The organism is Nitratireductor sp. StC3 (assembly GCF_003015025.1).
GTDB lineage: Bacteria > Pseudomonadota > Alphaproteobacteria > Rhizobiales > Rhizobiaceae > Mangrovimarina > Mangrovimarina alexandrii.
The window spans coordinates 56,280-170,118 of the sequence record NZ_PYBP01000011.1 but is presented as its reverse complement, the minus strand read 5'-3'; the positions used below and the strand labels follow the sequence as shown (position 1 = coordinate 170,118).

General features: G+C 67.7%; 104 protein-coding genes and 1 pseudogene (2 of these 105 only partly in view). 55 read left to right on the top strand and 50 right to left on the bottom strand.

All coding sequences use genetic code 11. The features are described 5' to 3' along the window. Positions 1 to 152, top strand: the 3' end of a protein-coding gene (locus tag C7T96_RS20060) for an SMP-30/gluconolactonase/LRE family protein (RefSeq protein ID WP_106573030.1). The gene continues 727 nt to the left of window position 1, outside the view; 152 of the gene's 879 nt are visible here — the last part of the coding sequence; the start codon falls outside the window, past its left edge; its stop codon occupies positions 150 to 152. An 18-nt stretch (positions 153 to 170) separates the two neighbouring features. Here the strand turns inward: C7T96_RS20060 and C7T96_RS20055 are convergent, their stop codons facing one another. The 5 genes from C7T96_RS20055 to C7T96_RS20035 form a co-directional block, all read right to left on the bottom strand. Further along, positions 171 to 530 (bottom strand): septal ring lytic transglycosylase RlpA family protein, encoded by a 360-nt coding sequence (locus C7T96_RS20055; protein ID WP_106573029.1) that lies wholly within the window; start codon positions 528 to 530, stop codon positions 171 to 173. A gap of 168 nt (positions 531 to 698) precedes the next feature. Then, entirely contained in the window at positions 699 to 1,856 is a 1,158-nt protein-coding gene (gene nagA / locus C7T96_RS20050) for an N-acetylglucosamine-6-phosphate deacetylase (protein ID WP_106573028.1), read from the bottom strand. Further along, positions 1,853 to 2,881: an SIS domain-containing protein gene (locus C7T96_RS20045; RefSeq protein ID WP_245414188.1), complete on the bottom strand. Its 1,029-nt coding sequence runs from the start codon at positions 2,879 to 2,881 to the stop codon at positions 1,853 to 1,855. Before C7T96_RS20045 ends, nagA begins: the two co-directional genes overlap by 4 nt. Next, complete coding sequence (locus tag C7T96_RS20040; RefSeq protein ID WP_106573049.1) at positions 2,878 to 3,669, bottom strand: GntR family transcriptional regulator; 792 nt, start codon at positions 3,667 to 3,669, stop codon at positions 2,878 to 2,880. The genes C7T96_RS20045 and C7T96_RS20040 overlap by 4 nt, the downstream gene beginning before the upstream one ends. A 1-nt stretch (position 3,670) precedes the next feature. Next, on the bottom strand, positions 3,671 to 4,543 hold the full coding sequence (locus C7T96_RS20035) for a BadF/BadG/BcrA/BcrD ATPase family protein (RefSeq protein WP_106573026.1): 873 nt from the start codon (positions 4,541 to 4,543) through the stop codon (positions 3,671 to 3,673). A gap of 199 nt (positions 4,544 to 4,742) precedes the next feature. Here C7T96_RS20035 and C7T96_RS20030 point away from each other — a divergent pair, with 199 nt between their 5' ends. The 6 genes from C7T96_RS20030 (at position 4,743) to C7T96_RS20005 (ending at position 10,839) form a co-directional block, all read left to right on the top strand. Then, positions 4,743 to 5,666 carry an N-acetylmuramic acid 6-phosphate etherase gene (locus tag C7T96_RS20030; protein ID WP_106573025.1) on the top strand — a complete coding sequence of 308 codons (924 nt, stop codon included), beginning with the start codon at positions 4,743 to 4,745 and terminating at the stop codon, positions 5,664 to 5,666. A gap of 28 nt (positions 5,667 to 5,694) precedes the next feature. Further along, positions 5,695 to 6,954, top strand: a complete 1,260-nt coding sequence (locus C7T96_RS20025; RefSeq protein WP_106573024.1) for an ABC transporter substrate-binding protein — start codon at positions 5,695 to 5,697, stop codon at positions 6,952 to 6,954. Between the two features lie 63 nt (positions 6,955 to 7,017). After that, positions 7,018 to 7,947 carry a sugar ABC transporter permease gene (locus C7T96_RS20020; RefSeq protein WP_106573023.1) on the top strand — a complete coding sequence of 310 codons (930 nt, stop codon included), beginning with the start codon at positions 7,018 to 7,020 and terminating at the stop codon, positions 7,945 to 7,947. A gap of 10 nt (positions 7,948 to 7,957) precedes the next feature. Beyond that, positions 7,958 to 8,797, top strand: coding sequence for a carbohydrate ABC transporter permease (locus C7T96_RS20015; RefSeq protein WP_106573022.1), 840 nt, complete (start codon positions 7,958 to 7,960; stop codon positions 8,795 to 8,797). 144 nt (positions 8,798 to 8,941) lie between these two features. Next, positions 8,942 to 9,940 (top strand): ABC transporter ATP-binding protein, encoded by a 999-nt coding sequence (locus C7T96_RS20010; protein WP_106573021.1) that lies wholly within the window; start codon positions 8,942 to 8,944, stop codon positions 9,938 to 9,940. Between the two features lie 41 nt (positions 9,941 to 9,981). Next, entirely contained in the window at positions 9,982 to 10,839 is an 858-nt protein-coding gene (locus C7T96_RS20005; protein ID WP_106573020.1) for a sugar phosphate isomerase/epimerase, read from the top strand. Positions 10,840 to 10,854: 15 nt separating this feature from the next. Here the strand turns inward: C7T96_RS20005 and C7T96_RS20000 are convergent, their stop codons facing one another. Further along, positions 10,855 to 12,549, bottom strand: coding sequence for a phospholipid carrier-dependent glycosyltransferase (locus C7T96_RS20000; RefSeq protein ID WP_158264427.1), 1,695 nt, complete (start codon positions 12,547 to 12,549; stop codon positions 10,855 to 10,857). 291 nt (positions 12,550 to 12,840) lie between these two features. Between C7T96_RS20000 and C7T96_RS19995 the strand changes: the two genes are divergently transcribed. The 11 genes from C7T96_RS19995 to mgrA all read left to right on the top strand — a co-directional run bounded on the left by C7T96_RS19995 (position 12,841) and on the right by mgrA (position 26,055). After that, positions 12,841 to 14,028: an LptF/LptG family permease gene (locus C7T96_RS19995; protein WP_106573018.1), complete on the top strand. Its 1,188-nt coding sequence runs from the start codon at positions 12,841 to 12,843 to the stop codon at positions 14,026 to 14,028. 18 nt (positions 14,029 to 14,046) lie between these two features. Next, positions 14,047 to 15,654: a hypothetical protein gene (locus C7T96_RS19990; protein ID WP_106573017.1), complete on the top strand. Its 1,608-nt coding sequence runs from the start codon at positions 14,047 to 14,049 to the stop codon at positions 15,652 to 15,654. A gap of 93 nt (positions 15,655 to 15,747) precedes the next feature. Next, a complete protein-coding gene (locus tag C7T96_RS19985) occupies positions 15,748 to 16,524 on the top strand; it encodes a DUF2334 domain-containing protein (RefSeq protein WP_146149215.1) in 777 nt (258 codons plus the stop codon). Next, positions 16,521 to 17,744 (top strand): lipid-A-disaccharide synthase-related protein, encoded by a 1,224-nt coding sequence (locus C7T96_RS19980; RefSeq protein WP_106573015.1) that lies wholly within the window; start codon positions 16,521 to 16,523, stop codon positions 17,742 to 17,744. Before C7T96_RS19985 ends, C7T96_RS19980 begins: the two co-directional genes overlap by 4 nt. Next, entirely contained in the window at positions 17,741 to 18,748 is a 1,008-nt protein-coding gene (locus C7T96_RS19975; protein WP_106573014.1) for a glycosyltransferase, read from the top strand. The genes C7T96_RS19980 and C7T96_RS19975 overlap by 4 nt, the downstream gene beginning before the upstream one ends. Beyond that, entirely contained in the window at positions 18,745 to 19,485 is a 741-nt protein-coding gene (locus tag C7T96_RS19970; protein WP_146149214.1) for a hypothetical protein, read from the top strand. The genes C7T96_RS19975 and C7T96_RS19970 overlap by 4 nt, the downstream gene beginning before the upstream one ends. A gap of 103 nt (positions 19,486 to 19,588) precedes the next feature. Beyond that, the gene (locus C7T96_RS19965) at positions 19,589 to 20,812 is read left to right on the top strand and encodes a hypothetical protein (protein WP_106573012.1); all 1,224 of its coding nucleotides are present in this window, start codon (positions 19,589 to 19,591) and stop codon (positions 20,810 to 20,812) included. Then, positions 20,812 to 22,563 carry an ABC transporter ATP-binding protein gene (locus C7T96_RS19960; RefSeq protein WP_106573011.1) on the top strand — a complete coding sequence of 584 codons (1,752 nt, stop codon included), beginning with the start codon at positions 20,812 to 20,814 and terminating at the stop codon, positions 22,561 to 22,563. Before C7T96_RS19965 ends, C7T96_RS19960 begins: the two co-directional genes overlap by 1 nt. A 4-nt stretch (positions 22,564 to 22,567) precedes the next feature. Next, positions 22,568 to 23,518, top strand: coding sequence for a glycosyltransferase (locus C7T96_RS19955; RefSeq protein WP_158264426.1), 951 nt, complete (start codon positions 22,568 to 22,570; stop codon positions 23,516 to 23,518). 36 nt (positions 23,519 to 23,554) lie between these two features. Continuing rightward, the gene (gndA, locus tag C7T96_RS19950; RefSeq protein ID WP_106573009.1) at positions 23,555 to 24,967 is read left to right on the top strand and encodes an NADP-dependent phosphogluconate dehydrogenase; all 1,413 of its coding nucleotides are present in this window, start codon (positions 23,555 to 23,557) and stop codon (positions 24,965 to 24,967) included. 41 nt (positions 24,968 to 25,008) lie between these two features. Further along, entirely contained in the window at positions 25,009 to 26,055 is a 1,047-nt protein-coding gene (gene mgrA / locus C7T96_RS19945) for an L-glyceraldehyde 3-phosphate reductase (protein WP_106573008.1), read from the top strand. Between the two features lie 98 nt (positions 26,056 to 26,153). On the opposite strand, the gene C7T96_RS19940 is transcribed toward mgrA, so the two are convergent. The 7 genes from C7T96_RS19940 to hutI form a co-directional block, all read right to left on the bottom strand. Next, positions 26,154 to 27,701 carry a TRAP transporter large permease subunit gene (locus C7T96_RS19940; RefSeq protein ID WP_106573007.1) on the bottom strand — a complete coding sequence of 516 codons (1,548 nt, stop codon included), beginning with the start codon at positions 27,699 to 27,701 and terminating at the stop codon, positions 26,154 to 26,156. Further along, positions 27,698 to 28,201, bottom strand: a complete 504-nt coding sequence (locus C7T96_RS19935) for a TRAP transporter small permease subunit (protein ID WP_106573006.1) — start codon at positions 28,199 to 28,201, stop codon at positions 27,698 to 27,700. The genes C7T96_RS19940 and C7T96_RS19935 overlap by 4 nt, the downstream gene beginning before the upstream one ends. Before the next feature lie 58 nt (positions 28,202 to 28,259). Then, entirely contained in the window at positions 28,260 to 29,351 is a 1,092-nt protein-coding gene (locus tag C7T96_RS19930; protein ID WP_106573005.1) for a TRAP transporter substrate-binding protein, read from the bottom strand. A gap of 87 nt (positions 29,352 to 29,438) precedes the next feature. After that, complete coding sequence (gene hutU / locus C7T96_RS19925; RefSeq protein WP_106573004.1) at positions 29,439 to 31,112, bottom strand: urocanate hydratase; 1,674 nt, start codon at positions 31,110 to 31,112, stop codon at positions 29,439 to 29,441. Further along, positions 31,109 to 31,921: an N-formylglutamate deformylase gene (gene hutG, locus C7T96_RS19920; protein WP_106573003.1), complete on the bottom strand. Its 813-nt coding sequence runs from the start codon at positions 31,919 to 31,921 to the stop codon at positions 31,109 to 31,111. The genes hutU and hutG overlap by 4 nt, the downstream gene beginning before the upstream one ends. Next, complete coding sequence (gene hutH, locus C7T96_RS19915) at positions 31,918 to 33,453, bottom strand: histidine ammonia-lyase (protein WP_106573002.1); 1,536 nt, start codon at positions 33,451 to 33,453, stop codon at positions 31,918 to 31,920. The genes hutG and hutH overlap by 4 nt, the downstream gene beginning before the upstream one ends. Positions 33,454 to 33,455: 2 nt before the next feature. After that, complete coding sequence (gene hutI / locus C7T96_RS19910) at positions 33,456 to 34,664, bottom strand: imidazolonepropionase (RefSeq protein ID WP_106573001.1); 1,209 nt, start codon at positions 34,662 to 34,664, stop codon at positions 33,456 to 33,458. A gap of 80 nt (positions 34,665 to 34,744) precedes the next feature. On the opposite strand from hutI, the gene C7T96_RS19905 reads away from it, so the two are divergent. The 3 genes from C7T96_RS19905 to hemA all read left to right on the top strand — a co-directional run bounded on the left by C7T96_RS19905 (position 34,745) and on the right by hemA (position 38,296). Next, the gene (locus C7T96_RS19905; protein WP_106573000.1) at positions 34,745 to 36,115 is read left to right on the top strand and encodes a formimidoylglutamate deiminase; all 1,371 of its coding nucleotides are present in this window, start codon (positions 34,745 to 34,747) and stop codon (positions 36,113 to 36,115) included. Next, the gene (locus C7T96_RS19900) at positions 36,112 to 36,813 is read left to right on the top strand and encodes a GntR family transcriptional regulator (protein ID WP_106572999.1); all 702 of its coding nucleotides are present in this window, start codon (positions 36,112 to 36,114) and stop codon (positions 36,811 to 36,813) included. The genes C7T96_RS19905 and C7T96_RS19900 overlap by 4 nt, the downstream gene beginning before the upstream one ends. A gap of 268 nt (positions 36,814 to 37,081) precedes the next feature. Beyond that, positions 37,082 to 38,296, top strand: coding sequence for a 5-aminolevulinate synthase (hemA, locus tag C7T96_RS19895; protein WP_106572998.1), 1,215 nt, complete (start codon positions 37,082 to 37,084; stop codon positions 38,294 to 38,296). Between the two features lie 89 nt (positions 38,297 to 38,385). Here the strand turns inward: hemA and C7T96_RS19890 are convergent, their stop codons facing one another. Both C7T96_RS19890 and dnaK read right to left on the bottom strand, forming a co-directional pair. Then, complete coding sequence (locus tag C7T96_RS19890) at positions 38,386 to 39,504, bottom strand: acyltransferase (RefSeq protein ID WP_106572997.1); 1,119 nt, start codon at positions 39,502 to 39,504, stop codon at positions 38,386 to 38,388. A 326-nt stretch (positions 39,505 to 39,830) separates the two neighbouring features. Next, positions 39,831 to 41,747: a molecular chaperone DnaK gene (gene dnaK / locus C7T96_RS19885; RefSeq protein WP_106572996.1), complete on the bottom strand. Its 1,917-nt coding sequence runs from the start codon at positions 41,745 to 41,747 to the stop codon at positions 39,831 to 39,833. 302 nt (positions 41,748 to 42,049) lie between these two features. On the opposite strand from dnaK, the gene C7T96_RS19880 reads away from it, so the two are divergent. Together C7T96_RS19880 and C7T96_RS19875 are read left to right on the top strand one after the other, a co-directional pair. Then, on the top strand, positions 42,050 to 43,168 hold the full coding sequence (locus tag C7T96_RS19880; RefSeq protein WP_106572995.1) for a zinc metalloprotease HtpX: 1,119 nt from the start codon (positions 42,050 to 42,052) through the stop codon (positions 43,166 to 43,168). A 406-nt stretch (positions 43,169 to 43,574) separates the two neighbouring features. Continuing rightward, positions 43,575 to 45,269 carry a methyltransferase domain-containing protein gene (locus C7T96_RS19875; RefSeq protein WP_106572994.1) on the top strand — a complete coding sequence of 565 codons (1,695 nt, stop codon included), beginning with the start codon at positions 43,575 to 43,577 and terminating at the stop codon, positions 45,267 to 45,269. 79 nt (positions 45,270 to 45,348) lie between these two features. Here C7T96_RS19875 and C7T96_RS19870 read toward each other — a convergent pair whose 3' ends face one another. Both C7T96_RS19870 and C7T96_RS19865 read right to left on the bottom strand, forming a co-directional pair. Further along, the gene (locus C7T96_RS19870) at positions 45,349 to 48,981 is read right to left on the bottom strand and encodes a tetratricopeptide repeat protein (RefSeq protein WP_106572993.1); all 3,633 of its coding nucleotides are present in this window, start codon (positions 48,979 to 48,981) and stop codon (positions 45,349 to 45,351) included. Positions 48,982 to 49,068: 87 nt separating this feature from the next. Beyond that, positions 49,069 to 50,055 carry a Gfo/Idh/MocA family oxidoreductase gene (locus C7T96_RS19865; RefSeq protein ID WP_106572992.1) on the bottom strand — a complete coding sequence of 329 codons (987 nt, stop codon included), beginning with the start codon at positions 50,053 to 50,055 and terminating at the stop codon, positions 49,069 to 49,071. A gap of 79 nt (positions 50,056 to 50,134) precedes the next feature. Here C7T96_RS19865 and C7T96_RS19860 point away from each other — a divergent pair, with 79 nt between their 5' ends. After that, positions 50,135 to 50,659 carry a Panacea domain-containing protein gene (locus tag C7T96_RS19860; RefSeq protein WP_106572991.1) on the top strand — a complete coding sequence of 175 codons (525 nt, stop codon included), beginning with the start codon at positions 50,135 to 50,137 and terminating at the stop codon, positions 50,657 to 50,659. Between the two features lie 290 nt (positions 50,660 to 50,949). On the opposite strand, the gene pheT is transcribed toward C7T96_RS19860, so the two are convergent. The 6 genes from pheT to infC all read right to left on the bottom strand — a co-directional run bounded on the left by pheT (position 50,950) and on the right by infC (position 56,539). Next, positions 50,950 to 53,397 (bottom strand): phenylalanine--tRNA ligase subunit beta, encoded by a 2,448-nt coding sequence (pheT, locus tag C7T96_RS19855; protein WP_106572990.1) that lies wholly within the window; start codon positions 53,395 to 53,397, stop codon positions 50,950 to 50,952. Further along, positions 53,394 to 53,819: a GFA family protein gene (locus C7T96_RS19850; protein WP_106572989.1), complete on the bottom strand. Its 426-nt coding sequence runs from the start codon at positions 53,817 to 53,819 to the stop codon at positions 53,394 to 53,396. The genes pheT and C7T96_RS19850 overlap by 4 nt, the downstream gene beginning before the upstream one ends. After that, positions 53,816 to 54,901, bottom strand: a complete 1,086-nt coding sequence (pheS, locus tag C7T96_RS19845) for a phenylalanine--tRNA ligase subunit alpha (RefSeq protein ID WP_106573048.1) — start codon at positions 54,899 to 54,901, stop codon at positions 53,816 to 53,818. Before pheS ends, C7T96_RS19850 begins: the two co-directional genes overlap by 4 nt. A 158-nt stretch (positions 54,902 to 55,059) precedes the next feature. Continuing rightward, on the bottom strand, positions 55,060 to 55,461 hold the full coding sequence (gene rplT / locus C7T96_RS19840; RefSeq protein WP_106572988.1) for a 50S ribosomal protein L20: 402 nt from the start codon (positions 55,459 to 55,461) through the stop codon (positions 55,060 to 55,062). Between the two features lie 41 nt (positions 55,462 to 55,502). Further along, positions 55,503 to 55,703, bottom strand: a complete 201-nt coding sequence (gene rpmI, locus C7T96_RS19835) for a 50S ribosomal protein L35 (RefSeq protein WP_106572987.1) — start codon at positions 55,701 to 55,703, stop codon at positions 55,503 to 55,505. 299 nt (positions 55,704 to 56,002) lie between these two features. Next, on the bottom strand, positions 56,003 to 56,539 hold the full coding sequence (gene infC, locus C7T96_RS19830; RefSeq protein WP_106573047.1) for a translation initiation factor IF-3: 537 nt from the start codon (positions 56,537 to 56,539) through the stop codon (positions 56,003 to 56,005). A 209-nt stretch (positions 56,540 to 56,748) separates the two neighbouring features. On the opposite strand from infC, the gene C7T96_RS19825 reads away from it, so the two are divergent. Further along, positions 56,749 to 57,540, top strand: coding sequence for an alpha/beta hydrolase (locus tag C7T96_RS19825; RefSeq protein ID WP_106572986.1), 792 nt, complete (start codon positions 56,749 to 56,751; stop codon positions 57,538 to 57,540). A gap of 222 nt (positions 57,541 to 57,762) precedes the next feature. Further along, the gene (locus C7T96_RS19820; protein ID WP_106573046.1) at positions 57,763 to 58,206 is read left to right on the top strand and encodes a DUF2852 domain-containing protein; all 444 of its coding nucleotides are present in this window, start codon (positions 57,763 to 57,765) and stop codon (positions 58,204 to 58,206) included. Positions 58,207 to 58,280: 74 nt separating this feature from the next. On the opposite strand, the gene C7T96_RS24245 is transcribed toward C7T96_RS19820, so the two are convergent. After that, a complete protein-coding gene (locus C7T96_RS24245; protein WP_164749898.1) occupies positions 58,281 to 58,778 on the bottom strand; it encodes a hypothetical protein in 498 nt (165 codons plus the stop codon). Between C7T96_RS24245 and C7T96_RS19810 the strand changes: the two genes are divergently transcribed. Continuing rightward, positions 58,713 to 59,471, top strand: a complete 759-nt coding sequence (locus C7T96_RS19810; RefSeq protein WP_106572984.1) for a M48 family metallopeptidase — start codon at positions 58,713 to 58,715, stop codon at positions 59,469 to 59,471. The genes C7T96_RS24245 and C7T96_RS19810 overlap by 66 nt on opposite strands. A 51-nt stretch (positions 59,472 to 59,522) precedes the next feature. Here the strand turns inward: C7T96_RS19810 and C7T96_RS19805 are convergent, their stop codons facing one another. Then, positions 59,523 to 60,620 carry an AI-2E family transporter gene (locus C7T96_RS19805; protein ID WP_245414187.1) on the bottom strand — a complete coding sequence of 366 codons (1,098 nt, stop codon included), beginning with the start codon at positions 60,618 to 60,620 and terminating at the stop codon, positions 59,523 to 59,525. Positions 60,621 to 60,741: 121 nt separating this feature from the next. Between C7T96_RS19805 and C7T96_RS19800 the strand changes: the two genes are divergently transcribed. The 3 genes and pseudogenes from C7T96_RS19800 to C7T96_RS19790 all read left to right on the top strand — a co-directional run bounded on the left by C7T96_RS19800 (position 60,742) and on the right by C7T96_RS19790 (position 63,921). Continuing rightward, positions 60,742 to 61,383 carry a phosphoribosylanthranilate isomerase gene (locus tag C7T96_RS19800; RefSeq protein WP_106573044.1) on the top strand — a complete coding sequence of 214 codons (642 nt, stop codon included), beginning with the start codon at positions 60,742 to 60,744 and terminating at the stop codon, positions 61,381 to 61,383. Positions 61,384 to 61,509: 126 nt separating this feature from the next. Further along, a pseudogene (gene accD / locus C7T96_RS19795) lies at positions 61,510 to 62,403 on the top strand (acetyl-CoA carboxylase, carboxyltransferase subunit beta); the annotation flags it as partial. 186 nt (positions 62,404 to 62,589) lie between these two features. Next, positions 62,590 to 63,921, top strand: coding sequence for a folylpolyglutamate synthase/dihydrofolate synthase family protein (locus C7T96_RS19790; RefSeq protein WP_106573043.1), 1,332 nt, complete (start codon positions 62,590 to 62,592; stop codon positions 63,919 to 63,921). Between the two features lie 254 nt (positions 63,922 to 64,175). Here C7T96_RS19790 and trxA read toward each other — a convergent pair whose 3' ends face one another. The 13 genes from trxA to C7T96_RS19730 all read right to left on the bottom strand — a co-directional run bounded on the left by trxA (position 64,176) and on the right by C7T96_RS19730 (position 82,007). Further along, complete coding sequence (trxA, locus tag C7T96_RS19785) at positions 64,176 to 64,505, bottom strand: thioredoxin (protein WP_280951747.1); 330 nt, start codon at positions 64,503 to 64,505, stop codon at positions 64,176 to 64,178. A gap of 66 nt (positions 64,506 to 64,571) precedes the next feature. After that, a complete protein-coding gene (addA, locus tag C7T96_RS19780) occupies positions 64,572 to 68,093 on the bottom strand; it encodes a double-strand break repair helicase AddA (protein WP_106572981.1) in 3,522 nt (1,173 codons plus the stop codon). Continuing rightward, entirely contained in the window at positions 68,090 to 71,215 is a 3,126-nt protein-coding gene (addB, locus tag C7T96_RS19775) for a double-strand break repair protein AddB (RefSeq protein WP_106572980.1), read from the bottom strand. Before addB ends, addA begins: the two co-directional genes overlap by 4 nt. Beyond that, positions 71,212 to 71,946: a nucleotidyltransferase family protein gene (locus C7T96_RS19770; protein WP_106572979.1), complete on the bottom strand. Its 735-nt coding sequence runs from the start codon at positions 71,944 to 71,946 to the stop codon at positions 71,212 to 71,214. The genes addB and C7T96_RS19770 overlap by 4 nt, the downstream gene beginning before the upstream one ends. Continuing rightward, entirely contained in the window at positions 71,943 to 73,436 is a 1,494-nt protein-coding gene (tsaE, locus tag C7T96_RS19765) for a tRNA (adenosine(37)-N6)-threonylcarbamoyltransferase complex ATPase subunit type 1 TsaE (protein WP_280951745.1), read from the bottom strand. Before tsaE ends, C7T96_RS19770 begins: the two co-directional genes overlap by 4 nt. A 6-nt stretch (positions 73,437 to 73,442) precedes the next feature. Next, the gene (locus C7T96_RS19760) at positions 73,443 to 76,001 is read right to left on the bottom strand and encodes a PAS domain-containing sensor histidine kinase (RefSeq protein WP_106572978.1); all 2,559 of its coding nucleotides are present in this window, start codon (positions 75,999 to 76,001) and stop codon (positions 73,443 to 73,445) included. Between the two features lie 202 nt (positions 76,002 to 76,203). Beyond that, complete coding sequence (ahcY, locus tag C7T96_RS19755; RefSeq protein ID WP_106572977.1) at positions 76,204 to 77,604, bottom strand: adenosylhomocysteinase; 1,401 nt, start codon at positions 77,602 to 77,604, stop codon at positions 76,204 to 76,206. A gap of 323 nt (positions 77,605 to 77,927) precedes the next feature. Further along, entirely contained in the window at positions 77,928 to 78,218 is a 291-nt protein-coding gene (locus tag C7T96_RS19750; protein WP_106572976.1) for an HPr family phosphocarrier protein, read from the bottom strand. Further along, positions 78,215 to 78,616, bottom strand: coding sequence for a PTS sugar transporter subunit IIA (locus C7T96_RS19745; RefSeq protein WP_106572975.1), 402 nt, complete (start codon positions 78,614 to 78,616; stop codon positions 78,215 to 78,217). Before C7T96_RS19745 ends, C7T96_RS19750 begins: the two co-directional genes overlap by 4 nt. Next, positions 78,613 to 78,921: a hypothetical protein gene (locus tag C7T96_RS23950; protein ID WP_146149212.1), complete on the bottom strand. Its 309-nt coding sequence runs from the start codon at positions 78,919 to 78,921 to the stop codon at positions 78,613 to 78,615. The genes C7T96_RS19745 and C7T96_RS23950 overlap by 4 nt, the downstream gene beginning before the upstream one ends. Before the next feature lie 47 nt (positions 78,922 to 78,968). After that, on the bottom strand, positions 78,969 to 79,478 hold the full coding sequence (locus tag C7T96_RS19740; protein WP_106572974.1) for a serine kinase: 510 nt from the start codon (positions 79,476 to 79,478) through the stop codon (positions 78,969 to 78,971). Positions 79,479 to 79,500: 22 nt separating this feature from the next. Next, a complete protein-coding gene (locus C7T96_RS19735) occupies positions 79,501 to 81,270 on the bottom strand; it encodes a sensor histidine kinase (RefSeq protein ID WP_106572973.1) in 1,770 nt (589 codons plus the stop codon). Positions 81,271 to 81,305: 35 nt separating this feature from the next. Then, positions 81,306 to 82,007: a response regulator transcription factor gene (locus C7T96_RS19730; protein ID WP_106572972.1), complete on the bottom strand. Its 702-nt coding sequence runs from the start codon at positions 82,005 to 82,007 to the stop codon at positions 81,306 to 81,308. Positions 82,008 to 82,359: 352 nt separating this feature from the next. Between C7T96_RS19730 and C7T96_RS19725 the strand changes: the two genes are divergently transcribed. The 8 genes from C7T96_RS19725 to C7T96_RS19690 all read left to right on the top strand — a co-directional run bounded on the left by C7T96_RS19725 (position 82,360) and on the right by C7T96_RS19690 (position 89,253). Continuing rightward, positions 82,360 to 83,970 carry a phosphoenolpyruvate carboxykinase gene (locus C7T96_RS19725; RefSeq protein WP_106572971.1) on the top strand — a complete coding sequence of 537 codons (1,611 nt, stop codon included), beginning with the start codon at positions 82,360 to 82,362 and terminating at the stop codon, positions 83,968 to 83,970. Positions 83,971 to 84,135: 165 nt separating this feature from the next. After that, entirely contained in the window at positions 84,136 to 84,573 is a 438-nt protein-coding gene (arfB, locus tag C7T96_RS19720) for an alternative ribosome rescue aminoacyl-tRNA hydrolase ArfB (RefSeq protein WP_106572970.1), read from the top strand. Between the two features lie 139 nt (positions 84,574 to 84,712). Then, positions 84,713 to 85,330: a transglutaminase-like cysteine peptidase gene (locus C7T96_RS19715; protein WP_106572969.1), complete on the top strand. Its 618-nt coding sequence runs from the start codon at positions 84,713 to 84,715 to the stop codon at positions 85,328 to 85,330. Positions 85,331 to 85,676: 346 nt separating this feature from the next. Next, positions 85,677 to 86,267 (top strand): NAD(P)H-dependent oxidoreductase, encoded by a 591-nt coding sequence (locus C7T96_RS19710; RefSeq protein WP_106572968.1) that lies wholly within the window; start codon positions 85,677 to 85,679, stop codon positions 86,265 to 86,267. Further along, a complete protein-coding gene (gene pyrF, locus C7T96_RS19705; protein WP_106572967.1) occupies positions 86,264 to 86,965 on the top strand; it encodes an orotidine-5'-phosphate decarboxylase in 702 nt (233 codons plus the stop codon). The genes C7T96_RS19710 and pyrF overlap by 4 nt, the downstream gene beginning before the upstream one ends. A 25-nt stretch (positions 86,966 to 86,990) precedes the next feature. Beyond that, on the top strand, positions 86,991 to 87,284 hold the full coding sequence (locus C7T96_RS19700) for a DUF1330 domain-containing protein (protein ID WP_106572966.1): 294 nt from the start codon (positions 86,991 to 86,993) through the stop codon (positions 87,282 to 87,284). Then, positions 87,281 to 87,823, top strand: coding sequence for a GNAT family N-acetyltransferase (locus tag C7T96_RS19695; RefSeq protein WP_106572965.1), 543 nt, complete (start codon positions 87,281 to 87,283; stop codon positions 87,821 to 87,823). Before C7T96_RS19700 ends, C7T96_RS19695 begins: the two co-directional genes overlap by 4 nt. 125 nt (positions 87,824 to 87,948) lie before the next feature. Continuing rightward, a complete protein-coding gene (locus tag C7T96_RS19690) occupies positions 87,949 to 89,253 on the top strand; it encodes a polyhydroxyalkanoate depolymerase (RefSeq protein ID WP_106573041.1) in 1,305 nt (434 codons plus the stop codon). Between the two features lie 130 nt (positions 89,254 to 89,383). Here the strand turns inward: C7T96_RS19690 and rpsU are convergent, their stop codons facing one another. Together rpsU and nth are read right to left on the bottom strand one after the other, a co-directional pair. Continuing rightward, on the bottom strand, positions 89,384 to 89,677 hold the full coding sequence (gene rpsU, locus C7T96_RS19685; RefSeq protein ID WP_106572964.1) for a 30S ribosomal protein S21: 294 nt from the start codon (positions 89,675 to 89,677) through the stop codon (positions 89,384 to 89,386). Positions 89,678 to 89,935: 258 nt separating this feature from the next. Next, positions 89,936 to 90,682, bottom strand: coding sequence for an endonuclease III (gene nth, locus C7T96_RS19680; protein WP_106572963.1), 747 nt, complete (start codon positions 90,680 to 90,682; stop codon positions 89,936 to 89,938). A 21-nt stretch (positions 90,683 to 90,703) separates the two neighbouring features. Between nth and C7T96_RS19675 the strand changes: the two genes are divergently transcribed. The 4 genes from C7T96_RS19675 (at position 90,704) to C7T96_RS19660 (ending at position 93,550) form a co-directional block, all read left to right on the top strand. Beyond that, entirely contained in the window at positions 90,704 to 91,189 is a 486-nt protein-coding gene (locus tag C7T96_RS19675) for a DUF2244 domain-containing protein (protein ID WP_106572962.1), read from the top strand. 80 nt (positions 91,190 to 91,269) lie between these two features. Next, positions 91,270 to 92,148, top strand: coding sequence for a bifunctional helix-turn-helix domain-containing protein/methylated-DNA--[protein]-cysteine S-methyltransferase (locus C7T96_RS19670; RefSeq protein WP_106572961.1), 879 nt, complete (start codon positions 91,270 to 91,272; stop codon positions 92,146 to 92,148). Positions 92,149 to 92,288: 140 nt separating this feature from the next. Further along, the gene (locus C7T96_RS19665; protein WP_106572960.1) at positions 92,289 to 93,182 is read left to right on the top strand and encodes a ribokinase; all 894 of its coding nucleotides are present in this window, start codon (positions 92,289 to 92,291) and stop codon (positions 93,180 to 93,182) included. Positions 93,183 to 93,262: 80 nt separating this feature from the next. After that, the gene (locus tag C7T96_RS19660) at positions 93,263 to 93,550 is read left to right on the top strand and encodes a hypothetical protein (RefSeq protein WP_127599860.1); all 288 of its coding nucleotides are present in this window, start codon (positions 93,263 to 93,265) and stop codon (positions 93,548 to 93,550) included. 83 nt (positions 93,551 to 93,633) lie between these two features. Here C7T96_RS19660 and C7T96_RS19655 read toward each other — a convergent pair whose 3' ends face one another. After that, a complete protein-coding gene (locus C7T96_RS19655) occupies positions 93,634 to 94,575 on the bottom strand; it encodes a nucleoside hydrolase (RefSeq protein WP_106572958.1) in 942 nt (313 codons plus the stop codon). 114 nt (positions 94,576 to 94,689) lie between these two features. Here C7T96_RS19655 and C7T96_RS19650 point away from each other — a divergent pair, with 114 nt between their 5' ends. Together C7T96_RS19650 and C7T96_RS19645 are read left to right on the top strand one after the other, a co-directional pair. Next, complete coding sequence (locus C7T96_RS19650; RefSeq protein WP_106573040.1) at positions 94,690 to 95,115, top strand: Hsp20 family protein; 426 nt, start codon at positions 94,690 to 94,692, stop codon at positions 95,113 to 95,115. A gap of 64 nt (positions 95,116 to 95,179) precedes the next feature. Next, positions 95,180 to 95,446 (top strand): DUF1150 family protein, encoded by a 267-nt coding sequence (locus tag C7T96_RS19645; RefSeq protein ID WP_238719921.1) that lies wholly within the window; start codon positions 95,180 to 95,182, stop codon positions 95,444 to 95,446. 229 nt (positions 95,447 to 95,675) lie between these two features. Here C7T96_RS19645 and ptsN read toward each other — a convergent pair whose 3' ends face one another. The 6 genes from ptsN to lptC all read right to left on the bottom strand — a co-directional run bounded on the left by ptsN (position 95,676) and on the right by lptC (position 100,812). After that, complete coding sequence (ptsN, locus tag C7T96_RS19640; protein ID WP_106573038.1) at positions 95,676 to 96,140, bottom strand: PTS IIA-like nitrogen regulatory protein PtsN; 465 nt, start codon at positions 96,138 to 96,140, stop codon at positions 95,676 to 95,678. Between the two features lie 120 nt (positions 96,141 to 96,260). Beyond that, a complete protein-coding gene (gene raiA / locus C7T96_RS19635) occupies positions 96,261 to 96,845 on the bottom strand; it encodes a ribosome-associated translation inhibitor RaiA (protein WP_106572957.1) in 585 nt (194 codons plus the stop codon). 241 nt (positions 96,846 to 97,086) lie between these two features. Beyond that, positions 97,087 to 98,619: an RNA polymerase factor sigma-54 gene (rpoN, locus tag C7T96_RS19630; RefSeq protein ID WP_106572956.1), complete on the bottom strand. Its 1,533-nt coding sequence runs from the start codon at positions 98,617 to 98,619 to the stop codon at positions 97,087 to 97,089. A 132-nt stretch (positions 98,620 to 98,751) separates the two neighbouring features. Further along, positions 98,752 to 99,549, bottom strand: a complete 798-nt coding sequence (lptB, locus tag C7T96_RS19625) for an LPS export ABC transporter ATP-binding protein (protein ID WP_348627263.1) — start codon at positions 99,547 to 99,549, stop codon at positions 98,752 to 98,754. Positions 99,550 to 99,563: 14 nt separating this feature from the next. Next, positions 99,564 to 100,127 (bottom strand): LptA/OstA family protein, encoded by a 564-nt coding sequence (locus tag C7T96_RS19620; RefSeq protein ID WP_106572954.1) that lies wholly within the window; start codon positions 100,125 to 100,127, stop codon positions 99,564 to 99,566. A 1-nt stretch (position 100,128) separates the two neighbouring features. Next, positions 100,129 to 100,812, bottom strand: coding sequence for an LPS export ABC transporter periplasmic protein LptC (gene lptC, locus C7T96_RS19615; RefSeq protein ID WP_158264424.1), 684 nt, complete (start codon positions 100,810 to 100,812; stop codon positions 100,129 to 100,131). A gap of 309 nt (positions 100,813 to 101,121) precedes the next feature. Here lptC and sppA point away from each other — a divergent pair, with 309 nt between their 5' ends. The 11 genes from sppA (at position 101,122) to C7T96_RS19560 (ending at position 111,857) form a co-directional block, all read left to right on the top strand. Further along, complete coding sequence (gene sppA, locus C7T96_RS19610) at positions 101,122 to 102,102, top strand: signal peptide peptidase SppA (RefSeq protein WP_106572952.1); 981 nt, start codon at positions 101,122 to 101,124, stop codon at positions 102,100 to 102,102. A gap of 46 nt (positions 102,103 to 102,148) precedes the next feature. Beyond that, positions 102,149 to 102,430 (top strand): integration host factor subunit beta, encoded by a 282-nt coding sequence (locus C7T96_RS19605; protein WP_106572951.1) that lies wholly within the window; start codon positions 102,149 to 102,151, stop codon positions 102,428 to 102,430. 130 nt (positions 102,431 to 102,560) lie between these two features. Further along, a complete protein-coding gene (locus C7T96_RS19600; protein ID WP_106573037.1) occupies positions 102,561 to 102,902 on the top strand; it encodes a LapA family protein in 342 nt (113 codons plus the stop codon). An 80-nt stretch (positions 102,903 to 102,982) separates the two neighbouring features. Then, positions 102,983 to 103,948: an ornithine cyclodeaminase family protein gene (locus C7T96_RS19595; protein ID WP_106572950.1), complete on the top strand. Its 966-nt coding sequence runs from the start codon at positions 102,983 to 102,985 to the stop codon at positions 103,946 to 103,948. A 208-nt stretch (positions 103,949 to 104,156) separates the two neighbouring features. After that, positions 104,157 to 105,095, top strand: a complete 939-nt coding sequence (locus C7T96_RS19590; protein WP_238719925.1) for a class I SAM-dependent rRNA methyltransferase — start codon at positions 104,157 to 104,159, stop codon at positions 105,093 to 105,095. After that, on the top strand, positions 105,092 to 105,949 hold the full coding sequence (locus tag C7T96_RS19585) for an RNA methyltransferase (protein ID WP_106572948.1): 858 nt from the start codon (positions 105,092 to 105,094) through the stop codon (positions 105,947 to 105,949). The genes C7T96_RS19590 and C7T96_RS19585 overlap by 4 nt, the downstream gene beginning before the upstream one ends. Then, entirely contained in the window at positions 105,946 to 106,425 is a 480-nt protein-coding gene (lspA, locus tag C7T96_RS19580) for a signal peptidase II (RefSeq protein WP_106572947.1), read from the top strand. The genes C7T96_RS19585 and lspA overlap by 4 nt, the downstream gene beginning before the upstream one ends. A gap of 60 nt (positions 106,426 to 106,485) precedes the next feature. Continuing rightward, positions 106,486 to 107,481, top strand: a complete 996-nt coding sequence (locus tag C7T96_RS19575; protein WP_106572946.1) for an MDR family oxidoreductase — start codon at positions 106,486 to 106,488, stop codon at positions 107,479 to 107,481. Between the two features lie 196 nt (positions 107,482 to 107,677). Then, positions 107,678 to 109,966, top strand: coding sequence for a response regulator (locus tag C7T96_RS19570; protein ID WP_106572945.1), 2,289 nt, complete (start codon positions 107,678 to 107,680; stop codon positions 109,964 to 109,966). Between the two features lie 116 nt (positions 109,967 to 110,082). Continuing rightward, complete coding sequence (locus C7T96_RS19565; protein WP_238719919.1) at positions 110,083 to 110,919, top strand: GNAT family N-acetyltransferase; 837 nt, start codon at positions 110,083 to 110,085, stop codon at positions 110,917 to 110,919. A gap of 164 nt (positions 110,920 to 111,083) precedes the next feature. Then, positions 111,084 to 111,857, top strand: coding sequence for an MBL fold metallo-hydrolase (locus C7T96_RS19560; protein ID WP_106572943.1), 774 nt, complete (start codon positions 111,084 to 111,086; stop codon positions 111,855 to 111,857). Between the two features lie 10 nt (positions 111,858 to 111,867). Here C7T96_RS19560 and C7T96_RS19555 read toward each other — a convergent pair whose 3' ends face one another. From C7T96_RS19555 to C7T96_RS19545, 3 genes are all read right to left on the bottom strand, one after another. Next, positions 111,868 to 113,064: an endonuclease/exonuclease/phosphatase family protein gene (locus tag C7T96_RS19555; RefSeq protein WP_106572942.1), complete on the bottom strand. Its 1,197-nt coding sequence runs from the start codon at positions 113,062 to 113,064 to the stop codon at positions 111,868 to 111,870. 90 nt (positions 113,065 to 113,154) lie between these two features. Then, complete coding sequence (locus C7T96_RS19550) at positions 113,155 to 113,613, bottom strand: cupin domain-containing protein (protein WP_238719918.1); 459 nt, start codon at positions 113,611 to 113,613, stop codon at positions 113,155 to 113,157. Between the two features lie 41 nt (positions 113,614 to 113,654). Further along, positions 113,655 to 113,839, bottom strand: partial view of an alpha/beta fold hydrolase gene (locus tag C7T96_RS19545; RefSeq protein WP_106572941.1) — the 3' end only. The gene runs 601 nt beyond the window's last position; the window shows 185 of its 786 coding nt (coding positions 602-786); the start codon falls outside the window, past its right edge; it ends in the stop codon at positions 113,655 to 113,657.

Below are 113,839 nucleotides of genomic sequence, written 5' to 3'. Positions count from 1 at the left end.
TTGCCGGTCCCGACGCGTCGCGGCTCGTCGTCACCTCGGCCTGGAAGGGCAGGAGCGAGCGCCAGCGCAAGGCCGAGCCCGATGCCGGCAAGACCTTCCTGCTCGACAGGCCGGTGCGCGGCCGTTTCGAACCCAGGGTGAAGATCGCCTGATCCGGCCGGCGGGCGCGGTCAGCCGACGCGTTTCATGCAGATCTTGGTGTGGCCGGCGCGCACGAAACCGAGCTGCTGGGCGGCCGCCTTGGAAAGATCGAGCACCCGGCCGCGGATGAAGGGGCCGCGATCGTTGATGCGCACCACCACCGAGCGGCCGTTGCGCTGGTTGACCACTTTCAGCTTGGTGCCGAACGGCAAGGTGCGATGCGCCGCGGTCATCGCCTGGGGGTTCATGCGCTCGCCCGAGGCGGTCTTGGAGGTGAGCGCGTACCACGAGGCGCGACCGCAATCGGCCGAGGCGGCGCCGGCCGACGCGGCAAGGACGATGCCGCCGGCGATCAGGCGGCCGGCGACCGAAGTGATGCGTGATGTCATTGGTGTGAAAAACCCCGGGCAATTTCCGTCGCAAGCCGGCTATGGCCGAAATGTGGCGCGGGCTGGGCCCGGCCCGCCGGGGTGCATCACGTTGGGAATCGCCGGGTCACATTGGTTGAGGCGTTGCCGGCCGGCATCGCCGGTCCGGGCACGGCCGCTTTCGCGCCTTCAGCGCGCGGCTGCCCGCCCGCCGATCCACACGCCGGCGATTTCCAGCGCATCGCTGAGATGCACCATATCGGCGCGCGTGCCCGGGGCGAGCCGGCCATGGCGGGCGTCGATGCCCATCGCCTGGGCGGGATAAAGCGAGGCCATGCGCAGGGCTTCCTCGAGCGGCACCCCGATCCGGCGATGCATGAAGCGAACCGCCGAGATCATGTCGAGGTCGGCGCCGGCAAGCGTGCCGTCCTCCAGCGTCAGTCGCCCCTCGCGGCGGCGAATGGTACGCCCGTTCAGCGTGAAGCTTTCCATCGTCGTGCCGATCGTGGCCATGGCGTCGGTGACCAGGAAGATGCGCCCCGGCCTCGACTTGGCCTTGAGGGCGGTGCGGATATTGGCGGCGTCGACATGGATGCCGTCGGCGATCAGCCCAGCCGACAGCGCGCCGAGATCGATCGCCGCGCCCACTAGGCCCGGCTCGCGGTTGGCGATCTGGCTCATGGCGTTGAACAGATGCGTGACCATCGACGCCCCGGCCTCGGCCGCCTCGGCCGCCGCCGCGTAGCTGGCGTTGGAATGGCCCAGGCTGACGACGATCCCGGCCGTGGTCAGCCGTGCGATCCGCTCGGGCGCCACCGCCTCCGGCGCCAGCGTCACCAGCAGGGCCGGCAGCGTCTTGCGCGCTGCGAGGAGGAAGGCCTCGTCGTCGTCGTCCATCGGGCGGATCAGGGCCGGGTCGTGCGCGCCCTTGCGCGCCGGCGACAGGTGCGGGCCTTCCAGATGCAGCCCGATCAGGCCCGCCACGCCGTCGGCGGCCGCCTCGGCCGCCGCTTCGACCGCCGCCCGGCTCACGGCCGGCCTATCGGTGATCAGGGTCGGCAGCAGGGCCGTCGTCCCGAATCCGGCATGGGCGGCGCAGATGGTGCGGATGGTGGCGACATCCTGACGGTCGTTGAGCATCACGCCGCCGCCGCCATTGACCTGCAGATCGACGAAGCCCGGCGCCAATAGCCCGCCGTCGAGCCGGACGGTTTCGGCCTCGGCTGGAACCTCGCCGTCCGCAACGATGTCGGCGACTGTGCCGTCGCGGACAATCAGAGCCATGCCCTGGCGGCGGCGCGCGCCGTCGAAGATATCGGCCCCGACAAAGGCGGTCGTGGTCATCATAGGGTTTCCGTCACTTTGCGCAGATTGGGCGGCCGGTCGGGGTCGAGCCCGCGTGCGCGGGCGAAGCTTTCCACGAAGCCGTAGAACGAGGCGATCAGGGCGAGCGGGTCGGTCAGCGCGTGGCCCGTCGCGGCGACCGGCAGCGCCGCCTCGCGGCCCGCCTTGTCGCTGGTCGCAAAAACGGTGGCCCCGCGCGCGGCCAGGCTCTCGATCGCCGCCAGCATCGAGGGTTCGGACTGGTCGCGCACCACCAGCGCCAGGATCGGAAAGCCGGGCTTCACCAGCGCCATCGGCCCGTGCATGACTTCCGCGGCCGAATAGGCTTCGGCATGCACGCCGCTGGTTTCCTTGAATTTCAGCGCCGCCTCCTGGGCGATCGCCATGCCCGGGCCCCGCCCCAGAATGTAGAGCGATTCGCTTTGCTGCAGCGCGGCCACGAGCGGCGACCAGTCGCAGCCGACCGCCTTTTCCAGCTCCGGCGGCAAGGCGCGCAGCGCGCCGGCAAGCCTATCCGAGCCGGTCCAGTGCGCGAGCATCGCCAGGCCGGCAAGCGCTGAATTGACGAAGGTCTTGGTGGCGGCGACGCTGCGTTCCGTGCCCGCCAGAATGTCGACCTCATGGTCGCAATGACGGCCGATCGGCGCGCCGGCCGTATTGGTGATGCCGATCGTCAGCGCCCCCGCCGCGCGCGCCATCTCGGCCATGGCGACGATGTCGGGGCTCTTGCCCGACTGCGAAATCGCGATCGCGGCCGCGCCGGCGAGCTTCAGCCTTGCGCCGTAGATCGAGGCGATCGACGGGCCGAGCGAGGCGACCGGGACGCCGGCGGTGAGTTCGGTGGCGTATTTCAGGAACGACGCCGCATGATCCGACGAGCCGCGCGCGACGGTGGCCAGAACGCGCGGATCGCGCGCCGCGAGCGCGGTACCGGCCGCCGCCAGGGCCTTGTCGCCGTCGCGCAGCAAATCGGCCGCGGCGTCCGGGATCTCGCGGATTTCCCGCCACATATGGGTCGGGGCGCTCATGACGCCTCCGCGCTCGGGGTCTCGTCGGCCTCGCCCAGTCGCAGTTCGGCCACGAAATCATAGGTGTCGCCGCGATAGATCGAGCGTGTGAACTCGATCACCCGCCCCGAGGCCAGATAGGAGATGCGTTCGATGCTGAGCCCGGCTGCGCCGGCCGACACGCCCAGAAGCGCGGCGTCGTCCGCCTCGAGATTGGTCGCGGAAATGCGCTGGACGGCGCGCACCGGTCGTTTGCCGGTTTTCTGCAGCACCGTGTAGAGCGAACGCGTCACCGCGCCGGGATCGGGCAGCACGTCGCTCGACAGCGTGGCGCGTTCGATCGCCAGCGGCGTGTCGTTGGCAAGCCTCAGCCGCGACAGCCGGGCGACCAGTTCGCGCGACGACAGCCCCAGCACCATCATCTCGTCGGGCGAGGGCGGGTAGATGCCGCGATCGATCCATTGCGAACGCGCGGCCATGCCGCGCCGGGCCATGTCTTCGGTGAAGGAGGTCAGCCGCGACAGCGATTGCTCGACCCGGTCGACCCGCGGCGCCACGAAGGTGCCCGAGCCGTGGCGCTGGATCAAAAGCCCGCTGGCGACCAGGTCTTGGACGGCCTTGCGCACGGTCACGCGCGACACCGCGATGCGCGCGGCGATCTCGCGTTCCGACGGCAGCGCGTCGCCGGGCCGGATGACGCCGCGGCTCAGCGCGTCCTCGATGCTGCGCCGCAGCCGCAGATAAAGCGGCGTCCCTTGCCCGTCGCCCGCGTGCAGGCCGGCCAGGATATGCCGGGTCAGCACCGTCATCTCAATGCCCCGCCGCCGCGCCGAAGCGGCGTGCCGCCATCGCCACCGCGCCGCCCAGCGCATCGGCGATCGGCGCCCGCAGCATGGCCGAAAACGGCGCCCCCAGCCTGGCCGCGATGCGCGCGCCGAGGCCGCCGAGCAGGCAAAGCCGATCCGTCGGGTGCAGATCGAGCGCGGCGAGGGCCGCCTCGACATGCGCCGACGCTTCGTCCAGCAGGCGTGCGGCCAGCGGGTCTCCCTGGTCGGCGAAATCGAACACGACCGGCACGAACGCGCCGAAATCGCGCGGCCTGGCGGTGGCGGCGAAGGTTACCATCCGGCGCGGATCCTGGTCGAACCGGGCCAGAACCGCCGCCGTCAGCGCCGTTTGCGCGCGGATCCCGTCATGGGCGAGCAGGCTTTCCTCGAGCAATTGACGGCCGAGGCGGGCGCCGCCGCCGAGATCGCCGATCTGGAAGCCCCATCCGCCGATCGACCTGGTCGTCTCGCCATGCCGCGCCATGAAGGCGGAGCCGGTGCCGATGATGCCGATCGCGCCGTCATGGCCGCCGAGCGCGCCCTCCAGCGCGATCAGCGCGTCGCTTTCGACGCGGCTTTCGGCAAAGGGCAGCCGCGCGGCGAGGCGCTGCTGGACGTCGGCGACATTGGCGCCGGCCAGACCGAGGACCGCGCCGGTCCGGTCGAAGTCGGGGGGCTGGCCGGCGGCCGCGAACGCCGCGCGCGCAGCCTCAACGATGCTGGCGCAGGTGCCGTCGAGGTCGGTCATCACATTGGCCGCGCCGCTATCGCCGCGCCCGACGATCTCGCCCGCGGTCGTCGCCAGCCCCGCCCGGCATTGCGTGCCGCCGCCGTCGATGCCCAACACCCATTTCACGCCATCATCCTCCTGAGTTGATACAATACCAATAAAATACCAATATCCAAGCACTGAATTCAAAATTACCGGCACATCAGTATAAAATATTGTTTTATCTCGTGTTTTTAAGCAAAATATCGGCCATTCTAAAAAAACCGTTAACGTGTTCTGGACAAGTGGTATTTTTTTGGTATTGTCGAGACAAAGGGAGGAATGGATGGCGCTGCGCCGAACGGAAGAGCGGCACGCGGAAGCTGGCGGGATCGACCTGCTGCCGGACGAGGACGTTCTGGCGCGGCTCGCCGACGCGCAGGTCGAGGCGGCGGCGAGCGTCCGCGCTGCGCGCGAGCCGCTTGCCCGGGCCGCGCGCCTTGCTGCCGACACCGTCGCGAAAGGCGGCCGGATCGCCTATGCCGCGGCCGGCAGTTCCGCGCTGATGGCGCTGGCCGACGGGCTGGAATTGCCCGGCACGTTCGGCATCGCGCCGGAGCAGGTCATCGTGTTGATCGCCGGCGGCGCGGCCGCTCTCCACACGCTGGCGGGCGCGCCCGAGGACGACCTGGACGAGGCCAGGCGCGCTGTCGTCGAGGCCGGGCTCGGCCCGGCCGACTGCCTGATCGCCGTCACCGCGAGCGGCTCGACGCCCTACGCGCTCGCCGCGCTTGAGGAGGCGCGCGCCCGCGCCGTCCCCACGATCGCCATCGCCAATAATGCCGGAGCGCCGGTGCTGGAGCGCGCCGACATTGCGGTCGTGCTCGCCACGCCGCCGGAGATCGTCGCCGGCTCGACGCGCATGGGCGCGGGTACGGCGCAGAAGATCGCGCTCAACATGCTGTCCACGCTGATGGCGATCCGGCTCGGTCATGTGCATGACGGGTTCATGGTCAATCTGAAGGCGGACAATCAAAAACTCAAAGCGCGCGCGGTTGGTATCGTGGCCGCCATCGCCGGCTGCGGCGAAGCCGAGGCCGGCACGCTTCTCGACCGGGCCGGCGGCTCGGTCAAGACCGCGACGCTTCTGGCTGCCGGCGCGACATCGCGCGTTGACGCCGAGGCGTTGCTCCAGGACGCCGGCTGGCGATTGAGGCCGGCGCTTTCGATGCTCAAGGGCGACGCCCGCGCCCGCACGCAGGCAAGCTGACAGGGCCAATCAATAGGGAGGAGAAATCATGACACGCGAGACATTGACGGCATTGCTGCTCGGCACCGGCGTTCTCGGCCTTGCCGGCCAGGCGCAGGCCCAGGACACCACGCTCACCATCGAGAGCTGGCGCAACGACGACCTCGCCATCTGGCAGGAAAAGCTGATCCCGGCCTTCGAGGCCAAGAATCCCGGTATCAAGGTGGTGTTCTCGCCGTCGGCGCCGACCGAATACAACGCGGCGCTGAACGCCAAGCTCGATGCCGGCTCGGCCGGCGATCTGATCACCTGCCGTCCGTTCGATGCCTCGCTCGAACTTTACGACAAGGGCCATCTCGCCGATCTCACCGGTCTGGCCGGCATGGACAATTTCACCGACGTCGCCAAATCGGCCTGGTCGACCGACGACGGCGGCGCCACGTTCTGCGTGCCGATGGCCTCGGTGATCCATGGCTTCATCTACAACAAGGACGCGTTCGAGGAAGTCGGCGTCGCGGTGCCCGAGACCGAGGACGAGTTCTTCGCCGCTCTCGACAAGCTCAAGGAGGACGGCACCTACGTCCCGATGGCGATGGGCACCAAGGATCTGTGGGAAGCCGCCACCATGGGCTACCAGAATATCGGCCCCAATTACTGGAAGGGCGAGGAGGGACGTCTGGCCCTGATCAAGGGCGAGCAGAAGCTGACCGACCCGCAATGGGTCGAGCCGTTCGCCACGCTCGCCAGATGGAAGGACTATCTCGGCGACGGTTTCGAGGCGCAGTCCTATCCCGACAGCCAGAACCTGTTCACGCTCGGCCGCGCTGCGATCTACCCCGCCGGCTCGTGGGAGATATCGCTGTTCAACACCCAGGCCGATTTCGAGATGGGCGCGTTCGCTCCGCCGGTGAAGGCCGCCAGCGACACGTGCTACATTTCCGATCACAACGACATCGCCATCGGCCTCAACGCCAACAGCCCGAACGCCGAGGCGGCCAGGACCTTCCTGTCATGGGTGGCCTCGCCCGAATTCGCCACCATCTACGCCAACGCCCTACCCGGCTTTTTCGCCCTGTCCTCGACCCCGGTCGAGATGGAGGACCCGCTCGCCCGGGAATTCGTCTCCTGGCGTGAAGAGTGCGAATCGACGATCCGCTCGACCTACCAGATCCTGTCGCGCGGCACCCCCAATCTCGAGAACGAGACCTGGGTGAAATCGGCCAATGTGATCAACGGCACCGACACGCCGCAAGACGCCGCCGCCGAGCTGCAGAAGGGGCTCGCGAGCTGGTACGAACCGCAGAAATAGGCTCGGATCGAAACCGAACGTCCGGGCCGCTTGCCGGCGGCCCGGCTCCGGGGGAACAGGCGCATGGCAGCCGAACGCGCAGACCGCAGACCGATCCGCTGGCACATCGCGGTGTTCCTGGCGCCGGCCGTGTTGATCTACACCGCGGTGATGATCATTCCGCTGTTCGGCACGCTGCAGCTCTCCCTGTTCAGCACCGTCGACAACCAGCAGGTATTTGTCGGCCTGAAAAATTTCGCCACGCTGCTCGGCGACGAGCGCTGGGCGGCGAGTTTCTGGAACGCGCTGTGGAACAACACCTGGTTCTTCATCATCCACATGGTGGTGCAAAACCCGATCGGCGTGCTGCTGGCCGCGCTGTTGAGCCATCCCAGGCTGCGCTTTTCCGCCTTTTACCGCACGGCCATCTTCGTGCCGACCATCCTGTCCTTCGTGATCGTCGGCTTCACCTGGAAACTGATCCTCAGCCCGCTCTGGGGCGTGGCGCCGGAGCTGCTCGACATGATCGGGCTGAAACATCTCTTCACCCCCTGGCTCGGCAAAGAGGACTACGCGCTGACCACGCTCGGCCTGATCTCGGTGTGGCAGTTCGTCGGCATTCCGATGATGCTGATCTACGCGGCGCTGTTGTCCATCCCCGAAGAAATCCTCGAAGCGGCCGAATGCGATGGCATCACCGGCTTTGCCCAATTCTGGAAGATCCAGCTTCCGCTGATCCTGCCGGCGATCGGCATCATCTCCATCCTCACCTTCGTCGGCAATTTCAACGCCTTCGACCTGATCTACTCCGCCCAGGGCGCGCTTGCCGGTCCGAACTACGCCACCGACATTCTCGGCACCTTCCTCTACCGCACCTTCTTCGGCTTCCAGTTGCAGATCGGCGATCCCAATATGGGCGCCACCATCGCCTCGATCATGTTCTTCATCATCCTGGCGGGTGTGTGCCTGTATCTCTTCGCCATCCAGTCGCGCCTCAGGCGCTACCAGTTCTGAAGGGGCGACCATGAGCCAGGCCCGCTCCTCCCCCGCCCGTACGGCAGCCGCCCACGCGATCCTGATCGTCTACACGCTGATCGCGCTTTTCCCGGTGCTGATCGTGGTGATGAACTCGTTCAAGTCGCGCAAGGCGATCTTTCGCTCGCCGCTGTCGCCGCCGAGCGCCGAGACCTTCGATCTGGTCGGCTACCAGACTGTTTTGGCGCAGGGCAATTTCCCGCTCTATTTCCAAAACAGCGTCGTCGTCACCGTGGTGGCGTTGGCGATCGTGCTCGTCTTCGGCGCCATGGCCGCCTTCGCGCTCGCCGAATACCGCTTCCGCGGCAACGCGCTGATGGGGCTTTATCTGGCGCTCGGCATCATGATCCCGATCCGCCTCGGCACGGTGGCGATCCTGGAGATGATGGTGGCGAGCGGCCTGGTCAACACGCTGACCGCTCTGGTGCTGGTCTATTCCGCCCAGGGGCTGCCGCTGGCGATCTTCATCCTGACCGAGTTCACCCGCCAGATCTCCGACGATCTCAAGAATGCCGGCCGCATCGACGGCCTGTCGGAATACCGCATCTTCTTCCGCCTGGTGCTGCCGCTGCTGCGCCCGCCCATGGCCACCGTCGCCGTCTTCACGATGATCCCGATCTGGAACGATCTGTGGTTTCCGCTGATCCTGGCGCCGGCCGAGGCCACCAAGACGGTCACGCTCGGCGCCCAGCTCTTCCTCGGTCAGTTCGTGACCAACTGGAACGCGGTGCTGGCCGCCCTGTCGCTGGCCATCCTGCCGGTGATGATCCTTTATCTGATCTTCTCGCGCCAACTGATCCGCGGCATCACCTCCGGAGCCGTCAAATGAGCCGGAGCGATCCCGTCCGCGTTCTCGTTGCCGACGAAAGCGTGCGCTCGCGCAAGGCGGTGCGGTTGTGAGCGGGCGCACAGGCGGCGAGGGGACGCAGATGCGCGTCCGGCCGGGTGGTTGCGGCAAGCGGGGGAGCTTCCCATGGACGCGCTGAAACTCGAGAAAATCCGCAAATCCTTCGGCCAGGTGGAGGTGCTCAAGGGCATCGACCTGCAGGTCGCCGACGGCGAATTCGTCGTCTTCGTCGGCCCGTCCGGTTGCGGCAAGTCGACCCTGTTGCGGATCATCGCCGGGCTGGAGGACGCGACCGCCGGCGAGGTCGCCATCGCGGGCGCGCGCGTCAACGCCGTGCCGCCGGCCAAGCGCGGCATCGCCATGGTGTTCCAGACCTACGCGCTCTATCCGCATTTGAGCGTGCGCGACAATATGGGTCTCGGTCTGAAACAGTCCGGCGCGCCGGCGGCCGAGATCGCCCGGCGCATCGAGATCGCCTCGACCATGCTGTCGCTCGAACCCTATCTGGCGCGGCGCCCGGCCGAACTGTCGGGCGGCCAGCGCCAGCGCGTGGCGATCGGCCGCGCGGTGGTGCGCGAGCCCAAACTGTTTTTGTTCGACGAGCCGCTGTCCAATCTCGACGCCGCCCTGCGCGTCAACACCAGGCTGGAGATCGCGCAGCTTCACAAGCGGCTCTCTGCGACGATGATCTACGTCACCCACGACCAGGTCGAGGCGATGACGCTGGCCGACCGGATCGTCGTTCTCAACGCCGGCCGCGTCGAGCAGATCGGCGCGCCGATGGAGCTCTACAACAATCCCGCCAACGAATTCGTCGCCGGTTTCATCGGCTCGCCGAAGATGAACTTCATCGACGGGGCGCGGCTGGGCGAAACCGCCAGGACCGTCGGCGTGCGGCCCGAGCATCTGGCCGTCGATCGCGACAAGGGCGACTGGAAGGGCACGGTCATGCATGCCGAACATCTCGGCGCCGACACCAATCTTTATATCGACACCGAAAAGGCGGGCCTGCTGACCGCGCGCATCTTCGGGGAGTTCAGGGCCGAGCCCGGCGAGACCATTTTCGCCACGCCCGATCCCGCGCGCACTTGCCGGTTCGACGCCGAAGGCCGTACGCTGCGCTGACCGCCGGGCGGGCGGCACTGAAAAACCGGGGGGAGCGGTCGATGAAAATCGGCTTTTGCATGTTTCTGTGGACGACCCATGTCGAGGCGACGCACGAGGCGCTGCTCAGAGACCTGAAACGGGCCGGCTACGACGGCGTCGAAATCCCCGTCTTCGAGGGCGTGCCGGACGACTATGCGCGGCTCGGCGCCCTGCTCGACGCGATCGGGCTCGAACGCACCGCCGTTTCTGCGATGGGCGACCCGGCGATGAACCTGATTTCGCCGGACGCGGCCGCGCGCGCGGCCGGTGTCGACTACGTGAAATGGGCGATCGACTGCACGGCCGCGCTCGGCGCCGACACGCTGTCCGGCCCGCTCCATTCCACGCTCGGCCATTTTTCCGGCGAGGGGCCGTCGGCGGCCGAGTTGCAGCGTTCCGTCGCCGCGCAGCGCGCGATCGGCGACCATGCGGCGCAAAAGGGCGTGACCGTCGGGCTCGAGGCGCTCAATCGCTTCGAATGTTATCTCCTCAACACCATGGACGCGCTCGCCGACCATCTCGACCGGATCGACCATCCGCGCATCAAGGCGATGTACGACACGTTCCACGCCAATATTGAGGAGCAGGATCCGATCGCCGCGTTCGAGCGCAATCGCCGTCATATCGTCCACGTCCATATCTCGGAGAACGACCGCGGCGCGCCCGGGCGCGGCAACATTCCCTGGCCGGAGACGTTCCGGACGATCCGCGGCTCCGGCTACGACCGCTGGCTGACGATCGAGGCCTTCGGTCGCGGCCTGAAGGATCTGGCGGCCGCCACCAAGGTCTGGCGCGACTTCGCCGAAAGCCCGGAAGCGGTCTACCGCGAGGGCATCGCCCATATCCGCGCCGGCTGGCGGGCGGCCGGGGCCGGGTGAGGCCGGCGCGCGGCGTCAGGAGGCTGCCGCGCAGGCAGCGCCATCCGCGCGCCAGGCCATCACCACGTAGATGTCGTAGTCGATGATGCGCCGGTCGACCGCGACCGGGTTCGGCAGGTCCACCGCGCGCTGCCGCCAGTCCTTTTCGCGCATCGCCACGGTGCCGCAATCGTTAGCGGCGACGGCGCGTGCCAGCGCCGGCCAGGTCGACACATGCGCGATGGCGCGGCCGGCATGGTAGTCGTAAATGCCGCCGCTATGGGGGTGGTAGAAATAGAGCGCGTCGCCGGCATCGCCGCGCGCGGCCAGGATTTCCGCCTGGGCGCGGGGCGACATGGTGTCGTTCAGCCCTCGGATGGTGATCAGATAATAGGGCAGGACCGCAAGCGTCATGCCGACAGCCATCGCCAGGCCGAACGCCAGCGGCCGGCTCCCGCGCAAGGCCAGCGCCGCGCCGACCAGCGGCAGGGTGGCGATCATGACGATCGTGCCGCCCTGCACGCGTTCTGGCCACAAGGTCAGGTGGTGCGCGAACGGCAGCGCTGCCGCGACGGCGGCCAGAAGCAGGCCGATCGACAGGAAATAGGCTCGCCGTGTCCCCGTCGCCATGTCCAGGATCGCCTCGGCGATCAGCAGCGCGCACAGCGGGTAGAGCGGAACGAGCAAAAAGGCGATCTTGTAGTCGAAGCTGGAGATCAGCCCCAGGCTGACGAGCAGCGCGCACCACACGTAACCGAGCCCGCGCTGCCGGGCGCCGGCATGCGGATCGGCGCGGACGAGCCGGCGCCACAGGGCGGGCTGGCCAAGCCGGCGCCATGGCAGAAAGAACAGGATCAGCGACCACGGCAGCAGGATTTCGGCCAGCTTGTGCAGGTAGAAATAGACCGGATTCGACAGGCGCGGCGTGTCGACCGCCCGGTTCAAGGTCTGGTCGATCAGGATCGCGCGGATGAAATCCGGTCCTTCGACCAGATAAACGCCGACGAGGTAGAGCGCGCCGACGGCAAGCAGCAGGCCGAGGCCGGCGAGCGTCGTTTTCGAGCGCAGCGCGGTCCACCGCCGCTGGCGCGCCAGCCACACGGTGAGCGACAGAAGCGGCATCAACAGGCCGACCGGCCCCTTGGTCAACAGCGCGGCGGCCGTCGCGGCGAAGCCCGCCAGCGCCCACATCTTTGTCCGCCGGCCCTTGCCGTCATAGGCCTTGAAGAAAAACACATGGCCAAGCACGATGAAGGCGGCGAACAGGAGATCCATACGCGGCATGTGCGCGCGCTCGATGAAAAACTGGTTCGACAACAGGATGAGCCCGGCCAGGAGCGCGACCCGCCGCCCGAGGCCGAACTGGCGCGCCGCGAACACCGTCACCGACACCAGCAACCCGGCCGAGAGTGCGGCCGCCAGGTTGAAGAGCACCGGTTCGCGGCTGCCGACGAGCCAGGACATGCCGGCCACCATCCAGAAATAGAGCGGCGGCTTGTCGGGATAGGGCACGTCGGACAGGTAAAGCACCAGCCAATGGCCGTTCTCCACCATCTGCATGAAGGCGGCGGCGTGGCGGGTCTCGTCGGTGAACCACACATCCTTGACCCACAGCGTCGGCAGGGTCTGGACCGCCAGGATCAGCAACAGCACCAGATGCGGATGGCGGCTGGCCCGGCCGATCCAGCGCGCGACGGCGCCCGTGCGGGTTTCCGGCACGGCCTCTGTCATCGGCGCCCGCATTCCCCGCCGGCGGGGCGCGTGCGGTCGCGGTTCCGGGGCGCGCCGGCCTGCCCGGTCGTCCTCCGCCAGGCCGACAAGCCGGCCCCGTCGCCTGTCTCGAACGCCCTGCACCCGCGCAATCGCATATCCCTTTCCGGACCGGGGGCCCGGCGGCCGCCGCGGCCGCCCGGATGGCGTCTTATGCGTGCCATTCCTTCCCCGGCGCAATACTGCTAACGTCTGCGGGTATTTTTCAAGCGGGGCGCGCCCCGGCACCCCGGCCGGTGGCGGAATGGCTGAATGAACCTGGTGGAGCGCTACATCTTCCGGCGGATGTTCGAATTCGCCGCCATCGCGCTGGCGATTCTGACGCTCGTCATTCTCACCACCCAATTGCTCAATCACATCGGCTTCCTGGTCGAGTCGCGTCAGTCCTTCCTGACGCTGGTGACGCTGGCGCTGATGCTGGTGCCGACGGTTCTGGTCGCGATCGCCCCCTTCGCCTTCCTGGTCGGCGCGATCGTGATCCTGGATGCCATGAACGCCGATTCCGAACTCGCGGTGATCGAGGCGGCCGGCGCCGGCCCGGCGACCTATATCCGCCCCGTCTTCCTGCTTGCCGCGCTGACGGCGGCCTTGTGTTTCGTCGTCAGCGTGTGGGTGGAGCCGCTGGCCAACCGCAAGGTCCGCGACATCGCCGCCACCGCCAATGCCGACCTGATCCGTGCCGCCGTCAGCGCCGGCGAATTCAAGGAGATCGAGGATGGGCTGTTCATCTCGGTGGATTCGTTCGGGGCCGAGGGCGACTTGCTCGGCGTGTTCATCGTCGACCGGCGCACCAGCGAGCGTGTATCCTATATCCACGCCAGGAGCGGGCAGCTCGCCCCGGTGAAGGGTGGCGGTTTCCTGCTGCTGACCAATGGCGAGATGCAGTCGGACTCCGAACCGGGCAAGCTCAGCTCGATCCGTTTCCAGACCCTGTCGCTTGACCTGTTCACCTATCGCGGCCGCATGGGCGTCAACTATTCGCCGCGGCAATACCGCACCGGCGACCTGCTCGCGCTCGATCCCGCGACCGCCGGGCCCGGATTTGCGCCCGACAAGGTCGCCAAGGAGATCAACCGCCGTTTCACCGATTGGCTCTACCCGCTCGCCTTCGCGCCGCTTCTGATCGTGTTCGGCGGCGGCGCGCGCTCGATACGATCGCAGCAGCGCGTCATGCTGCTGGGGGCCGCGCTTTCCGGCTTCCTGGTGCGCGGCGTCGGCTATCTGGCGCTCGACGGATCGGGCCAAAGCACGCTCGCCGCGCTATTCGCCTATGCGATTCCGGTCTGCACTTTCGCCCTGTTTTCCGTCCTCGCGTTCGGCGGCGGCCTGCGGCTGCGTCCCGGTCGCGACCGGCGGCGGAACAGCCCGTCGCCCTACCGCGGCGGCAAGGCGGCGGTGCGCGGCGATCGGCCCGCCAATGCCGCCGCCGATGGCGGCTAACGGAGCGACCGGGCTTCCATGACCGACCGGAAGATCATCCGCCGGCTGCGCTGGCTGCTGCGCAGGCCGTGGTTGGCGGCGCTCCTGATCGTCGCCGCCCAGCAGGCGCTGCTTGTGGGATCGCGCGATCTGTGGTGGGCCGACGAGGTGCGCCATGCCGACGTGCTGCGCCACATGATCGAAAACGGCGACTGGCTGGCCCTGCGTTTGAACGACGGCTTCTATCCCGACAAGCCGCCGGTTTATTTCTGGCTTCTGGCGCCCCTGGCCTGGCTGCGCGGGACGGTCGACGCGCCGCTGATCATGTCGGCGCACGCCCTGACCGTGGCCGCCGCGCTGTTGGCGCTCCTGGCGCTGGCGCGCGCCGTCGGCGCCGGGCGCGGCGCCGGGCTGGCGGCGGCCGTCATCTTCTCCACCGGCACCTACGTGCTGGTGCTCAGCCACTACGCGCGCATGGATTTCTTGTTCGCCGCGCTGATCGGCCTGTCTTGGGCCTGCCTGTTCGTCGGCGCGCGCGCGCGCGCCGTCTCGCCCGCCATGATCTGCGGATTTCTGTTGGCGGCGCTGGCGACCCTGACCAAGGGGCCGTTCGGGGCCGCGCTGCCGCTTGCCGCGCTGGTATCGTTCCTGATCCTCGGGCGGAATCTCAAACGGCTTGCCGCGGTCGATGTCGGGCTCGGACTCGCGCTCGCGCTCGGACTTGTCGGCCTGTGGGTCTACGGCATCGGCCTGGCCGGCGGTCCGGCCTATGTCGAGGCGATCTTTTCCGGCCAGATCGGCGAGCGTGTCGCAAACGGCCGCGACGGCGTGCTCGGCATGCTGCGCTATGTCGCCACCCTGCCGCTGGTCTTCTTGCCCTGGAGCCTGGTTTTCCTCATGCCGGCCGGCACAAATGCATCGCGCGGCGCCGCGCCGGCCGCCGACGGGTTTCGGTATGCCTGGTCGGCCGCGCTCTCGGGTTTCGTGATCGTCAGCCTGGTCGGGGAAAAGCACGAATATTACCTGCTGCCGCTGCTGTTGCCGCTGTCGATCCTGGCCGCCGACCGGCTGCTGCGCCTGGCGCCGGCCTCCCGGGGGCGTTTCTGGGCTGGGGTGGCGCTGTTTTTCGTTCTGATCGCAGGCGTGCTGGTGGTCGCGCCCGCCGTCGTGCCCTATCGGCTCTGGCTGCCCGGTCTTGTCCTGTGCGCGGCGCTGTCCGCCGCGACCGCGCTCGCCCTTTTTCGGGCGCGCCGGCGCGCGGCGGTCGTCATGCTGGCGGTCGTGCTTGCCGGACAGACCCTTTGGATCAACGCCGTCGGGCTTGCCGTCATGCCCTCGCTCAACGCCGTCTTCAGTCCGCAGCCGGTCGTCGCGGCGCTGCGGCCCTATCTGCAAGGCGGCCATCGCCTCGCCGCCTACGGGTTGGTGCGCGGTGTGCTCGGCCACGATCTCAAGGCGACCTACGCCGAATTTCGCGACCGGGACGCGCTTCGGGCCTGGATCGAGGCGCAGGAAAAGCCGCTGGTCGTCATGCCGCGTCCGCGCTGGCGGCGCGATTTCGCGGACGACGCGACGCTGGAAATCGTTGCCGAGGTGCCGTTGGCGGGCGCCGTGCTGGTGATTGCGGCGGCCGGCGTGGAGCGATAGGAAAGATGTCATGGCCCATGCGTCCTGGCGCGCCAGGCACGGTGGCGTGATGGTCTTTGCGAGCTGGAAAGTCGATCGGTGTCGGAACCGCGCTTGAAGCCAGACGGTTGGTCCCGGTTCTACATACCGGAGGTTCACGACGTCCATCCGGGTATGGAGGCGTCGCTCGAAGGGCTTCTCGCCCTGTTGTCGCCCGCCGCCCGGGACCGTGCCGCCCTGCTGGTCGTGCCGAATTGGCAGGGGCGGGAACCGCTCGAGCGAGACGGCGCGCTCGTCGCGCGCCTGCGGGCCCATCGCGGCGAAAAGGTTTTGCATGGCTGGACCCATTCGCTCGGCCCCGAGTTCTGGAACTGGCTGGTTTACGGCCACGACAACCGCTCCGAATTTGCCCGGCTCGGCGGCGACGAGGCGCTCGACCGGCTGCGCAAGGGCCGGGCGACGCTGGTCGAGACGCTTGGCGCGGCGCCGCGCTGGTTCTGCGCGCCGCGCTGGCAGCAGGCGCCGGCGGTCGCCGCCGCGCTCGGCCGGGTCGGGATAGCGCATCACCAGACGGCACGCGGATTGATGCATGACGGCGGTTTCGTGCCCTGTCCGGCGTTGAATTTCGACGAGGGCGAGCGCCGCCTCAAGGCGGCCCTCGCCGGCCTGGCCCGCCGGCCGGCCACAGCCAGGCTGCTGCGCACGCAGACCCCGTTCCGCTTGGCGCTGCATCCCGCCGACGCGGTCCGCCCCGCGATCCGGGCCGAGATCGAAACGCTCCTGCGCAGGCTCGACGATGATGGCTGGCGCCCGCTCGGTCTCGGCGAGGCGGCCGCGCGCTGGAAGTGCACGCGCGCCTCCGCTGCGCCCGGCGAGGCGGGGCCGCCATGAAGGACGTGCTGTTTCTCGGCAACGGTCACGGCGAGGATACGATCGCCGTCAAGGTGTTGCGTGCGCTGCGCGCGCAGGCCGGGCCGGAGGCGCTCTCCGTCGAGGCCTGGCCGATGGTCGGCACAGGGGCGGCGTACCGCAAGGCCGGCGTCCCGGTGGTCGGCGCGCTCAACACGCTGCCCAGCGAGGGGTTCGCCACGCTCGACTGGTCGATGATGTGGCGCGACCTGCAGGCCGGTTGGATCGCGACCCACTGGCGCCAGGTCCGCGCCGCGCGCGCCATGGCCGGCCGTTACCGCATGATGGTGGCGGTCGGCGACATCGTGCCGATCGCCGCCGCCGTTCTGGCGCGTACCCCGTTCTATTTTGTCGGTTCGGCCAAATCCTCCTATTATGACGCCCTGCACGGCTATACCGGCCTGGAAAAGAGGCTTTTGAGACGGCATTGCCTGATGACCTTCCCGCGCGACGCCTTTACGGTGAGCGAGCTGGAGCGTGCGCATGTGCCGACGCTCTATCTCGGCAATCCGATGATGGACGAGCTCGACGCGAGCGGGCGCGGTCTGGGTGTCGCCGACAAAACGACGGTCGTCGCCATGCTGCCCGGGTCGCGTGCCGACGCGGGCGATAACCTGCTCGCCCTTCTGCAGGCGGCCGCGTCGGTTGAGCCCGGTGCGGCGCCGTTATGCTTCGCCTTCGCGCTTCATCCCGACGCCGACCTCGAGGCGATCCGGCGGATGATCGCCGAGGACCCGCGCGCGGCCGCATGGCGGCCGTATGCCGACGTCCCTCAAGGCGGGTCGGCGCCGATCTTTTATCGCGGACCCGCGGCGTCTTCCGCCTTGCTGGCAACCGACGCGTTCGCCGACATCCTGCACAGGGCGACGTTGGCCGTCGGCATGGCGGGCACCGCCAACGAACAGGCGATCGGGCTCGGCCTGCCGCTGATCACGGTGCCCGGATCCGGCTCGCAGGGCGAAAAATACGTGCGCATGAAGATGGAGTATTTCGGCCCGGCCGCCATCGCCGTGGCGCGCCGGCCGGAGGCGATCGCCGGCGCGGTGTCGCGCCTGCTCGCCGATCCGCAGGCGCGGGCGCGCATGCAGGCGGCCGGCCGCGAGCGCATGGGCGAACCCGGCGCCAGCCGCGCCATTGCCGGCCACATCCTGCACGGGCTCGTCCGTGCCGGGTCGGAAGACGCGTCGGGGGCGGCGGCATGAGCCCGCGCTTTTCGGTCGTCGTCACCGCGCACAATGAAGGCGACGCCATCGCCGCCTGCCTGCGCGCGCTCGCCTGCCAGGACGCCCTTGCCGATGGGGGTTTCGAAATCGTCCTGGTCGACGACCGCAGCACCGATGGCACGGCGGAGATCGCGCGTGCCTGCGCCGTCGAGGGGCTGCGTCTCATCCGCATCGACGAGGCGGCCGCCTCGTCCTTGACCGCGCGCCAGCATGCGCTCGATGTGGGGTTTCGCGCCGCCCGCGGGCAGATCGTGCTGGTGATCGACGCCGACGCGCTGGTCGAGCCGGACTGGCTGAGGCGCATCACCGCCCCGATCCGCGACGGCCGGGCCGACGCGGTGGCGGGGCGGGTGCGGTTTCGCGGCGGCGGCGCGCTTGCGGCCTGGCAAACCGTCGACGCCGCCTTTTATCTCGGTGTGTGCCGGCTCCTGTCCGGGCTCGGCGTCGATCGCGGCGCCTTGTTCGGCAATTTCTGCGTCTTGCGCACGGCCTACCAGGCCGTCGGCGGCTTTGCCGCGATCGGGCCGACACTGACCGAAGACCTCGCCTTTGCGCGTGCGCTCGCCAGGGCGGGTTACCGGATCGACTATGACGACGCGACGGTGAACGTGCGCGCTGCTCCAGACTGGCAAAGCCTGATCGCGCGCGCCAAGCGCGTCGGCTCCGGCCCGGTCGCGCCGCTTTCGGTGGCGCTTGCCGCCTGGATGGCGCTGCTGCCGCTCCTCGCCATTGCCGCGCTCGCCGGCGGATCGGCGGCGCTCTGGGCCGCCTTCGCGGTGCGTTATCTTGCCGGTGCCGCCTTCGTCGCCGCCAACCTTCTCGCCGGCGGGCTCCGCCGGCTTTTGCCGTTGGCGCTTTTCTACGAGCCGTTGGCGATCGCGATCGGGCTGCGCGTGCTTGCCGCCGTCGCGGTCGATCCGCGCGTGGCATGGGGCGGGAAGATCTATCGCCAGCGCGGCAAAGGTCCGGTGAAAGCGCCATGAACCCCGCGCGATCGAGAACGGGAACCGTGCGCCCCTACGAACCGCGCGATCGCGCGGCGGTGCGCGCCATCTGCTGCAAGACCGCCTACCGCAATCTCGGCGCGCGGGCCGTGTTCGAGGATGAGGAGCTTTTCGCCGACTATTGGTGCAAATACTACACCGACTACGAACCCGAATCCTGCCTCGTCGTGGAGGAGGACGGCGCGGTCGTCGGCTATCTGTTCGGCTGCGTCGACGCGCGGCGTCACGTCAGGCTGATGTCGAGGCGCATCATGCCGCCGCTGGTCGCCAAGATGCTGTGGCGGCTTGCGACCGGCCGTTACCGCGAGCCCGTGACACGGCGCACCATACGCTATTTGCTGTTTCGCTCCTGGAAGGAAGCCCCGCCCGTGCCGGTCGAGCGGTTTCCGGCCCATTATCATTGCAACCTTTTGCGCAAGGCGCATGGCGGCCGCTATTATTCCACGATGGCGGTCATCTTCCTCGACCGCCTGAAGGCGTTGGGGGTTGCCGGTCTGCACGGCCAGGTCGAGGAGCCGACAAGCGGGGGGGCGTGGCAGCACATGGTCAACAGCTACAAGCGCGACGACCTGATGGACTATTACGCCGAGCGCCCGTCCAGCTTCCATCGCAGGGTGCGCGGCGTCGAAAAGCCGATGGTCAATCGCGTTTGGGGCATCAAGCTGGAAACCTACCGGATGTGGCTCTTGTGGATCGCGCGCGACTTCCGTATCTGACGGGCGGGGGCGGAAATGTGGACGCGGCATGTCCCGCGGCGCGTCTTTTCCTCCCGTCAGGACCGCGTCCCGAAACTTCGGTTGCTGCCGAAAAGGGGAATTGATGGGGTCTCGCGCTCGGGCGGAGATCGTTTTCACGGTAAACGGACCGGGCGAGGTGTCCGGCTGGCTCTATCCGCTCGCCTCCGCGCTCAAGGACATCGCCCCCGATGTCAGGATCACGGCCGCCGTCGTTCCGTGCGTGTTTTCCAGCGGATCCGAAAGCGACGTCATCCGCCAGTTTTCCTTTGTCGACGGTCACTGCACGATCGCGGCGTCGAAAGCCCTGATCACCCGCAACCGCACGCCGCCCGGCATTGCGCGCGACCTGCCGGGCCTGGTCTTCCATCTCGGCGGCGACCGCTATCTCACCTGGCTGATCGCCAAGCGGCTCGGCCGTCCCTGCTATGCCTATCTCGAGGCGCGCTCGGCCCTGGAGTGGCGTTTCGAGCGGATCTTCTATTCCGGCCTTGCCGGCCACGAAAACGGTGCGTCGTCGCCGAAAGAGACCGCGGTCGGCGAATTGATGGTCGACGCGGCCAGGCTGCGCTGTCCGCACCGTGCGGCCCATGGCCAGGACAAGACCGTGATCGCGCTTTATCCCGGCAGCCGCGACTATATCGCCAAATACATCCTTCCCTTCTACGGCGCCGTCGCCGACCTGGTGTCGCGCGAGCGCCCGGATATCGAATGGGTGCTGGCGAAGTCGGACTATCTGTCGCTGGATTTCCTGGCGCGGCTTCCCGACATCGATGACGGGCGCCCGCTCGACGCGGTCGGGCTCGACTGGCAAAAGGACGGCGACGGCGCGCGCCTTCTCACGCCCGGCGGCAACGCCATCAACATCGTCCGGCCGGCCGACGCGGCCGCGCGCGCGCGGCTGGCGCTGACCCTGCCCGGCTCCAACACGGCCGAGCTGGCCGCGCTCGGGCTGCCGATGCTGGTGACGCTGCCGACCTATTGGGCCGAAACCAGTCCGATGCCCGGACTTGCCGGCCATATCGGCCGGCTTCCGCTGGCCGGAAAATACATCAAGCGCGCGCTCGGCCATGCCTATCTGCGCACCCTGTCCTTCACCGCCCATCCCAATCGGCGCGCGGGCAGGATGGTGACGCCGGAAATCGTCGGCCGGCTGACCGCGGCCCAGGTCGCCGTCGCCATGCTCGACATGCTTGGCGGCGATCTCGCCGCGATCGAAACCGCGCTGCGCGCCGCCATGGGCGAGCCCGGCGCCGCCCGCCGCATCGCCGAGGCGCTGGTGGCCGATCTCGCCGCACAGGCGGCCTGATGGCGGTCGGGCGGCACCTGGCCTGGCTTGCCGGCGAGCTGTGGCGCCGTCGCGGCGAATTCGTCGCCGCCCTGATCGCGACCGCGGTCTCGGCCGGCCTTTATCTGTTGATGCCGGGCTGGGCGGCGACGCTCGTGCGGTCGGTGTTCCCGGCCGGCGAAACCGCGGCGCTGGCATGGCACCTGGCGCTCGGCCTGGCGATTTTCGGCGCCGCCTCGGCGTTCACCTTCGCCCGGGTCTACCTGATGACGCGGCTGAGCCAGCGCATCACCGCCGCCGTGCGCCTGCGCATCTTCGGCGACATTCTGGCGACCGCGCCCCGCAACCTGCACGCGCTGCGCGGCGGCGAGCTGGTGTCGAGCTTCTCCAACGATCTGCAGGTTTTCCAGCACGCCATGACCCGGGTGGTCGCATCGCTGATTCCGGCGATCATCCTCGTGGTCTGCTTTTCCGTGGCGATGGCCTGGACCAACTGGCAGCTTTTCCTCTGCGCGATCGTGCTCGTCAGCCCGCTCGCCTGGATCACCTCGCGCTTCGGCCGCACGCTGCATGCCAAGGCCCATCTGTCGCAGCGGCGGCTGGCGACCCTGGTCGGACGCTTCGAGGAAACGGTGCGCGGCGCCAAGGAGCTCAAATCCTACTGTCTGGAAGACCAGTCGATCCGCCAGTTCGAGCTACTCAACCGCGACGCCCTCGCCGTCCAGATCGAGCGCGACATGATGGAATCGCTGCATCCCGCGGCGGTCGCCATGGCGGCCGCGCTCGGCGTGTCGGCGATGCTGTTCGTCAGCGCCTTCATGCTGTCGCGCGACTTGATCTCGCTCGAGGACCTGACCGCCTTCCTGGTCATTGTCGGGCTGGCCTACCCGTCCCTGCAGGAGGGCAGCCACTCGATCGGCCAGCTTATCCAGCTTTTCGCCGTGCTCGAGCGCTTCGAGGTCATCATGGGCCTGCCGCGCGAGGCCGACGGCACCGCGCCGCCGGCCGCCGCGCCGCTGCGCGGGGCGATCCGCTTCGACAAGGTGCGCTTTCTCCACCAGCCGGGCGGCTTCGCCTTCGAGGATTTCGACCTGACCATTCCGGCCGGCCAGCGCGTCGCCATCGTCGGGCCGAGCGGCGCCGGCAAGTCGACCCTGCTCGACCTTCTGCCGCGCTTTCTGGCGCCCGAGGCCGGGCGGGTGCTGATCGACGGCACCGACGTCGCCGCCATGCGGCTGGCCGAGCTGCGCGCGTCGATCGGCATCGTCTTCCAGGAGCCGGCGATCTTCGAGACCAGCCTGATCGACAATATCCGTCTCGGCGACCCGCACGCGCCGATGGACAGGGTCATGGAGGCCGCGCGGTCGGCCCATGTCGACGAGTTCGCCCAACGCCTGCCGGGCGGCTACGACGCCCCCGTCGCCGTACGCGGTCTCAACCTGTCGCTCGGTCAAAGGCAGCGCATCGCGATCGCCCGCGCCTTCCTGAAGGACCCGCCGATCCTGATGCTCGACGAGCCGACCTCGGCGCTCGACACCGTGTCCGAGCAGCTCGTGCGCGATGCGATCGAGCGCGTCTCGGCCGGGCGCACGACGCTGATCGTGGCGCACAGGATCAGCACCGTGCGCGGCGTCGACAGGATCGTCGTGCTCGACCGCGGCCGGATCGTCGAGGACGGCGACCACGAAACGCTGTTCCGGCGCGACGGGCTCTATCGCCGGCTCTACCGGGAGCAGATGCGCGATGTCGAGCCCGGCCCGGCGGCGGGGTGAGACCGTGGCCGGGACCCCGATCCTCAGCGTCGTCGTGCCGACCCGCAACCGCGCGGACATGCTGCGCTTGTCCCTGCCGCGCCTGTTCGCGCAGACGCTCGGTCCCCACGCCTATGAGGTGATCGTGGTCGACGATGCGTCGGACGACGACACCCAGGCCGTCCTGCGTGGCTTCGCCCGCGACAATCTGGTCGCCACCCGCCTCGCCGTCCACGGCGCGGCCGCCGCCGCGCGCAACCGCGCGCTCGAGCTGGCCCGCGGCGACACGCTCGTCTTCCTCGACGACGACTGCCTGGTCGAGCCGGATTTTCTGCAACGCCACGCCGCCGCCCAGGCGCGCTGGCCGGGTTCTGCCGTCACCGGTCCGATCGTGGAGGTCGTGGAGCCGCCGGCCGCGCCGGCGCCGCCGCGCGGCCGCTTCGCGGGCTGGCACCGCAATCCGTTTCCCACCGGCAACGTATCGGTGGCCCGGGCCGCGATCCTGGCCGCCGGCGGTTTCGACGAGGAGTTTACCGCCTATGGCTGGGAAGATCCCGAAATGTTCGAACGGCTGGCCTTGCGCGGCCTGAAGCGGCGGTATTGCGCGGCCGTGCCGGTGTTTCACTACAAGCCGGCCGTGACGCGGCGCGCCTTTTTCGACCGGATCCGGCTCGAGCGCGATCGCGGGGCGATGGGGGCGCTGTTTTATGCCAAGCATCCCCGGTTTTCCGTCGGCTGGCAGACCAAGCAGCTTGGCGCGATCCGGCTTCTCGATCGCCTGGTCAACCGACTCGCCGATCTCGACGGGCGGCTTGCCGCCGCCGCCGAGACGGGGCGCGAACCGGACTCGGCCTGGCTGCGGCTGCTCTTGGTCAACCATGCCGAGATCGACGCCGGCCGGCGCATGTGGGCACGGCTCGGGCCCGAAAAACGCGCCGCCTTGCGCGCGGCGGCCTTGCGGCGCACGGCGAACTAGTTAGTGAATAGGCGCGCAACCTTGGAAGGGAACGGCATGCGCACGGCGGAAATCGGATTGATCGGACTTGGCGTGATGGGCTCCAACCTGGCGCTCAACATCGCCGAGAAGGGCCACCGGATCGCGGTGTGGAACCGGACCACCGAAACCACGCACCGCTTCGTCGAGCAGGCAGGCGCGCTCGGCGCCATGATCGTGCCCTGCGACACGCTTGCCGAGCTGGCGGCCGCCATCCGGCCGCCGCGGCCGGTCATCCTGATGGTGCCGGCCGGCGCCGTCGTCGACGAGCAGGTCCACGCGCTCCGGCCGCTGCTGTCGGCCGACGACATCCTGATCGACGCCGGCAACGCCAATTTCCGCGACACGATGCGCCGCTTCGACGAACTCGACGGCAGCGGCATCGCCTTCATCGGCATGGGGGTCTCGGGCGGCGAGGACGGCGCGCGCAACGGTCCATCGATCATGGTCGGCGGCGCGCCGTCGTCCTGGCTGCGCGTCAAGGACGTGCTGGTCGCCATCGCCGCGCGCTACCGCGACGAGCCCTGCGTGGCCCATTTGGGGCCGGATGGCGCCGGTCATTTCGTCAAGACGATCCACAATGGCATCGAATATGCCGACATGCAGATGATCGCCGAGGTCTACGGCCTGCTGCGCGACGGTGCCGGCCTCGAGACCGGGGAGATGGCGCGGCTGTTCGAAACCTGGAATGGCGGCCGGCTGGAATCCTATCTGGTCGAGATCACCGCCAGCGTGCTGGCGGCCGGCGATTCCGAAACCGGCGCCCCGGTCGTCGATGTCATCCTCGACCGCGCCGGCCAGAAGGGCACCGGCCGCTGGGCGGCGATCGAGGCGCAGAACATGGCGGTGCCGGCCACCGCGATCGAGGCCGCCGTCGCCGCCCGCAGCCTGTCGGCGATGAAGGACGAACGCGTCGCCGCCGAAGCCCTTTACGGCGCGCCGGTCACGGCGTTTTCGAAAGCCGAAAAGCGCGCGGTGATCGACGATCTCGAAAGCGCCCTTTATGCCGGCAAGATCGCGGCCTACGCGCAGGGCTTCGCGGTGATGGAAGCCGCCTCGCGGGAATTCGCCTGGGGTCTGCCGCTGGCGACGGTGGCGCGTATCTGGCGGGCGGGCTGCATTATCCGCTCGCAGTTCCTCGACGACATCGCCCGCGCCTATGACGAGGAGGCGCCGGCCAACCTGCTGGCCGCCCCGCGCTTCGTGACGGCGATGCAGGACGCGCATCCGGCCCTGCGCCGCACGGTGACCAGGGCGGCCGCGGCCGGCATTCCCGTGCCGGCGCTTTCGGCCGCGCTTGCCTATTTCGACACCTACAGGACCGCGCGCGGCACGGCCAATCTGATCCAGGCCCAGCGCGACTATTTCGGCGCGCACGGGTTTGAGCGGATCGACGCCGGCGGCACCCATCACGGCCCCTGGTCGGGGTGACGACAACGGCGCGGCGCGCCCGCGCGGAAAGGAAAACCCCGATGGGATGGCAGCCGGCCGACAACCGCTACGAGCGCATGCACTACCGGCGTTGCGGCCGTTCCGGGCTGAAACTGCCGGCCGTCTCGCTCGGCCTGTGGCAAAATTTCGGCGACGACACCCCGCATGGGGTCAAGCGGGCCATCTGCCGCAAGGCGTTCGATCTCGGCATCACCCATTTCGATCTCGCCAACAATTACGGCCCGCCGCCCGGCGCGGCGGAAGCCGCCTTCGGCGCAATTCTGCGCAGCGATTTTTCCGGGTTTCGCGATCAGTTGATCGTGTCGACCAAGGCCGGTTACGACATGTGGCCGGGGCCCTATGGCGAATGGGGCAGCCGCAAATATCTGCTTGCCTCGCTCGACCAGAGCCTCAAGCGGCTCGGGCTCGACTATATCGACATTTTCTACGCGCATCGCTTCGATCCCGACACGCCGCTGGAGGAGACGATGATGGCGCTCGACCGGGCGGTGCGCTCGGGCAAGGCGCTTTACGCCGGCATCTCCTCCTACAATGCGCGCCGCACGCGCGAGGCGTCCGCGATCCTGCGCGAGCTCGGCACGCCCTGCCTGATCCACCAGCCGAGCTATTCGATGATCAACCGCTGGGTCGAGGAGGACGGTCTGCTCGACACGCTCGACGAGCTCGGCATCGGGTCTATCGTGTTCTCGCCGCTGGCGCAGGGCATGCTGACGGCGAAATATCTTGGCGGCATCCCCGACGAAAGCCGGGCCGCGCGCGGCAAGTCGCTGCGGCCGTCCTTCCTCTCCGACGCGACGCTCGCCAACATTCGCGCGCTCAACGCCATCGCCGAACGGCGCGGCCAGACGCTGGCGCAAATGGCGTTGAGCTGGGTGCTGCGCGGCGGCCGCGTCACCTCGGCGCTGATCGGGGCCAGCCGGCCCGAGCAGGTCGAGGACTGCGTCGGCGCCCTGGAAAATCCCGATTTCACCGACGCCGAACTGGCCGAGATCGACCGCTACGCCCGGGACGCCAACGTCAATCTTTGGGCGGCGTCGGCCGAGTGCGAGGGGCCGGCGCGCAAATAGAGCGTTTCCAGGCGAAGTGGATACCGGTTCGCCGCTCGCAAACGCGTTAAGACAATAAGGTGGAACCGGCCTGCGATCCCGTGAGTGGCAGGACGGCTCTAAAAGATCGCCGCCGGCAGCCAGGTGGCGATTGCTGGCATCAGCCAGATGATGGCCATGCCGACCAGTTGCAGCGCGATGAAGGGCGCGACGCCGGCATAGATGTGCCCGGTGGTGATCTCCGGCGGCGCCGCCCCGCGCAGGTAAAACAGCGAAAAGCCGAAGGGCGGCGTCAGGAACGACGTCTGCAGATTGATGGCGAGCAGGATTGCCAGCCACACCGGGTCGTGGCCCATCAGGATCAAGACCGGCACGATCAGCGGCAACAGGATGACGGTGATCTCGACGAAATCGAGGAAGAAGCCGAGCACGAACACCAGCGCCATGCAGAAGATCAGCGCCCCGGTCGGGCCGCCGGGCATGGCGGTGAGGATCTGTTCGATGCGCTCCTCGCCGCCGAGCCCGACGAAGACCAGCGAAAAGATGCTGGCCGTCAGAATGGTGGCGAAGATCATCGCGGTGACCGTCATGGTCGCGGTGAGCGCCGGCTTGAGCATGCCCGAACGCGCCATGTGGGCGAGCGAGGCCAGGATCGCGGCGACGCCGGCGAGCGCCAGGCCGGCATAAAGCGCGCCCTGGACCCAGCCGATAAGCGTGACGTCGCTGCGTTGCAGGCGAACCGGCGCCAGCCCGGCCGCCACGGCCAGCAGCAGCAGCGCCGCCGCGCCGAGCAGGATCAGGCCCTTCGGCACGCCGTTGCGGTAGCCGGCCATCAGCACCGCGCCGACCGCGCCGACGGAGGCGGCCTCCGACGGGGTGGCGACGCCGCCGAGAATCGCGCCCAGCACGGCGACGATCAACAGGATCGGCGGGACGATCGCGCCGACGATGGCGCCGAGATCCGGACGAGGGTCGGACGTATCGGCCGGCGGCGCGTCGGCGGGCACGAGGAAGGCGCGCGCCAGCACGTAGACGATATAGATGCCGACCAGCGTCAGGCCGGGCAGCAGCGCGGCGGCGAAGGTCTGGCCGACCGAGATCGTCTCGACCGTGAACTTGCCCTGTTCGAACTGCGCCTGCTGATAGGCGTTCGACATCACGTCGGACAGGATGATCAACAGCGTGGAGGGCGGGATGATCTGGCCGAGCGTGCCGGCGGTACAGACCACGCCGGAGGCGAGCCGCGGGTCGTAGCCGTTGCGGAGCATGGTCGGCAGCGCGATCATGCCCATGGCGATCACCGTCGCGCCGACGATGCCGGTCGAGGCGGCAAGCAGCGCGCCGACCAGCACGACCGAAACGCCGAGCCCGCCGCGCAGGCCGCCGAACAGCCGGCCCATGGTTTCCAGCAGTTCCTCCGCCACCCGGCTGCGCTCCAGCACCACGCCCATCAGCACGAACAGCGGGATGGCGATCAGCACGTCATTGGTGAGCACGCCGAAGACGCGCTGGCCGAGCGCGCCGAGCAGCGCGATATCCATCATGCCGGCGGCCCAGCCCAGGAAGGCGAACACGGTCGCCACCCCGGCGATCGAAAACGAGACCGGGAAGCCGAGCAGGATGCAGCCGATCAGGCCGGCGAACATCAACAAATCGAGCGGCATCATGCGGCCGTCTCGCGCAGGCGGACGAGGTCGCGCAGCAGGCAGGCGACGGATTGGACGATGAGCAGCACGCAGAAGCCCGGAATCAGCGATTTCAGCAGGAAGGAGGCCGGGATGCCGCCGACCGAGATCGGGCCTTCCAGGATCGACCAGGAATTGCGCACCGACGGCCACGACCAGACCAGGAGCACCGTCATCGACGGGATCAGCAGGGCGAGATGGCCGAATAGGTCGATCGCCGATTGCCGCCGCCGGCCGGCCTTGGCATAGAAGATGTCGACGCGCACGTGACCGTCGACCAGAAGCGTATAGCCGGCGCCGAGCATGAACAGCGTCGCGTGCAGGTAAAGCACGCTTTCATTGAGCGCGATGAAGCTGATGCCGAAGACGTAACGCAAAAGCACGATCCCGAACTGCACCAGCACCATCAGGATCGCGCACCAGCGCACCAGATTGCCGACATTCCGGTTCACGCCGTCGAGCCAGTCGGCAAGCGCGGTCATGCTGCCCCCCCCCTTGTCTGAAAAGGTCCGCCGGCGGTGTGGCGCCGGCGGAGCCCGGTCAGTATGTGTAGTCGAGCGCGCGGGCGTTCATCTGCCCGTTATCGGCATAGACCATATAGTCGGCCACCGAACTGCGATAGGCCAGGAAGCTCTCGACGATGCGCTTGACCAGCTCGTCGTCGTCCTCGCGCAGATCGGCGATCACCTCGCCGGCGGCGTTGCCCAGCGCCACGAGAACCTCTTCGGGCAGCTTCTTGACCTGCACGCCCTCCTCGGCGACCAGCTTCTGCAGGGCCAGCGCGTGCTTGGTGGTGTATTCGGTCCACACCGGATTGTAGAGGCTCTCGCAGGCAAGCGCGACGGCGGCCTTGAGATCGTCGGGCAGGTCCTCGAAGACCTTGGCGTTGACCACGCATTCCTCCGCCGAGGACGGCTCGCCGACGCCCGGCCAGTAATAGTTCTTGGCGACCTGATGGAAGCCGAGCGCGCTGTCCGACCACGGGCCGATGAATTCGCCGGCGTCGAGCGCGCCCGATTGCAGCGCCTGGAACATGTCGCGTCCGCCCATCGCCTGCACCGCCATGCCGATCTTGGCGCACATTTCCGAGGCCAGGCCGGTGGTGCGGAACCGCAGGCCCTTGAGGTCGTCGACCGAGTTGATCTCGCCGCGGAACCAGCCTTGCCATTGCGGGCCGGAATTGCCGCACAGGAACGGTTTCAGTCCGAACCGGGCATAGATCTCGTCGTAGAGCGCCTGACCGCCGCCATGGGCGAGCCAGCCGAACTGCTCGTCGGCCCTCAGGCCGAACGGCTGCGAGCCGAACAACAGGATGCCCTTGGACTTCGACCCCCAGTAGGAGGGAACCGCATGGTAGAGTTCGGCCGTGCCTTCCGAGACCGCGTCGAAGACGCCGTTGCCCGGCACCAGCTCGCCGGCGGCGTAGAGCTTGACCTCGATGCGCCCGCCCGACAGCGTGGTGATGCGGTCGGCCAGCATCTGCGCGGCCACGCCCGGCCCGGGCAGGTTCTTCGGCCAGGCGGTGACCATCTTCCATTCGCGCTTGTCCTGCGCGATGGCCGGGGTGGCCAAAGCCGCGCCGGCCGCCACGCCGCCAAGCGCGGTTTTTGTCAAAAACTCTCTGCGTTTCATCTTTTTTCTCCCTCTTTTTCGACTGAATTTCCCAGATTCCGCCCGCAATCCGAGCTTTTTCATGCATTTTTGCGACCGCGAACGGCGCTAATTCCCAAGAATCGCCGGCAGTCTCAGGCCCTTTTCCCGCGCCCAGTCGAGCGCGATGTCGTAGCCGGCATCGGCATGGCGCATGACCCCGGTCGCCGGGTCGTTCCACAAGACGCGCTCCAGCCGGCGCGCCGCCGCCGCGCTGCCGTCGGCGCAGATCACCATGCCGGCATGCTGCGAAAAGCCCATGCCGACGCCGCCACCATGATGCAGCGACACCCAGGTCGCGCCCGAGGCGCAGTTCAAAAGCGCGTTGAGCAGCGGCCAGTCGGACACCGCGTCCGAACCGTCCTTCATCGCCTCGGTCTCGCGGTTGGGCGAGGCGACCGAGCCCGAATCGAGATGGTCGCGGCCGATCACCACCGGCGCCTTCAATTCGCCCTTGGCGACCATCTCGTTGAAGGCGAGGCCGAGCCGGTGGCGGTCGCCGAGCCCGACCCAGCAGATGCGCGCCGGCAGGCCCTGGAAGGCGATGCGATCGCGCGCCATGTCGAGCCAGCGATGCAGGTGCTCGTTGTCGGGCAGGAGTTCCCTCACCTTCTCGTCGGTGCGGTAGATGTCTTCCGGGTCGCCCGAGAGCGCGGCCCAGCGGAACGGGCCGACGCCGCGGCAAAACAAAGGCCTGATATAGGCCGGCACGAAGCCGGGAAAGGCGAAGGCGTTTTCAAGCCCTTCTTCCAGCGCCACCTGACGGATATTGTTGCCGTAGTCGAGCGTGGGCACGCCCTGGTTCCAGAAGGCGACCATCGCCTCGACATGCTCGCGCATCGAGGCGCGGGCGGCCTTTTCCACCGCTTGCGGGTCGCTTTCGCGCTTGGCGCGCCACTCGGCCAGCGACCAGCCTTTCGGCAAATAGCCGTTGACCGGGTCGTGCGCCGAGGTCTGGTCGGTGACCATGTCCGGCCGCACGCCGCGCCGTACCAGTTCCGGCACGATCTCGGCGGCGTTGCCGAGCAGGCCGACCGATTTGGCCTCGCCGGCCCGGGTCCAACGGTCGATCATCGCCAGCGCCTCGTCGAGCGAGGTCGCCTTTTCGTCGACATAACGGGTGCGGATGCGGAAATCGATGCGGCTCTCGTCGCATTCGACCGCCAGGCAGCAGGCGCCGGCCATCACCGCCGCCAGCGGCTGGGCGCCGCCCATGCCGCCGAGGCCGGCGGTCAGGATCCACTTGCCCGTCAGATCGCCGTCATAATGCTGGCGCCCGGCCTCCACGAAGGTCTCGTAGGTGCCCTGCACGATGCCCTGCGAGCCGATATAGATCCAGGACCCGGCCGTCATCTGGCCGTACATCATCAGCCCCTTGCGATCGAGCTCGTTGAAATGGCTCCAGTCGGCCCAGTGCGGGACGAGGTTGGAATTGGCGATCAGCACCCGCGGCGCGTCGGCATGGGTGCGGAAGACGCCGACCGGCTTGCCCGACTGCACGAGCAGGGTCTCGTCGTCGGCGAGCGTCTTCAAGGTGGCCGCGATGCGGTCGAAATCATCCCAGGTGCGCGCGGCGCGGCCGATGCCGCCATAGACGACCAGCTCGTTGGGGTTCTCGGCCACGTCCGGGTCGAGATTGTTCATCAGCATCCTGAGCGGCGCTTCCGTCTGCCAGCTCAGGGCGTTGAGTTCGGAGCCGCGCGGGCTGCGCACGTCGCGAATATTATGGCGGGGATTGCTCATGGCCGGTCTCCGGGCGTCAGGGACGACGCGATCGCCTCGATGCGCGTCAGGATTTTTGCGAGATGGGCCCGCAGCCGCTCGGCCTTTTGGGGATCATAGTCGAAGGGCGGGTCTTCCGAGGCCAGGTGCGAGGCCTGCGTCAGTTCCATCTGGATCGCGTGCACCTTGTCGGCGGGCTTTCCGTAGTGACGTGTCGTCCAGCCGCCGCGGAAGCGGCCGTTGACGACGTGGCTGTAGCCGTCGGCGGCCGCGCAGAGATCGGCGACGGCGGTTTCGAACGCGGGCGCGCAGGTTCGGCCGTTATCGGTGCCGATGTTGAAGTCGGGCAGGCGGCCCTCGAACAGGAACGGGCAGACGGAGCGGATCGAGTGGCAGTCATAAAGCACCGCGACGCCGTGCAGCGCCCTGACACGCGCGATCTCGGCCGCAAGCGCGGCGTGATAGGGCCGGTGAAACGCGTCGAGCCTTTCGGCCACGTCCGCGTCGGTCGGCGCCGCGCCGTCGCGCCAGATCGGCCGGTCGTCGAAATCGGTTACCGGCACCAGCCCGGTCGTGTTCTGACCGGGATAGAGGCTTTTGCCGGACGGGTCGCGATTGGCGTCGATCACGTAGCGGTGGAAGGTCGCGCGCACGGTGGTGACGCCGGGCAGGAGGCCGTCATAGAGCCGGTCGACGTGCCAGTCGGTGTCGGTCAGAAGCCTGCCTTGTGCGTTCAGCCGCTCGAAAATTTCGGCCGGCAGAAAAGTGCCCGTATGCGGCAGGCCGAGGATGACGGGCGAGGTGCCCTGGCGCACGTCGACCGGGGTCATGGGGCCGGCTCCAGCTTTGGCAGGATGCCGGCGCTGACGCTGGCGTTGAGCGCGCCGGAACGCACCAGCCCGCTCGCCGCCTCCAGCTCGTCGGCCATGAAGCGGTCGACCTCCAGCGTCGGCACGACGCCGCGGATCGTTTCCAGGGCGCGCATCAGTTCCGGGCCGGTCTTCAGCGGCGCGCGCAACTCGACGCCCTGGGCCGCCGTCACCGCCTCGATGCCGACGATGCCGGCCAGGTTGTCGCTCATGGCGAGCAGGCGCCGCGCACCGTGGCAGGCCATGGAGACGTGGTCTTCCTGATTGGCCGAGGTCGGCGTCGAATCGACCGAGGCCGGATGCGCCATCTGCTTGTTTTCCGACATCAGCGCCGCGGACGTCACCTCGGCGATCATCAGGCCCGAGTTCAGCCCCGGTTTCTTCGCCAGGAAGGCCGGCAGGCCGAAAGACAGCGCCGGATCGACCAGCAACGCTATGCGGCGCTGGGCGATCGCGCCGATCTCGCAAATCGCGAGCGCGATCTGGTCGGCGGCGAAGGCCACCGGCTCGGCGTGGAAATTCCCGCCCGAGACGACGTCGTCCGACAGCACCAGCGGGTTGTCGGTGACGGCGTTGGCCTCGATCTCCAGCGTCCGCGCCGCCATGCGCAGCAGGTCGAGACAGGCGCCGTCGACTTGCGGCTGGCAGCGGATGCAATAGGGGTCCTGCACGCGCTGGTCGCCCTCGATATGACTGTCGCGGATCTCCGACCCGGCCAGCAGGGCGCGCAGCGCGGCGGCGGTGTCGATCTGACCCCGATGGCCGCGCAGGGTGTGGATTTCCGGGTGGAACGGCGCGGTCGAGCCCATGGCGGCGTCCGTCGACAGCGCGCCGGTGATCAGCGCCGCGCGCGCCGCCCTGTGCGCGCGGAACAGGCCGGCGAGCGCCAGCGCGGTCGACACCTGGGTGCCGTTGATCAGCGCCAGCCCTTCCTTGGCCGCGAGCACGATCGGTTCGAGACCCGCCTTGTCGAGCGCGTCGGCGGCCGGCATGCGCTGGCCCTCGAACACCGCCTCGCCCTCGCCGATCATCGCCGCCGTCATATGGGCGAGCGGCGCCAGGTCGCCCGACGCGCCGACCGAGCCCTTTTCCGGAATCACCGGCAGGACGTTGCGCGCCAGCATCGCCTCGATCAGCGCCACGGTTTCCGGCCGCACGCCCGACGCGCCGCGCCCGAGCGAGATCAGTTTCAATGCCATCACCAGCCGAACGATATCGCCGGCGAGCGGCGCGCCGACGCCGCAGCAATGCGACAGGATCAGATTGCGCTGCAGCGTCGCCACGTCGTCCGCAGGAATGCGCACGCTGGCGAGCTTGCCGAAGCCGGTATTGATGCCGTAGACGGCCGCGTCGCCGCCGACGATGGCGGCGATGCGCGCGGCGGCGCCAGCGATGGCGGGGCGGAACCGGTCGTCGAGCATGACGGCATCGTTGCCGCGGTAGACGGTTTCCAGCGTTGCGAGCGGTACGGCGCCGGGATGCAGCACGATCATCGTCAGTCTTTCGCCTCCACGATGCGGCGGTAAAGCGGATTGTCGCCGATTCGATAGGCGAGCTCGGCCGGGTGCTCGACGTCCCAGATCGCCAGTTCGGCCCGCTTGCCGGGCGCGATCGTGCCGATCTCGCCGTCGAGCCCGAGTGCCAGCGCGGCCTCGCGCGTCGCGCCGGCAAGCGCCTCTTCCGGCGTCAGGCGAAACAAGGTGCAGGCCATGTTGATCGCCAGCAGCAGCGAGGTCATCGGCGAGGAGCCCGGATTGCAGTCGGTGGCGACCGCGATCGGCACCCCGGCCGCGCGCAGCGCCTCGACCGGCGGCCGTTGCGTTTCGCGCAGGAAATAAAACGCGCCCGGCAAAAGCACGGCGACGCTGCCGGCTTTCGCCATCGCGGCGATGCCGTCGGCGGAAAGATATTCGAGATGGTCGGCCGACAGCGCGCCATAGGACGCCGCCAGGCCGGCGCCGCCCAGGTCCGACAATTGCTCGGCGTGCAGCTTGACCGGCAGGCCGAGCGCCTTGGCGCTGTCGAAGACGCGCGCGATCTGGGCCGGCGAAAAGGCGATACCCTCGCAGAACCCGTCGACCGCGTCGGCCAGCCCCTCGGCCCGCGCCGCCTCCAGGCCCGGGATCGCGACCTCGTCGATATAGGCGTCGGCGCGGTCCTTGTATTCGGGCGGCACGGCATGCGCGCCGAGATAGCTGGTGCGCACGCGCACCGGCCGCAGTCTTTCGAGCCGGCGCGCCGCGCGCAGCATTTTCAGCTCGTCGGCGACGGTCAGGCCGTAACCCGACTTGACCTCGACGGTCGCCACGCCTTCGCCGATCAGCCGGTCGAGCCGCGGCAACGCTGCTTCGACCAGCGCGTCTTCGCTGAGCGCGCGCGTGGCCGAGACGGTGGAGACGATGCCGCCGCCGGCGCGCGCGACCTCCTCGTAGCTCGCCCCTTCCAGCCGCAGCTCGAATTCGCGGGCGCGATTGCCGCCGAAAACCAGATGGGTGTGGCAGTCGACCAGGGCCGGGGTCGCCAGCCGCCCGCCAAAGCTCTGCGACGGGGCGTCGGCCCAGCCGGCGGGCTGGGCGTCGGCCGGGGCCACCCAGGCGATGCGCCCGGCCTCGACGCCGATCGCGCCGCGCTCGATCAGCCCGTAGGGAACACCGTCCGCCTCAAGCGTGGCGATACGCAGGTCGGAAAGGATCTTGCGCGTCATCGATGGGTCGATTTCCGGTTTTCAAATCCAAGAATAACGCTATTATGTCTAGACATAATGAGTCAATTGGAAAGAATGCGATGTCGTCGATTTTTGCGCGCGAAGCGCTGACCCGGGCCGGATGGCAGGCGAATGTCCTGGTCGAGATCGACGCCGACGGCCGCATCGCGGCCGTGCGCGCCGACGCGACGCCGGCGGCAGACAGCCACAATGTGGCCGTGCTCCTGCCGGCGCCGTCCAACCTGCACAGCCATACCTTCCAGCGCGCCATGGCGGGGCTGGCGGAGGCGCGCGGGCCGGCCGCGCGCGACAGCTTCTGGACCTGGCGCGAGATCATGTATCGCTTTCTCGACGTGCTTGAGCCCGACGAGATCGAGGCCGTTGCCGCGCTCGCCTTCATGGAGATGCAGGAGGCCGGCTTCGCCGCCGTGGCGGAGTTCCATTATCTGCACCACCAGCCCGGCGGCGCCGCCTATGCCGATCCCGGCGAGCTTGGCGCCCGCATCGCCGCCGCCGCGGCCGAAACCGGCATCGGGCTCACTTTGCTGCCGGTGCACTACGCCCAGGGCGGCGTGGACGGGCGGCCGCTTGCGGGCGGCCAGTTGCGGTTCGGCAACGATCTCGACCGGTATCTGGAGCTGGTTGCGCGCGCCGAAGCGACGATCAAGGCGCTGCCCGGCGATGCCGGTTGGGGATATGCGCCGCACTCGCTGCGCGCCGTCGGCGCCGCCGACCTCGAACGGCTGGCGGGAATCCGCGGCGACCGCCCGTTCCACATGCACATCGCCGAGCAGGAACAGGAAATCGACGAAATGCTGGCGGTTCATGGCGCGCGGCCGGTCGAATGGCTGCTCGACACGGTCGCGGTCGACCGGCGCTGGTGCCTGATCCATTGTACGCACATGAGCGAAAAGGAGACGGCCGGGCTTGCCGCCGCCGAGGCCACGGCGGGATTGTGTCCGGTCACCGAGGGCAATCTCGGCGACGGTATTTTCGACGGCGCGCGCTTTCGTGTCGCCGGCGGCGTGTTCGGCATCGGTTCCGATTCCAACATCCGCATCGGCGTCGCCGGGGAGTTGCGCCAGCTCGAATATTCGCAGCGGCTGCGCGACCGGCTGCGCGTCGTGCTGGCCGACGCCGGAGAATCGAGCGGCCGGGTGCTCTACCGGACCGCGCTGAAGGGCGGCGCGCGCGCGCTCGGCCGCGACAGCGGCGCGCTCGCGCCGGGAGGGTGGGCCGACCTGGTCGCGCTCGATCCGGCCCGTTCCGCGCTCTACGGTCTCGCCGGCGACCGCCTGCTCGACGGCTGGATCTTCGCCGGCGGCAACGAGACCGTCACCGATCTGTGGTCGGCAGGCCGCCACGCGGTTCGCGACGGGCGGCATCGCGGCCGCGACGCGATCGTGCGGCGCTATGCAAGCTGCATGGAATCGGTCATGGCACGGCTATGACGACCGATCGGCGCACCACCTTCCGCGACATCAAATCCGAGCTGGAACGCCGGATCGCCCGCCGGCAATGGCCGCCCGGCGCCACGATCCCCGGCGAGGAGGCGCTGGCGGCCGAGTTCGGCGTCGCCCGCGCCACCGTCAACCGCGCGGTGCAGGAACTCGCCCGGTCCGGCCTCGTCGAGCGCAAGCGCAAATCCGGCACGCGGGTCGCGCTTTATCCGGTGCGCGAGGCGCGGCTTTCGATCCCGCTGGTGCGCAAGGAGATCGAGGCCAAGGGCGCCGTCTACGCCTATTCGCGGCTGAGCCGCGCCGTTGTCGCCGCCCCCGATTTCCTGCGCGCGCGGCTCGCCCTGCCGGCTTCGGCCAAAGTGCTGCATCTGCGCTGCCTGCATCTGGCCGACCGGGCGCCGTTCCAGTTCGAGGAGCGCTGGATCAATCTCGATGCGGTGCCGGAAGCCCGCCACGAGGCTTTCGAAGAGATCGGGCCGAACGAATGGCTGGTCGAAAACGCGCCGTTCTCGCGCGCCGAGTTCGCCTTTCGCGCCGCGCGCGCCGGCCGCGACGAGGCCGCGCTGCTGCAGGTGGTCGAGGGCGAAGCCGTGTTCGTGGCCGAGCGCATGACCTGGCTTGCCGACAAGCCGATCACCTTCGTGCGCATGGTCCACCCGCCCGGCCACCGCATGGTGACGGAAATCTGAGCCTCTCGGCCTCGCCCCGCAGGGCTGTCGCCGGGCCGCTGCGGCTCGAAACCGGGGCCGCCGGTTTCGGCGTCGTGCCGGCGCCGCGCTTGCGCCAGATCAAGGCGCCGCCGCGGCAACCGGGCCAAGGGGGGACGAGCCCCCGCGGCACGCGGGGCTGGACCGCCTGCATTGAAATATGCAAATCTTTGAATGGAACGTTTTGCCGCGTCTTCGAGGGAAGACAAAAACCGTCCGGCAGGTTAGAAAAGTTCCAAGGAGAACACGGATGGACTTCGAAGCCTTTTTTGCCACGAAGCTTGACGGCCTTCGCGACGAGGGCCGCTATCGCGTTTTCGCGGAACTGGAGCGGCATGCGGGCTCGTTTCCGCGCGCGACGCGCTTTGTCGGCGACGAAACCCGCGAGGTCACCGTATGGTGCTCGAACGACTATCTCGGCATGGGCCAGCACCCCAAGGTGATCGCGGCCATGCACGAGGCGCTCGATCGCTGCGGCGCCGGCGCCGGCGGCACGCGCAACATTTCCGGCACCAATCACTACCACGTGTTGCTGGAGCGCGAGCTGGCCGATCTGCACGGCAAGGAATCGGCGCTGATCTTCACCTCCGGCTATGTCTCCAACTGGACGACGCTGTCGACGCTGGGCGCCAACATTCCCGGCTGCGTGATCGTGTCGGACGAGGGCAACCACGCCTCGATGATCGAGGGCATTCGTCATTCCCGGGCCGAAAAGCGCGTCTGGAAGCACAATGACGTGCGCGATCTCGACCGCATCCTGTCGGAATACGGGCCCGACCGGCCGAAGATCGTCGCCTTCGAGAGCGTCTATTCGATGGACGGCGACATCGCGCCGATCCGCGAAATCCTCGACGTCGCCGAAAAGCACGGCGCCATGACCTATCTCGACGAGGTGCACGCGGTCGGCCTCTACGGCCCGCGCGGCGGCGGCGTTGCCGAGCGCGAGGGGCTGATGGACCGCCTCACCATCATCGAAGGCACGCTCGGCAAGGCGTTTGGCGTCGTCGGCGGCTACATCACCGGTTCGACGGCGCTGTGCGACTTCGTGCGCTCCTTCGCCTCCGGCTTCATCTTCACCACCGCCCTGCCGCCGCACGTGGCCGCCGGCGCGCTGACCTCGATTCGCCATTTGAAGTCGAGCCAGCTCGAGCGCGCCCGTCATCAGGACCGCGTGGCCAAGGTGCGCGCCCGCCTGGAGGCGATCGGCATCCCGACCATGCCCAATCCGAGCCATATCGTGCCGGTGATGGTGGGCGATGCCGCCAAGTGCAAGTGGATCTCGGACCTGTTGCTCGACAATCACGGCATCTACGTCCAGCCGATCAACTACCCGACCGTGCCGCGCAAGACCGAGCGGCTGCGCATCACGCCGTCGCCGCTGCATACCGACGCCGACATCGATCATCTGGTGCAGGCGCTCTCGGAACTGTGGTCGCAATGCGCGCTGGCCCGCGCCGTGGCCTGACGCCGCGGCGCCCGTTCCCGACCGCCCCGCGAGACCGTCCAGGCCCGGGCGTCTTCAGCGAAGGGTGACGCTCCTCGAAGCGAACCGCGCTAGCGGCCGACCCGGTTCGCCGGCGCCGCGACGATCTCGGCCGGCCGCGGGCGCGGCTTTGCCCCCAGCAGCCGCCCCATGATCCAGTCTCCCGCGCGGCGCTCGAAATAACGGTGGGACACCATGGCGACGCCGATCACCACAAGGGCGGGCACGAACCAGTAGGTATAGAAGCTGATCACGCCGAGCGGCTCGAGCAGCTTGCGCCAGACGATGGCCAGGAACACGCTCTCGATGACCGGGTGGATCAGGTAGATGCCGAGCGACACCTTACCGAGCGGGTGCAGGAAGGCGAGGTAGAGCGAGGAGTCGGGCCGGTTGCGTTCGGCGAGCGCGGCGCAGTACATGGCCAGGCCGAGCAGCAGCACGATCACGTAGGAATATTGATTGGTCGCCATCGCCGCGATCGCCAGCGCGAAGACGATCCAGGCCGGCGCGTGGCTTTCAAGGCGCCATCGGCTGTCGCGCACCGCCATCGCCACGAAGGCGCCGAGCGCGAAATCGGCGAAGGCGCGATAGGCGCCCCAGGTATTGGCTTCCAGCCAGCTCGCGAACGGGATGATCCTGGCCGCCACGGCGACTTCCAGCGCCAGGATGCACAGCGCCGCCAGCGCCGCCAGCCCGGTCTTGCCGCCGACCCGGTAGGCCAGGATGATCAGCGGCAGGAGCAGATAGCAGAACCATTCCGCCGACATCGACCAGGCGACATAGTTGAAGGTCAGCGTGTCGGTCAGGCCCCAGGCCTGCAGCAGCAGCAGATTGGCCGGCAAGGCCGACCAGGCATAGCGGCCCGGATCGCCGGTCTGCACGAAGCCGAAATCGATCGCCAGCGCGACGACGCAGAAAAACAAAAGCGTAACCAGGTAGAGCGGGTAGAAGCGCGCGATGCGCCGCAGCAAGTAACGGGCAAAACTTCCGCGCTCCTTCAAGAGCCTGTCGCCGTAACGCTCCATGATCAGGAAGCCGGAGATCATGAAGAACATCTCCATCAGCGGCATCAGCCGGTAGAGCGCCGCGCTGGCTTCCTCGTGACCCGGCGGCGCATAGCGCAGGAAATGCCACATCATGATGGTCAGTGCGGCGGTGAGCCGCCAGGTTTCGAAGATGCGGTAATGCATGCAACATCTGCCGGCTTCATCAAGAAATTCCAGCCGACAATGACATTAAATACTTCAGAAAAACCTAATGATTGGATCGGGGCGTACGACTTGTTTTTGTAAAGCTTACGTAGTCATGTACAGGTTCTGTGCGCCTCGGGTGTGCTGGGTTGTGGGCCTCCGTCCCCGACGCGTTTCCCGTGACCGGGCATCGCCGCCGCCCGGCGTCCGGTGGCCGTCCGCGCAACAAAAAACCCTCACCCGCGGCCCGGCCGCGAATGAGGGTTGGTCATCTGCCTGCGAACCCGGCGCCGTGCGCCGGGCCTTCAGTCGAACGAAGGGGCCGCTCAGGCGGACTTCTTCTTGTCGTCGTCGTCGATCTCCTCGAAATCGGCATCGACGACGTCCTCGCCGCTCTTTTCGGCGTCGGCCTGGGCATCGCTTTCCGCCGCCTCGGCCTGCGAGGCCTCGTACATGGCCTGACCGAGCTTCATCGAGGCTTCGGCGAGCGCGTTGGTCTTGGTCTTGATGTCCTCGACATCGTCGCCTTCGACCGCGGTCTTGAGCGCGGCGATCGCCTCGGAGATCGCGTTGCGATCGTCCTCGGAGACCTTTTCGCCGTACTCGGCCAGCGACTTCTCCGAGGAATGAACCAGGGCCTCGGCCTGGTTCTTGGCCTCGACCGCCTCGCGGCGCTGCTTGTCGCCCTCGGCATTGGTCTCGGCGTCCTTGACCATCTTCTCGATCTCGTCGTCGCTCAAGCCGCCCGACGCCTGGATGCGGATCTGGTGCTCCTTGCCGGTGCCCTTGTCCTTGGCCGAGACGTTGACGATGCCGTTGGCGTCGATGTCGAACGTGACCTCGATCTGCGGCACGCCGCGCGGCGCGGGCGGAATGCCGACCAGGTCGAACTGGCCGAGCATCTTGTTGTCGGCCGCCATTTCACGTTCGCCCTGGAAGACCCGGATCGTGACCGCGGACTGGTTGTCCTCGGCGGTCGAGAAGACCTGGCCCTTCTTGGTCGGGATCGTGGTGTTGCGGTCGATCAGACGGGTGAACACGCCACCCAGCGTCTCGATGCCGAGCGACAGCGGCGTCACGTCGAGCAGCAGCACGTCCTTGACGTCGCCCTGCAGAACGCCGGCCTGAATGGCCGCGCCCATGGCGACCACCTCGTCGGGGTTCACGCCCTTGTGCGGCTCCTTGCCGAAGAACTGCTTGACCGCCTCCTGGATCTTGGGCATGCGCGTCATGCCGCCCACCAGCACCACCTCGTCGATCTCGCCGGCCTGCACGCCGGCGTCCTTCAACGCCGCCTTGCACGGGTTGATGGTGCGGCTGACCAGATCCTCGACCAGGCTTTCGAACTTCGCCCGGGTGAGTTTCATCGTCAAATGTTTGGGGCCGGACTGGTCGGCGGTGATGAAGGGCAGGTTGATTTCGGTCTGCGATGTCGCCGACAGCTCGATCTTGGCCTTCTCGGCGGCTTCCTTCAGCCGCTGCAGGGCGAGCTTGTCGTTCTTCAGATCGATGCCCTGTTCCTTCTTGAATTCCTCGGCGAGGTAATTGACCAGACGCATGTCGAAGTCTTCGCCACCCAGGAAGGTGTCGCCATTGGTCGACTTCACCTCGAACACGCCGTCGCCGATCTCCAGGATCGAGATGTCGAACGTGCCGCCGCCGAGGTCGTAGACGGCGATCGTGCCGGACTTCTTCTTGTCGAGCCCGTAGGCGAGCGCGGCCGCGGTCGGCTCGTTGATGATGCGCAGCACCTCAAGCCCGGCGATCTTGCCGGCGTCCTTGGTGGCCTGACGCTGGGCGTCGTTGAAATAGGCCGGAACGGTGATGACGGCCTTCTCGACCTTCTCGCCGAGATAGCTTTCCGCCGTCTCCTTCATCTTCTGCAGGACCATCGCGGAAATCTGCGAGGGCGAATATTTCTTGTCCTGAACCTCGACCCACGCATCGCCATTGTCGGCCTTGCTGATCTTGTAGGGAACGAGCTTCTTGTCCTTGTCGGTCACCGGGTCGTCGTAGCGCCGTCCGATCAGGCGCTTGACCGCGAAAATCGTGCCTTCCGGATTGGTCACGGCCTGCCGCTTGGCAGGCTGGCCGACGAGGCGCTCGTCACCGTCGGAAAAAGCCACGATCGACGGCGTCGTGCGCGCGCCTTCGGCGTTTTCGACGACCTTCGGTTCCTTGCCGTCCATGACCGCGACACACGAGTTCGTGGTTCCCAGGTCGATACCAATTACTTTTGCCATTCTTCTTCTCCGCTAAGCAGGCTGCCAAGGACCCATTGCGGCGTTCGGCGCGGCAGCCCCTGTTCACAAGAAAGCGCCCCACAGCTTCCCGAGGGAATGCGCGTGCAGCGTTGCGGCGTATATAAGAACAGCGATTTCGGGGCGCAAGCGTCGTGCGGCGCCGTTTGCCTGCAAATGCCGTCCGCCGCACCTTCCCAACCCTGGCGCGACCAAAAAAAGCCCGGTTCGGCCGACGGCGGGACACGCGGACCGCGATATCGTCGAGACTCGGCAAAGCGCCATCCATTCCCCATATTGGGCGCATGAGCCGGCAATCCAATCTCGACCTCGTCCAGCAGCGCCGCAGCCGCGCGCTGAACACGCTGCACACCTGGCTGCTCGCCACCGGCAGCCTGTTGATCCTCGCCGTCAGCGCCTGGGCGTTCGGCGGCCTGGTGGCGCTCGTCTACGCGCTGGTGGTCGGCACGATCTCGATGCTGGCGATGCGCCGCGTCAGCCCGCGTCTGGTCCTGTCCATGTACAAGGCAAGGCCGGTCTCGCGGGCGCAGTTCGCCGAAGGGATCGCCATTCTGGAAGAACTCGCCCGGCGCGCCGGGCTGCCGGCCGCGCCGGTTCTTCATGTCGTGCCCTCGCGCATGATGAACGCGTTTGCCGTCGGCCGCCGCGACGATTCGGCGATCGCGGTCACCGACGCGCTCATCCGGCGCATGAGCCTGCGCGAACTGACCGCGATCCTGGCGCACGAGGTCAGCCACATCGCCCATGAGGACGTGAAGGTGATGGCCCTGGCCGACATGGTTTCGCGGTTCACCTCGGTCATGTCGACGATCGGCCTTTTGTCGCTGGTGTTGAACCTGGTCGTCTTCGCCGGCGGCTATCAGGCGCAGGTGCCCTGGCTGGCGGTTCTGGTGCTGCTGGCCGCGCCCACCGTCGGCGGCCTGTTGCAGATGGCGCTGTCGCGCACGCGCGAATACGACGCCGATCTCGGCGCCGCCATGCTGACCGGCGATCCCGAAGGACTCGCCTGGGCGCTGGTCAAGCTCGAGCGTGCCCAGGGGCGGTTGTGGGAAAGCCTGCTGCTTCCGGGCGGGCGCATTCCCGACCCCTCGGTGCTGCGCACCCACCCGCCGACCGACGAGCGGGTCCGGCGATTGATGGCGCTGAAGGGCGCGGGCGACCCGCCGCATGAGGATCTGCCCGGTCAAGCGGGCGGCCGGGCGCGGCAGCGGCGCGCGAGCTTCATTCCCGCCATCGGCCGTCGCCGGCCCGACGCGGCGACCTATCGGCGTCTTGCCGGCCTGATGCCGAGCGGGTCCATCGTGGCGGAGGAGGCGGCGGCGCGTCCGGCCCGTTCCGGCGCGCTGGCCGATCCGGCCGGGCGGCCGCGCATCCGCATCCGCCGCGGCGGCGTGTGGTGGTAGAAAGCCCGTCTCTGCCACGCCGCGATCATAATTCGTTTCGGCCAAGCCACTGAGATCGCGGGCAAAACGCGGCTCCTGCGCCGGCTTGCGCGCGGTCCCGGCAAGAATGTCGTAATCGGACCTTGCAATGTCGTTTTCGGACGATATCCTGCGCCTACCAATCACGGTGGCTTTTCCAGTCGATGGAACCGCGCCGCTTTCGGCGCCTTGAATTTGGCCACCTCTGCTCTCGCAGCCTTTGTCGCGCGCCCGTCGGGCGCGTTTCTGCGCGGGCAGGCGCCGCCCTGTCGGGGGTCCGAGGCGTTCACCATCCATTGTGCGTGGTCCGTAGCGGGCCGCGCCGCTGCTGCCCGCCGCGCCGGCCGGGTTGCGGCCGATGCGAACCACAGGCGAAACGGAGAGCGATATGAACGAGGCAGCACTCAAACAGCCAAATGCCGAGCTGGAAATGGACCAGCAGCTTTATGGCGACGATCCGCTGGCCAACCGCGAGACCGATCTCTATCGCGGCGAATATGTGATGACCTTCGTGGAGAAGTGGGACGAACTCATCAACTGGACGGCGCGGGCCGAGAGCGAAGGCCAGTTCTTCATCGACGTGCTGCGCGCCAGGGGCAAGGAAACCGTGCTCGACGTCGCCTGCGGTACCGGCTTCCACTCCGTGCGCCTCAACGAGGCCGGTTTCAACGTCACCTCGGCCGACGGTTCGGCCGCGATGCTGGCCAAGGCGTTCCAGAACGGCCAGGCGCGCGGGCTGATCCTGAAGACGGTGCAGGCCGACTGGCGTTGGCTCAACCGCGACATCCAGGGCAAATACGACGCCATCATCTGCCTGGGCAATTCCTTCACCCATCTGCACACCGAGGCCGACCGCCGCCGCGCGCTGGCGGAATTCTACGCCGCGCTCAAGCATGACGGCATCCTGATCCTCGACCAGCGCAACTACGACACCATGCTCGACGAGGGCTTCAAGTCGAAGCACAAATTCTACTATTGCGGCGACAAGGTCACGGCCGAGCCCGAGCATATCGACGACAGCCTGGTGCGCTTCAAATACAGCTTCCCCGACGGCGCCGAATACACGCTCAATTTGTGCCCGATCCGCAAGAACTACGTGCGCAAGCTCCTGTCGGAGGCCGGTTTCCAGCGGGTGCGCACCTATGGCGACTTCCAGGAGACCTATGCCGAAAACGAACCGGATTTCTTCGTCCACGTGGCCGAGAAGTCGACCCTGCACGTCGTGCGCTGGGGCGGCGAGGCGCGCCCGGAGGGCCAGGCCGATATCCGCGACGTCACCGAGGATTATTATGACGGCGACGACGCCGACACGTTCTACTCCACGGTCTGGGGCGGCGAGGACCTCCATATCGGCATCTACAAGGACACAAAGGACATCCGCGAGGCCTCCGTCGTCACCGTCGACCGCATGATCGCGGCCCTGCCGGAGATCGGTTCCGATACCAAGATCCTCGACATCGGCGCCGGCTACGGCGGCTCGATGCGCCATGTGGTCAAGAAGTTCGGCAACGAGGCGGCCTGCCTCAACATCTCCGAGACCCAGAACGACACCAACCGCCACAAGAACCGGCGTGCCGGCCTCGCCGACAAGATCCGCGTCGTGCACGGTGTGTTCGAGGACATTCCCGAGGCCGACGCCAGCCAGGACGTGGTGTGGAGCCAGGACGCGATCCTGCATTCCGACCAGCGCGAGAAGGTGCTGGCGGAGGTCTGGCGCGTGCTCAAGCCCGGCGGCCATTTCGTCTTCACCGACCCGATGCAGGCCGACGACGTGCCCGACGGCGTGCTGCAGCCGGTCTACGACCGCCTGCAGTTGAACAGCCTCGGCTCGTTCCGCTTCTACCGCGAGGCCGCGCAGGCGCTCGGCTTCGAGATCGTGGCGCAGGAGGACCTGACCGGCGATCTGCGCACCCATTATTTCCGGGTTCGCGAGGAGCTTTTGGCCAATTACGACAAGCTGCGCGAGAGCGGCGCCTCGAGCGACTATCTCGACAAGATGGCGGTCGGGCTCGAAAACTGGGTCAAGGCGGCCGATGCCGGTCATCTGGCCTGGGGCATCCAGCTGTTCCGCAAGCCGGACTGAAAAACGGGCGCGCGCGCCTGACGCAAAACGACGGCGTCCCGGCAACGGGGCGCCGTATTTTTTTGGGTGCGGCGGCCCCTCAGCGTGTCGCGCCGACCAGGATGAACGGCGCCCAGGCGGCGGGATCGGCGCGCGCGCCGCCGGCCTCGATCTCGGCCAGCATGGCGCGGCGCAGCGCCTCGGCCCGGTCGATGCGCGGATCGGCGGCAAGCGCCGCGACCGCGCCGGTCACCAGCCGCACGGCGGCATCCGACTGGACCGGCCAGTGCGACACCAGCAGCGCGCGGGCGCCGGCATAAAAGAAGGCGCGCGCCAGGCCGGAAAGCGCCTCGCCGCCGCCGTCGCCGGAGGCGGTGTTGCAGGCCGACAGGATCACCCAGTCCGCATCGAGCTTCAGTGTCGCCACTTCCGAGGCCGTCAGCAACCCGTCGTCGCGCGCCGTCGCCGTCGCCGGCGGTGTCAGCACGATCGCCGGTTCCGCGAGGCCCGACAGATCGCCGGAGACGAGCCCGTGCGTGGCGAAATGCACGATGCGCGCCCGGGCGAGCCGGCCGTCCTGCGACGCACGCTTGACCCCGGCCTCGCTTGCCGCCCGGCCGAGAGAGACGGCGTCGTCGCCGGCCCGCAGCGCCCGGGCGATCGCGCAGGCCTCGTCGGTCGTTTCCGGCAGCGGCGTCAGCCGGCGCACCGCGCCGACATCAGCCACGGCGCCGCGAAACAGCGACGACAGTGCCGGCATGGGCGCGGCCGCCGCCGCGCCGCCGCCAGCCGCCGCCGGACCGCATTCGGTGCGCGTAAAGGCGCGCCGGTCGTCGCCGCCCGGACCGGTCAACAACGGATTGGCGAAACCGAGATAGGGGACGCGCTCGTCGTCGGCGCGGCCGACCGCGGCCAGGACGGCGAGCGAGGCCACGGACGGCATCACCGCGATCGCATGATCGCGCAACAGCCAGCCGGCCTCGCTGTAGTCCGCCGCGCCGCCGGTCCGCGGCCGCGCGCGCACCAGAAGGTGGACGGGCAGGCTGGCAAGGCTCCTCGACGGCACCACCACCAGCGTCCTGCCGGCGATCATGTCGGCGACCGGCGCCAGCATCGTCTCATAAAGCCCGGCCGCGATGGCGAGCACGGCGCCCTTTCGGTCGGGCTCGCCGTCGGCCACCAGCGATTGCGCGCCGCGCGTCAGCGGCCCGACGCCCAGCATGCCGCGCAGCCGGCGCACATCCGCCGCCAGCGCGCGGCTCGGCCTGTCGAGCCTGATCCAGCGCGCCGCGCCGCGCTTGGGCACCGCCCACAGATAGGTCTCGAAATCGACCGTGCCGAGCGGGCTGGTGTCGGCGTAGAACAACAGCACCTCGTCCTCGGCGAGCGCGGCCCGGGCGGCGGCGAAACCGACCGGCTCCGGCCGCCGCAGGCTGGCGAAATCGGGAAACGCCTCGGCAAGCCGCGCATCGATGGCCCGGATGCGGCGGTCGGTCCGCGACAGCGCGGCTTCGAGCGTCGCGATGCTCGCCATGGCGTCGCCCGCGCGGTCCTGCCCATGCAGGCTCGTCAGGCGGCGGTCGTCCCGTTGCCAGCGCTCGACTAGGTCCTGCCGCTCGCGCACCAGGCGGGCGAGGTCGCCGTTTCCGGCCGCGTGGCGGGCGCCGAGCTGCGAAAGCGCGACCGCGGCGCGCGAATCAATGACGCGCTGCGCGGTCAGAAAAGCCTTTTCGGCAAGGGCGGTCCGTTCCCGCGGCCGTTCTTGCGACAGGCGCTCATAGGTCTTGACCAGATGATCGAAGATCGCCCCGCGCGCGACGGCCTGGTCCTCGATCCTGCCGGTGCGGTTGGCGAAGGCGTTTTGCGCGTCGATCGCGGCCAGGCGTTCGGTCAGCGTCGCCGCGCGTTCGAGTGCGCGTCGTGCGGCGGCAAAGGAGCCGCGCATGAACGCGGCCTCCCCCAGATCGGCCAGCACCGGGATCGTCTCGGCGCTGTCGGTGCCGAAGCGCCCCCGCAGCCAGGCGAGCGCGGCGGCGAATTGTTCGCCGGCCTCGTCGAACCGGCCCTCGGCCATGCGGATCCGGCCGATCAGGCTGTCGGCGCGGATTGCCGAGCGCTGCCGGGAGGCAAGGGTGGCGAAGATGGCGCGCGCGGCTTGGCTCAAGCGCTCGGCGGCGGCCAAATCGCCCTGTTCGAGCCGGATATAGGCGAGCGTCAGCATCAACTCGCCCGCCGTCGGATCGCTGGCGCCGCGCGCCGCCGTCACCGCGTCCAGCGAGCGCCGGGTCAGCGCCGCCGCCTCATCCAGCCGGCGCTGGCTGAAGCGGGTGTAGGCGAGCGCGGTGCGCGCCAGGACCATCTGCTCGCTTTCCTGGCCGTGGCCTTCCATGATCGACAGCGCCCGTGTCAGCAGCGGGTCGGCCTCGGCAAAACGCTGCTGGCCGGAATAGACCAGCCCGAGCACGAGAAAGTCGAACCCGGTCAAGAGATCGTCGTCCCCGCGCGCCGCCAGGCTGATCGACAGCGCCCGCTTGGCGAAGATTTCGGCTTCGGCGGCGCGGTCGCCGGCATTGGCGGCATTGGCGATCCAGCGCGCCGCCTCGCCGACGCCCGCCGCATCGGGCCCCTGGGCGCGCTCGCGCAGCGCGAGCAGCCGGCGAAACACCTGCTCGGCCTCGTCGGCCCGTTCGTCGCCCATCAGCGCCACGCCGAGGCGCATCAACACCGCGTCGGTGGCCGGCGCCGCCCTGCCCGCGCTCGCCTCGCGGATCGGCAGGGCGCGGCGGTAGGCGGCGACGGCTTCGGCGGCCCTCTTCTGTTTCTCGAGCGCGCGGCCGAGCCCCTCCAGCGAGGCGGCAACCGCCGGATGGTCGGGACCGAGCGCGGTTTCGCGTGCGGCCAGGGCCGCGCGATAAAGCGGCTCGGCCGCGCCGGGCCGCCGCGTCTCGAACAAAAGATTGGCGAGCCCCTGCCGATAGGAGGCGAGATGAACGTCGTCGTCCTTGAAGGACGCCTCGGCCGCTGCGATCGCGGCGCGATAGGCGGGTTCCGCCACCGCGTAGCTGCCGGCGAAATGCAGCATGAAGGCCCGCTCGCCGCGCCACAAGACCACGGTCCTGTGGTCGGGACCGAATGCGGTCGCGCCGATCGCGATCGCCTTTTCGATCGCCGCGGCGGCCTCGGCATGGTCGCCCCTGGCGCCGAAAAGCCGGGCGAGACCGAAAAAGGTCGTCGCCACGTCGGCATGATCCGGGCCGAGCGCGCTTTGGCGGATGGCGAGCGCCAGGTTGTAGAGCTCCTCGGCTTCCCGATAGGCGCCGGTGGATTTCAGCGTCACCGCGAGATCGTTGGCGGAGCGGGCGATTTCCGGATCGTCCGGCGCCAGCCGCGCCCTGCGCACGGCGAGCGCCTTGCGGAAATGGGGTTCGGCCTCGCCGAAGCGGCCCTGCTCGAACAGCGTGTCGCCGAGCAGCCGGTGGAGATTGGCCGTCTCCAGCGCGTCCGCACCCAACGCCGTCTCCGCCGCGGCGAGCGCGGCGCGGGCCAGGGCCTCGCCATCGGCGGCCCGGTCGTCGTCGAGCAGTCGCTGGACCGCCATTGCCTGCGCCTCGGCGTCCTCGGCCGGACCGGCATAGGAAAAAGCCGGCGCACCCGCCAGGAACAGGCCGAGCAGCACCCCGCCTGCCCATCGACGCTTGTTACGTCCCGCTCTGCGCTGCCAGCCGATCCGCATCGTCACCACCCATGCCCGGCTCCATCAAAGCGCGGGCTTTTGGCGGGAGCAAGGCGGCCGCCCTCGGTCATGCCGGGGCCCCGACGCTCACACGGGCTCCCACCCCTCATGGCGTCCGGCGCGGTAGATCGCGTCGATCAGCTTCTGGTTCTTGACCGAGTCTTCGAGCGTGAAGACGGGCACGTCCTCGCCGGCCGCCGCCCGCGCGAAGGCTTCCACTTGCAGCCGGTATTGCCGGGTGGCCGGAAAGCGCCACACGGTCGCTTCGGTATGGGTCTGATCGTGCAGTTCGACGCGATGATGGTCGTAGTCGCCGGCATTGAAGGGCGCGTGCAGCTCGATGAAACCCGTGTCGCCGTGGAACACCATCGACTGGCGCAACGCCATCTGGGTGGAGCAGTAGAAGGAGAGTTCGAACCCGCCGAAATCCGCTTTCACGCTGGCATAGATGTCGGTTGCGAACCGCGTGTCGCGCGCCACGGCCGCCTGCACCCGTCGCGGCTCCTCGCCGGTGACGAAGCGGGTGGTCACGGTCGGATAGACGCCGATATCGGGCAGCGCGCCGCCGCCGAGTTCGGGCTTGTTGCGCATATTGTCGGGATCGACGTTGAAATAGGAAAACGCGCCCTGCACGTGGCGCAGGCGGCCGATGCCGCCCTGCCGCACCAGATCGCGTACCTTTTGCCATTGCGGGTGATAAAAGACCATGAAGGCCTCGCTGACGACGACGCGGTTGCGCTCGCGCGCCGCGATCACCCGGGCAATGTCTCCGGCCTCCAGCGCCAGCGGCTTTTCCACCAGCACATGCTTGCCGGCGTCCGCCGCCCTGATCGCCCATTCGACATGCTGCGCGCTCGGCAGGGGAATATAGACGCCGTCGACATCGGGCGAGGCGAGGAGGTCCTCATAGCTGCCGAAGGCGTGCGGGACGCCGAACCGGTCGGCGAGCGCGCGGGCGCGGGCGAGGTCGCGGCTGGCGATCGCGGTGACGACGCCGTTTTCTGCATCCTGCATGGCCGGCAGCAGATGATCGCGGGCGATCTTGGCGGTGGACAGGATACCCCAGCGGAACATGCTCTATCTGATCACTATTGAATCTAGGATGATTTTCCTATATATTGACATGTAATCAAATTTCTGACTCTGTCGAATCATGACTCAATACCAAAAGCTCAATGATGCTGTCCATTATGTTGTGTCTCGTTGTCGACCTGACGACTTGGGAGCGACAAAGCTCAACAAGATTCTTTGGTTCGCCGATGTTGCTTACTACGAGCGTTTTGGCACCTCTATCACTGGTGACGAATACGTAAAGCGGCAATTTGGACCGGTTCCCAAACACGTACCAGCAGCAACTCGCGAACTTGAAGAGCAGGGACGAATTGTGAGTCGCGAAGTTGAATATTTTGGGAGGCCGAAGCGAGAATTTTGGGCGCTAAAAGAGGCTGATATCAGCCGTTTTGACCCGAATGCGATTGCTATTATCGATCAGATGATTGAGTGGATTTGCAATGGCCATACGGCAGTGTCGATTAGTGAAATGACGCACGACCTTCTCTGGGATTCGGCGGAGATGGGCGAAACGATACCTCTTGGTGCAGCCCTCGCCTTCCGCAATGCGGAGATCACTGAAGACGATATTGCTTGGGCGGAAAGAGAACTTGAAGCTCTTGCATGAGAATCGGTCCGGGTAGTCGTAACGCATTCGAAGTCGTTGAATCTCAACGCGTAACCGAACTAATTTCCCAGGCCATTACCGACAATAGTGGTCTTTCTGAACTATGGGATGGCCTTGTATGGCTGATTGCGCGAAATGGCCATCGCATCGGAGAGCCAATCCGCTTCCAAGGACAGAATCATCGAATATATAAGACGCTTCCGACGAGGTCCGGTTTGCCATCACTTCGAGTTGTCTATTTGCACGATGTCGATAGGTTCGTAATAAAGTTGCTCTCAATCGGCTGACGGTTAGCCGCGCAGGACGCCGCCGGTCTGCTTTTCCACGTTTGCAACGATCCGGGCCGACAGCGCCTCGAAATCCTCGTCGGTCAGCGTGCGCTCCTGCGGCTGGATGGCGACCTCGATCGCGATCGACTTCTTGTCGGCCCCGATCGAAGCGCCCTCGAACACGTCGAACACCGACACGCCGGCAATCAGCTTCTTGTCGGCGGCCGCGACCGCGCGCGTGAGGACGCCGGCGGCCACACCTTTGTCGACCACGAAGGCGAAATCGCGCTTCACCGCCTGGAATGGCGACAGGTCGAGGCGCGGCTTGGTGCGGGGCGCCTTGGCCTTGGGCTCGGGCACGGCGTCGAGATAGACCTCGAAGCCGCAGATCGGCCCGGCCGCGTCGAGCGCCTCCAGCGTGTCGGGATGGAACTCGCCGAACGTGCCGAGCAGGTTCTTCGGCCCGAGCTTGATCGTGCCGGAACGGCCGGGGTGATACCAGTCCGGCCCGCCGGCCTCGATCGTCAGCTTGTCGACCGGCGCGCCGGCCGCCTCCAGCGCGGCGAGCGCGTCGGCCTTGGCGTCGAACACGCCCACGGTCGCCGCGTTGCCGGCCCAGTGCCGGCCCGCGCCCTCCAGCGTGGCGGTGCCGCGGCGCACGCCGCCGGCGACCCGGCGCTGGTCCTCGGGCCGGTCGCCCTGATAGGTGCCCGAGACCTCGAACAGGGCGATGTCGCCGAAACCGCGATCGGCGTTGCGCTGCGCCGCCGCGATCAGGCCCGGCAGCAGCGAGGGCCGCATGTCCGACATGTCGGCGGCGATCGGGTTCGACAGTTTCAGCGCCGGCGCGCCGCCGCCGAACAGCGCGGCGTGGCGTTCGGGAATGAACGACCAGGTGACCGCCTCCATCATGCCGCGCACGGCCAGCGCGCGGCGCGCGGCGCGGGTGCGGTTTTGCAGCGTGGTCAGGATGCGGCTGCCGACGGCCGTCGTCTGCGGCAGCGGCGCCGGCGCGATCCGGTTGACGCCGTGAATGCGCATCACCTCCTCGACCAGATCGGCCTTGCCATCGACGTCGGGGCGCCAGGACGGCACGACGAAGCGCACGACCGCGCCGTCCGTCGCGCCTTTCGGAACGAAACCGAGGCGCTTCAGGATGGCGATGCTTTCGGCCCGGTCGACGTCCAGGCCGGTCAGGCGCTTGGTCTCCGACAGCGGGAAGTCGACTTCGCGGTAATGGTGGCCGGTTTCACCGACGATCTCTCCGTCCCTGGCGGTCGGCGTGCCCAGCACGATTTCCGGTTCGCTCGGCGTGCCGCCGCAGAATTCGAGCACCATGCGCGTGCCCAGATCCAGGCCCGCGACCATGAACTCTGGATCGACGCCGCGTTCGAACCGGTAGCGTGCGTCGGTGATGATGCCGAGTTCGCGGCCGGTGCGCGCCGTCGCCATCGGATCCCAGAGCGCGGATTCGATCAGCACGTCGGTGGTGCCGTCCTCGCAGCCCGAAAGCTCGCCGCCCATGATGCCGGCGATCGATTCCACGCCGTTGTCGTCGGCGATCACGCACATGTCGGGCGTCAGCGCATAGTCCGCGCCGTCCAGCGCCAGCACCTTTTCGCCGGCGCGCGCGCGGCGCACCACCAGATCGCCCTTCACCTTGGCCGCGTCGAACACGTGCAGCGGCCGGCCGCGGTCGAAGGTAACGTAATTGGTGATGTCGACCAGCGCGTTGATCGGCCTGAGCCCAATGGCGATCAGTCGCTGCTGCAGCCATTTCGGCGACGGCCCGTTCTTCACCCCCCGTACCAGTCTGAGCGCGAAGCCGGGGCACAGATCGGGCGCCTCGAGCGTGACGGAAACCGGGCATTTGCCCTCGCCTTCGACCGGTTCGACCGCGCCGGACCTGAGCGTGCCGAGCCCGCTGGCGGCGAGGTCGCGGGCGATGCCGTAAACGCCGGTGGCGTCGGGGCGGTTCGGCGTCAGGCCGATCTCGATCACCGGATCGTCGAGCTTGGCCCATTCGGCGAAGGACGCGCCCACCGGCGCGTTCTCGGGCAGGTCGATAATGCCGGTATGCTCGTCGGAAAGCTGCAATTCGCGCTCCGAGCACATCATGCCGTGGCTTTCCACGCCGCGGATCTTGCCGACCGACAGCGTGACGTCGATGCCCGGCACATAGGCGCCGGGCGCGGCGAAGGCGCCGACCAGGCCGGCGCGCGCGTTGGGGGCGCCGCACACCACCTGCACCGGCGCGCCGCTGCCCGTGTCGACCGACAGCACCTTGAGCTTGTCGGCGTCGGGGTGTTTTTCGGCCGTCAGCACCCTGGCGATCACGAACGGCTTCAGCGCCGCCTTGTCGTCGACGGATTCGACCTCGAGCCCGATCATGGTCAGCCGTTCGACGATCTCGTCGAGCGAGGCGTCGGTGTTGAGATGGTCCTTGAGCCAGGAAAGGGTGAATTTCATTGCGTGTCTTCCGTCGGTCTCGGTACGCTGAATTTGACGTGTCGCGGCAGCGAATCCGGCATGTGCACGAACGGCAGCTGCTCGCGCACATAGGCGTGATGGCTGGGCTTGTAGGCGGCCGGCTGGTCCATGGCGCCGAGTGCGATCCACACGTCGTCCGGCAGCCGGTCGTCGACATAGGCGACCGGCGAACCGCAGACGCCACAGAAGCTGCGCGCCACCGGGCCGTTCTCGAAGGCTTTCAGCGTGTCGCCGTCGAACGTCACATGCTCCTTCTTGAAGCCGACGAAGGCGGAGACCGGCGCGCCGCTGGCGCGGCGGCAGTCGTGGCAATGGCAATAGCTGATGTGGTGCGGCGCGACCGAGGCGGAAAAGCGCACCGCCCCGCAGCGGCACCCGCCGCTATGGAGTGTGTCGGTCATGTGCTGAGCCCTCCAAACAGGGTCGGCAGGTCGAGCGGGCGGAAACCGTAATGCTGCAGCCAGCGCGTATCGGCGTTGAAATAGTCGCGCAGGTCCGGCATGCCGTATTTCAGCGTCGCGATCCGGTCGATGCCCATGCCCCAGGCAAAGCCCTGATATTCGTCCGGATCCAGCCCCGACATCCTCAGCACGTTGGGGTGGACCATGCCGCAGCCGAGGATTTCCATCCAGTCGGAGCCCTCGCCGAAACGCACCTCGCCCGGCCTGGACCGGTCGCACTGGATGTCGAGTTCCAGCGACGGCTCGGTGAACGGGAAGAAGGACGGCCGGAAGCGCATGTTGAGCGACGGCACCTCGAAGAACGCCTTGCAGAACTCCTCCAGCACCCACTTCATGTTGGCCACGGTCGAGGTCCGGTCGACGACCAGCCCTTCGAGCTGGTGGAACATCGGCGAATGGGTGGCGTCGGAATCCTGCCGGTAGGTCTTGCCCGGAATGACGATGCGGATCGGCGGCTTTTGCGCCTCCATGGTGTGGATCTGCACCGGCGAGGTGTGGGTGCGCAACAGCTTGCGCTCGCCGTTCTCGCCGGGCGGGAAGAAGAACGTGTCGTGCATTTCGCGCGCCGGGTGGCCTTCGGGGAAGTTCAGCGCGGTGAAATTGTAATAGTCGGTCTCGATGTCGGGCCCCTCGGCGATCGCGAAGCCGAGATCGCCGAAGATCGCGGTGATCTCGTCGATCACCTGGCTGATCGGATGGATGCGGCCGCGCTCGGCCGGCGCCTGGCGCACCGGCAGCGTGACGTCGACGGTTTCGGCCGCCAGGCGCGCGGCGATCGCCTCCCGGTGCAGTTCGGCCTTGCGCGCGGCCAGCGCCTCGCCGACGCTGGTCTTCAGCCCGTTCAGCGCCGGGCCCATCTGCTTGCGTTCCTCCGGCGTCATCGTCCCCAGCATCTTCAGCCGTTCGGAGACGGAGCCCTTCTTGCCGAGGGCCGACACGCGCACGGCTTCGAGCGCCGCCTCGTCGGAAGCGGCCGCGATCTCGGCCAGCACTGTCGCCTCAAGCGTTTTCAAGTCTGTCATCTGTTCGGTCACGGCGTTGCTCGCTTGCCTTTGTCGGTACCGTTTCGCGATCCGGCCGGCCGGATCGGTGTCTTCAGCGTCACACGGAAAAACCCGCGCCGGCCCTGCCAGCGCGGGTTTCCCAAATACCAGTTTTCGAAAGCTTGGGAAGGCGCTGGTTAGGCTACAGCGCGCTCAAAAGCGTTCGGGGTCGTGTCTTTCAGATATTCCAGCGCGGTCTTCGCCTTGGCGACCAGCGCGGCGAAGGCCTGCGGCTCGTGCACGGCCATGTCGGCCAGCACCTTGCGGTCGACCTCGATGCCGGCCTTGTTGAGGCCGTCGATCAGGCGGCCATAGGTCAGGCCGTGCTCGCGGGCGCCGGCATTGATGCGCTGGATCCACAGGGCGCGGAAATTGCGCTTGCGGTTCTTGCGGTCGCGATAGGCGTATTGCAGCGACTTCTCCACCGCCTGCTTGGCGATGCGGATCGTGTTCTTGCGGCGGCCGTAGAAACCCTTGGCGGCCTTCATAACTTTCTTGTGCTTGGCGTGGGCGGTGACGCCCCTCTTCACGCGGGCCATGACATGCTCTCCTTAAATTGCTTCCTGCAGCGTCCGGCGTTTCAAAGGCCGTAAGGCATGAACTTCTTCACGATCCTCGTATCGGGATCGGAAAGAACGGTCGTGCCGCGTGCGTTACGGATGAACTTGTTGGAGCGCTTGATCATGCCGTGGCGCTTGCCGGCGGCCTGAACCTTCACCTTGCCGGTCGCGGTCACCTTGAACCGCTTCTTGACCGACGATTTGGTCTTCATCTTGGGCATTTTGCTTTCCTCTTCTTATTCGCCTCGCGCGCGAGGCCATATCGCTCCGGATGGACCAGCATCCGGAAAGCATAAGAAACCGCCACGGCATGCCCTGCCGGGCGGCTCTTTGAACGCCGGCCTTATAGCGATTGGGGCGTCGAAGGGCAAGAGGGCAAGAAGACCGGCGAACGTCGCCCGGTCAGGAGCCCGACGGCGACCACGAAATCCAACCCGCCACCTCTTCGAAGCGCCCGCGTCATGCGCCGGTCGCGACCGCCACGGGCCGCTGGCCCCGCCGCCCGTGGCCGCCGGTGAAATTATCTCGGAGAAAGCACCATCATCATCTGGCGGCCTTCCAGCTTGGGTTCGGCCTCGACCTTGGCGATTTCCTCCACCTCGGCGCGCACCCGGTTCAAGAGCTGCATGCCGAGCTCCAGATGGGCCATCTCGCGTCCACGGAAGCGCAGCGTCAGCTTGACCTTGTCGCCTTCCTCGAAGAAGCGGCGCACGGCCTTCATCTTGGTTTCGTAATCGTGGTCGTCGATATTGGGGCGCATCTTGATCTCTTTGATCTCGATGACCTTCTGGTTGCGCCGCGCTTCGGCCGCCTTTTTCTGGGTCTGGTATTTCAGCTTGCCGAGATCGATGATCTTGCACACCGGCGGATCGGAGTTCGGCGCGATCTCGACCAGGTCGAGACCGAGATCCTCGGCAGCTTCCAGCGCTTCCTGTATGGAAACCGCGCCCCGGTTTTGTCCGTCGGGGTCGATGAGTTGGACCCTGGGGGCCCGGATGTCGCGATTGGCGCGCGGGCCTTCCTTGACGGGCGCCGCGGCTTTGTAAGGTCTGCGAATGGTCGTATTCTCCTTGTTCCGTTGACGTTCGGGGACGGCGATCCGGCCCGCCCAAGGCATCGAGCGGTCTATGTCGGTGCGCTCGGGGCCATGTCAATAGCACGATAGCGCAAAAAAAACCATCTTCCCGCTTGCGCGGCGACTGCGGCGAAAGGCGGGCCTTTGCCCGCGGCGCGCCCTGTGCCAAAAGGGCGCCCGGAGGATGACGCATGGCACAACACCCCGTGGAAATGCTCGATGTCGACAGCGTGCCGATCGCCGTCCGGCGTCGCCAGGGCCGGGCACCCGGCCTGGTCTGGCTCGGCGGCTACCGTTCCGACATGCGGGGCACCAAGGCCGAGCAGCTCGATTTGTGGGCGGCCGAGAACGGCCATGCCTGTGTCCGTCACGATTATTCCGGCCACGGCGAATCCGGCGGCGCGTTCCGCGACGGCACGATTTCGCGCTGGCTGGCCGAAAGCCTGGCGGTGTTTCGCCATTTCACCGACGGCCCGCAGATCCTGGTCGGCTCCTCGATGGGCGCCTGGATCGCGCTGCGCATGGTGCAGGAACTCAATCGCGGCGCACCCGACGATCGCGTCGCCGGCCTGGTGCTGATCGCGCCGGCGCCCGACTTCACCGTCGAGCTGATGGAGCCGCAATTGACGGACCGCCATCGCCGCGACCTGGAGCAGCGGGGCTATTTCGAGGAACCCTCCGAATACGGGCCGGAGCCCGACCTTTACACCCGCGCCCTGTTCGAGGACGGCGCGCGCAACCGCGTGCTCACCGGCCTGATCGAGACCCATTGCCCGGTGACGGTGCTTCAGGGCATGCAGGACCCGGACGTGCCCTACGCGCATGCGCTGAAACTGGTCGACCATCTGCCGGCCGAGGATGTCACGCTGACGCTGATCCGCGATGGCGATCACCGCCTGTCGCGGCCGCAGGATATCGCCCTGCTGCGCCGCGCGCTCGCCGATCTCGCCGCGCGCGCGGCGGTGAACGCGGGGGCGCGCTAAGCCCGTCCCGCCCGCCGCCAAAGCCCGTTCCGGCGGCGACGGCACGGCAGGCCGCCCGGCGCCGGAACGCCGCCCGGTTTCCGAAGGCGCCTGAAAAAAAGGAAGAATTATCAGGAGATTATCCGGTTCTACTTGGCGTTTGTCTTGAAACGACCCCGTCTTGTGCCCATCTCGATTTCATGCAGCCGGATGGGCTGCTTCGAACGGAAGGAACCGGAAAATATGACCACGAGTGCACTGATCCGCCCGGCCTGGACGCCGGCGACGATTGCGCTGATGGTGCTTGGCTTCATCGTGTTCTGGCCGCTTGGCCTCGCCATGCTCGCTTACATCTTGTGGGGCGATCGGCTCGATGGTTTCAAGCGCGACGTGAACGAGGCGACTGACGGATTTTTCGCCTCCTGCCGCGCCCACAAGGGCGGCCGTCGCAGCCGCCACGCCCGCACCGGCAATGTCGCTTTCGACGACTGGCGCAGCAAGGAGCTCGAGCGCATCGAGGCCGAGCGGCGCAAGCTGGAAGAAATGCGCCAGGAGTTCGACGACTATCTGCGCGAATTGCGTCGGGCCAAGGACCAAGAAGAATTCGACCGCTTCATGGCCGACCGCGAACGCCGGCGCAACGAGAAGCCGAGCGACGACAAGGCGAGCGGCCTGCTCGACGACTGAAGGCAGAGCCGCAACGATTGTGAACGGCGCCGCATCGACGGCGCCGTTTTTGTTGGCCGCTTTGGGCGACGCACTCAGCGGCCGCCCCGATTGTCGCACAGGCCGGGGTTCCCGGCAGCCGGGCAGGTCTTGCCGGCGGGCCGGCGCTTGGCGGGCTTCTCGCCGCCCCGCCGGTCGGTTTCGACCGACGACGTGGCCGCGGGTCTTGTGGTTTTGGCCGGCTTCGAACGCTTGTAGACATGGGGCGGCGGTCCGCCCCCGTCGCGCGCATAGGCATCCGCCGCCAGCGAGGTGGCGAAGGCGGCGAGCGCTATGACGGCCGTCAGCATGGCGATTTTCCTGACCATGGTTTTCCCTTCCCTTGTCGCGACGGGCCGATCCCGCCGCCGCTTCTTGGTCGCGGCGGGACGAAGAAAGGTTCGAGTAAAATTGCGCGCCCGCGGCGAGTCGGCTCGCTCCGTCACGACGATCTCCCGCTTGGCCGGCGAATCGCTTAACGTCGCGCCATGTTCTCCGGACTGAGAAAACCGCCTGCCCGTGCCAAGCGCGCCGTTCCGATCGAGCGCGTGCACGATGTCGCCGGACGCGCCCTGCCGCTGAAGATCGTGGAGAACGCGCGCGCCCGGCGCCTGACGCTGCGGATAGACGCCGGCGGCCAGGGTTTGCGGGTGACGGTGCCGCCCGGCCTGCCGCCGCGCGAGATCGACCGTTTCCTGGAAACCCATCGCGGCTGGCTCGAGGCGCGGCTGGAAAAATTTCCCGACCGACCGCAGGTCCGGCCCGGGATCAAGATCCCGCTGCGCGGCGTGCCGCATCTAATCGTGCACGAGCCCGGCCGCCGCGGCACGGTCGAGGTGGCGGCCGTCGAAGGCGAACCGGCGCTGATCGTCCACGGCGAGCGCACGCATCTGGCCCGGCGCCTGGCCGACTTCCTCAAGCGCGAGGCGCGCCGCGACATCGAGGCGCTGGTCGCCCGCCATGCCGGCGCGGTCGGCCGCCCGGCGCGAGCGGTCCGCTATCGCGATACGACGAGCCGCTGGGGCTCGTGCACCGCCGACGGGGTGCTGTCGTTTTCGTGGCGCATCATGATGGCGCCGCCTGCCGTCATCGACTATCTGGTCGCGCACGAGGTGGCGCATCTGAAGGAAATGAACCACGGGCCGAAATTCTGGAGCCTGTGCCGCACATTGTGTCCGCGCACCGACGAGGCCAAGACCTGGCTCAAGCGCAATGGCGGCGCGCTGCAGGCGATCCGGTTCACCTGATGGTTCGCTGGCCGTCGCCGCCCCATACCGGTTTTCACGCGCGATCCGCGATCACGCGCCCGGTGGCGGCGCTTTCGGGCCGATCGGCACGAGATTGCTCAACACGGCATAGGCGATCAGCAGCGCCGGGATGGCGATGAAGCCGCCGATCGGGCCCCAGACCCAGATCCAGAAGGCCAGCGCCAGAAGCACGAGGAACGGGTTCAGCGTCAGGGTCCGCCCGAGCACCATCGGGGTGACGAACTGCGCTTCCATCAGGTTGACGGCCAGGAAGGCCAGCGGCGGCACGAAACTGCCGGCAAGCGTGTCGAACGTCGCCAGCCCGACTGCGAACAACAGCCCTGCCATGATCGCCGGTCCGATATAGACCACGAAATTCAACAACATGGCGAGCATGCCCCAGAGCGCCGGCGACGGCACGCCGATGATCCAAAGCACCAGCGAGACCGCCACCCCGAGCCCGACATTGATGACGGCGATCGACAGCAGATAGCGCGACACCAGCGTCTCGACATCCCGAAAAATATGCGCGATGCGCCAGCGCAGGCGGCGGTCGACGACGATCTTCATGATGCCCGTGCGAATGTCGTGGCGCGTCGCCATGAAGAAGAACAGGCTGGCCAGGAAAAGCAGGACCTGGGCGCCGAGCGCCGGCGCCATGATGGCGATGTCGGTGACGTCGCCGCCCTCGTCGACCTCCACCGTGACGCCGGAGCCGCCGGTGACCGTGCGCAGCTCGTTCTGCACGTCGCGAAGCGTGTTGATGGGTTCGCGAAGCTGGGCGAGCTGGATCTGCAGTTTCTGCCAGATGCGCGGCAATTCCCCGGTCCAATAGGACAAGGGTCCGATCAGGGCGGCGGCGAACAACGCGACCAGCGCCACGAACAGCAGGCACACGATCACCGCCGACAGCCAGGACGGCAGGCCGCGCTTTTCCAGCCGGGTGGCGATCGGTCCGAGCATCAGCCCGATGACGATCGCCAGCGACAGCGGGGCGAGGATGAATTCGCCGGCGACCAGCATGAAGACGAAGCCCAAAAGCCCGATCAGCAGCACGGCGATCATCGCGCCGCGCGTCAGCAGGGTGTCGGGATCCAAAACCGTCCTTGGCGCCGGGCGGCGGTGTACGCCCCATTCGAACATGTTCATCGAAAAATTCCGTTGTTCCCCTTCCGATAACACATCCAGGCGCAAAAGGTTCGCCCGGCCTGTCGCGGCGCCGGTGGCCGCGCGTCTCGACATCGGCATTGGCCGGGGGTATTGCGGGGACATGGACATCAAGATTTGCGGATTGAGCACGGCCGAGGCGGTCGCCGCCGCGCTCGCGGGCGGCGCCAGCCATGTCGGCTTCATCTTTTTCGACAAGAGCCCGCGCCATGTCGACCCGCAGCGCGCGGGCGCCCTGCGCCGCGCCGCGCGCGGCCGCGCCCTGGCCGTCGCCGTGACCGTCGACGCTGACGACGCGACGCTCGACGCCATCGTCGCGGCGATGGAGCCCGATATGTTGCAGTTGCATGGACGCGAAACGCCCGAGCGGGTGGCCGCGGTCAGGGCGCGGTACGGCCTACCGGTGATGAAGGCGTTTTCGGTGAGTGCGCCCGCCGATCTGGCCCCCGTCGAGGCCTATCGCGGCCTTGCCGACCGGTTCCTGTTCGACGCCAAGCCGCCGAAAGGCTCCGCATTGCCCGGCGGCAACGGTGTCGCCTTTGACTGGCGGGTGCTGGCCGGGCTTGACCCGTCCGTCGACTACATGCTTTCAGGCGGCCTCAACAAAGCCAATATCGGCGAGGCGCTGCGCCTGCTCTCTCCGCCGGGCATCGACGTGTCGTCCGGAGTCGAGAGCGCGCCGGGCCAGAAGGATGTTGCCTTGATCGAAGCTTTCCTTGAGGCTGTGGCCGAAAAAGCCGGCTGAGCGCGTCCCAATTCCCGCCGAAAGCCGGACCCGCCCCGGCCTTGCCCCCGAAGAACGCCGTCGCGGCGATATCTTGCGACGGCGGACCGACGGCCCCATCTTCTCCTGAATGCGGAGACCCGACCGATGAACTGGATCACCAACTACGTCCGGCCCAAGATCAATTCCATGCTCGGCCGGCGCGACATGCCGGAGAATTTGTGGATCAAATGTCCCGAAACCGGCGAGATGGTCTTTCACAAGGACCTCGAGGACAATCAATGGGTGATCCCCTCGTCGGGTCATCACATGAAGATTTCGGCGCGCCAGCGGCTGAAATTCTTCTTTGACGACGGCCGGTTCGACGCGCTCGAGAACCCGAAGGTCGCCACCGACCCGCTGAAATTCCGCGACGAGAAGCGTTATACCGACCGGCTGCGCGAAAACCGCGCCAAGACCGGCATGGACGACACGGTGCTCGGCGCGACCGGAACCATCGAGGGACTGCCGATCGTCGCCGTTGTCCAGGACTTCGCCTTCATGGGCGGTTCGCTGGGCATGGCCGCCGGCGAAGCGATCATCCACGCTCTGGAGACCGCGCTCGAGATGAAGCGTCCGCTCGTCCTGTTCGCCGCCTCGGGCGGGGCGCGCATGCAGGAGGGCATCCTGTCGCTGATGCAATTGCCGCGCACCACGGTCGCCGTCGACCGGTTGAAGGAGGCCGGCCTGCCCTATCTCGTGGTTCTCACCAACCCGACGACGGGCGGCGTTACCGCGTCCTACGCGATGATCGGCGATGTCCATATCGCCGAGCCCGGCGCCCTGATCGGCTTTGCCGGTCCGAGAGTGATCGCGCAGACCATCCGCGAGAAACTGCCGGAGGGTTTCCAGCGGGCCGAATATTTGATGGAGCACGGCATGGTCGACATGGTCGTGCCGCGCACGGAGCTCAAACCCACCATCGCGCGCCTGCTCAAGATCCTCGTCCACGCGCCGCAGGAGGAGGCGATGGCGCAGGAAGAACCGGCCGCGCCGCTGGCGGAAACGCAAGACGAACAGCCCCAAGCCTAACTCGCCGATGTCGGGCAAGCGCCGCGCGTGCGAACCGCGCTGCGGCACGGGCCCGACACGAACGGCTGCCGGCTTCGACGCGGAGCACCGTCGGTCCGGGCAGCATAACGATCGGGTTCAACCCCATCCCGCCATGATCTTGGAAGGGACATGCAGATTTTGACCAGCAAGGCCGACCGTGAGATTGCGCGGCTGTCCACGCTTCACCCGAAAGGCTTCGATCTGTCGCTGGGCCGGATCGCGCGGCTGCTCGAGCGCCTCGGCAACCCGCATCGCCGCATGCCGCCGGTGATCCACATCGCCGGCACCAACGGCAAGGGCTCGGCCGCCGCCTTTGCGCGCGCGCTCCTCGAGGCCGCGGGGTTGACGACCCATGTCCACACCTCGCCGCATCTCGTCAACTGGCACGAGCGCTATCGGCTGGGAGCGCCGGGCGGCGGACGCCTGGTGGCCGACGACGTGCTTGCCGATGCGGTCGCGCGGGTCGCGGAGGCCAATGGCGGCGACAAGATCACCGTCTTCGAGATCCTGACCGCCGTCACCTTCCTGCTGTTTTCCGAACACCCCGCCGACGCGGCGATCCTCGAGGTCGGCCTCGGCGGCCGCTTCGACGCCACCAACATGATCGAGCGGCCCGCGGTATCGGTCATCATGCCGATCTCGCTCGACCACGAATCCTATCTCGGCGACCGTGTCGAACTGATCGCGGTGGAAAAGGCGGGGATCATCAAGCCGGGCGTGCCGGTGGTGGTCGGCCAGCAGGATTCCGACACGGTGCGCGAGGTGATCGTGTCGACCGCCGACAGGCTGGACGCGCCTTGTTCCGTCTACGGCCAGGACTTTCTGGCCGCGTCCGAGCACGGCCGCATGGTCTACCAGGACGAGGACGGCTTGATGGATCTGCCGATGCCCCGACTGGCCGGTCGGCATCAGCTCGCCAACGCCGCCGCAGCCATCGCCGCGGTCAAGGCGGCCGGATTCGCGCTGACCGGCGACGCCGTCGAACGTGCCATGACCGGCGTGCAGTGGCCGGGCCGTCTGCAGCGCCTGGGCGACGGGCTGATGGCGGCGTTGGCGCCCGACGGCGCCGAACTGTGGATCGACGGCGGCCACAATCCCGGCGCGGCGGCGGCGATCGCCGAGACGCTGGCCGAGCAGGAGGACCGGCATTCGCGCCCGCTGTTCCTGATTTGCGGCATGATCAACACCAAGGACCAGGTGAATTATTTCCGCGCCTTCGAGGGTATGGCGCGCCATGTTTTCGCCGTGCCGGTCAACAACACCGAGGCCGGTGTGCCCAATGCCGAACTCGCCGTGCGGGCCAGCGAGGCCGGCTTGTCGGCCGAGCCGATCCACTCGCCGGCCGATGCGCTGAAGCTGTTGCGCGCGACATGGGACGAGACCGAGCCGCCGCCGCGCATCCTGATTTGCGGATCGCTTTATCTGATCGGCGAAGTTCTGGCCGAAAACGGCACCCCGCCGCAATAGGCCGTTCTGCTTTTCACGGGTTCGCAGACCGGCTCCATCTTATTGTTTTAACGCGGTTTTGAACGGCGAACCGGCTTCCGCTTCGCCCGCAAACGCTATCGGCGCGCCTCGCGATCGCGGCCGAAGCCAGCGCCCCCCGGCGCTTGCGCATGCGCGGCGGCGGACCGTGTCCGGCCCGGCGGAACCGCTTTCCCGCCAGCCAACAAAAAAGCCCGGCGCGGCGGCCGGGCTTTTTTGCTTGGATGCGCAGCCGGTTACGCGACCGCGTTGTCGATCCAGGCCGACAGTGCGGTCTTCGGCGCGGCGCCGACCTTGATGTCGGCCACTTCGCCGCCCTTGAACAGCATCAAGGTCGGGATCGAACGCACGCCGAACTGGGCGGCCAGTTCCGGGTTCTCGTCGATATTGACCTTGGCGACCTTCACCTTGCCGGCCATTTCCTTGGAGATTTCCTCGAGCGACGGCGCGATCATCTTACACGGGCCGCACCACTCGGCCCAGAAATCGACCACGACCGGTTCGGCCGAGTCGAGCACGTCGGTTTTAAAGCTGTTCTTGTCCGTCGTGAGAGGGGACATCGTGATCTCCTTGATCGATCGTTTCGGACTGCATGTGGGGATCGGCGCTGTGCGCGTCAAGCAGCGTTTGTCTCACGCCGCGGTGAGTCGGACAAGGGCTTCGTCCAGCGCGGCGGCCGGCACCCGGACGAGGGCGGGCGCTTCGGTGAACAACAGGGCGGCCTCGACGGCGCGGCCGGCATAAAGCGGCTGCAGCAGGGCGCGATAGAGCGCGAGCTGGGCGAGATAGGCCGGCGGCACCGTCTCCAGCGTCAGCGGCGGCGGCCGGTTGGTCTTGTAGTCGACGATCAGCACGGTGTCCTCGCCGACCGCAAGCCGGTCGATCTTGCCCGAAACGGCGCGCTCCGCCGCGCCGAGACGCACCGTGCCCATCAGCGCCACCTCGGCGCGCGAGCCGAGGGCGAACACCGGCGCGAAATCGGGGTTTTCCAGTATGGCGCGCACCGAGCGCCACGCGCTCTCGCGCTCGGCCGCCGGCCAATCGGCACCGAAGCGGTCGAGATAGCGGCGCGCGGCCGTTTCGCGCGCGGTTGGCAGAACGGCCGGCAGCATCTGCAGCAGGCGGTGGATCGCCGTGCCGCGTTGCGCGGCCGGCGATGCCGCGCCGGCCGGCGCCAGCACGGGCGAGGCGTCGCGCACGCCCTCCTCGCGGCCCGCCTCGATCAACAGCCCCGCCCCGGAGGGCGAGAGCGGCCGCGGCAGGGCGGGCGGCGGCGGTGCCGGTTCGGTCAGAAAGGCGGGCAGTTCGGGTTGCTGCGGCTCTTCGGGCGTTTCGCGCGCGGCCACTGCCGGGCCGCGCTGCCTGGTGACCCGAAACTGTCGCACCCTAAGCGCGGCGACCGGATGTTCGGCCTCGACGACCGGACCGGTGGCGAAGGCGGCCTCCGCTAGCCTGTGCCAGATGCCGTCCTGCGGCGCGCGCACGCCGCGATAGCCGCACACGATCAGCCTGTCTTCCGCCCTGGTCATGCCGACATAAAGCAGCCGCCTATATTCTTCGCGCGCCCGCTCGGCGATGCCCTCGGCGATCGCCCTGGCGCGGCGGTTGGCGGTATCGGCGCCGGAGCGCCACACGAACCCGTCGCCGGTCCACAGCCGTTTGTGCGAGGCGAACGGCATCAGCCTGGGCAGATGGCTGTCCGAAAACGGCGCGGCGCCGTTGTCGACCAGGATCACGATCGGCGCTTCCAGCCCCTTGGAGGCGTGCACGGTCATGATACGCACCTCGTCGCGCGACTGGTCCATTTCGCGGCGGATGTCGGGCCCGGCATTTTCGAGCGTCGCCAGAAAGGCTTCCAGCCCGGTCACGCCGGCCTGTTCGGCGGCGAGGCAGAAATTCAGGAACTCGTCGAGAATGTCGCCGGCCTCGTGTCCGAGCCGGCGCACCATCTTGCGGCGCACGCCGTCGCGCGCCAGGATCGCGGCGAAGAAGGCGAAGACCGTGCCTGTATCGGCCTCGCCGCGCCAGCGCGCCAGGTCGGCGGCGATCGTCTTCCAGAGCGGTTCGGCCTGCGCGCGGGCGCGCAACGCGCCATAGAGCGAGCGCGCCTTGCCGCGATCGGCGGCAAGCGCGTAGAGCGCTTCCTCGTCGAGGCCGAAGACCGGGCTTTTCAGCAGCGTGGCCAGCGACAGGTCGTCCTGCGGCTGCAGGACGAAGCGGGCGAGCGCCATCATGTCCTGCACCGCGATGTGGGCGCGCAGGTTGAGCCGGTCGGCGCCGGCGACCGCGATCTCGCGGTTCTTCAGCGCGCGCGACAGCGCGTTGATGAACCGGTCGCGCTTGCGCACCAGAACCAGCACGTCGCCGGGCGTCACCGGCCGGCCGCGGCCCTCGATCACCTCGCCGGACCTGAGCCAGTGGGCGACGGTGTCGGCGACGATCTCGGCCAGCCGCGCCGCCGGCGCCGAGGCATGGTCGACGGGCTCGGCCCAGTCCTCCGGCGCCTCGACCTGTTCGGGCGCGATCTGATCCCACAATTCGACATGGCCGGGCTCGCCGACGCGGATCGCCTTGTGTTCGATCGCTTCGGGGTCGCGGGTCAGCCCGGCGCGCGCCTCCTCGGCGGCGAACACCTGGTCGACGGCGGCCAGCACGTCCTCGGTCGAGCGAAAGGAATGGGCGAGCGTCACAGGCGCGAAGCGCCCGCCGGCGCCCTCCACCCGGCGCGAGAATTCGTGCTTGTAGTGCTCGAAGGCCTCCGGTTCGGCGCCCTGGAAGGAATAGATCGACTGTTTTTCGTCGCCGACGGCGAAGATGGTGCGGTTCGTCTCGCTTCTGGCGCCCGCGCCGGCGAAGAAATCCTCGGTCAGTCGCGCCACCACCTGCCATTGGTCGGGACTGGTGTCCTGCGCCTCGTCGACGAGGATGTGGTCGATGCCCTGGTCGAGCTTGTATTGCACCCACGCGCCGACATCGGTGCGCGACAACAGCCACACCGTGCGGGTGATCAGGTCGTTGAAGTCGAGAAAGCCGCGCGCCGATTTCAGCCGTTCGTAACGGGCGATCAGCCAGTCGGCCAGCGTCAGCGCGGCGCGGCTGCGCGCGACCATGCGCCAGGTGGCGAGGCGGTCGGCGGCGGCGGCGATCGCGTCGGCGGCGCGCGCGAACTCGGCCGAAAACTCCGGAAAATGCTCGGCCACGCCCTTGGCCAGGATGCGTTCGGTCGGGCGGGGCTCGGCCATGCCGGCCTTCTTTTCACTCAAAAACAGCGCGCGCGCGGCAACGAAGCCCTCCGTCGGCGGCGCCGCGCAGGCTGCGGCCAGCCCGGCGGCGAATTTTTCCGCGGTCTTCTTCTTCGCCTCGCGCGCGGCCGCGCCGAAGCGGGCGGCAAACCCGGCGTCGAAATAGGCGTCCGGCCAGGAAGCGGCGACGATGTCCGCCTCGTCCGCCTCGCCCGAAAAGCCGAACTCCTCCAGGAGGTCGGCGAAGACGCCGCCATCGCCGCCGATCGCGGCGATGAAGCGCCGGAGCGCGTCGCGCTTGCCGACGATCTCGTTCAAAAGCGCTTCCAGCCCGTGTTCGCCGCCGGCCGCGAGCACGGTGGCGAACGCCTCGGCGATGCCGGCATCGCCCCCTTCGCCGACGCCGGCGAGCAGGTCGCGGCGCGCCTCGGCGACCAGCGCCTGCTCCATGCGCCCGTCGAGCAGATCGAAATGGCCGGCAATGTTGGCCTCGAGCGGGAAGCGGTGCAAAAGCGCCTCGCAAAAGGCGTGGATGGTCTGGATCTTCAGCCCGCCCGGCGTTTCCAGCGCCCGCGCGAAAAGCCGGCGCGCCAGCCGCACCCGCTCGCCGTCGGGCTTTTTTTGTTCCAGGGCCTCGATCTCGGCGGCAAGCGTGCCGTCGTCGAGCGTCGCCCAGCGGCCGAGATCGGCAAACACGCGGGTCGCCATGTTGGCCGCCGCCGCCTTGGTATAGGTCAGGCACAAAATGCGGGCGGGATCGACGCCTTCCAGCAGGAGCCGCATCACCCGGCGCGACAGCACATGCGTCTTGCCCGAGCCGGCATTGGCCGAAACCCAGGCCGACAGGCCGGGGTCGGACGCCAGCGCCTGGTTCGCCAGCGTGTCGGGCGGAATGATCCGCGATCCGCTCATGCCTCGTCTCCGCCGTCGCCGCCGCCATCGCCGCCGGCCGACCATTCGAGCACCCGGGCGAGATGGTCGTAATCGCCATCCGTGTCGCCCTCGCGGAAGGGCAGGGCGCGCGACAGATATCCGTTGGCGGGCTCTTGATAGTGCGCGACCAGCCGTTCGAGCCGCTGCCAGGCCTCCGTCGCCATGTCGGGCGCGGTGCGCGCCTGGCGTTTGTAGGTGAGGATCGATTCGGTCTCGACCTCGCCGTTCGGCCTCAGCCGCACATAGGCGAGATCGGCCGGTTCGCACGGCCCGATCGCGGTGAAGGCACCGCGCTGCAGCAATGCCGCCTCGAGCGCAAGCTGCGGCGAGACGAGCGTGTGAGCCTGGCCGCGCGAGGGGCCCGACCCGGTCTTGTAGTCGAGAATGTCGGCTCGCCCGTCGCGGAGAACGTCGATCCGGTCGGCGCGGCCCGACAGATGCGCCCCGGTGGCGCCGATCGCAAGCGGATCGGCCTTGAGCTCGGCATGGGCGGCCGCGATGCCGCCCGCCCGCGCGCGTTCGAAGGCGACGATGTTGGCGACCATGGCGCCGAAGCGCGGCCACCACACCGCCTCGACATCGGCCGGCAGGCCGGCCTCGGCGAAGCAGCGCCGCGCGACCGCGACGAGCCGCTCGGCGGCGTCGCTGGCGTGCGGGTCGGTGCCGGTCTCGGTGAAGCGGTGCAGAATGTCGTGAAACAGCGTGCCGCGCTCGGCCGCGCCCGGATCGCGCAGCAAGGGTTGCAGCGGTTCCAGCCCGAGGATGCGCCTGGCATAGATCGCGTAGGGGTCGCGCCGCAACGTCTCGACCTCGGTGACCGAAAAGCGGCGCGGGCGCGTGTCGACCGGCGGCGTCGGGGCCGGCCGCGGCACGAAGGCGATGTCGGGGCCGATGTCGAGCGCGCGTGCCCAGCCGGTCAAGCTGGCGCCCCGCGCCCGCAGCCGCGCGGCCTCGTCGGGACCGATCACGGCCAGAAGCCTTTGCAGCCATCGCGACGGCACCGAGGGGGCGTCGCCCTGGCGCGCGGCGCGGGTCAGGACCAGTCGCCGGCACCCGGCGGCCATGACGAAATCGTGCGCGGCAAGCCCGATCCGGCGTTCGGGCGGCTCGAGCGAAAGCCCGGCCTTCATCATCCGCGACATGAAACGGTCGGCCTGGGCGCTGGCCGGCCACACTCCCTCGTTGAGGCCGGCGACCACCAGAAGATCGACCGATTGCAGCCGCGCCTCCAGCGCGCCCCAGATCGACACGCGGCTGTCGCCGGCCATGGACGGCTTGACCGTTTCCGGCGCGATCAGGGCCGCGAGGATCGCCGGCCATTCTGCGCCGTCAAAGGCGATTTCGGCGGTATTTTCGGTCAACCCGCGCAGGAAGCCGGCCAAAGCCTCGCCGGCGTCGCCGCCGTAAAGCGCGGCGAGATCGCCGGTATCGTCGCGCGCCAGCCGTTCCAGAAGCTCGACCGTCAGTCGGGCAATGCCGCCCAGACCGGCTTCTTCTGACCGGCGTCGCGCGGCAAGCGGGGCGGCGGCCGCGTCGAGCTCGCGCAGCAGCGCGCGCGCGGCCTCGATGTCCTTGGCGCCGAGCCGGGCGAGCCAGAACGGCTTGCGCGGGTCGGCGGCGAATTCGTCGAGACGGCGGTCGAACAGCGCGGCGAGCGCGGTGATGTCTGGGCGGCCGGTGCCGCCGCGCAGCGCCACCAGTTCGATCAGCTCGCCGAGCCGCCGAGCCGTTGCGCGGTCGCGGCCGAGCCGGAACAAAGGATGTTTGAACAAGGCCAGCAGCGGCACTGGGTCGCCGGGAGAAAACACGGCGGCGACGAGGTCGGTCAGCAACTGCCCGGGCATGGTGCGCGCCAGAAGGGCGCCGCCCGAATCGTCCGCCGTGATGTTGAAGCGCAACAGTTCCGAGGCGACCCGGCGGGCGAGCGCGCGGTCGCCGGTGACGAGCGCGACGTGGCGCGCGCCCTGCGCCAGCCCCTGGCGCAGGGCGATCGCCGCGGCGAGCCCTTCCTCGCGTTCGTGCGCGGCTTCCACCAGCACCACCTCGTCGAGCGCGCCGGCCGCCAGCGCGGCCTCGACGGTTTTTCGGCCGTCGATCCAGGCATCGGTGGTTTCGGCCGGTCGCAGCGCCTCGTTGACGATCCGCGCCCTTGCGGCCAACGCCGGCGGCGCGTGGCCGATCTCGACCACGTCGCGGCGTCCCGCGCCGATCGTGGCAATCAGCTTTTTCAGGCCGTATTGCGGATGGCCGAAGGCGGAGGCCGGCTGGCGCGGATCGCCGATGGCGTTCCACGACCGCTCGTCGAGCTCCGGATCGAGGCCGGGCAGAACCACCGCGCCGCGCGGCAGGCGCGCGACCACCGACAACAGCCGCGCGGTGGCCGGGATCGACCCGGTCGAGCCGGCCGCAATCACCGGTCCGCGCGGCGGCGCGGCGGCAAGGCGCCGGGCTTCGGCGTCGATCAGGGCGTTGCGGTGGGCGGCCGGATTGGCGCGGTCCCGCTCTTGAAGTGCCTGCGGCCAGGCCTTGGTGACGATGTCGAGAAATTCCAGCGTCACCTGCCACCACGCGGCCAGTTCGCCGCCGACCAGCGAGGCGAGCGCCCCCCAATCCGCGTCCTCGGTCTCGATCTCGTCCATCAGCGCGGCGAGATCGCGCGCGAGCCAGATCGCGTCGGCCATCGAGGCCGGCACCGTGACCTCCTCCTCGAACAGGGCCGCGACATGGGCCGGCAGCCGTTTTTTCCAGGCCTGGACCAGCGGCGCGAGCGCGAGCAGGCGTTCCATCGCCGCGATCGGCGGGGCGACGTCGAGCGCGGCCGCGCTCTGTTCGTCGAACAGGGCGGCGTCCTCGTCGAAATCGCCGAGCGGACGAATGACCGGCAGGATCGCCGAGCCGGAGCCGAGCCGGTCGACGAAGGTGCTGCGCAGCGCGCGCGCGGCCCGGCGCGTCGGCACGTAGAGCGTCACCTCGGCGAGCGCCAGCGGATCGCCGTCGAAAACGAAATCCTCGACCAGCGTGCCGTTCAACAGGGCCTCGGCGAGAGTCGGCAGAAAGGCCGCGCCAGGGGGGATCGAGAACAGGCGCGGCGCGGTTCTCACCGCGCTTCCGCCTCCGCCATCACCGCGTCCAGCGCCGCCTCGGCGAGCGGAATCGCATCGGGCGTGCCAACGGTGAACCAGCGCCCGGCGAGGGGGTGTCCGTACAGGCGTCCGCTGGCGATCGCCTGGTCGAAATAGCGGTTGAGCGAATGCGGTTCGACCGTCGCGCCGGCGAAGATGCGCGGATGAAGGATTGCCGCCCCGGCGTAGATCGCCCCGTCCGGCGCGCCGCGCGCCCGCTGCAGACGACCGGCCGCGTCGACCGAGAAATCGGCGCCGCCGCTATGACCGATCGCGAGCGCCGGGTCGGCGAGCATCAACAGGATATCCATGCGGTCGTCGTCCCAGGCGGCCGCCAGCCGGACGAGGTTGGATTGATCCTGGTCGATCCAGAACGTATCGGAATTGAGGACGAAGAACGGCCGGGCTCCCAGAAGCGGCAGCGCCTTGACGATGCCGCCGGCCGAATCGAGCAGCAAGGCGCGTTCGTCCGATATCAGCGTTTTCGGCCGGCGCCGCGCGGCGACATGGTCGATGATGCGGGCGCCCAGATGGTGGACATTGACCACGGCGGTTGCCGTGCCGGCCTCGGCCAGCGCGTCGAGCGCCCGGTCGAGCATCGCCTTGCCGCCGATCTTCACCAGCGGTTTCGGCAGGGTTTCGGTGATCGGGCGCAGGCGCAGGCCGAGCCCGGCCGAAAGCACCATCGCGGTGGCGGGAACCGTGCTCATGGCGCGGGCGCGTCCAAAAGCGCGTTGTCGCGGTAGAAGGCGGCGACGGGCGCCAGGGCGGGGTGGCGCAGCGCGCGCTCGAGATAGGCGCGGATGCGCGGCAGGTGACGCAGATAGCCGGCCTTGCCTTCGCCGCGGTCGAGGCGCACGAAAATGCCGAGGATCTTTGAGTTGCGCTGCGCCGCCATGACCGCGAAATCCCGTTCCAGCCGTCCGCTGTCGAACGGACCTGCCGATTGCCTGGCCGCACAATAGGCCGACACGATCTGCCGCTCCAGCCCCTCGGGCACGCTCACGCGCGCATCCTGGGCCAGCGACGCGAGGTCGTAGGCGACCGGTCCGATCAGCGCATCCTGGAAGTCGAGCAGCCCGATCCGGTCGAAGCCGCTCCGGTCAGACCGCCAGACGAAATTGGGCGAGTGGTAGTCGCGCAGGACGATACCGGTCTCGGCGTCCGCGATCGCGTCGAACACCGTGTTCCAGGCGGTGGCGAAACGCGCCTTCAGCGCCGCGTCGGCGGACCGGCCGAGCACATGCGGCACATACCAGTCGACAAACAGCTCCGCCTCGACCATCAGCGCATCGCGATCATAGGGCGGGACGCGGTAGGGCGCGCGTCCGGCGACCGGCAGGCTGTCCGGCCAGGCTTTGTCGTGCAGCGCGGCAAGTAGGCGCGCGGCCTCGCAATAGCGCTCCGCGACCGGCTCGCCGGTCGCCGACAGGAACCGGCCGGTTCCCAGATGTTCGAGCAGCAGGAAACCCGCGTCGAGGTCTGCGGCCTCGATTCGCGGGGCGCAGAACCCGCGGGCGCGCAGGGCATCGGCCATCGCCACGAACGGCGTGACCGACAAGGCCCGGTGCGCGATCTCGTTGTAGGACCGCCCGTCCCTGAGCGGCGGCCCGGCCGGTTGCGCGGGCGCGTTCATCAGGATGGTGCGCGCGCCGGCCTCGGTCACCGTCTCGTAGGTGCGGTAGGACGCGTCGCCCTGCAGATGGTGCCGGAGGGCGCCGACCCGCCCCGCATTGTCGAGAAAGCGCCTGGCCGCCAGCGAGCGGGCGAGCCGCGCCATCGCGCCGGCCTCGCCGTCGATCGTCGCCAGCCGGCCGTCGCCGTGATGGTCGAGCCGTACCGTCAGTGCGGCCGCGTCGAGACGGTCGCCGGCGCGCTCGGGCCATTCGACCAGCACCACCCCGGTCTCGGTCAGCTCGTCGAAGCCGAGTTCGTCGAGTTCGTCCGGCGCGGCGAGCCGGTAGAGGTCGCAATGGTGCAGGTCGAAGCGCAGCGCGTAGCTCTGCACCAGCGTGAAGGTCGGCGAGGGAACTTCCAGTTCGGGATCGGCGGCGATGGCGCGGATGACGGCGCGCGCCAGCGCCGTCTTGCCGGCGCCGAGATCGCCTTGCAGCCGCACGACGTCTCCGGGAACGAGCGCCATGGCGAGGTCGTCGCCCAAGCGCGTCGTGGCCGCCTCGTCGGGCAGGGCAATACGCAACCGCCGCTACTCCGCCGCCGCCCGTGCCCCTTTCGGCGCGACCGGAAAGCGGCAGGTGACGGTGGTGCCGCGCGCCTCGCCGGTGTCGATCTCCACCGTGCCGCCATGCAGCTCGACGAAGCTCTTGACGATCGACAGGCCGAGGCCGGCGCCGCGACGGCGGCCGCCATTGGCGTGGGGTTCGAAGCGCTCGAAGGCCGCGTCGAGGATCTCGGGCGGCATGCCGGGCCCGTCGTCATGGACGCGGAACTCGACCTGGTCGCCGATCATCCGGCAGCTGAGCGCGATCGTGCTGCGCTCGGGCGCGTAGTTGGCGGCGTTGGACAAAAGGTTGAACAGGATCTGGCGCAGCCTGTTCTCGTCGGCATGCAGGCTGGGCGGCGCGTCCTTCGTGTCGACCGCGATCGCGATCTGGTGTTCGCGCAGCTTCTCGCCGATCAGTTCGGCCGCTTCGCCGACGATGCGGGTGACCTGCACTTCGCCGATCTCGAGCTGCATGATGCCGGCGTCGACCGTGGCCAGGTCGAGAATGTCGTTGACGATCGTCAGCAGCACCGAGGAGGAGGAGGCGATGTGGTCGACATAGTCGCGCTGGCGCTCGTTGAGGGGCCCTGTATCGGGCATCGTCAGCAATTCGGTGAAGCCGATAATATTGGTCAAAGGCGAGCGCAGCTCGTAGGAGACGTGCTGCACGAAATCGTTCTTGAGCTGGTCGGCTTTCTGCAGCGCCTCGTTCTTGTCCTGCAGCGCGCGCTCGAAGTTCACACTGTCGGTCACGTCGACGAAGGTCGTCATCACCTGGCCGTTGGGCAGCGGGATCATCGCATAGGACAGGATCGTGCCGTCGGCGAGTTCGGCCTTGCCGTGCGTTTCCAGCCGCTCGTCGTCGAAGCCGGTGACGGCCGCGACGAAGTCGCTCCACGGGCTTTGCGGACACTGGTGCGCGCACGCATCGCGGATCGTGGCGATATGGGTATTGGTGCCGATTTCGGCGCCGTCGAGGCGCCACAGCGCGACGAAGGCCGGGTTGAACAGCCTGATCCGTCCGTCCGGTCCGAAAACCGCGACCCCTTCGGCGAGATTGTCCAGCGTTTCGCCCTGCACGCGCACGGCCGCATTGTAGCGGCTTTCCAGGTCGAAGCGCTCGGTCATGTTCTCGAACACCCAGGTCACGCCGCCTTGGGGATGGGCGCTGGCCACGACGCGGATCGTGCGCCCGTCCGGAATGTGCCACCAATGTTCCTGCGGCTCCACGGCCCGGTAGGCCGACAGCAGGTTTTCCTTCCAGCGGCGCCATTCCGGCTGCTCGGCAAGCTTGCCCTCGCTGCGAAGCCGGTCGAGGAACATGGTGTTGTCGGGCCGCGCTTCCAAGAAGGCGCTGTCGAGTTCCCACAATTTCTGGAACGCCTGGTTGAAGAAACGCAGCTTCTGGTCGGCATCGTAGATCGCGACCGCGGTCGAAAGCTGGTCCAGCGTTTCGGCGTGGCTTTTGACGGTGCGCTGATATTCCGCCCGCAGCGCCTCGAGATCGCTCTTGTCGACCGCCAGGCCGGCGACCACGCCGTTGGCGCAAACGCTGGTGACGGCATATAGCTTGCGGTCCCCGTCCACGACAGCGGGAAGGTTGCGGCGCAGCGTCGGTTCCGTCAGATGTTGCCGCGCGATGTTTTCGCGCGCCTGGGTCGCCAGCAATTCCCGGCCTTGGGCGACCGCGGTCTCGGGCGTCTCGCACTCCACCGCCGCGGCATAGGCGGCGTTGACGGTGCGCAGCCGGCCGGTCTCGCTGCGCAGCCAGAACGGCATGTCGAGATTGGCCACCAGCGCGAGCACGGCCTCGTGGTCGGTCGCGAGCGCGGCGTGCTCGGCCTTGAGCGCGGCGTGCTCGGCCTGGCGGCGGGTCAGCGACACGAAACGCACGATCGCGTGCGAGGTCGACCGGCGTCCCAGCACCTCCAAGAGCGTGCCCGACTGCGCCTCCACGACCAGATCGAAGGATGTTCCGGCCTCGCGCAGCGCGGCGATGGCATTGTCGAGCATGGCGGCCGAGCGCGCCGTCAGCCAGCGCCCGAAGGCGAGGAAGGAGCTGCGCTCGTCGGGAACGCCGGGGGCCGACGTTAGCGTGCCCACCAGATCGGGCTTGCTCCTGTCACCCGCCCACACCACGGTTCTCTGGTCCCTGGTGGTCATCATCGCCTCGGCACGCTGTACGGCCGCGTTCAGTTCCGCGATCCGCTCGCGCAGCACGAGGTTTTCGGCGGCGATGCGCCCGCGCTCGCGAATCAGCCAGATCGCCGACAGCATGGCGGCGCCCATCACGCCGGCGAAGGTGGCGATCTGGATCACTTCGGACGCGCCGAATGTCAGGTTTCTGAGAGCATCGAGCCCGGTCGCGGGCATTTCCTGAGCGTGTGAGAGGATCGTCGACGACAGATAGCCGGCCAGCCCGACGCCGGCGGTTGCGGGCATCCGCGCGCGCCCGCTGCCCGCGTGATCCGGTCGGTCCGCTGCCCCGGCCTGCGTGTCATGCCCGCTGATCCCCGAATCCCGCGGGCCTTGTCCTGGCATCCCTTTTTCCTCTCCGCCGCATGAACGCCATGGCCGCCCGGCCGCATCGTCGGCAATGCCCCGTCCCGGGCGCGCCATCGTGGCGAATCACGTCACTGTACCGGCCCAGCGAATCGGCGTGAAGAAGGCGGCGCCACAAAAGTAATGCCGGGCGGTTTGTCAACCGCCCGGCATCAATATCTAGTGTTTGGATCCTGTCGGATCAGTATCTGTAGTGTTCCGGCTTGTACGGACCGGCCGGCATCACGCCGATATAGCTCGCCTGGTCCTCCGTCAGCGTGGTCAGCGTCGCGCCGAGCTTGTCGAGATGCAGCCGCGCCACCTTCTCGTCGAGATGCTTGGGCAGCACATAGACCTCGTTCTGGTAATTCTGCCCCTTGGTCCACAGTTCGATCTGGGCGAGCACCTGGTTGGTGAACGAGGCCGACATCACGAAGCTGGGATGGCCGGTGGCGTTGCCGAGATTGAGCAGGCGCCCTTCCGAAAGAAGCAGGATGCGGTTGCCGCCGGGGAACTCGATCATGTCGACCTGCGGCTTGATGTTGGTCCATTTCAGATTGCGCAGCGCGGCGATCTGAATCTCGTTGTCGAAATGGCCGATATTGCCGACGATGGCCATGTCCTTCATCTTGCGCATGTGATCGATGGTGATCACGTCCTTGTTGCCGGTCGTGGTGATCACGATATCGGCGGTCGGCGCGGCCTGGTCGAGCGTCACGACTTCAAAGCCGTCCATCGAGGCCTGCAGCGCGCAGATCGGGTCGACTTCGGTTACTTTCACGCGGGCGCCTGCGCCGCGCAGCGAGGCAGCCGAGCCCTTGCCGACATCGCCATAGCCGCAGACCACGGCGACCTTGCCGGCCATCATCACGTCGGTGGCGCGGCGGATGCCGTCGACCAGCGATTCCTTGCAGCCATATTTGTTGTCGAATTTCGACTTGGTGACCGAATCGTTGACGTTGATGGCGGGGAAGGGCAGCAGGCCCTTCTTCTGGAGCTGGTAGAGCCGGTTGACGCCGGTGGTCGTCTCTTCCGTCACGCCCTTGATGGCGTCGCGCTGGCGGGTGAAGAAGCCGGGCGTTTCGGCCATGCGCTTCTTGATCTGCTTGAAGAGGATTTCCTCTTCCTCGTTGCCGGGATTCGACAGAACGTCCTCGCCCGCCTCGGCGCGCGCGCCGATCAGGATGTACATGGTGGCGTCGCCGCCGTCATCGAGGATCATGTTGGACGGTTCGCCGTCCGGCCACTGGAAGATGGCGTCGGAATAGGCCCAGTAATCCTCGAGCGTTTCGCCCTTGATGGCGAAGACCGGCGTTCCGGTGGCCGCGATTGCGGCGGCGGCGTGATCCTGGGTGGAGAAGATGTTGCACGAGGCCCAGCGAACCTCGGCGCCCAGCGCCTGCAGCGTTTCGATCAGCACGGCGGTCTGGATCGTCATGTGCAGCGAGCCGGTGATGCGCGCGCCCTTCAGCGGCTGCGCCTCGCCGAACTCTTCCCGGCACGCGATCAGGCCCGGCATCTCGGTTTCGGCGATATCGATCTCCTTGCGGCCCCAGTCCGCCAGCGCGATATCCGCGACCTTGTAATCCAGTTTCTCTGTCATCGCATTACTCCTGATGTCTTCGCTGTGCGGCGGCCGGCGGCCTGGAAAGACCCTGCCGGTCGTTCGAACTTTCGTCGGACGCTGCACGGGGCGGGCGCGGTGGTCGCCGACCGGCGCTCGTGTCGCGACACGCTGCGCATCCGATTGGTTCCGGCGGGCCGACAAGCGTCCGCGATGCGCGCGCGCGCCTGCCCGACGCGGCGCTGTCTAGCAGATCGGCGAAAAGCTCACAACAGGATATAAGGAAATCTTTATCTGTGCATATGGACTGGCGCCGTTCCGGTTCCGGCCGGCGGCCGTCGCGCGGGCTGCGGGCGCCGTCCTCAGGCGTCCTCGCCGAAGCGGTTGGCCACCAGTTCCTCCAGTGCGGCCATCGCCTCGTGCGCGTCGGCGCCGGCGGCGGTGATGCGGATATGGCAGCCCGGGCTTGCCGCCAGCATCATCAGGCCCATGATCGAGGTGCCGCCGACCGAAACGCCGTCCTTTTCCACGGTCACCTCGGCCTTGAAACTGCCGGCGAGCTGCACGAAGCGCGCGGAGGCGCGTGCATGCAGGCCGCGCTTGTTGACGATCTCGATGTCGCGAACGATCGAGACTTCCCGCGTCGTCGTCATTTGCCGTTCAGGACCCGGCTCGCCACGTTGATATATTTGCGTCCGGCGGCCTGAGCGCCCTCCAGCGCGGCGGCCATGTCGTTGCCGGCGCGCACGCTGGTGAGCTTGATCAACATCGGCAGGTTCATGCCCGCGATCACCTCGATGCGGCCCGGCTCCATCACCGAGATGGCGAGATTGGAGGGCGTGCCGCCGAACATATCCGTAAGAATGACCACGCCGGCGCCGTCATCGACCCTGGCGACCGCCTCGACGATATCCTGACGCCGCAGTTCGATATCGTCGTCGGCCTCGATGGGGACGGTCTCGAAAGCATCCTGGGTCCCCACGACATGTTCGACGGCATGCCGGAATTCCTCGGCAAGGCGACCGTGCGTGACCAGCACGACTCCGATCATGAATGCTTCGCTCCCGTCAGCGCCCCCAGGGTCGGGGCGCGTCTGTTCTGGTTTTTCGTCATCCGCCAGCCCGGCGGCAGGTGCGCTATCTTGTCGACGGGCCGGCCTTTGACAAGCCCAAATCTCGGATCACGGCCGATCAATATGGCCGAAATTGGGGCCGAGCGGCCGAAAAACGCCCCAAACCGAGTCGGTTCCTGGCTGTTTTGCGCAGCCTGGCGGCTAGAAAAGACGGACGCCGGCCCGAGCGGAACGATCGCCGAAAAATCCGGGTATTTTTCCGTAATATGTTGAGAAATAATCATTTTCTCGAATGGGGGCGAGTCGTCGTCCCGACTGTTCGCGGCCGCGGTTACGGCGACGGCGTCCGGTCCGCGCCGACGGGCCGTGGCTGAAAGGCGCGCGTTTCGTCGCAACCCGCCCGCAACCGGCCGAGCGCCTCCAGCCGGGCGAGCACGGCCGGCATGGCGGCGGCCACGGCGCGCTCGGCCACGGCGAGGGCTGCGATTTCCACCGTCTCGATCAGTTCCACGCCGCCGGGATCGAGCCGCGGCGCCTCGCGTGCCGGCACGAGCCTGACGCACAGATCGATCACCGCCGCGGCTTCGTGCGCCTGGGCGGCCGGTCCGTGTCCGTAGATCTCGGCCAGCCCGGCGATCGCCCCGGGCACCCGCGCCACCAGACGCGGCCCGTGCCGCTCGAGCACGAGCCGGTCGTCGCCGACGAGCCAGGCCGGCATGCCGGCCGCCCGGCACCGCGCCACGAGGCCCAGCGCCAGCGTCGATTTTCCGGCCCCGGACGGTCCCAGCACGATCACGCCGCGATCGCCGATGACGAGCCCGCTCGCGTGGACGTTTTTCATCGGCCGGCCATGCGTCGCATCCTCAGCCTTCGGCGGGCAGCTTGACGATGAAGCGCGCGCCGCGCACGTCGCCCGACTTGCTGCCGGGGATGTTTTCGGCCGTCAGCGTGCCGCCATGGGCTTCGACGATCTGGCGGCTGATCGACAGGCCGAGGCCCGAATTCTGCCCGAACGCCTCGCCTTGGGGCCGGTCGGTGTAAAACCGCTCGAAGATGCGGTCGATGTTCTCGGCACGGATGCCCGGCCCGTTATCGTCGATGGTGACGATGATGTTGCGGGCGCTGCGCGCCAGCGTCAACTGAACGCGCCCGCCCTCGTCGGGGACAAAGGAGCGGGCGTTTTCGAGCAGGTTGGTGAACACCTGGCCGAGCCGCAGATCGTGGCCGTTGACCAGGAAGCCGCGCCCGTTCTGGCCGGCCTTGGCAACGCGAAACTCGATCGCGACCTGTTTCTTGTCGCGGGTATGCGCGCTCGCCGCCGCGACGAGATCGGTCAGGAATTTCTGCAGGTCGAGCGGTGCGGCGTCGGCGCGCGCCAGCTCGGCGTCGAGCCGAGAAGCGTCGGAAATGTCGGTGATCAGGCGATCGAGCCGGCGCACGTCGTGCTGGATGATGGCCAAAAGCCGGCTGCGCGCCTCCTCGTTGCGTGCCAAGGGCAGCGTCTCGACCGCGCTGCGCAGCGAGGTCAGCGGGTTCTTCAACTCGTGCGAGACGTCGGCGGCGAAACTCTCGATCGCGTCGATGCGCGCGTAAAGCGCCCTGGTCATGTCGCGCAGCGCGATCGACAGATTGCCGATCTCGTCCTGGCGCTCGGAGAAGTCGGGGATCTCCTCGCGGCTCCGCACGCCGCGGCGCACCCGCACCGCCGCCGCCGACAGCCGCCGCAGCGGATTGGCGATCGTGGAGGCGAGCAGCATCGACAAGATCGCGGTCACCAGCGCCGCCACGCCGAAGACGCGGAAGATCGCCTTGCGTTCGTCGGCGACGATCTTGTCGATGTCGCCGCCCTGGGTCGACAGCAAAAGCACGCCGAGCACGGCGCGGAAGCGCTGCACCGGCACCGCCACCGACACGATCATCTCGCCCTGTTCGCTGATGCGCACGACGAAGCCGGGCGTGCCGATCAGCGCCCGCATCACCTCCGGATAGGCGGCTCCGTTGCCGCCCGGCTGCTCGCGGTAAAGCGGCAGGTCGCTGCGGCGGAAGAAATCGGAGAGGATTTTCTCGACGCGGTCGAAAAAGTCCGGCTCGGCCTCCTCCAGCGGCGGCAGGTCGTAGCGCAGGATCTGGCCGCGCGAATAGAGATGGCGCGAATCCAGAAGCAGGTTGGCGTCGCGGTCGTAAATCCGCGCCCGGGTGCGCGTCGGCGAAATCAGGCGGCGCAGCAGCGGGGCGACCAGCTCCGGGTTGATGGGGAACTCCAGACTGTCGAGCTGGTCCGTGCCCGGCGCCAGGCTTTCGCCGGCCTGCAGCTCGAGCAGCTTTTCCGGATCGATGCTGATGGCATCGGTCTCCACCGTCGCCGAGGCCGCGACCGCGGCCGCGATGATCTCGCCCTGGGTCATCAGGCTTTCGACGCGCGCCTCGATCAGCCCGTCCCGGAACTGGTTCAGGTAAAGAATGCCCAGAACCAGCACCCCGAGCGCGGCGAGGTTGAGAAACAGGATGCGCCGCGTCAGGCTGGAAAAGATGTGATGGCCCAGAAACCGGCGCAGGGGCACGGTCAGCCATCCGACGACGGATGGACCGTTTCGTGCCGTGCCTGCCCGTTTGCGTTCGGTTTCGGCTACCATCTGTTGCCGGGGTCCACCCGACGCCTGTCCCAGTTTCACGCCTCGCGGAAGCGGTATCCAACACCATAAAGTGTTTCGATCATGTCGAATTCCTGGTCGACGACCTTGAACTTCTTCCTGAGCCGCTTGATGTGGCTGTCGATCGTGCGGTCGTCAACATAGACCTGCTCGTCATAGGCCGAATCCATCAGCGCGTCACGGCTTTTGACCACGCCGGGACGCTGGGCCAGCGAGTGCAGGATCAGGAATTCGGTCACCGTCAGGATGACCGGCTCGCCCTTCCAGGTGCAGGTATGCCGCTCCTGGTCCATGACCAGTTGCCCGCGTTCGAGCGATTTCGTCTGGCCGCTGGGCGATTTGGCGGCGGCCTCGCGCGCGTTGGCGCGCCGCAGCACCGCCTTGACCCGCTCGACCAGCAGGCGCTGGGAGAACGGTTTGCGGATGAAGTCGTCGGCGCCCATCTTGAGGCCGAACAATTCGTCGATCTCGTCGTCCTTCGACGTCAGGAAGATCACCGGCATGTCCGATTTCTGCCGCAGCCGGCGCAGCAGCTCCATGCCGTCCATGCGCGGCATCTTGATGTCGAGAATGGCCAGATTGGGCGGGCGGGCGGAAAACCCGTCCAGGGCGGACGACCCGTCCGTGTAGGTCTCTACGCGATAGCCTTCCGATTCCAGGGCGATGGAGACCGAAGTCAGGATGTTGCGGTCATCGTCGACGAGTGCGATCGTTGCCATGTCAAACGTATCCCTCATAAGCGGGCGTCCCTTCCTGCTTCCGGAAAGGGCTATAGGCGGACAAATTGGGTACAAAATGTGGCATAGAACAAAGGCCATGTCACATGCGCGGACCCGCAAGCGCCCATATCGCCTGTGCACGACCTGTTCCGGCGAACGGAAAAATTTAACCCTTTTTCAACAGCCTGCCCGCTTTTAAACGATTTAGGAAAAATTCAAAAATTTTTAAATCGATTAATGATTTGAAACAAAAAGGCTTTTCTGGTTGTGACCTCTGGCCGATGCTTGCCGGGGTCGAGGTTAGCGCATTGGCGGACGAACCAACGCAAAAAGACGCCAGGGAGCGGAACGAATGCGAGAGATCGGCAAGCGCAATGCCCGTTGCGGGATCGATATTATCGGGCTCGGCAAGGCCGCGGCCGCCCACTACAATCTCTGCGAAGCCGAACTCTACGAGGAAGCGTTGCGCCGCGGCGAGGCGCGTCTGACCGCCCACGGCGCGCTCGTCGCCCTGACCGGCCAGCACACCGGCCGTTCCGCCAAGGACAAGGTCGTCGTGCGCGACGCGGCCAGCGAGCCGCATGTGTGGTGGGACAACAACAACGCCATCACGCCCGAGCAGTTCGACCTGCTCCTGGCCGATTTCCAGGCCCAGGTCGAGGGCCGCGACCTCTTCGTCCAGGACCTCGCCGGCGGCGCGGATCCCGAAAACAGGCTTCCGACCCGGGTCGTCACCGAATATGCGTGGCATTCGCTGTTCATCCGCAACCTTCTGATCCGTCCCGACCGGACGGCGCTCGACACGTTCGAGCCGAAGCTTACCATCATCGACCTGCCGTCGTTCCGCGCCGACCCGGCCCGCCACGGCACCCGCAGCGAAACGGTGATCGCCGTCGATCTCAGCCGCATGATCGTGCTGATCGGCGGCACCTCCTATGCCGGCGAAATGAAGAAGTCGGTGTTCACCGTGCTCAACTATCTGCTGCCGGACAGCGGCGTCATGCCGATGCACTGCTCGGCCAATGTCGGCCCCGACGGCGACGCGGCGGTGTTCTTCGGCCTGTCGGGCACCGGCAAGACCACGCTGTCTGCCGATCCGCGCCGCACGCTGATCGGCGATGACGAACATGGCTGGGGCGAGGACGGCATCTTCAATTTCGAGGGCGGCTGCTACGCCAAGACCATCCGCCTGTCGGCCGCCGCCGAGCCGGAAATCTTCGCCACGACGCGTCGCTTCGGCACCGTGCTGGAAAATGTCGTCCTGGACGAGAGCCGGGTTCCCGATTTCGACGACGGGTCGCTGACCGAAAACACGCGTTGCGCCTATCCGCTGCATTTCATTCCCAATGCCAGCGACAGCGGCCGCGCCGGCCATCCCAAGAACATCATCATGCTGACGGCGGACGCCTTCGGCATCCTGCCGCCGATCGCCCGGCTGTCGCCGGCCCAGGCCATGTATCATTTCCTGTCCGGCTACACCGCCAAGGTCGCCGGCACCGAAAAAGGCGTGACCGAGCCGGAAGCGACCTTTTCCACCTGTTTCGGCGCGCCCTTCATGCCGCGCCACCCGGCCGAATACGGCAATCTCCTGCGCGAACTGATCGCCCGCCACGGCGTCGATTGCTGGCTGGTCAACACCGGCTGGACCGGCGGCGCCTACGGCACCGGCTCGCGCATGCCGATCAAGGCCACGCGCGCGCTGTTGACGGCGGCGCTGGAAGGCTCGCTCAACGCCTGCGAGTTCCGCACCGATCCGAATTTCGGCTTCGAGGTGCCGGTCGCCGTGCCCGACGTCGACGCCGCCATTCTCGACCCGCGCGCGACCTGGGCCGATCAGGCCGCCTACGACCGGCAGGCGGCCAAGCTGGTCGGCATGTTCATCGACAATTTCGCCAAGTTCGAGGATCATGTCGACGCCGGCGTGCGCAGCGCGGCGCCGCAGGTTCAGGTCGCCGCCGAGTAGCGTTGCGGCGCCGGTTTCGCGCGCAGATAGCGGCCCGGCCTCGCGCCGGGCCTTTTCTTTTGGCCCCCGGCGCGGCATGTGTGGATTGCGGCGGGTTCGGCGCACGACGAAATCTCCGTGTCCGAAACCGCGCCAGGATTGGGGTCCGCACCCCGGGAGAGGGGCATGTCAGGCGAAGAGGTGTTTTCGATCGCGCCCGGCGTGACGGTCGGCGAGGCCGAACTCGAGGAGCATTTCATCCGCTCCTCCGGTCCCGGCGGCCAGAACGTCAACAAGGTCGCGACGGCCGTCCAGCTGCGCTTCGACGCGCGCAACGCCCGCGGCCTGCCGGAGCCCGTGCGCAATCGCCTTGTGAAGCTGGCCGGCCAGCGCGCCACCAAGGACGGCGTGATCGTCATCGAGGCCGGCCGGTTCAGGACCCAGGAGCGCAATCGCGAGGACGCGCGCCAGCGCCTGCTGGCGCTCGTCGCCCGCGCCGCCGAGCCGCCGCCGCCGCCGCGCAAGAAGACGCGGCCGTCGAAAGGCGCGGTCGAGCGCCGTTTGAAGGCCAAGGCCGGCCGCGCGGCGATCAAGAAGATGCGCGGGCGTGTCGACAAGGAGTGACGTCACGCCGGCGGCGGATCCGGCCGGCTGTGGATGGTAACCATGATTTTCGGATTGGTGGTGTCGTGAATTGACAGCGGCAGCGCAAGCCTCTTAACCTTTTCTTAACGATAAGACACGGGTTGCAGGGGGCGAGCCGATGCATGGCAAGACGACGCCGGGACTCCGGCCAACGATCCTCGCGGCGCTTCTGGTGGCCGGGTCGCTCGCGCCTGCCGCCGCGCAGCCGGTCGATTCCATGGTCACCGGCAGCCTGACCTCGCAGCCGATCGGCCATTACGAGTTCTGCAAGGCCAATCCGCGCGAATGTTCCATCGCCATGCGCGACCGCGGTCCCGCGCGGCTCACCAAGACGCTGTTGTCGACGCTGTCGCGCGTGAACGTTTCGGTCAACCGCGCCGTCAAGCCGATGAACGACATCGACATTTTCGGCAAGGACGAGGTGTGGAGCTATCCCGACGGTGTCGGCGATTGCGAGGACTACGTGCTCGAAAAGCGCCGCCTGCTGCAGGGCAAGGGCGTGTCGCTCACCAACCTGCTGATCACTGTGGTGCGCAAGCCCGACGGCGAGGGTCACGCCGTGCTGACCGTGCGCACCGACAAGGGCGACCTCATTCTCGACAATCTGCGCGACGATATCCGCCCGTGGAGCAAGACCGGCTACCGGTTCCTCAAACGGCAGGCGAGCAACCATACCGGCCGCTGGGTCAATCTCCACGCTGAGCGCAACCGGTTCGTCGGCTCGGTCAACCGTTGAGCGGGTCCGTCTGAACGGCCTGGCGCGCGACCGTCGCTCGCCAAGCCAGCCAGCCCGACCGCGCCCTTCAAAGAGCGTTCCAAAAACTCCTCCCGGACGGCCTTGCGCCGGTTTTGCCCGCCCACTCGTCAGGGCGTGCGATCGCGGTCGCGCCGACCGGCCAGGCCGGCCCCGAAGAACGGCGGCGATGGCGCGAAGCCGGGGGCGCCCGGCGCGGTCGCAAAGCCATGTAAGCCAGCCGTCGAATACCCTTTCCGGCGGTGAGCGGGCGACAGGCTTCGGTTGCGATTGATTTGCCGCCCATATCCCTATACCCGGACAGGAACGGAAATCGACTGAGTGGGACATGACGGTACGTATACTCGTTTTCGCAGGCTCGATCCGCAGCGGCGCGTTCAGCGGCCGCACCGCCGACGCGGCCATGAAAGAACTGGCCCTGCAGGGCGCGGAGGTCACCCGCATTTCGCTGGAGGACTATCCGCTGCCGATCATGGACGAGGACCTCGAAAAGGAAAAAGGTATCCCTGAAAACGCGCTCAAGCTCGCACGGCTGTTCGCAGCCCATGACGGGCTTCTGATCGCCAGTCCCGAATACAACGCCTCGATCCCGCCGCTGCTCAAGAACACGCTCGACTGGGTGAGCCGCGTCAAAAAGGACGGCGCCGCGCCGCTGCACCCGTATCAGGACAAGGTCGTCGGCCTGTGCTCCTCGTCCAACGGTCAGTTCGGCGGCAATCGCGGCCTCTATCATCTGCGCGCCGTGCTGATGAACTGCCAGGCCGAGATCGTTACGCCGCAATGTTCGGTCGCGGGCGCCGCCGAGGCCTTCGACGAGGAGGGGCGGCTGAAGAACGAGCGCCAGCACAAGATGCTGGAAAAGGTCTGCCGCACGCTGATCGAACGGGCATCGATGCTGTCGACGAGGGTGGATGCATGAAGGACGCGAACAACGTCGCCGAAAGACTGATCGTCGGGCTCGACCTGCCGGATGTGGCGACGGCCGAAAAGGCCGTTTCGGAACTCGACGGTGTCGTCTCCTTCTTCAAGATCGGCTATCGGCTGGTGTTCGCCGGCGGTCTCGAATTCGCGCGCGATCTCGTCGCCTCGGGCAAGAACGTGTTTCTCGACATGAAGCTGCTCGACATCGACAACACCGTGGCCGAGGGCGTCGAGAACGTCGCCGCGATGGGCGTGTCGATGCTGACCGTGCACGCCTATCCCAAGGCGATGCGCGCCGCCGTCGAAGCGGCCGCCGGCAGCGATCTGTGCCTGCTCGGCGTGACCGTGCTCACCTCGATGGACGATCGCGACCTCTCCGAGGCCGGTTACGGCTTCGACGCCCGCGCCCTGGTCGAGCGCCGCGCGCGCCAGGCGCGCGAGACCGGCATGGGCGGCATCGTCTGCGCGGCCACCGAGGCGGCGGCCGTGCGCGCGATCGTCGGCCCGGAGATGGCGCTGGTGACGCCGGGCATCCGTCCGGCCGGCGCCGCCCACGGCGACCAGAAGCGGGTGATGACTCCGGCCGATGGGCTGCGCGCCGGCGCCAGCCATCTCGTCGTCGCCCGTCCGGTCGTCGGCGCGCGCGACCGCCGCGCCGCCGCCCAGGCGATCATCACGGAAATGGAAACGGCCTGAACCAGAACCGTCCCGGGAGGAAAACATGCCGAAAGCCTATTGGATCGCCCATGTCGATGTCCGCGATCCCGAACGCTACAAGGATTATGTCGCGACCGCGAAGCCGGCCTTCGAACGATACGGCGCCAATTTCCTGGCCCGCGGCGGCGCCTACGAGGCGATGGAAGGCGCGGGGCGCGCGCGCAACGTCGTCATCGAGTTTCCATCCCTGCAGGCGGCGAAGGAATGCTACAATTCGCCCGAATACCAGGCGGCCAAGGCGATCCGCGTGACGGTCGCCGATGCCGAGATGGTGATCGTCGAGGGATATGACGCCTGAGCGGCATTCCCGCCCTGCCTGCCGGCTACGCCATCAGAGCCGCCCGACCTGACGAGGTCCCCCGGCTGATCGCCGTCGAGACGGCGGCCGCGCGCCTGTTCGCCGACCACGGCTATCCCGCGCTCGCCGACGAGCCTCCGCGCACGCCCAAGGCGTTCGCCCGCTTCACGGCCGGCACCAGCGTGCTCGTCGCCGAAAGCCGGGATGCCACGCCGGCCGGCTTCGTCGTGGGCGGCGATGTCGGCGGCTATTTTTACCTGATGGAGCTCTCCGTCGATCCCGCCCATGGCCGGCGCGGGCTTGGCACCGCCCTCGTGCTGGCCGCGCTCGGCGCGGCGCGGCGGCTCGCCTATCGCGATGCCGCGCTTTCCACCTTCCGCGCCGTGCCCTTCAACGCGCCCTTTTACGGCAAGCTCGGCTTTAGCGAACTGGAGCCGGCGCATGCGCCGCCGGCGCTTCTGGCCCGGTTCAAGCGCGAGATGCCGCCGGGCGTCGAGGCGTCGGCGCGCGTGCTGATGGTGCGGCGCACCGGGGCCTAGCCTGGTGCAGGGCGGAACAGCTCTATTGCAATGCAGCAAAAGCCTGTTACCGTCATCGGTCATAACCAATGACCCTTCGCGTCGCGATTCTGGGCGGCTATCGGAACGGAAGGCGGTACATTTCGATGTTTTATCAGGCCTATGAGTGGAATCATGCCGCGATCCAGCCCTATCGCGCGGTGGCGGATGCGACGCGGCTGTTCTACAGCAATCCGCTCAACCCGCTCTCCCACACCGCGTTCGGGCGCTCGGCGGCGGCAATGGCGGAGATGTTCGAGCGCACCACGCGGCGTTACGGCAAGCCGGATTTCGGCCTGACCTCCACCGTGGTCGACTGGAAGCCGGTTTCGGTCAGCGAGGACATCGTCTGGAAGCGGCCGTTCTGCAACCTGATCCGTTTCAAGCGCGACCTGCCGGCCGGCCGCAAGCCCGATCCCAAGCTCCTGATCGTGGCGCCGATGTCGGGGCACTACGCGACCTTGTTGCGCGGCACGGTCGAGGCGATGCTGCCGCATGCCGAGGTTCACATCACCGATTGGGTCGACGCCCGCATGGTGCCGCTCTCCAAGGGGCATTTCGACCTGGACGACTATATCGACTACGTCATCGAGATGCTGCACGCGCTCGGGCCGGACACGCATGTCATGGCCGTGTGCCAGCCCTCCGTGCCGGTCCTGGCCGCGGCCGCGGTGATGGAGGCGCGCGGCGACCAATTCGCGCCCTCGACCATGACGCTGATGGGCGGGCCGATCGACACGCGCATCAACCCGACCGCCGTCAACCAGCTCGCCGAGGAAAAGGATCTCGCCTGGTTCCGCGACAACGCCATCATGCAGGTTCCCTGGCCCAATCCCGGTTTCGCCCGCGAGGTCTATCCCGGTTTTCTGCAGCTTTCGGGCTTCATGAGCATGAATCTCGACCGCCACATCATCGCCCACAAGGATTTCTTCCTGCATCTGGTCAAGAATGACGGCGATTCGGCCGACAAGCATCGCGATTTTTACGACGAATATCTGGCTGTGATGGATCTGACGGCCGAGTTCTACCTGCAGACGGTCGACACGGTGTTCATCCGCCACGCTTTGCCCCAGGGCGAGATGACCCATCGCGGCGAACCGGTCGATCCGGCCGCGATCCGCTCGATCGCGCTGATGACGGTCGAGGGCGAAAACGACGACATTTCGGGCGTCGGCCAGACCAAGGCCGCGCAGACGCTGTGCACCAATATTCCCGACGACATGCGCGTGCACTACATGCAGCCGGCCGTCGGCCATTACGGCGTCTTCAACGGCTCGCGCTTCCGCGCCGAGATCGTGCCGCGCATCGTCGATTTCATCACCAGCTATGGCCGCGAGAACCGCGACGCGCTCGGCCGGCACCTGCCCGCCAAAAAACCCGCCGCCAAGTCGACGGGACGCACCAGGGCCTGACTCAAAACCTGCCTGACACCGCCGCGCACGGGTAATCTGGGCGCGTGGGCCCGCGCAACGAAAAACGGGCCGCGGCCTCCGTCCGGGAGGCGCGCGGCCCGATCGATTTTTCAGCCGTAAAAAGGTTGGCTCAGGCCTGATTCGGCGTCGCGGCGGCGCCGGCAGCCTGGGGGCGGGGTGCGCCCGGGCGCACGGGACGCGGCTTCTTCTTCGGTCCGGGCAACAGGCCTTCGCGCTGCGCCAGCTTGCGCGCGGCCTTGCGCGAGCGCCGAACGGCTTCGGCCTTTTCGCGCGCGCGGCGCTGCGACGGCTTCTCGTAGGACCGGCGCGCCTTCATCTCGCGAAACACGCCCTCGCGCTGCATCTTCTTCTTCAGCACCTTGAGCGCCTGCTCGACATTGTTGTCTCTGACAAGTACCTGCAATGGTCTTCCTTCGTCTGCGCGACAGCGTCGCTGGTTGCAAACAGCCTTGCGGCCGGTTTGGCCCGCGTCCTGAACTGGTCCGACACGGAACGGTTTCCCTTCCCGGGGGCGAAACGAAAGCCTTCGCCTCTCATCGGGCTGGCGTGGCACGGTCGCGGACCGTCTGCGCATACGCCGGGCAATCGGGATGTGGGCACGATGTAGTCCATCCGGCCGCGAAGTGCAAGGAAGGCCGTTCCCAAGCCGTTTGAGGCCCGTTCAGCCGGTTTCGGCTTCCACGAGCGGAGCGGGGATCGCGCTGGTCTTTTCGGCGGCCTTGCACAAATCGGCGATCACGCAGCGCTCGCATTCGGGTTTGCGCGCCTTGCACACGTAGCGCCCGTGCAGGATCAGCCAATGGTGGGCGTGGCGCAGATAGTCTTCGGGAATGATGTCCAAAAACCGCTTCTCGACCTCGTCCGGCGTCTTGCCGGGCGCCAGCCCCAGCCGGTTGCCGATCCGCAATATATGGGTGTCGACGGCGAATGTCGGCTGCCCGAACGCCATGTTTAGCACCACGTTGGCGGTCTTGCGGCCGACGCCCGGCAGTTTCGTCAACTGGTCGCGGTCGGCGGGCACCTGGCCGTCATGGTCGCGAATCAGCGCTTGCGACAGCGCGATCACGTTCTTGGCCTTGTTGCGCCACAGCCCGATCGTGCGGATATGGTCGCCGACCCTGTCTTCGCCGAGCGCCAGCATCTTTTGCGGCGTGTCGGCGACGGCGAACAGCCCGCGCGTCGCCTTGTTGACGCCGATATCGGTCGCCTGGGCCGACAGCACCACCGCGACCAGCAGCGTGAAGGCGTTGACGTGATCGAGCTCGCCCTTCGGCTCGGGGCGCTGCACCGCGAAACGGCGGAAAATCTCGCGCACCTCGTCCGGCGCATAGAGCGAGCGGCGCCTTTTGCGCGGCATCTTGGCACCGGCCGGCGCGCGTGCGGCCTTTTTGTCCTTTGGCTTCAGCATGAAGGCTCTATAATCCCTCTCATGAGCGAAACCTATGCCGCGGACGAACCTTTCTTCAAGGCGCTGCTGACGCCGCACCGCTCGCTCGGCCGGACCGGCTTCCTGCTGCTGATGGGGGCGCTGGTGGCGGGATGGGGGGCTGTCGGCCTGTTTTTCCTCGCCGCCGGGGCTTGGCCGGTCGTCGGCTTTTTCGGGCTCGATATTCTGGCGCTCTACATCGCCTTTCGCCTCAACTATCGTGCCGCCCGCGCCCGCGAGGAAGTGTCGGTGTCGCGCACGCGCGTCGCGATCCGCAAGACCGCGCCGTCCGGGCGCACGGAGGAACATCGGTTCAACCCGTTCTGGGCCCGGTTTTCGGTTGCCCGCCACGACGAGATCGGCATAACCGGGATGGCGGTCGAGGGGCAGGGACGGCGGGTATCGCTCGGCGGCTTTCTCAACCCGGACGACCGCGAAAGTTTCGCGACCGAATTCGGCCGCGCGCTGGCGAACGCCAAGATGCGCTGACGGCGGCGCCGCGACTTGTCAGGAATCGGGTGGAGATCGTGATGCGGCAGAACGATAGTGGCGCTCAAGGAGACCTGACCATGAACGCTCACACCGCGATCCTCGAACGCGACATCACCCCCGAAGGCGGCGACTACGAGATCGTGCGCCGCGTTATCGAAAAGATCAGCCTCGACTATCGCGACCAGCCGTCCCTCGACGCGCTGGCCGCCGAGGTCGGCGAGACGCCGACCGGGCTGCAGAAACTGTTCACCCGCTGGGCCGGGCTCTCGCCGAAGGCGTTTTTGCAGGCGGTCACACTCGACCATGCGCGCCGGCTTCTGGACGAGGGCGCGCCGCTTCTGGAAACCGCGCTCGAGCTCGGCATGTCGGGGCCCGGGCGGCTGCACGACCTGTTCGTCACCCACGAGGCGATGTCGCCGGGCAACTACAAGACGCGCGGCGCCGGCCTGACGATCCGCTACGGCTTCCACGTCTCGCCGTTCGGCATCGCGCTGGTCATGGCGACCGAGCGCGGCCTGGCCGGCCTTGCCTTTTGCGACGCCGGCGGCGAGCGCGCCGCCCTCGACGACATGGCGGGCCGCTGGCCGAACGCCACCTATGTCGAGGACATGGCCGCGACCGCGCCCTATGCCGGGCGCATCTTCGATCCGCAGCGCTGGCGGCAGGAAGAGCCGTTGCGGGTCGTGCTGATCGGCACCGATTTCCAGGTCCGGGTCTGGGAGGCGTTGCTGCGCATTCCGATGGGCCGGGCGAAACCCTATTCGGCGATCGCCACCGAAATCGGCGCGCCCAAGGCAAGCCGTGCCGTCGGCGCGGCCGTCGGCGCCAATCCGCTCTCCTTCGTCGTGCCCTGCCATCGCGCGCTCGGCAAGTCGGGGGCGCTGACCGGCTATCATTGGGGCCTGACGCGCAAGCGCGCCATCCTCGGCTGGGAGGCCGGCCAGACCGCCGCATAGGCTTGGCCGCGCGGTGCCGACGGCGCCGCGCGCATCGCAGGTCAGCTCTCGTTAAGCTACACGCCACGTAGGGCGATCGTGCCGATTCCTTTTTAGCGATTGATGCGCTAGCGTCGCCGCCGGTTTGCGGGAGACGTCTGTTGGTCATCGTCATCGGTTCCATCAATCTCGACCTGATCGCCTCGGTCGGGCGCCTGCCCGGTCCGGGCGAGACGGTCGCCGGGGACGGGTTCGCCACCGCGCCCGGCGGCAAGGGCGCCAATCAGGCGCTGGCGGCCGCGCGCGCCGGCGCGGCGGTGCGCATGGTCGGCGCGGTCGGCAAGGATGGCTTCGCCGCCGAAGCGCTGGCCCTTCTGGAGCGGGGCGGCGTCGACCTGACGGGTGTCGGCGAAACCCACGCCTCGACCGGCACCGCCCTCATCCTGGTCGGCGGCGACGGGGAAAACATGATCGCGGTCGTGGCCGGCGCCAACGCGGCGGTGCTGCCGGGCGACGTCTCCAAGGCCGCGCCCGGCGCGGGCGACGTGGTGCTGATGCAGCAGGAGATCCCGCTCGAGACGATCCGCGCCGGGCTCGAGGCCGCCCGCGCGGCCGGCGCGGTCTCCGTGCTCAACACCGCGCCCTACAACGACGAGGCCGCCGATCTGTTGGCGCTGGCCGATTATGTCGTGGCCAACGAAACCGAGTTCGACCTGTGCGCGCGCGCCCTCGACCTAAAGGGGCAAGACCGGGAGGCGCGCATGCGCGATTTCGCCGCCGGGACGGGGCGCACCGTCATCGTCACGCTCGGCGGCGAGGGCGTGCTTGCCGCCGCGCCGGACGGCTTTTTCCGCGTTGCCGCGCTTGCGGTCACGCCGGTCGATACGGTCGGCGCCGGCGACACGTTCTGCGGTTATCTGGGCGCGGCGCTGGAACGCGGCGAACCGCTCGAGGCCGCCTTGCGCCGCGCCGCGGTCGCCGGCTCTCTCGCCTGCCTGAAGCCGGGCGCGCAGCCCGCGATCCCGCTCGCCGGGGATGTCGAGGCGCGACTATGACTGCCGGCCGGAACGAGGCGCGCGGGTTTCGGGAGCCGATGCCGGACCGGCGCGGCGGGCGGTGGCGCCCCCGCCTGAGGATGCTCTTGCCGCTGGTGCTGATCGGCGTGCTTCTGGCCGGCCCCATCATCATCTGGCTGATGCAGGACAACAAGCCGATCTTCGAACAGATGGAAATGCTGGGCAGCGTGGTCGCCGTCGAGCCGGCCAAGGACGGCGCCGCCGGTGGCGCGCGCATCACCATTCGCATCGACAACAGCACCCAAACCGTCGTGGTCAGCGGATCGCCCGACATCGAGCCGGGAACGAAGGTGACGATCCTGCGCACGGTCAAGCCCGACGGCACGTCGCATTACGCGCTGAACTGACATCGAGGCGTGGCGCGCGCCACGCCAGTCGCTTGGCGCCGCCGCCGCGCGCTTCCAGCCAAGTCTAGCGACAGCGAACGGTGTTAAAGCCGCCCCAGCCTGTCGGTCAGCAGCTCGAAAAACCCGTCGGCGTCGATGTCGCGCATCACCATGGCGTTCTTCGGCCGATCGGTGACGTCCCACCAGTCGACGACGGTCATGCCCATCGTCAATTCCGAGGCGGTCTCGACCGTGACATTGCATGCCCGCCCGCCGAACAGGTCCGGCCTGAGAAGATAGGCGATCACGCAGGGGTCGTGCAGCGGCCCGCCATCGGTGCCGTATTTTTCCTCGTCGAACCGCTCGAAAAATTCCAGCAGCGCCGCGGCCGCGGCACCGACCGGCGTGGCCAGGTCGCGAAAGCGCGCCACGCGTTTGGCGGTCGTCAGCGCCTTGTGGGTGACGTCGAGCGGCATCATCACCACCGGAATGCCCGCGCCAAGTACGATGTCGGCGGCGTGCGGGTCGACATAGATGTTGAATTCGGCGGCCGGCGTGACGTTGCCGCCCTCGAAGAACCCGCCGCCCATCAGCACGATCTCGCGGATCCGCGGGGCGATCCGCGGTTCGCGGATCAGCGCCAGCGCGATATTGGTCAGCGGCCCGAGCGGGCACAGCGTCACCTGGCCGGCCTCCTCGGCCATCAGCGTGTCGACGATGAAGTCGACGGCGTAGCGATCCTGCAGCGCCATGGTCGGTTCGGGCAGGTCCGGCCCGTCGAGCCCGGTACGGCCGTGCACGTGTTCGGCCGTGACCAGCCCGCGCACCAGCGGCCGGATCGCGCCGGCGAACACCTTCGTGTCGGGCCTGCCGGCCAGTTCGCAGATCTTGCGCGTGTTCTTTTCCGTCAGCGCCAGCGGCACGTTGCCGGCGACCGCCGTGATGCCCAGCACGTCGAGTTCGGGGCTGGCGAGCGCCAGAAGGATGGCGATCGCGTCGTCCTGGCCCGGATCGGTATCGATAATGATCTTGCGTCCGCCGGCCATGCCCATCCTCCAAAACCCACTTGAACTCGTTGTGGCAGCGGACCATATCAGGTGCATGCGGGAAAACGCCATCTGGGTTTTCCCCTATCCACGTCGCTCTTTGAGGACATGATGATGACGCGAATGACGCCTTTTTCGAGCCCGCTGCTTCTGGGGTTCGAGGCGATGGAAAAGACCCTGGAACGGGCGGCCAAGGCCGCCGACGGGTATCCGCCCTACAATATCGAGCGCATACGCGGCCACGATGGCGGCGGCGATTGCCTCCGGATCACGCTCGCTGTGGCCGGGTTCTGCGAGAACGATCTCGAGGTCGCGACCGAGAACAATCAGTTGGTCATCCGTGGCAAGCAGGTAGACGAGGTCGAACGGGATTTTCTGCATCGCGGCATCGCGGCGCGTCAGTTCCAGCGCGCCTTCGTGCTGGCCGACGGCATGCGGGTGATCGGCGCGGAACTGAAGAACGGTCTGCTGTCGGTCGATCTCGACCGGCCCGAGCCCGAGCATCATGTACAAAAAATAAACATCTCGGTGAAAGACTGATCCTTGCACCGATAGCTCTGAAGAGGGCCGACCCGGGTGGGTGGTCCGACGGATGGAGGCTGCCATGACGCATAACGAGAATCACGACGTCAAATCGACCATGAGCCAGACGCAATTCGCGCATCTGGGCGAGGGCGCTGTCGCGTATCTGCGCAAAGTGTCCAGCGACGAGCTTCGCGGGCGTTATCCGGGCCTGCCGGACATGGCCCCTGGGCTCGAATTGTGGGCGCTGTTTGCCGCCAACGGCCAGCCGATCATGCTGACCGACGAGCGCGAGAGCGCGCTCGGCGCGGCGATCCAGAACGACCTGACGCCGCTCAGCATCCATTGATCGGGGTTCTTGGCCACGCATCGGGCGGCGTCGCCGCGCCGCCCTTCGGCCGATGATCGCGAAGGAACCCGCGCCCGGTTCCAAAAACCACGCCGATCGCGCCTGAACGCAAGGTCGACCGACTTGTCAAAAGCGCTTCCGGGCGAAGCGGATACCGGTCCGCGGCCCGAAAACGCGTGAAAGCAACGAGGCGGGGCCGGTCCGCGCCTGCGCGGAAAGCGGAACGGCCCTAGGCGGCGTGCGAGGCCGGTTTGGAGGCCAGGAAAGTGTGGATCGCCGTGGCGTCCTTGGTGCCGCGGATCTTGGCCACGGTGTCGCTGTCGCGCAGCACGCGGGCGATTCGCGACAAGGCCTTGAGATGGTCGGCCCCGGCGCCCTCCGGCGCGATCAGCAGAAACACCAGATCGACCGGCTGGTCGTCCAGCGCCTCGAAATCGACCGGTGTTTCGAGCCGGGCAAAGACGCCGGTGATCGCGTCGACGCCGGGCAGCTTGCCGTGCGGGATCGCGATCCCGTTGCCGACGCCGGTCGAGCCCAGCCGTTCACGCTGCAAGATCGTGTCGAAAATCTCGCGCTCCGAAAGACCGGTAATGGCGCTGGCCTTTTCGGCCAGAAGCTGCAGCACCTGCTTTTTGGAGTTCGCCTTCAAGGCCGGCAGTACCGCCGGAACCTCGATCAGATCGCTGAGATCCATTTTCGCGCGTTCCTTTCTCTGCATACCGCGCCGAGGCTCCCTGACATGGGAGCGCCGCGGCTGTCAGATCGTGGATCCAGGGTCACGGCCCGTTTGAATCATGTCAACGGGGTCGTGGCCCTAGGCACTGTTGCCGGAAACCGATGACGGGTCGATCCAGCCAATATTGCCGTCCTCTCGCCGGTAGACGATGTTGACGGCGTCGGTCCCGGCATTACGAAAAACGTAGACGGGACTGTCCTTGGTATCGAGTTCGATGACGGCGGAAGCCACCGACATCGTTTTGAGCGCCATCGACGATTCGGCGACGACGGCGGGCGCGAAGTCCTCGGGAACTTCCTCGTCCTCATCGGCGACCGGCGCCATGATCGTGTAGGAAATGTCGGTCCAGGCCGCTTCTTCGGGCGCTCCCTGGTGCGATTTCAGGCGCCGCTTGTAGCGGCGCAGCCGCTTTTCCACCCGGTCGGCCGCGGCGTCGAAGGCGGCCTGCGGGTCCTGCGCCCTGCCTTCGGCCTGCAGCGTCATGCCGGTGTCGAGGTGCAGCATGCAGTCCGCGGCGAAGCGCGAGCCGGTCTTTTCGACCGTCACCCGACCCGAGAACCCCCCGTCGAAATATTTGTCGACCGCTTCGGCTATCCGACCGTCGATGCGGGCGCGGAACGCATCGCCGATTTCCATTTGCTTGCCAGAAATGCGCAGGCTCATTTGAAAGCCGACCTTTCCTTGCCACACACGACGCTATCGCCCGAGTTTATACCCGTGGCCGCCGCTTACAAGGCTCAGCGGCGACACCAATGCTGGCTTCAGTGAAAAATTCCGGAATACCGTTCCGCCATCGTCCTGCTGCGGCCGCCTCATGGCGTGCCGCCCATCGGGTGGCGGGCTTCTAGTCACTCCATTGGGCTTTGTCAACGCGGGTCCCGCGCCCGGCCGCGCGGCGCCGCCGTCACGGACCGGCCGCCGCCAGCGCCCGCTTTTCGCGGCGCCTCTGAACGGAAGAGGGAATGCTCATGCTTTCCCGATACTTGGCGACCGTGCGCCGGGCGATGTCGACCCCGGTTTTCCTCAGGATATCCACAATCGCGTCGTCGGACAGAACTTTGGCGGGATTTTCCCGCGCGATCATCTCGCGGATGTGGTGCCGGACGGCCTCGGCCGAATGGGCCTCGCCGCCTTCGGCCGAGGCGATGGCGGCGGTGAAGAAGAACCGCAGTTCGAACATGCCGCGCGGGGTCAGCATGTATTTGTTGGTGGTCACCCGGCTGACGGTCGATTCGTGCATGCCGATCGCGTCGGCCACCGTGCGCAGGTTGAGCGGGCGCATATGGCCGATTCCGTAGGCCAGAAACGCGTCCTGCTGTTTCACGATCTCGGACGCGACCTTCAGGATCGTTCTGGCGCGCTGGTCCAGGCTGCGCGTCAGCCAGTTGGCGTCCTGCAGGCATTGCGAGACGAAGTCGCGGTCTTCCCTGGAGCTCGCCTGGCGCGAGACGCGGGCGAAATAGGTCTGATCGACCAGGACCCGCGGCAGGGCGTCGGGGTTGAGCTCCACCGTCCAGCCGCCATCCGGCGCGGCCGAGACCACGACGTCGGGCAGCACCGTCTCGATGCCGCTGTGCAGGAAGGCCGATCCCGGCTTGGGATCGAGGGCGCGGATTTCGGCCAGCATGTCGATCAGGTCGCTTTCGTCGACCCCGCACAATTTCCGCAGCGCGGCGAAATCGCGTCGTGCCAGCAGATCGAGATGGCCCAGAAGCGTGCGCATGGCCGGATCCAGCCTGTGCCGCCGTGCAAGCTGCAGGGCCAGGCATTCCGCGAGGTCGCGGGCGAAAAGCCCGGCCGGATCGCAGTTCTGGCACACGCGCAGAACCGCCTCCACCGTGTCGGTTTCCACGTTGAGCCGGCCGGCGACTTCCGCCACGTCGACTCGCAAATAGCCGCATTCGTCGAGTCCTTCGGCGAGATCGGCCGCGATCAGCCGTTCGGTCAAGTCGGAAAAGGCAAGCGCCAATTGCTCGCGCACATGGTCGCGCAGGCTCGGCGCGGCGGCCGTCACGTCCTCGAAGTCGAACCCGTCCGCGCTGCTTGCACCGAGCCCCGGCCCCGCGCCGGCGCCCGATTTCCAACTGGCAGACAAGGCCGGACCGAGCCGGTCGCCGCCGCCGGGATCGTCGGGAAAGACGTTTTCGAGCGTGGTGTCGAACTGGCCGGCCAGCGCTTCGGCATCGTTGCTGAGGCTGGTCTCGAACCAGTCGCCCTGCGGGGCGACGTCGCTCGCGTCGGCCTCCGGCAGGCTCGCCTCGGCCCCGGCCGTGTCGGCGTCCTGGCGCTCGAGCAGCGGATTGCGCTCGATCTCCTCGTCGATGAAGCGGTCCAGCTCGTGATGGGTCAACTGCAGCAGCCGGATCGACTGCATCAGTTGCGGCGTCATCACCAGCGACTGCGACTGGCGCAGCTGGAGCTTTGCTGTCAGCGCCATCAAGAATCCCGCGTTTCCGCCCGATCCGCCGGGCGGCATCCGAAAAAACCTGAGGCCATTAGAAACTGGCCCGGCTTTTGCTTGTCAAGCGCCGGTCGCCGCAACCGCGGCGCGCGCCCGACAGCGGGCAAGCTACAGGGAAAAGCCTTCGCCGAGGTAAAGACGGCGCACGTCGGGGTTGTTGACGATGTCGGCGGCACGACCGTGGGTAAGCACCTGGCCGGCGTGCAAAATATAGGCGCGGTCGATCAGTCCCAGCGTCTCGCGGACATTGTGGTCGGTAATCAGCACGCCGATGCCGCGCGCCGTCAGGTGGCGCACCAATTGCTGGATGTCGGACACCGCAATCGGGTCGACGCCGGCAAACGGCTCGTCGAGCAGCATGAAATTGGGGTTGGAGGCGAGCGCGCGCGCGATCTCCAGCCGGCGGCGTTCGCCGCCCGACAGCGACAGCGCCGGCGCCTTGCGCAGGTGGGGAATGTGAAATTCCTCGAGAAGCTCGTCGAGTTTTTCGTCGCGTCGCTTGCGGTCCTTTTCGACCACTTCCAGCACCGCGCGAATATTGCCCTCCACCGTCAGGCCGCGGAAGATCGAAGCCTCCTGGGGCAGATAGCCGATGCCGAGCCGCGCGCGCCGATACATCGGCATGGTCGTGACGTCGAAACCGTCGATCTCGATCATGCCCTCGTCGACCGGCACCAGCCCGGTCACCATGTAGAAGCAGGTGGTCTTGCCGGCGCCGTTCGGCCCCAGCAGGCCGACGGCCTCGCCGGCGCGCAGCCCGATCGACACGCCGCTGACCACGGTGCGCCCGCGATAGCTCTTGGAAAGCCCGCGCGCGATCAAGGTGCCCTTGTATTTTTCGCGGTCAGGACGAACGCCGCTCGTCTCGCCGCCGGTCTTGTTGCCGCCAAGAAATCTCGAAAACACGGTCAAGACACGGCCTATTGGCTCTGGGACTTGGGCTGAAGCAGCATTTTCACGCGCCCGGTCGCGCCCTCCGACTGGCCGCAGCCGTCAAGCAGCGCGTGGCCACTCGCCATCTGGACCGTGAGCTTGCAGCCGACGAGCACGTTGCCGTCGTCGGACAGCACCACCTCCTTGCCCGTCATGACCAGAATCTCGGTTTTCATGTCGAAGGACGCCTTGTCGGCCGTCGCGACCTGCGTTTCGGTTTTGACATAAACGTTCTCGTCGACTTCCAGCCTCTCGATGCGGCTGGCATCCGGCCCGGCCGTCGCGGCCGGTTCGGCGGCTCCGTCGGTCGCGTAGTAGACCGTCATGCGGCCCGATTTGAGCAGGGTCGGCCCCTGGACCACGTTCACATTGCCGGTAAAGATCGCGATCCCTTCGGCGTCACGCACCTCCAGCCGGTCGCTTTCGATCTGAATCGGTTCGTCGCCCGACAGTTTCAGTCCGGTCATGCGGGGTTCTGACTGGGCCATCGCCGCTCCCGCCAGAAGCACGCTCAGGCCGAAACCGGACAGGGCAGTTGCGATTCTTTTCATTTCAGTCCCCGGCCTTGGCTTCTTCGCGCGGGGCTTGGTCCGCCCGCTTCTGCGGCTCGATCATGACCCGGACCCGCTTTTCGAAAACGAACACCTTGCCCTTGTCCAGCACTTTGAATGTGTCGGCCGTCACCCTCGAACCATCCTGCAGGATGTCGACCGGCTCGGCCGTGCTGAGCTCGCCCGCATCGATATTGATGAATGCCGACTTCAAATTGGCGATCATGCCGTCGGTGGTCTTGAAAGTGACGGGGCTGGTAATGTCAAGCGTGTTGCCGGTGTCGTCATAGGTACCGGTCCGCGCCACGACACGGGCCCAATTGTTCTCGTCGACGGGAAATTTCGCGTCGATTTCCTCAAGCTCGATCGCACCGGTCTGCGACAGGTCCTGGATCGCGCGCAGCGCCGTCAGCGTGTAGGGCAGGTTTTCCTGGGTGTAGCCGCTCACCTTCGGGTTCGCCATCACCAGCTTGCCGTCGCGCACCGCCGCGCCTTCGACGCCGATCGACACCGAACTCGGCGACAACAGGTAGGAATAGCCGAAAAAGCCGATGGCGAGCGCCGCGCCGACCAGCGGCAGGGCGAGCTTGACCACGCGCACCCTTTTCGAATAGCGCCTGGCCTTGAGAAATGCGGCTTCCTCGCGTCCGGTTGCCTCGGGTGCCGAGCCGTGAGCGCTATGCAAAGGCTCGCTCCTTTTTGGGGGCTTTCGAAAACATGCGTCTGTCGGTTTCGCGTTGGAGTGGACCATCCATGAAATGCCGGCTTTCGCGCATCGATCAAACCGACCCTTTTCAGGATAACGTCTTCTTTTCTCGATTTTCAGCCCAATATGGTTATTTTTGGGTGACATGCGAGGATTTTGCCTGAGTTGCGGGTCTTACGAGCCGCGGGCTGAAGCCGCGCAGCGCTGAAATGTCCGCTCCGGGCGTTTCATTGCATGGCCGATCCGGTCTAAGAGACCGGCACCAAAGACGATTCTTGCGAGGCACCTATGGCATTGCGCGCCGACGACCTCATAGACCGCCGCCGGCTGCGGCGAAAACTCACCTTCTGGCGCGTGGCCGCGCTGCTGGTGGCCGCGGTGGCCATCGCCGCCTACGGGTTTCGCCTGTTCGGCGACAGCCTGCCCGGCAGCGGCGCCGACCAGATCGCCAAGGTCCGCATCGAAGGCACGATCACCGAGGACGAGGAGCTTCTCGACCGCTTGGAGCGGATCGCCGAGACGGACAGGGTCAAGGGCGTGATTCTGGCGGTGGATTCGCCCGGCGGCACCACCGCCGGCGGCGAGGCGATCTTCGAGGCCGTGCGCCGCCTGGCCGAGAAAAAGCCGGTCGTGGCCCAGGTCGGCACCCTCGCCGCCTCGGCGGGCTACATGATCGCCAGCGCGAGCGACCATATCGTGGCCCGCAAATCCTCGATCGTCGGCTCGATCGGCGTCCTCGTGCAGTTTCCCGACGTCACCGGGCTGATGGACAAGGTCGGCATCAAGCTGGAGGAGATCAAATCCTCCCCGCTCAAGGCCGAACCCTCGCCGTTCAACCCGACCACGGACGAGGAGCGGGCGATGATCCGCGCGATGATCCTCGATTCCTACGACTGGTTCGTCGGGCTGGTCACCGAACGGCGGCCGCTGTCGCGCGCCGAGACCGAGCGTCTCGCCGACGGCTCCGTGTTCACCGGGCGCCAGGCGCTCGACCGCAAGCTGGTCGACGCCCTCGGCGGCGAGGAGACGGCACTTGCCTGGCTGAAGTCGAAGGGCGTCGACACAGAACTCGACGTGATCGAGTGGAAACCGAAACGCACCACCTCGCCCTATCTGTTGGTCGATGCGCTCTTGGGAGACGCGGGCGCGGGCCTGGGTCTTGAAAAAGGCGGAGCCGCCCTGTTGCGTGCCCTTGGCGCCGAACGGCTCTTGCTTGACGGTCTGGTATCGCTCTGGCAACCTGCCGAGGGCGTGGCAGGGGAACAATAAAGCTCGGACAATCAAGGATTTCGGGCAAAACAGGATCGGCGCAAACATGATCAAATCCGAACTCGTACAGACGATTGCAAATCGCAATCCGCATCTGTTTCTGCGCGATGTCGAAAACATCGTGAACGCCATTTTCGAGGAAATCAGCGAGGCCCTGGCCGAAGGCAACAGGGTCGAATTGCGCGGCTTCGGCGCCTTTTCGGTCAAGAACAGGCCGGCGCGTATCGGGCGCAACCCGCGCACCGGCGACGCCGTCGAGGTCGAGGAGAAATGGATCCCGTTTTTCAAGACCGGCAAGGAATTGCGCGAGCGCCTGAACGCAAAATGAGACGGCCGTGCTTGCGCGGCGCTCCGGCGCGGGGTACGCGAGCGGTGTGCAGCGTGACCCGTAAGCCGGGAGGCCGGGTTTCGGAAAGAGTGGCGGCCATGGGGTCCGTGGACGGATAATCGGAGTGAAGATGCTGAACCGCGTCGTGCTCATTGTTGTGGTGGTACCGGTGGCCGTGGCGCTGATCGCGCTCGCCGTGGCCAATCGCGCGCCGGTCGCCTTCACGCTCGATCCTTTCAATCCCGGCAATCCGGCGCTGACGACGGCCCTGCCGCTGTTCGTGCTGCTGTTTGTGGCGCTGGTCTGCGGCATGATCATCGGCAGCCTGGCGACCTGGCTGCGCCAGGGGCGCTATCGGCGCGAGGCGCGCGCCAAGGGCAAGGAAGTGCAAAACCTGCTGCGCCAGACCAGCCAGGCCGCGCCGGCACCCGCCGGGGAAGCAGGCGCCGGCGTGCCGGCCGCGCGCACCTGACGCCGGATGCGGCGTCGCGGCGGGTTCTCCCGTCGGGATTTCGGGTTTTCACGGATCGCTGTGAGGAGGAGCGCGGCGTGATGCGCATGATCGATCGCGACCAGGTTGACCGTTCGCTGACCTTTGCCGGGCTGGTGGAGGCCTTGCGGACGCGTTTTCGCGACGGCGCGGTGCAGCCGGTGCGTCACCACCACACGGTCGAGCGGCCGGACGGCGCCGCCTCCACCCTGCTGCTGATGCCGGCCTGGGGCGATTTCGAAAAGGCGGGCACCTCCGACGGCGGATATATCGGGGTCAAGATCGTCACCGTCACCCCGGACAACAACGCGGTCGGCCTGCCGGCGGTGAACGGGCTCTACCTGCTGCTCGACGGCAAGACCGGCGAGCCGCGCGCGCTGATCGACGGCCAGCGCCTCACGCAATGGCGCACCGCTTGCGCCTCGGCCCTGGCGGCAAGCTATCTCGCGCGCGCCGATGCCGCGCGCCTGCTCGTGCTGGGCGCCGGCGCGCTGTGCCCGTTTCTTGTCCAGGCACATGCCGCCGTGCGTCCGATCACCGAAATCAGGATCTGGAACCGCACGGCCGAAAACGCCGAAAAGGCGGCGGCGGGACTGCGCGATCTCGGCTTTGCCGCAACGGTCGCCGGCGATCTCGACACCGCGCTCGGCTGGGCCGACATCGTTTCGGCGGCGACGATCTCGACCGAACCGCTGATACAAGGCGCCGCGTTGCGGCCCGGCGTCCATGTCGATCTCGTCGGCGGCTTCACGCCGACCATGCGTGAGGCCGACGACGAGGCGGTTCGCCGCGCGCGGGTCTATGTCGACACCCGCGCCGGCGCCACCAAGGAGGCCGGCGACATCGTCCAGCCGCTGCAGTCGGGCGTCTTGACGCCGGACCACATCCTTGCCGATCTCTACGAACTGGCGCGCGGCGAGCGGGCCGGCAGGCGCGGCGGCGACGAGATCACGCTGTTCAAGTCGGTCGGCGCCGCTCTGGAGGACCTGGCCGCGGGCGTCGCCGTCTACGAGGCGACGGCGCGCTAGACGTGCGGGGCCGTTAGAGACGCCGCGTTGCGCGCCGGTCGACGCTGTGCCAAAAGCCGGCGATGTTCAAAGGAACCGACAGGCCGTGAAACCGTCCCGCGACAAGCGCCGCGCCGCGCGGCCGTCCGCTGCCGGCAATCGGCCGCCGCGACGCCCGGCAGCGCCGCAGAAGGCCGCGTCCGGCCGGGACCGGAACCGCCCGGACGCCATCGGGCCGGGCTCGGCGCCGACGGCGCGTCCCGACGGTCCCCTGCCGGCGCAGACGGTGCCGCTGATCCTCGAGGTCGGCCCGAACGAAGACTATGCGCTGCTCGACAGCGGCGACGGCGAAAAGCTCGAGCAATACGGCCCCTATCGCATCCGCAGGCCGGAGGGGCAGGCGATCTGGGCGCGCGCCCTGCCGGCAGCCGAGTGGGAGGCGGCCGACGCCGTCTTCACCGGCGACACCGACGAGGAGGGCATGGGACGCTGGCGCTTTCCCGCCGCCGCGCTCGGCGAAACCTGGCCGATGCGCCATGACGGCATCGACTATCTCGGCCGCTTCACCTCCTTCCGCCATGTCGGCGTCTTTCCCGAACAGGCGTCGCACTGGGCCGACATGGAAACCCGCATCAAGGCGGCCAACCGTCCGGTCAGGGTGCTCAACCTGTTCGGTTATACTGGACTTGCCTCGCTGGTGGCCGCGCGCGCCGGCGCCGAGGTCACCCATGTCGACGCGTCCAAGAAAGCCATCACCTGGGCGCGCGAGAATCAGGAAGTCGCCCGCCTCGCCGACCGGCCGATCCGCTGGATCTGCGAGGACGCGGCCAAGTTCGTCGAGCGCGAGGTCCGGCGCGGCAAGCGCTACGACATCATCCTGCTCGACCCGCCCGCCTATGGGCGCGGCCCGAAGGGCGAGGTCTGGCAGCTTTTCGAACATCTGCCGTCGATGGTCGCCAATTGCCGCGCCATCCTGTCCGACAAGCCGATCGCGCTCGTGCTCACCGCCTATTCGATCCGCGCCTCGTTCTTCGCCATCCACGCATTGATGCGCGACGCCTGCGCCGGGCTCGGCGGCAGGGTCGAATCGGGCGAACTCGTGATCCGCGAAAAGGCGGCCGGGCGCGCGCTGTCGACCTCGCTTTTCTCCCGCTGGGTGCGCGCATGACGCCGCCCTTGCAAACCGGCCGCCGCGTCGGCCAGGTCAAGGAAGTGACCAGCCTCGCCAATCCGGCGGTCAAGGACATCCGCGCCCTGTCGATGAAGAAGCATCGCGACCAGCAGGGCGCGTTCCTGGCCGAAGGGTTGAAGCTGGTCATCGACGCCCTCGATCTCGGCTGGCGGCTCGACACGCTTCTGTTTTCCAAATCCGCGCTGGGCAACGCCCTGGTCGAAAAGACCGCCGCGCGCGTCGTGGCCGCCGGCGGCCTCGTCTTGGAAGTCAACGACAAGGTGATGGCGGCGATCTCGCGGCGCGACAATCCGCAGGCCGTGGCCGGCGTGTTCGCGCAGCGTTGGATGCCGCTCGCCGACATCGCGCCCGCCGGCGACGATGTCTGGGTCGCGCTCGACCGGGTTCGCGATCCGGGCAATCTCGGCACCATCATCCGCACCGTCGACGCGGTCGGCGCCCGCGGCGTCATCCTGGTCGGCGAGTGCACAGATCCCTTCGCCACGGAAACGGTGCGCGCGACCATGGGGTCGATCTTCGCCGTGCCGGTGGCGCGGGCCTCGGCCGATGCGTTCCTGGCCTGGCGGGCGGGTTTTTCGGGACTTGTCGCCGGCACTCATCTCGAGGGCGCGGTCGACTATCGCAGCCTCGACTATGCCGGCCGGCCGGTCGTGCTTGTGATGGGCAACGAGCAGCAGGGCCTGCCCGACAGCCTGGCGTCGGCCTGCGACCGGTTGCTGCGCATTCCTCAGGCCGGCCGCGCCGATTCGCTCAATCTCGCCGTCGCCACCGGCGTCATGCTTTACGAAATCAGGCGCTCGGCCCTTGCTTTGGACGGACCATCGGCATGATGCGATTGGGTTATCTGGCGATCGTGGTGGGCGGGGTCGTGCTCGATCAATGGATCAAGCGCCTGGTGGAAAGCGGCATGGCGCTCTACGAGCGGATCGAGTTGCTGCCTTTTCTGGCGCTTTTTCACACGCGCAATTTCGGCATCGCCTTTTCGTTGTTTGCGGATCTCGGCGACACCGCCCTGGTGGTCGTGACCTCGGCGGTGATCCTGTTCGTGCTGTGGCTTGCCGCGCGCAGCGACGCCGATCAGCTCGCCGCCCGGTTCGGTTTCGCCCTGATCGTCGCCGGCGCGCTCGGCAATCTGATCGATCGCGTCTGGCTCGGTTACGTGGTCGATTACGTGCTGTTTCACACGCCGGTCTGGTCGTTCGCCGTGTTCAACCTCGCCGACGTGATGATCACGCTCGGCGCCGGGCTCGTCATCCTGCAGGAAATCCTGCTGTGGCGGCGACAGCGGCGCTCCGGCGACAGTTGACCTGGCCGTGCCGAGCCAGCACAGTCGGCTCAGTCGTGCAACCAGACCGTGGGGAGCCCTATGTCCGAAACCTTCCGAGCCATCCTCGTCTCGCGCAACGACGACAAAACCCAAACCGTGCGCGTCGAGGAGATGTCCGAGGCGGATCTGATGGAAGGCGACGTGACGGTCGCCGTCGAGGCGACGACGGTGAACTACAAGGACGGTCTCGCCATCACCGGCAAGGCGCCGGTGATCCGCCGCTTTCCGCTGATCCCGGGGATCGACTTCGCCGGCACGGTGCTGTCGTCCGGCCACGCCCGCTGGAAGGAGGGCGACAAGGTCGTCCTCAATGGCTGGGGCGTGGGCGAGACCCATTACGGCGCCTTCGCCGGGCGGGCCCGCGTCAGCGGCGACTGGCTGGTGCCGCTGCCCGAGACGATGTCTCCGCTCGATGCCATGGCGATCGGCACGGCCGGCTATACCGCCATGTTGTGCGTCATGGCGCTGGAGCGTCACGGCATTTCTCCCGATCGCGGCCCGGTCGTCGTCACCGGCGCGGCCGGCGGCGTCGGGTCGGTCGCGGTGTCGATCCTGTCCCGGCTGGGCTATCACGTCGTCGCCTCGACCGGGCGGACCAGCGAGGCGGACTATCTGAAGGGATTGGGCGCGGCCGAGATCCTCGATCGCGCCGAGCTCTCCGGCCCGGCCCGGCCGCTCGGCAAGGAACGCTGGGCCGGCGGCGTCGATGCGGTCGGCAGCCACACGCTGGCCAACGTCCTGTCGATGACGTCCTACGGCGGCGCGGTCGCGGCGTGCGGCCTCGCCCAGGGCATGGACCTGCCGTCGAGCGTCGCGCCCTTCATTCTGCGGGGCGTTTCGCTGCTTGGCATCGATTCGGTGATGGCGCCGCTCGCCCTGCGCGAGGAGGCCTGGCACAGGCTGTCGGAGGACCTCGACCGCAACAAGCTCGCGGCGCTGTCGACCACGATCGGCTTCGACGGCATCATCGAGGCGGCGCGGGCGATCGTGGACGGTGGCATTCGCGGCCGGGTCGTGGTCGACATGAGCGCCTAAGGCCGATCCGTTTTTTCACGGATTCGCAGATCGGCTCCACCTTATTGTTTTGACGCGTTTGCGAACGGCGAACCGGCTGCCGGTTCGCCTGCAAACGCCGCAAGCGTTTGGCGGGGCGGGAAAATCCTCTCGTTTCGCTAAAATTTTAGCGGGTAGCCAAAATCTTCCCTAATCAGTGTCGGGCTAGGGTCCGGCGATGGACGCACGGAAGATTTTTTCCCGGAAGGCTAATCCGTCACGGCGCATCGCGGCCGCCGTGCCGCAGCGGCTCGAGCGCGCGTCGTCGATGGTTTCCCGCGCGCATGACCGCCATGTTCTGGGCAGTCTGGCCATTATCGTCGCCGTGCTGGTGTTGGCCGGGGTGGCCTTGCTGTCCGGCGCGCCGCAATTGCTGAGTGCCGGCCTTGTCGCCACCGGCCTTGCCGGGCTCGCCGTTCTCGGTCGCATGATCGCGCAGGACCGGCGGGTCGAGGCGCTGGCGCGCTCGGATGCCGAACGCACCCGTGCGGAGATCGAGGAACTCGCCGACCGCATGTGGGAGCTGCGCGAAAGCGAGGAGCGCTTCCGCGGGCTGATCGACGCGCTCGGCGATATCGTCGTGCACCGGGACCGGGAGGGCCGGATCGTCTATGCCAACCGCGTCTTCGCCGGGATTTTCGGCCGCGAGCCACGCGATTTGTGCGGCCGCACGCTGGACGAGCTCGGCGTCGATGTCGGCATGGTGTCCGATGCCGCCTTCGCCGACGGCGAATATCTCAGCTCCGCCGACGTGCCGATCGAGACGCCGGAGGGGCTGCGCTGGTTTTCCTGGATCGAGCTGTCGGTGCGCGACGAGGAAACCGGCACCGTGTCGCATCGCACCATCGCGCGCGACATCACCGCGCGCAAGCGCGCCGAGACCGCGCTGATCGCCGCGCGCGAACGCGCCGAGTTCGCAAGCCAGGCCAAGTCGCGCTTCCTGGCCACGGTCAGCCATGAGATCCGCACGCCGATGAACGGCATCATGGGCATGGCCAAGCTGATCGCCGATACCGACCTGTCGCCGGAGCAGCGCACCTATGTCGGCGCCATCTCGACCTCGGCCAACGCGCTGTTGGCGCTGATCGAGGATCTGCTCGACTTTTCCAAGATCGAGGCCGGCCGGCTCGAACTCGAGCCGCAGCAAATATCGCCGCACGAACTGGTCGAAAACGTCGTGGAGCTGATGGCCGCGCGCGCCTTCGCCAAGACCATCGGGCTGGGGTGCCATATCGCGCAGGGCGTGCCGGCGGCCATCGAGGCCGACCCCGGACGCCTGCGGCAGATTCTGCTCAACCTGATCGGCAATGCCGTCAAGTTCACACAGGAAGGCGGTGTCCTGGTTCGCGTCGACATCAGCGGCGACGGCGAGGCGCCGGCCTTGCGCTTTTCGGTGATCGACAGCGGCCCCGGCCTGACGACGGCCGAGATCGGCCGGATCTTCCGCGAGTTCGAGCAGGTCGACGGCACGCCGACGCGCAAGCATGGCGGCGCCGGGCTTGGCCTGGCGATCTCAAAACGCATCGTCGACGCCATGGGCGGGCGCATCGTGGTCGAAAGCGAGGTCGGCAAGGGCTCGGAATTCTCCTTCGACCTGCCGTTGCCGGCCGACACCGTGTTCGCGCCCGACAACCCGGCCGTCCTGCACGGCAAGTCGATCCTGATCGTGTCGGCGAACGCGGTCGAGGCCGACGCCATGCTGGCGACGGCGAGCGCCCATGGCGGCAGCACCGCGGTGGCGCGCAGCCCGTCCGACGCGGAAAAACTGATTCGCACCCGCAAGCAGCCCTTCGAGATCGTTTTGATCGATGCCGCCTTCGAATCGGGCGACGGCGCGACCCTGGCGCGGCTTCGCGACGTCTCCGACCGCGCGCTCGAAGGGGTGATCCTGATCGCGCCGGGCGACCGGGGGCGCCTGTTCCAATACCGCTCGGTCGGCTATTCGACCTTCCTGGCACGGCCGGTACGCGGGCGCACATTGCTGCGCATCCTCACCCACGGCGCCGGCGACGCGCCGGCTCACGGCACCGTTCATCGCCTCGAAGTCAAGCGCCGCAAGCCGTCTGCCAAGAGCGCCTCGAGCCTGCAGGTTCTGATCGCCGAGGACAACGAGATCAACGCGCTGATGGCCCGTTCGGTGCTCGAAAAGGCCGGCCATGTCGTGCATCACGTCCGTGACGGCAAGGCCGCCGTGGAAGCCGTGCGCAGCGCGCGCGGCCTCCGTCCCTTCGATATCGTGCTGATGGACCTGCACATGCCGGTCATGGACGGGCTCGACGCCATCGCCCTGATTCGCAAGCACGAGGAAGAAAAGGGGCTGACGGCTGTGCCGATCATGGTGCTGTCGGCCGACAGCCAGGAAAAGACCCGTCACGACGTGCTGTCGCACGGCGCCAACGGTTTCGTGACCAAGCCGCTCGACCCGCACGAACTGGTGGAGGCCGTGCGCCATCAGGTTGCCGCCTGAGGCTATGCTTGCGGCGAGTCGGCTGTCATCCTATTGTAGTCATGGCTTCGTATCTGCGCGAGCAGTCTCGCGACGAGGGAGAATCGACCATGCCGATGCGCGCGATCGGGAAGGACATGCCTTCACCAGCCGCCCGCGGCTTGGAGACGGTCGCGGCGCCGGGCGAGGTGCTGGGCCGAATCGGCACGCTCGACGTGCGCCTTGCCCGCGACGAGACCGAAATCGCGGCGGCGCAGGAGGTGCGCTACCGGGTTTTTTATGACGAACTCGGCGCCCGCGGCGACCTGCAGCAGCAGCGCGACGCGGATCATTTCGATTCGATCTGCGATCATCTGCTCGTCTTCGACACCACGCTGCCCGGCCCCGATCCGCGTCGCATCGTCGGCACTTACCGGCTGTTGCGCCAGGAAATCGCGGCCTCTGCCGGCGGGTTCTATTCCACCGACGAATTCGAGCTCGAATCGCTGGTTGCCCGGCATTCCGAGCGCCGTTTCCTCGAACTGGGGCGCTCCTGCGTGCTGCCGGACTATCGCTCCAAGCGCACGGTCGAGCTCCTGTGGCAGGGCATCTGGGCCTATTGCCGGCGCCATCGCATCGACGTGATGACGGGGTGCGCGTCCTTCCCGGGCGTCTTTCCGGCCGCCCATGCGCGGGCTCTTTCGTATCTCGCCCATAATTTCCGTGCCGAAGGCGCCTGGTGCGTGCGCGCCGTGCCGGCGCGCTATCAGACGATGGACCTGATGCCGGCCGAGGCGATCGACACCCGCACCGCGATGGCCGAGCTGCCGCCGCTGATCAAGGGATATTTGCGGGTAGGCGCCCGGTTCGGCGAGGGCTGCGTGGTGGATGCCGATTTCCGTACCACCGACGTGTTCGTGGTCCTGCCCGTCGAGTGGATCGCCGGCCGCTACATCAATTATTACGGCGCCGACGCCCAGCGTTTCGCGGCCTGACCCGTCGCAATCGCGGCGAGGCCGCGACGGCGGCCTACGCAGCGGCCGCATGTCCGGATTGCGCGCATCGCTCACATTATCGTCAATTGCGACCGACGCCGAATGTGGGAGAGTCCCTCTCACTAGCGTGCATGCAAAAGCTTCTCCAGCGAACGGAGGCAGGAATGATCTTCACACGACGCGATACACTCAAGTTCGGCGCGGCAGGCCTTGTCGGGCTCGGCGCGACCACATTGGTGCCGTTCCACGCCCGTGCCCAGGACGGCGGCGACAGCTACGAAACCGACAGCGGAAAAATCACCGTCCACCCGATCGCCCACGCGTCCTTCGTCATGACCGTGCCGGGCCTGGTGATCTACAACGACCCGGTCGGCGGGGCCGAGGCCTATCAGGGCCGGCCGGCGCCCGACCTGATCCTGATCACCCACGAGCACGGCGACCACTACAATGTCGAGACGTTGGCGGCACTGGTCGCAGACGGCACCCGGCTGATCACCAATCCGGCCGTGTTCGACATGTTGCCCGACGATCTCAAGGCCAGGGCCACCGCGATCGGCAACGGCCAGAGCACCGATGTCGGCACGCTCACGGTCGACGCCATTCCGGCCTACAACACCACCGAGGAGCGGCTGAAATACCATCCCAAGGGCCGCGACAACGGGTATGTGCTGACCGTCGACGGCCGCCGCATCTATATCGCCGGCGACACCGAGGACATTCCCGAAATGCGGGCGCTGGAAGAAATCCACATCGCCTTCGTGCCGATGAACCTGCCCTTCACGATGGATGTCGATCAGGCGAGCTCGGCCGTTGCCGAATTCGAGCCGGCCTATGTCTATCCGTACCATTACAAGGGCAGCGATCCGCAGGCCTTCGCCGACAAGGTCGCGGATGCGGGTGTTGACACCGAAATCGTGCAGGGACCCTGGTACGGCTGATCCGCCGCCGTCAGGTCTCCCAGTCGCCGCCGATCGGCTTTTCGTCGCGTGCGCGGGCGGCCCCGACGAGGTCGCGGGCGCGTGCGACGTCGTCGCCATCGGCCGGCTCAAGTCGGCTTTCCGTCTCCGGCTGCGAACACAGCACCAGATCGAAGGCGACCGGGAAGTGGTCGGACCCGCACGGCGCCAGCCGTCGCATGCCGGCGAGCCGGAACTGGGCGGAATGGAACAGATGGTCGAGAGGCCAGCGCAGCAGCGGGATGCGGGCGTCGAAGGTGGAGAAGACGGACCGGCCGATGCGCGGATCGAGCAGGCGGCTGACCCGGCGAAACCGGCGGGTGGTCTTCGACCAGGCAACGTCGTTGAGGTCGCCGGTGACGATCACCGGCAATGTCTCCTCCCGCACCCTGAGCGCGACCAGCGCGGTTTCCCCGTCGCGCCCCGTGGTGCCGCGGTGCGGCACCGGCGGTTCGGGATGGAGGGCATAGAGCCGGAAACGCCGGCCAGCCTTCGTTCGGACCGTCGCCACCACCGAGGGTACGTCCTCGGTCAGCAGGCATTCGACCACAATCTCGGTAAGTTCCAGCCGGCTTGCCACGATCATGCCGTAGCTGTTGTCTTGCGGGCGCGACACAACATGTCGATAGCGGCCGGTAAGCGGCGACAGGGCGGCCGCCCACCCCTCGTCCACTTCCATCAGCACCAGGATGTCGGGATCGGCGCGCTCCAGCTCGGCCAGCATGGCCTGGCGTTGCCGGTTCGACATCTTGACGTTGGCGGCGACGAGACGCAAAGCGTCGCCGTCGTGCCTGTGCGGGTCGAAGCCGGCGGATTGTTTGCGCGCCAGCGGCGTGAACGCCGCGATCAGCGCGGCCTGAACGGCGGCGATCGCCGCCAGCAAGGTCAAAATCCCGAGCCAGATTGCCGTCCGGTCGGCGAAGAACGGCGCGGCCGCGATCAGCGCGAGCGCCAGGGCGAGATATTGCTGGCGCGGAAAGTCGCCGACGCGCACAAGCCCGTGCGCGACCGGCAGGAATGGAAGCACCGTGCCGGCGAAAAGCATCGTCGCAAGCACGCTGTAGATCGCGAGCACCATGGTCGCCTCGTGCCCTCCCGCGCCAGAGCCGGCATCTTGCGCGGTCCGCGCGCCGCTGCCAAGCCTGATGGCAACGGTGCCGGCGCCGATCCGTTCCCGCTTTTTTGCCACGGCCCCAAAACCGGGATCGGTGCCGGGTCGGCGGCGCGGCCTCGAGCCGGCCGCGCGCCGATTTTCCCGGTGGGAGCGCCCGCGGGGACGTTAGCCGGCCGGCGGCGGCAGGAAGTCGACCTCGTGCTCGGCGGCGATGCGCACCACCTCGGCCGGATCGGGAACGTTGTGGATGCGCGCGAACAGCTCCTGCAGGGACCGCCGCGGCGTCACCCAGAACAGGCTGGTGGCGGTCTCGTCGCCCTTGTTGAAAATGCCGTGCGCGATGCCCCTGGGCATGCGCACGAGATCGCCGGGCCGAGCCTGCTCTTCCTTGCCGTCGAGCCAGATCGTATAGACGCCGCCAAGCACGTAGACGAATTCGTCCTGCGTCGGGTGCACGTGCGGCGGCACGAAGGTTCCGGACGGAAACACGGCATGCCAGGCCATCGAATCCGCCGCGGTCTGCTTAAGCGTGTAGGTCTGTCCGAGAATGCTCCACACCAGGCCGTCGGTGGCCTCGTCCTTGGTGGTGATGCCGGCGGGCATGGTGTCGGTGGGAAAGCTCATGTGCTGCTTGCTCCGCTGTGTGTCGTGATTCTGGAAAAGGCTCAGTCGCCCAGGAAATCGGTGACGACCCGCGCCGCTTCGGGGGTTTCCTCGAAAACCAGATGGCCGGTCTCGGCGACCAGGTGCGTTCGGGCGTCGGGCAGCCGGTCGGCCCAGCTTTGCGCCTGCGCCGTCGGGCGCAGCCGGTCCTCGGCGCCCCACAGCAACAGGACCGGCATGGTCAGGC

Coding starts and splice junctions, on each gene's coding strand:
- C7T96_RS20055 (WP_106573029.1), bottom strand. CDS start 530: ATGACATCACGCATCACTTCGGTCGCCGGCCGCCTGATCGCCGGCGGC.
- nagA (WP_106573028.1), bottom strand. CDS start 1,856: ATGATGACCACGACCGCCTTTGTCGGGGCCGATATCTTCGACGGCGCG.
- C7T96_RS20045 (WP_245414188.1), bottom strand. CDS start 2,881: ATGAGCGCCCCGACCCATATGTGGCGGGAAATCCGCGAGATCCCGGAC.
- C7T96_RS20040 (WP_106573049.1), bottom strand. CDS start 3,669: ATGACGGTGCTGACCCGGCATATCCTGGCCGGCCTGCACGCGGGCGAC.
- C7T96_RS20030 (WP_106573025.1), top strand. CDS start 4,743: ATGGCGCTGCGCCGAACGGAAGAGCGGCACGCGGAAGCTGGCGGGATC.
- C7T96_RS20025 (WP_106573024.1), top strand. CDS start 5,695: ATGACACGCGAGACATTGACGGCATTGCTGCTCGGCACCGGCGTTCTC.
- C7T96_RS20020 (WP_106573023.1), top strand. CDS start 7,018: ATGGCAGCCGAACGCGCAGACCGCAGACCGATCCGCTGGCACATCGCG.
- C7T96_RS20015 (WP_106573022.1), top strand. CDS start 7,958: ATGAGCCAGGCCCGCTCCTCCCCCGCCCGTACGGCAGCCGCCCACGCG.
- C7T96_RS20010 (WP_106573021.1), top strand. CDS start 8,942: ATGGACGCGCTGAAACTCGAGAAAATCCGCAAATCCTTCGGCCAGGTG.
- C7T96_RS20005 (WP_106573020.1), top strand. CDS start 9,982: ATGAAAATCGGCTTTTGCATGTTTCTGTGGACGACCCATGTCGAGGCG.
- C7T96_RS20000 (WP_158264427.1), bottom strand. CDS start 12,549: ATGACAGAGGCCGTGCCGGAAACCCGCACGGGCGCCGTCGCGCGCTGG.
- C7T96_RS19995 (WP_106573018.1), top strand. CDS start 12,841: ATGAACCTGGTGGAGCGCTACATCTTCCGGCGGATGTTCGAATTCGCC.
- C7T96_RS19990 (WP_106573017.1), top strand. CDS start 14,047: ATGACCGACCGGAAGATCATCCGCCGGCTGCGCTGGCTGCTGCGCAGG.
- C7T96_RS19980 (WP_106573015.1), top strand. CDS start 16,521: ATGAAGGACGTGCTGTTTCTCGGCAACGGTCACGGCGAGGATACGATC.
- C7T96_RS19975 (WP_106573014.1), top strand. CDS start 17,741: ATGAGCCCGCGCTTTTCGGTCGTCGTCACCGCGCACAATGAAGGCGAC.
- C7T96_RS19970 (WP_146149214.1), top strand. CDS start 18,745: ATGAACCCCGCGCGATCGAGAACGGGAACCGTGCGCCCCTACGAACCG.
- C7T96_RS19965 (WP_106573012.1), top strand. CDS start 19,589: ATGGGGTCTCGCGCTCGGGCGGAGATCGTTTTCACGGTAAACGGACCG.
- C7T96_RS19960 (WP_106573011.1), top strand. CDS start 20,812: ATGGCGGTCGGGCGGCACCTGGCCTGGCTTGCCGGCGAGCTGTGGCGC.
- gndA (WP_106573009.1), top strand. CDS start 23,555: ATGCGCACGGCGGAAATCGGATTGATCGGACTTGGCGTGATGGGCTCC.
- mgrA (WP_106573008.1), top strand. CDS start 25,009: ATGGGATGGCAGCCGGCCGACAACCGCTACGAGCGCATGCACTACCGG.
- C7T96_RS19940 (WP_106573007.1), bottom strand. CDS start 27,701: ATGATGCCGCTCGATTTGTTGATGTTCGCCGGCCTGATCGGCTGCATC.
- C7T96_RS19935 (WP_106573006.1), bottom strand. CDS start 28,201: ATGACCGCGCTTGCCGACTGGCTCGACGGCGTGAACCGGAATGTCGGC.
- C7T96_RS19930 (WP_106573005.1), bottom strand. CDS start 29,351: ATGAAACGCAGAGAGTTTTTGACAAAAACCGCGCTTGGCGGCGTGGCG.
- hutU (WP_106573004.1), bottom strand. CDS start 31,112: ATGAGCAATCCCCGCCATAATATTCGCGACGTGCGCAGCCCGCGCGGC.
- hutG (WP_106573003.1), bottom strand. CDS start 31,921: ATGACCCCGGTCGACGTGCGCCAGGGCACCTCGCCCGTCATCCTCGGC.
- hutH (WP_106573002.1), bottom strand. CDS start 33,453: ATGATCGTGCTGCATCCCGGCGCCGTACCGCTCGCAACGCTGGAAACC.
- hutI (WP_106573001.1), bottom strand. CDS start 34,664: ATGACGCGCAAGATCCTTTCCGACCTGCGTATCGCCACGCTTGAGGCG.
- C7T96_RS19905 (WP_106573000.1), top strand. CDS start 34,745: ATGTCGTCGATTTTTGCGCGCGAAGCGCTGACCCGGGCCGGATGGCAG.
- C7T96_RS19900 (WP_106572999.1), top strand. CDS start 36,112: ATGACGACCGATCGGCGCACCACCTTCCGCGACATCAAATCCGAGCTG.
- hemA (WP_106572998.1), top strand. CDS start 37,082: ATGGACTTCGAAGCCTTTTTTGCCACGAAGCTTGACGGCCTTCGCGAC.
- C7T96_RS19890 (WP_106572997.1), bottom strand. CDS start 39,504: ATGCATTACCGCATCTTCGAAACCTGGCGGCTCACCGCCGCACTGACC.
- dnaK (WP_106572996.1), bottom strand. CDS start 41,747: ATGGCAAAAGTAATTGGTATCGACCTGGGAACCACGAACTCGTGTGTC.
- C7T96_RS19880 (WP_106572995.1), top strand. CDS start 42,050: ATGAGCCGGCAATCCAATCTCGACCTCGTCCAGCAGCGCCGCAGCCGC.
- C7T96_RS19875 (WP_106572994.1), top strand. CDS start 43,575: ATGAACGAGGCAGCACTCAAACAGCCAAATGCCGAGCTGGAAATGGAC.
- C7T96_RS19870 (WP_106572993.1), bottom strand. CDS start 48,981: ATGCGGATCGGCTGGCAGCGCAGAGCGGGACGTAACAAGCGTCGATGG.
- C7T96_RS19865 (WP_106572992.1), bottom strand. CDS start 50,055: ATGTTCCGCTGGGGTATCCTGTCCACCGCCAAGATCGCCCGCGATCAT.
- C7T96_RS19860 (WP_106572991.1), top strand. CDS start 50,135: ATGACTCAATACCAAAAGCTCAATGATGCTGTCCATTATGTTGTGTCT.
- pheT (WP_106572990.1), bottom strand. CDS start 53,397: ATGAAATTCACCCTTTCCTGGCTCAAGGACCATCTCAACACCGACGCC.
- C7T96_RS19850 (WP_106572989.1), bottom strand. CDS start 53,819: ATGACCGACACACTCCATAGCGGCGGGTGCCGCTGCGGGGCGGTGCGC.
- pheS (WP_106573048.1), bottom strand. CDS start 54,901: ATGACAGACTTGAAAACGCTTGAGGCGACAGTGCTGGCCGAGATCGCG.
- rplT (WP_106572988.1), bottom strand. CDS start 55,461: ATGGCCCGCGTGAAGAGGGGCGTCACCGCCCACGCCAAGCACAAGAAA.
- rpmI (WP_106572987.1), bottom strand. CDS start 55,703: ATGCCCAAGATGAAGACCAAATCGTCGGTCAAGAAGCGGTTCAAGGTG.
- C7T96_RS19825 (WP_106572986.1), top strand. CDS start 56,749: ATGGCACAACACCCCGTGGAAATGCTCGATGTCGACAGCGTGCCGATC.
- C7T96_RS19820 (WP_106573046.1), top strand. CDS start 57,763: ATGACCACGAGTGCACTGATCCGCCCGGCCTGGACGCCGGCGACGATT.
- C7T96_RS19810 (WP_106572984.1), top strand. CDS start 58,713: ATGTTCTCCGGACTGAGAAAACCGCCTGCCCGTGCCAAGCGCGCCGTT.
- C7T96_RS19805 (WP_245414187.1), bottom strand. CDS start 60,620: ATGAACATGTTCGAATGGGGCGTACACCGCCGCCCGGCGCCAAGGACG.
- C7T96_RS19800 (WP_106573044.1), top strand. CDS start 60,742: ATGGACATCAAGATTTGCGGATTGAGCACGGCCGAGGCGGTCGCCGCC.
- addA (WP_106572981.1), bottom strand. CDS start 68,093: ATGAGCGGATCGCGGATCATTCCGCCCGACACGCTGGCGAACCAGGCG.
- C7T96_RS19770 (WP_106572979.1), bottom strand. CDS start 71,946: ATGAGCACGGTTCCCGCCACCGCGATGGTGCTTTCGGCCGGGCTCGGC.
- C7T96_RS19760 (WP_106572978.1), bottom strand. CDS start 76,001: ATGCCAGGACAAGGCCCGCGGGATTCGGGGATCAGCGGGCATGACACG.
- ahcY (WP_106572977.1), bottom strand. CDS start 77,604: ATGACAGAGAAACTGGATTACAAGGTCGCGGATATCGCGCTGGCGGAC.
- C7T96_RS19750 (WP_106572976.1), bottom strand. CDS start 78,218: ATGACGACGACGCGGGAAGTCTCGATCGTTCGCGACATCGAGATCGTC.
- C7T96_RS19745 (WP_106572975.1), bottom strand. CDS start 78,616: ATGATCGGAGTCGTGCTGGTCACGCACGGTCGCCTTGCCGAGGAATTC.
- C7T96_RS23950 (WP_146149212.1), bottom strand. CDS start 78,921: ATGATTATTTCTCAACATATTACGGAAAAATACCCGGATTTTTCGGCG.
- C7T96_RS19740 (WP_106572974.1), bottom strand. CDS start 79,478: ATGAAAAACGTCCACGCGAGCGGGCTCGTCATCGGCGATCGCGGCGTG.
- C7T96_RS19735 (WP_106572973.1), bottom strand. CDS start 81,270: ATGGTAGCCGAAACCGAACGCAAACGGGCAGGCACGGCACGAAACGGT.
- C7T96_RS19730 (WP_106572972.1), bottom strand. CDS start 82,007: ATGGCAACGATCGCACTCGTCGACGATGACCGCAACATCCTGACTTCG.
- C7T96_RS19725 (WP_106572971.1), top strand. CDS start 82,360: ATGCGAGAGATCGGCAAGCGCAATGCCCGTTGCGGGATCGATATTATC.
- arfB (WP_106572970.1), top strand. CDS start 84,136: ATGTCAGGCGAAGAGGTGTTTTCGATCGCGCCCGGCGTGACGGTCGGC.
- C7T96_RS19715 (WP_106572969.1), top strand. CDS start 84,713: ATGCATGGCAAGACGACGCCGGGACTCCGGCCAACGATCCTCGCGGCG.
- C7T96_RS19710 (WP_106572968.1), top strand. CDS start 85,677: ATGACGGTACGTATACTCGTTTTCGCAGGCTCGATCCGCAGCGGCGCG.
- pyrF (WP_106572967.1), top strand. CDS start 86,264: ATGAAGGACGCGAACAACGTCGCCGAAAGACTGATCGTCGGGCTCGAC.
- C7T96_RS19700 (WP_106572966.1), top strand. CDS start 86,991: ATGCCGAAAGCCTATTGGATCGCCCATGTCGATGTCCGCGATCCCGAA.
- C7T96_RS19690 (WP_106573041.1), top strand. CDS start 87,949: ATGTTTTATCAGGCCTATGAGTGGAATCATGCCGCGATCCAGCCCTAT.
- nth (WP_106572963.1), bottom strand. CDS start 90,682: ATGCTGAAGCCAAAGGACAAAAAGGCCGCACGCGCGCCGGCCGGTGCC.
- C7T96_RS19675 (WP_106572962.1), top strand. CDS start 90,704: ATGAGCGAAACCTATGCCGCGGACGAACCTTTCTTCAAGGCGCTGCTG.
- C7T96_RS19670 (WP_106572961.1), top strand. CDS start 91,270: ATGAACGCTCACACCGCGATCCTCGAACGCGACATCACCCCCGAAGGC.
- C7T96_RS19660 (WP_127599860.1), top strand. CDS start 93,263: ATGCTCTTGCCGCTGGTGCTGATCGGCGTGCTTCTGGCCGGCCCCATC.
- C7T96_RS19655 (WP_106572958.1), bottom strand. CDS start 94,575: ATGGCCGGCGGACGCAAGATCATTATCGATACCGATCCGGGCCAGGAC.
- C7T96_RS19650 (WP_106573040.1), top strand. CDS start 94,690: ATGACGCGAATGACGCCTTTTTCGAGCCCGCTGCTTCTGGGGTTCGAG.
- C7T96_RS19645 (WP_238719921.1), top strand. CDS start 95,180: ATGACGCATAACGAGAATCACGACGTCAAATCGACCATGAGCCAGACG.
- ptsN (WP_106573038.1), bottom strand. CDS start 96,140: ATGGATCTCAGCGATCTGATCGAGGTTCCGGCGGTACTGCCGGCCTTG.
- raiA (WP_106572957.1), bottom strand. CDS start 96,845: ATGAGCCTGCGCATTTCTGGCAAGCAAATGGAAATCGGCGATGCGTTC.
- rpoN (WP_106572956.1), bottom strand. CDS start 98,619: ATGGCGCTGACAGCAAAGCTCCAGCTGCGCCAGTCGCAGTCGCTGGTG.
- C7T96_RS19620 (WP_106572954.1), bottom strand. CDS start 100,127: ATGAAAAGAATCGCAACTGCCCTGTCCGGTTTCGGCCTGAGCGTGCTT.
- sppA (WP_106572952.1), top strand. CDS start 101,122: ATGGCATTGCGCGCCGACGACCTCATAGACCGCCGCCGGCTGCGGCGA.
- C7T96_RS19605 (WP_106572951.1), top strand. CDS start 102,149: ATGATCAAATCCGAACTCGTACAGACGATTGCAAATCGCAATCCGCAT.
- C7T96_RS19600 (WP_106573037.1), top strand. CDS start 102,561: ATGCTGAACCGCGTCGTGCTCATTGTTGTGGTGGTACCGGTGGCCGTG.
- C7T96_RS19595 (WP_106572950.1), top strand. CDS start 102,983: ATGCGCATGATCGATCGCGACCAGGTTGACCGTTCGCTGACCTTTGCC.
- C7T96_RS19585 (WP_106572948.1), top strand. CDS start 105,092: ATGACGCCGCCCTTGCAAACCGGCCGCCGCGTCGGCCAGGTCAAGGAA.
- lspA (WP_106572947.1), top strand. CDS start 105,946: ATGATGCGATTGGGTTATCTGGCGATCGTGGTGGGCGGGGTCGTGCTC.
- C7T96_RS19575 (WP_106572946.1), top strand. CDS start 106,486: ATGTCCGAAACCTTCCGAGCCATCCTCGTCTCGCGCAACGACGACAAA.
- C7T96_RS19570 (WP_106572945.1), top strand. CDS start 107,678: ATGGACGCACGGAAGATTTTTTCCCGGAAGGCTAATCCGTCACGGCGC.
- C7T96_RS19565 (WP_238719919.1), top strand. CDS start 110,083: ATGCCTTCACCAGCCGCCCGCGGCTTGGAGACGGTCGCGGCGCCGGGC.
- C7T96_RS19560 (WP_106572943.1), top strand. CDS start 111,084: ATGATCTTCACACGACGCGATACACTCAAGTTCGGCGCGGCAGGCCTT.
- C7T96_RS19550 (WP_238719918.1), bottom strand. CDS start 113,613: ATGAGCTTTCCCACCGACACCATGCCCGCCGGCATCACCACCAAGGAC.